The sequence below is a fragment of the Methylobacterium sp. 1A genome, assembly GCF_058072805.1.
In genome coordinates, this window is sequence record NZ_JBYQVE010000001.1 from 826708 (window position 1) to 939635 (window position 112928).

General features: G+C 68.3%; 107 protein-coding genes and 3 pseudogenes (1 of these 110 running past the window's edge). 56 read left to right on the top strand and 54 right to left on the bottom strand.

Annotated elements, in window-relative coordinates; translation table 11 throughout:
- Positions 1-86 precede the first annotated feature (86 nt).
- Both ACX9MN_RS04070 and ACX9MN_RS04075 read right to left on the bottom strand, forming a co-directional pair.
- The gene (locus ACX9MN_RS04070) at positions 87-743 is read right to left on the bottom strand and encodes an antibiotic biosynthesis monooxygenase family protein (RefSeq protein WP_020091752.1); all 657 of its coding nucleotides are present in this window, start codon (positions 741-743) and stop codon (positions 87-89) included.
- A 69-nt stretch (positions 744-812) separates the two neighbouring features.
- Positions 813-1049, bottom strand: coding sequence for a hypothetical protein (locus ACX9MN_RS04075; protein ID WP_489723774.1), 237 nt, complete (start codon positions 1047-1049; stop codon positions 813-815).
- Positions 1050-1222: 173 nt separating this feature from the next.
- Here ACX9MN_RS04075 and ACX9MN_RS04080 point away from each other — a divergent pair, with 173 nt between their 5' ends.
- Together ACX9MN_RS04080 and ACX9MN_RS04085 are read left to right on the top strand one after the other, a co-directional pair.
- Positions 1223-1918, top strand: a complete 696-nt coding sequence (locus tag ACX9MN_RS04080; protein WP_489723775.1) for an ArsR/SmtB family transcription factor — start codon at positions 1223-1225, stop codon at positions 1916-1918.
- 260 nt (positions 1919-2178) lie between these two features.
- A complete protein-coding gene (locus ACX9MN_RS04085) occupies positions 2179-2541 on the top strand; it encodes a DUF1428 domain-containing protein (RefSeq protein ID WP_020091748.1) in 363 nt (120 codons plus the stop codon).
- 64 nt (positions 2542-2605) lie between these two features.
- On the opposite strand, the gene ACX9MN_RS04090 is transcribed toward ACX9MN_RS04085, so the two are convergent.
- The 6 genes and pseudogenes from ACX9MN_RS04090 to ACX9MN_RS04115 form a co-directional block, all read right to left on the bottom strand.
- Positions 2606-2947 (bottom strand): DUF2852 domain-containing protein, encoded by a 342-nt coding sequence (locus ACX9MN_RS04090; protein WP_489723776.1) that lies wholly within the window; start codon positions 2945-2947, stop codon positions 2606-2608.
- Between the two features lie 255 nt (positions 2948-3202).
- Complete coding sequence (locus ACX9MN_RS04095; RefSeq protein ID WP_489723777.1) at positions 3203-5620, bottom strand: MASE4 domain-containing protein; 2418 nt, start codon at positions 5618-5620, stop codon at positions 3203-3205.
- 114 nt (positions 5621-5734) lie between these two features.
- The gene (locus tag ACX9MN_RS04100; protein WP_482961262.1) at positions 5735-6274 is read right to left on the bottom strand and encodes a hypothetical protein; all 540 of its coding nucleotides are present in this window, start codon (positions 6272-6274) and stop codon (positions 5735-5737) included.
- A 573-nt stretch (positions 6275-6847) separates the two neighbouring features.
- On the bottom strand, positions 6848-7066 hold the full coding sequence (locus ACX9MN_RS04105) for a ribbon-helix-helix protein, CopG family (RefSeq protein WP_482961416.1): 219 nt from the start codon (positions 7064-7066) through the stop codon (positions 6848-6850).
- Positions 7067-7249: 183 nt separating this feature from the next.
- Positions 7250-7702: pseudogene (locus ACX9MN_RS04110) on the bottom strand (IS1 family transposase); the annotation flags it as partial.
- A 274-nt stretch (positions 7703-7976) separates the two neighbouring features.
- Complete coding sequence (locus ACX9MN_RS04115; protein WP_489723778.1) at positions 7977-8786, bottom strand: GntR family transcriptional regulator; 810 nt, start codon at positions 8784-8786, stop codon at positions 7977-7979.
- A 53-nt stretch (positions 8787-8839) separates the two neighbouring features.
- Here ACX9MN_RS04115 and ACX9MN_RS04120 point away from each other — a divergent pair, with 53 nt between their 5' ends.
- Positions 8840-9769, top strand: a complete 930-nt coding sequence (locus tag ACX9MN_RS04120; protein ID WP_489723779.1) for a PfkB family carbohydrate kinase — start codon at positions 8840-8842, stop codon at positions 9767-9769.
- 1 nt (position 9770) lies between these two features.
- Here ACX9MN_RS04120 and ACX9MN_RS04125 read toward each other — a convergent pair whose 3' ends face one another.
- On the bottom strand, positions 9771-10931 hold the full coding sequence (locus tag ACX9MN_RS04125) for a helix-turn-helix transcriptional regulator (RefSeq protein WP_489723780.1): 1161 nt from the start codon (positions 10929-10931) through the stop codon (positions 9771-9773).
- 260 nt (positions 10932-11191) lie between these two features.
- On the opposite strand from ACX9MN_RS04125, the gene ACX9MN_RS04130 reads away from it, so the two are divergent.
- Together ACX9MN_RS04130 and ACX9MN_RS04135 are read left to right on the top strand one after the other, a co-directional pair.
- Complete coding sequence (locus tag ACX9MN_RS04130) at positions 11192-11395, top strand: hypothetical protein (protein WP_091978046.1); 204 nt, start codon at positions 11192-11194, stop codon at positions 11393-11395.
- Between the two features lie 16 nt (positions 11396-11411).
- Complete coding sequence (locus tag ACX9MN_RS04135) at positions 11412-12098, top strand: LysE family transporter (protein ID WP_132366355.1); 687 nt, start codon at positions 11412-11414, stop codon at positions 12096-12098.
- Between the two features lie 154 nt (positions 12099-12252).
- On the opposite strand, the gene ACX9MN_RS04140 is transcribed toward ACX9MN_RS04135, so the two are convergent.
- The 4 genes from ACX9MN_RS04140 to ACX9MN_RS04155 form a co-directional block, all read right to left on the bottom strand.
- Complete coding sequence (locus tag ACX9MN_RS04140) at positions 12253-12381, bottom strand: hypothetical protein (RefSeq protein WP_447694642.1); 129 nt, start codon at positions 12379-12381, stop codon at positions 12253-12255.
- A 106-nt stretch (positions 12382-12487) separates the two neighbouring features.
- On the bottom strand, positions 12488-12724 hold the full coding sequence (locus ACX9MN_RS04145; RefSeq protein ID WP_020091740.1) for a DUF6894 family protein: 237 nt from the start codon (positions 12722-12724) through the stop codon (positions 12488-12490).
- 138 nt (positions 12725-12862) lie between these two features.
- Positions 12863-14218, bottom strand: coding sequence for a sigma-54-dependent transcriptional regulator (locus ACX9MN_RS04150; RefSeq protein WP_489723781.1), 1356 nt, complete (start codon positions 14216-14218; stop codon positions 12863-12865).
- On the bottom strand, positions 14215-16077 hold the full coding sequence (locus tag ACX9MN_RS04155; protein WP_489723782.1) for a sensor histidine kinase: 1863 nt from the start codon (positions 16075-16077) through the stop codon (positions 14215-14217). The genes ACX9MN_RS04150 and ACX9MN_RS04155 overlap by 4 nt, the downstream gene beginning before the upstream one ends.
- 295 nt (positions 16078-16372) lie before the next feature.
- Between ACX9MN_RS04155 and ACX9MN_RS04160 the strand changes: the two genes are divergently transcribed.
- Positions 16373-17716: a dicarboxylate/amino acid:cation symporter gene (locus tag ACX9MN_RS04160; RefSeq protein WP_091678645.1), complete on the top strand. Its 1344-nt coding sequence runs from the start codon at positions 16373-16375 to the stop codon at positions 17714-17716.
- Positions 17717-17876: 160 nt separating this feature from the next.
- On the opposite strand, the gene ACX9MN_RS04165 is transcribed toward ACX9MN_RS04160, so the two are convergent.
- Both ACX9MN_RS04165 and ACX9MN_RS04170 read right to left on the bottom strand, forming a co-directional pair.
- Positions 17877-18953 (bottom strand): HD-GYP domain-containing protein, encoded by a 1077-nt coding sequence (locus ACX9MN_RS04165; RefSeq protein WP_091678648.1) that lies wholly within the window; start codon positions 18951-18953, stop codon positions 17877-17879.
- A 23-nt stretch (positions 18954-18976) separates the two neighbouring features.
- Positions 18977-19528, bottom strand: coding sequence for a protein phosphatase CheZ (locus ACX9MN_RS04170; RefSeq protein ID WP_091678650.1), 552 nt, complete (start codon positions 19526-19528; stop codon positions 18977-18979).
- A 463-nt stretch (positions 19529-19991) separates the two neighbouring features.
- Between ACX9MN_RS04170 and ACX9MN_RS04175 the strand changes: the two genes are divergently transcribed.
- The 3 genes from ACX9MN_RS04175 to ACX9MN_RS04185 are packed head-to-tail and all read left to right on the top strand — an operon-like array spanning position 19992 to position 22554.
- Entirely contained in the window at positions 19992-20585 is a 594-nt protein-coding gene (locus ACX9MN_RS04175) for a TadE family protein (RefSeq protein ID WP_091924641.1), read from the top strand.
- A complete protein-coding gene (locus ACX9MN_RS04180; RefSeq protein WP_056522208.1) occupies positions 20585-21223 on the top strand; it encodes a TadE/TadG family type IV pilus assembly protein in 639 nt (212 codons plus the stop codon). The genes ACX9MN_RS04175 and ACX9MN_RS04180 overlap by 1 nt, the downstream gene beginning before the upstream one ends.
- Before the next feature lie 17 nt (positions 21224-21240).
- Entirely contained in the window at positions 21241-22554 is a 1314-nt protein-coding gene (locus tag ACX9MN_RS04185; protein WP_489723783.1) for a TadE/TadG family type IV pilus assembly protein, read from the top strand.
- Positions 22555-22569: 15 nt separating this feature from the next.
- On the opposite strand, the gene ACX9MN_RS04190 is transcribed toward ACX9MN_RS04185, so the two are convergent.
- On the bottom strand, positions 22570-23187 hold the full coding sequence (locus ACX9MN_RS04190) for a helix-turn-helix domain-containing protein (RefSeq protein WP_026604724.1): 618 nt from the start codon (positions 23185-23187) through the stop codon (positions 22570-22572).
- Positions 23188-23326: 139 nt separating this feature from the next.
- On the opposite strand from ACX9MN_RS04190, the gene ACX9MN_RS04195 reads away from it, so the two are divergent.
- From ACX9MN_RS04195 to ACX9MN_RS04210, 4 genes are read left to right on the top strand one after another with little or no spacing between them, the layout of a single operon-like run.
- Positions 23327-24100: an ABC transporter substrate-binding protein gene (locus ACX9MN_RS04195; protein WP_091978041.1), complete on the top strand. Its 774-nt coding sequence runs from the start codon at positions 23327-23329 to the stop codon at positions 24098-24100.
- A 5-nt stretch (positions 24101-24105) separates the two neighbouring features.
- A complete protein-coding gene (locus tag ACX9MN_RS04200; RefSeq protein WP_012317380.1) occupies positions 24106-24759 on the top strand; it encodes an amino acid ABC transporter permease in 654 nt (217 codons plus the stop codon).
- Complete coding sequence (locus ACX9MN_RS04205) at positions 24756-25487, top strand: amino acid ABC transporter ATP-binding protein (protein WP_020091727.1); 732 nt, start codon at positions 24756-24758, stop codon at positions 25485-25487. Before ACX9MN_RS04200 ends, ACX9MN_RS04205 begins: the two co-directional genes overlap by 4 nt.
- An 8-nt stretch (positions 25488-25495) precedes the next feature.
- Entirely contained in the window at positions 25496-26785 is a 1290-nt protein-coding gene (locus ACX9MN_RS04210; protein ID WP_489723784.1) for an NAD(P)/FAD-dependent oxidoreductase, read from the top strand.
- A gap of 16 nt (positions 26786-26801) precedes the next feature.
- On the opposite strand, the gene ACX9MN_RS04215 is transcribed toward ACX9MN_RS04210, so the two are convergent.
- The 3 genes from ACX9MN_RS04215 to ACX9MN_RS04225 are packed head-to-tail and all read right to left on the bottom strand — an operon-like array spanning position 26802 to position 28788.
- On the bottom strand, positions 26802-27965 hold the full coding sequence (locus ACX9MN_RS04215; protein WP_489723785.1) for an MFS transporter: 1164 nt from the start codon (positions 27963-27965) through the stop codon (positions 26802-26804).
- Positions 27966-27998: 33 nt separating this feature from the next.
- Entirely contained in the window at positions 27999-28436 is a 438-nt protein-coding gene (gene arsC / locus ACX9MN_RS04220; protein WP_489723786.1) for an arsenate reductase (glutaredoxin), read from the bottom strand.
- Positions 28429-28788 (bottom strand): ArsR/SmtB family transcription factor, encoded by a 360-nt coding sequence (locus ACX9MN_RS04225; protein WP_091924628.1) that lies wholly within the window; start codon positions 28786-28788, stop codon positions 28429-28431. Before ACX9MN_RS04225 ends, arsC begins: the two co-directional genes overlap by 8 nt.
- Positions 28789-28838: 50 nt before the next feature.
- Here ACX9MN_RS04225 and arsH point away from each other — a divergent pair, with 50 nt between their 5' ends.
- On the top strand, positions 28839-29606 hold the full coding sequence (gene arsH, locus ACX9MN_RS04230; protein ID WP_020091722.1) for an arsenical resistance protein ArsH: 768 nt from the start codon (positions 28839-28841) through the stop codon (positions 29604-29606).
- Between the two features lie 49 nt (positions 29607-29655).
- Here the strand turns inward: arsH and ACX9MN_RS04235 are convergent, their stop codons facing one another.
- Both ACX9MN_RS04235 and ACX9MN_RS04240 read right to left on the bottom strand, forming a co-directional pair.
- A complete protein-coding gene (locus ACX9MN_RS04235; protein WP_020091721.1) occupies positions 29656-29976 on the bottom strand; it encodes a hypothetical protein in 321 nt (106 codons plus the stop codon).
- Between the two features lie 175 nt (positions 29977-30151).
- Positions 30152-30328, bottom strand: coding sequence for a hypothetical protein (locus tag ACX9MN_RS04240; protein WP_489723787.1), 177 nt, complete (start codon positions 30326-30328; stop codon positions 30152-30154).
- Positions 30329-30710: 382 nt separating this feature from the next.
- On the opposite strand from ACX9MN_RS04240, the gene ACX9MN_RS04245 reads away from it, so the two are divergent.
- Positions 30711-32693 (top strand): acyl CoA:acetate/3-ketoacid CoA transferase, encoded by a 1983-nt coding sequence (locus tag ACX9MN_RS04245; protein WP_020091719.1) that lies wholly within the window; start codon positions 30711-30713, stop codon positions 32691-32693.
- Between the two features lie 72 nt (positions 32694-32765).
- Here the strand turns inward: ACX9MN_RS04245 and ACX9MN_RS04250 are convergent, their stop codons facing one another.
- On the bottom strand, positions 32766-34178 hold the full coding sequence (locus ACX9MN_RS04250) for a methyltransferase domain-containing protein (protein ID WP_489723788.1): 1413 nt from the start codon (positions 34176-34178) through the stop codon (positions 32766-32768).
- Between the two features lie 80 nt (positions 34179-34258).
- Between ACX9MN_RS04250 and ACX9MN_RS04255 the strand changes: the two genes are divergently transcribed.
- From ACX9MN_RS04255 to ACX9MN_RS04265, 3 genes are all read left to right on the top strand, one after another.
- The gene (locus tag ACX9MN_RS04255) at positions 34259-35101 is read left to right on the top strand and encodes a glycosyltransferase family 2 protein (RefSeq protein ID WP_056521372.1); all 843 of its coding nucleotides are present in this window, start codon (positions 34259-34261) and stop codon (positions 35099-35101) included.
- Positions 35102-35191: 90 nt separating this feature from the next.
- Entirely contained in the window at positions 35192-36106 is a 915-nt protein-coding gene (gene mdcB, locus ACX9MN_RS04260; protein ID WP_489723789.1) for a triphosphoribosyl-dephospho-CoA synthase MdcB, read from the top strand.
- A 95-nt stretch (positions 36107-36201) separates the two neighbouring features.
- A complete protein-coding gene (locus tag ACX9MN_RS04265) occupies positions 36202-36936 on the top strand; it encodes a DUF3750 domain-containing protein (RefSeq protein WP_331298416.1) in 735 nt (244 codons plus the stop codon).
- Positions 36937-36988: 52 nt separating this feature from the next.
- Here the strand turns inward: ACX9MN_RS04265 and mqo are convergent, their stop codons facing one another.
- The 4 genes from mqo to ACX9MN_RS04285 all read right to left on the bottom strand — a co-directional run bounded on the left by mqo (position 36989) and on the right by ACX9MN_RS04285 (position 42119).
- Entirely contained in the window at positions 36989-38719 is a 1731-nt protein-coding gene (mqo, locus tag ACX9MN_RS04270) for a malate dehydrogenase (quinone) (RefSeq protein WP_489723790.1), read from the bottom strand.
- Positions 38720-39275: 556 nt separating this feature from the next.
- Positions 39276-39824, bottom strand: a complete 549-nt coding sequence (locus ACX9MN_RS04275; RefSeq protein ID WP_489723791.1) for a lipocalin-like domain-containing protein — start codon at positions 39822-39824, stop codon at positions 39276-39278.
- Positions 39825-39970: 146 nt separating this feature from the next.
- The gene (locus tag ACX9MN_RS04280) at positions 39971-41095 is read right to left on the bottom strand and encodes a DUF2778 domain-containing protein (RefSeq protein ID WP_091678697.1); all 1125 of its coding nucleotides are present in this window, start codon (positions 41093-41095) and stop codon (positions 39971-39973) included.
- 229 nt (positions 41096-41324) lie between these two features.
- Positions 41325-42119: a lytic murein transglycosylase gene (locus ACX9MN_RS04285; RefSeq protein WP_489723792.1), complete on the bottom strand. Its 795-nt coding sequence runs from the start codon at positions 42117-42119 to the stop codon at positions 41325-41327.
- A 677-nt stretch (positions 42120-42796) separates the two neighbouring features.
- On the opposite strand from ACX9MN_RS04285, the gene ACX9MN_RS04290 reads away from it, so the two are divergent.
- Positions 42797-43483: a class I SAM-dependent methyltransferase gene (locus tag ACX9MN_RS04290; protein ID WP_020091710.1), complete on the top strand. Its 687-nt coding sequence runs from the start codon at positions 42797-42799 to the stop codon at positions 43481-43483.
- 50 nt (positions 43484-43533) lie between these two features.
- Positions 43534-44145: a hypothetical protein gene (locus tag ACX9MN_RS04295; protein ID WP_489723793.1), complete on the top strand. Its 612-nt coding sequence runs from the start codon at positions 43534-43536 to the stop codon at positions 44143-44145.
- Between the two features lie 40 nt (positions 44146-44185).
- Here the strand turns inward: ACX9MN_RS04295 and ACX9MN_RS04300 are convergent, their stop codons facing one another.
- On the bottom strand, positions 44186-45877 hold the full coding sequence (locus tag ACX9MN_RS04300) for an aminotransferase class III-fold pyridoxal phosphate-dependent enzyme (RefSeq protein ID WP_489723794.1): 1692 nt from the start codon (positions 45875-45877) through the stop codon (positions 44186-44188).
- A 32-nt stretch (positions 45878-45909) separates the two neighbouring features.
- On the opposite strand from ACX9MN_RS04300, the gene asd reads away from it, so the two are divergent.
- Positions 45910-46821 carry an archaetidylserine decarboxylase gene (asd, locus tag ACX9MN_RS04305; protein WP_489723795.1) on the top strand — a complete coding sequence of 304 codons (912 nt, stop codon included), beginning with the start codon at positions 45910-45912 and terminating at the stop codon, positions 46819-46821.
- A 10-nt stretch (positions 46822-46831) separates the two neighbouring features.
- Here the strand turns inward: asd and ACX9MN_RS04310 are convergent, their stop codons facing one another.
- From ACX9MN_RS04310 to ACX9MN_RS04320, 3 genes are all read right to left on the bottom strand, one after another.
- Positions 46832-48499 (bottom strand): methyl-accepting chemotaxis protein, encoded by a 1668-nt coding sequence (locus ACX9MN_RS04310; protein WP_489723796.1) that lies wholly within the window; start codon positions 48497-48499, stop codon positions 46832-46834.
- 400 nt (positions 48500-48899) lie between these two features.
- A complete protein-coding gene (locus tag ACX9MN_RS04315) occupies positions 48900-49202 on the bottom strand; it encodes a hypothetical protein (protein ID WP_020091704.1) in 303 nt (100 codons plus the stop codon).
- Between the two features lie 138 nt (positions 49203-49340).
- The gene (locus ACX9MN_RS04320; RefSeq protein ID WP_026604719.1) at positions 49341-50051 is read right to left on the bottom strand and encodes a GntR family transcriptional regulator; all 711 of its coding nucleotides are present in this window, start codon (positions 50049-50051) and stop codon (positions 49341-49343) included.
- Between the two features lie 112 nt (positions 50052-50163).
- On the opposite strand from ACX9MN_RS04320, the gene ACX9MN_RS04325 reads away from it, so the two are divergent.
- The 13 genes from ACX9MN_RS04325 (at position 50164) to ACX9MN_RS04385 (ending at position 64101) form a co-directional block, all read left to right on the top strand.
- Positions 50164-51222 (top strand): zinc-dependent alcohol dehydrogenase, encoded by a 1059-nt coding sequence (locus ACX9MN_RS04325; RefSeq protein ID WP_489723797.1) that lies wholly within the window; start codon positions 50164-50166, stop codon positions 51220-51222.
- Complete coding sequence (locus tag ACX9MN_RS04330; protein ID WP_489723798.1) at positions 51219-52235, top strand: NAD(P)H-quinone oxidoreductase; 1017 nt, start codon at positions 51219-51221, stop codon at positions 52233-52235. The genes ACX9MN_RS04325 and ACX9MN_RS04330 overlap by 4 nt, the downstream gene beginning before the upstream one ends.
- Entirely contained in the window at positions 52235-53962 is a 1728-nt protein-coding gene (locus ACX9MN_RS04335) for an acetolactate synthase catalytic subunit (RefSeq protein WP_489723799.1), read from the top strand. The genes ACX9MN_RS04330 and ACX9MN_RS04335 overlap by 1 nt, the downstream gene beginning before the upstream one ends.
- Before the next feature lie 67 nt (positions 53963-54029).
- Positions 54030-55250, top strand: a complete 1221-nt coding sequence (locus ACX9MN_RS04340; protein ID WP_091678717.1) for an ABC transporter substrate-binding protein — start codon at positions 54030-54032, stop codon at positions 55248-55250.
- A gap of 56 nt (positions 55251-55306) precedes the next feature.
- Positions 55307-56194, top strand: a complete 888-nt coding sequence (locus ACX9MN_RS04345; protein WP_020091698.1) for a branched-chain amino acid ABC transporter permease — start codon at positions 55307-55309, stop codon at positions 56192-56194.
- An 11-nt stretch (positions 56195-56205) separates the two neighbouring features.
- Positions 56206-58035: a branched-chain amino acid ABC transporter ATP-binding protein/permease gene (locus ACX9MN_RS04350; RefSeq protein WP_489723800.1), complete on the top strand. Its 1830-nt coding sequence runs from the start codon at positions 56206-56208 to the stop codon at positions 58033-58035.
- Positions 58022-58726, top strand: coding sequence for an ABC transporter ATP-binding protein (locus ACX9MN_RS04355; RefSeq protein ID WP_132366330.1), 705 nt, complete (start codon positions 58022-58024; stop codon positions 58724-58726). Before ACX9MN_RS04350 ends, ACX9MN_RS04355 begins: the two co-directional genes overlap by 14 nt.
- A 1-nt stretch (position 58727) precedes the next feature.
- A complete protein-coding gene (gene fabG / locus ACX9MN_RS04360; RefSeq protein WP_489723801.1) occupies positions 58728-59534 on the top strand; it encodes a 3-oxoacyl-ACP reductase FabG in 807 nt (268 codons plus the stop codon).
- Positions 59535-59575: 41 nt separating this feature from the next.
- A complete protein-coding gene (locus ACX9MN_RS04365) occupies positions 59576-60385 on the top strand; it encodes a shikimate dehydrogenase family protein (protein ID WP_489723802.1) in 810 nt (269 codons plus the stop codon).
- 33 nt (positions 60386-60418) lie between these two features.
- Positions 60419-62041, top strand: coding sequence for a GMC family oxidoreductase (locus ACX9MN_RS04370; RefSeq protein ID WP_489725206.1), 1623 nt, complete (start codon positions 60419-60421; stop codon positions 62039-62041).
- Positions 62042-62205: 164 nt separating this feature from the next.
- Positions 62206-62490, top strand: coding sequence for a muconolactone Delta-isomerase (gene catC, locus ACX9MN_RS04375; protein ID WP_489723803.1), 285 nt, complete (start codon positions 62206-62208; stop codon positions 62488-62490).
- A 13-nt stretch (positions 62491-62503) separates the two neighbouring features.
- Positions 62504-62800 (top strand): YciI family protein, encoded by a 297-nt coding sequence (locus ACX9MN_RS04380; protein ID WP_020091691.1) that lies wholly within the window; start codon positions 62504-62506, stop codon positions 62798-62800.
- Between the two features lie 83 nt (positions 62801-62883).
- On the top strand, positions 62884-64101 hold the full coding sequence (locus tag ACX9MN_RS04385) for an ABC transporter substrate-binding protein (RefSeq protein WP_489723804.1): 1218 nt from the start codon (positions 62884-62886) through the stop codon (positions 64099-64101).
- A gap of 83 nt (positions 64102-64184) precedes the next feature.
- Here the strand turns inward: ACX9MN_RS04385 and ACX9MN_RS04390 are convergent, their stop codons facing one another.
- From ACX9MN_RS04390 to ACX9MN_RS04420, 7 genes are all read right to left on the bottom strand, one after another.
- A complete protein-coding gene (locus tag ACX9MN_RS04390; protein WP_427507727.1) occupies positions 64185-64913 on the bottom strand; it encodes a winged helix-turn-helix domain-containing protein in 729 nt (242 codons plus the stop codon).
- Between the two features lie 143 nt (positions 64914-65056).
- Positions 65057-65362, bottom strand: a complete 306-nt coding sequence (locus tag ACX9MN_RS04395) for a hypothetical protein (RefSeq protein WP_132366326.1) — start codon at positions 65360-65362, stop codon at positions 65057-65059.
- A 118-nt stretch (positions 65363-65480) separates the two neighbouring features.
- Positions 65481-67367 (bottom strand): CHASE2 domain-containing protein, encoded by a 1887-nt coding sequence (locus tag ACX9MN_RS04400; protein WP_489723805.1) that lies wholly within the window; start codon positions 67365-67367, stop codon positions 65481-65483.
- Positions 67364-67885: a FecR domain-containing protein gene (locus ACX9MN_RS04405; protein WP_020091686.1), complete on the bottom strand. Its 522-nt coding sequence runs from the start codon at positions 67883-67885 to the stop codon at positions 67364-67366. The genes ACX9MN_RS04400 and ACX9MN_RS04405 overlap by 4 nt, the downstream gene beginning before the upstream one ends.
- Before the next feature lie 23 nt (positions 67886-67908).
- Positions 67909-68589, bottom strand: a complete 681-nt coding sequence (locus ACX9MN_RS04410) for a Crp/Fnr family transcriptional regulator (protein ID WP_020091685.1) — start codon at positions 68587-68589, stop codon at positions 67909-67911.
- Positions 68590-68896: 307 nt separating this feature from the next.
- The gene (locus ACX9MN_RS04415; protein WP_210187340.1) at positions 68897-69037 is read right to left on the bottom strand and encodes a hypothetical protein; all 141 of its coding nucleotides are present in this window, start codon (positions 69035-69037) and stop codon (positions 68897-68899) included.
- Positions 69038-69126: 89 nt separating this feature from the next.
- Positions 69127-69606, bottom strand: coding sequence for a cupin domain-containing protein (locus ACX9MN_RS04420; RefSeq protein ID WP_489723806.1), 480 nt, complete (start codon positions 69604-69606; stop codon positions 69127-69129).
- 233 nt (positions 69607-69839) lie between these two features.
- Here ACX9MN_RS04420 and ACX9MN_RS04425 point away from each other — a divergent pair, with 233 nt between their 5' ends.
- From ACX9MN_RS04425 to ACX9MN_RS04475, 11 genes are all read left to right on the top strand, one after another.
- Entirely contained in the window at positions 69840-71270 is a 1431-nt protein-coding gene (locus ACX9MN_RS04425; protein WP_489723807.1) for a HAMP domain-containing sensor histidine kinase, read from the top strand.
- The gene (locus tag ACX9MN_RS04430) at positions 71267-71932 is read left to right on the top strand and encodes a response regulator (protein WP_056521453.1); all 666 of its coding nucleotides are present in this window, start codon (positions 71267-71269) and stop codon (positions 71930-71932) included. The genes ACX9MN_RS04425 and ACX9MN_RS04430 overlap by 4 nt, the downstream gene beginning before the upstream one ends.
- Before the next feature lie 588 nt (positions 71933-72520).
- Positions 72521-72892, top strand: a complete 372-nt coding sequence (locus ACX9MN_RS04435) for a helix-turn-helix domain-containing protein (protein WP_331327840.1) — start codon at positions 72521-72523, stop codon at positions 72890-72892.
- A gap of 288 nt (positions 72893-73180) precedes the next feature.
- On the top strand, positions 73181-73909 hold the full coding sequence (locus ACX9MN_RS04440; RefSeq protein ID WP_331327839.1) for a hypothetical protein: 729 nt from the start codon (positions 73181-73183) through the stop codon (positions 73907-73909).
- Between the two features lie 1487 nt (positions 73910-75396).
- On the top strand, positions 75397-75918 hold the full coding sequence (locus tag ACX9MN_RS04445) for a hypothetical protein (RefSeq protein WP_331327838.1): 522 nt from the start codon (positions 75397-75399) through the stop codon (positions 75916-75918).
- Complete coding sequence (locus tag ACX9MN_RS04450; protein ID WP_331327837.1) at positions 75918-78101, top strand: TnsB C-terminal domain-containing protein; 2184 nt, start codon at positions 75918-75920, stop codon at positions 78099-78101. The genes ACX9MN_RS04445 and ACX9MN_RS04450 overlap by 1 nt, the downstream gene beginning before the upstream one ends.
- 7 nt (positions 78102-78108) lie before the next feature.
- Positions 78109-79188, top strand: a complete 1080-nt coding sequence (locus tag ACX9MN_RS04455; RefSeq protein ID WP_489723808.1) for a TniB family NTP-binding protein — start codon at positions 78109-78111, stop codon at positions 79186-79188.
- Positions 79189-79205: 17 nt separating this feature from the next.
- Positions 79206-81065, top strand: coding sequence for a TniQ family protein (locus tag ACX9MN_RS04460; RefSeq protein ID WP_331327835.1), 1860 nt, complete (start codon positions 79206-79208; stop codon positions 81063-81065).
- A gap of 50 nt (positions 81066-81115) precedes the next feature.
- Entirely contained in the window at positions 81116-82630 is a 1515-nt protein-coding gene (locus ACX9MN_RS04465; RefSeq protein WP_331327834.1) for a TniQ family protein, read from the top strand.
- 507 nt (positions 82631-83137) lie between these two features.
- The gene (locus tag ACX9MN_RS04470; RefSeq protein WP_331327833.1) at positions 83138-85306 is read left to right on the top strand and encodes an AAA family ATPase; all 2169 of its coding nucleotides are present in this window, start codon (positions 83138-83140) and stop codon (positions 85304-85306) included.
- Positions 85303-85509: a hypothetical protein gene (locus ACX9MN_RS04475; RefSeq protein WP_489723809.1), complete on the top strand. Its 207-nt coding sequence runs from the start codon at positions 85303-85305 to the stop codon at positions 85507-85509. The genes ACX9MN_RS04470 and ACX9MN_RS04475 overlap by 4 nt, the downstream gene beginning before the upstream one ends.
- 281 nt (positions 85510-85790) lie before the next feature.
- Here ACX9MN_RS04475 and ACX9MN_RS04480 read toward each other — a convergent pair whose 3' ends face one another.
- The 15 genes and pseudogenes from ACX9MN_RS04480 to ACX9MN_RS04550 all read right to left on the bottom strand — a co-directional run bounded on the left by ACX9MN_RS04480 (position 85791) and on the right by ACX9MN_RS04550 (position 99942).
- Complete coding sequence (locus tag ACX9MN_RS04480) at positions 85791-86534, bottom strand: glutaredoxin (RefSeq protein WP_331327830.1); 744 nt, start codon at positions 86532-86534, stop codon at positions 85791-85793.
- A 77-nt stretch (positions 86535-86611) separates the two neighbouring features.
- Positions 86612-86887 carry a DUF305 domain-containing protein gene (locus ACX9MN_RS04485; RefSeq protein WP_419512419.1) on the bottom strand — a complete coding sequence of 92 codons (276 nt, stop codon included), beginning with the start codon at positions 86885-86887 and terminating at the stop codon, positions 86612-86614.
- Between the two features lie 100 nt (positions 86888-86987).
- On the bottom strand, positions 86988-87200 hold the full coding sequence (locus tag ACX9MN_RS04490) for a heavy-metal-associated domain-containing protein (RefSeq protein ID WP_331327829.1): 213 nt from the start codon (positions 87198-87200) through the stop codon (positions 86988-86990).
- A 648-nt stretch (positions 87201-87848) separates the two neighbouring features.
- Positions 87849-88766, bottom strand: a pseudogene (locus ACX9MN_RS04495) (glycosyltransferase family 87 protein); the annotation flags it as partial.
- Between the two features lie 76 nt (positions 88767-88842).
- On the bottom strand, positions 88843-89247 hold the full coding sequence (locus ACX9MN_RS04500) for a GtrA family protein (protein WP_331327827.1): 405 nt from the start codon (positions 89245-89247) through the stop codon (positions 88843-88845).
- A 1-nt stretch (position 89248) separates the two neighbouring features.
- Positions 89249-90745, bottom strand: coding sequence for a UbiA family prenyltransferase (locus tag ACX9MN_RS04505; RefSeq protein ID WP_489723810.1), 1497 nt, complete (start codon positions 90743-90745; stop codon positions 89249-89251).
- Positions 90746-91378: 633 nt separating this feature from the next.
- The gene (locus ACX9MN_RS04510; RefSeq protein WP_331327825.1) at positions 91379-92113 is read right to left on the bottom strand and encodes a DUF4396 domain-containing protein; all 735 of its coding nucleotides are present in this window, start codon (positions 92111-92113) and stop codon (positions 91379-91381) included.
- Positions 92114-92121: 8 nt separating this feature from the next.
- Positions 92122-94551: a heavy metal translocating P-type ATPase gene (locus tag ACX9MN_RS04515; protein WP_419512422.1), complete on the bottom strand. Its 2430-nt coding sequence runs from the start codon at positions 94549-94551 to the stop codon at positions 92122-92124.
- A gap of 99 nt (positions 94552-94650) precedes the next feature.
- The gene (locus tag ACX9MN_RS04520) at positions 94651-95148 is read right to left on the bottom strand and encodes a DUF305 domain-containing protein (protein WP_331327823.1); all 498 of its coding nucleotides are present in this window, start codon (positions 95146-95148) and stop codon (positions 94651-94653) included.
- A 55-nt stretch (positions 95149-95203) separates the two neighbouring features.
- The gene (locus ACX9MN_RS04525) at positions 95204-95536 is read right to left on the bottom strand and encodes a four-helix bundle copper-binding protein (RefSeq protein WP_331327822.1); all 333 of its coding nucleotides are present in this window, start codon (positions 95534-95536) and stop codon (positions 95204-95206) included.
- Between the two features lie 510 nt (positions 95537-96046).
- The gene (locus tag ACX9MN_RS04530; RefSeq protein WP_331327821.1) at positions 96047-96520 is read right to left on the bottom strand and encodes a hypothetical protein; all 474 of its coding nucleotides are present in this window, start codon (positions 96518-96520) and stop codon (positions 96047-96049) included.
- Between the two features lie 90 nt (positions 96521-96610).
- Positions 96611-96823 (bottom strand): heavy-metal-associated domain-containing protein, encoded by a 213-nt coding sequence (locus ACX9MN_RS04535; RefSeq protein WP_331327820.1) that lies wholly within the window; start codon positions 96821-96823, stop codon positions 96611-96613.
- Between the two features lie 225 nt (positions 96824-97048).
- Positions 97049-98758 carry a DUF2326 domain-containing protein gene (locus tag ACX9MN_RS04540; RefSeq protein WP_331327819.1) on the bottom strand — a complete coding sequence of 570 codons (1710 nt, stop codon included), beginning with the start codon at positions 98756-98758 and terminating at the stop codon, positions 97049-97051.
- The gene (locus tag ACX9MN_RS04545; RefSeq protein WP_331327818.1) at positions 98748-98990 is read right to left on the bottom strand and encodes a hypothetical protein; all 243 of its coding nucleotides are present in this window, start codon (positions 98988-98990) and stop codon (positions 98748-98750) included. The genes ACX9MN_RS04540 and ACX9MN_RS04545 overlap by 11 nt, the downstream gene beginning before the upstream one ends.
- Positions 98983-99942, bottom strand: coding sequence for an SMEK domain-containing protein (locus ACX9MN_RS04550; protein ID WP_331327817.1), 960 nt, complete (start codon positions 99940-99942; stop codon positions 98983-98985). The genes ACX9MN_RS04545 and ACX9MN_RS04550 overlap by 8 nt, the downstream gene beginning before the upstream one ends.
- 159 nt (positions 99943-100101) lie before the next feature.
- Here ACX9MN_RS04550 and ACX9MN_RS04555 point away from each other — a divergent pair.
- Positions 100102-100197: pseudogene (locus ACX9MN_RS04555) on the top strand (arsenical resistance protein ArsH); the annotation flags it as partial.
- A gap of 125 nt (positions 100198-100322) precedes the next feature.
- Here ACX9MN_RS04555 and ACX9MN_RS04560 read toward each other — a convergent pair.
- Positions 100323-102452, bottom strand: a complete 2130-nt coding sequence (locus ACX9MN_RS04560; RefSeq protein WP_331327816.1) for a heavy metal translocating P-type ATPase — start codon at positions 102450-102452, stop codon at positions 100323-100325.
- 64 nt (positions 102453-102516) lie between these two features.
- On the opposite strand from ACX9MN_RS04560, the gene ACX9MN_RS04565 reads away from it, so the two are divergent.
- The 6 genes from ACX9MN_RS04565 (at position 102517) to ACX9MN_RS04590 (ending at position 107180) form a co-directional block, all read left to right on the top strand.
- Positions 102517-102939, top strand: coding sequence for a MerR family transcriptional regulator (locus ACX9MN_RS04565; RefSeq protein ID WP_331327815.1), 423 nt, complete (start codon positions 102517-102519; stop codon positions 102937-102939).
- A 142-nt stretch (positions 102940-103081) separates the two neighbouring features.
- Positions 103082-104056 (top strand): cation diffusion facilitator family transporter, encoded by a 975-nt coding sequence (locus tag ACX9MN_RS04570; protein ID WP_331327814.1) that lies wholly within the window; start codon positions 103082-103084, stop codon positions 104054-104056.
- Between the two features lie 7 nt (positions 104057-104063).
- Positions 104064-104750 (top strand): ZIP family metal transporter, encoded by a 687-nt coding sequence (locus ACX9MN_RS04575; protein WP_331327813.1) that lies wholly within the window; start codon positions 104064-104066, stop codon positions 104748-104750.
- Between the two features lie 3 nt (positions 104751-104753).
- A complete protein-coding gene (locus ACX9MN_RS04580) occupies positions 104754-105509 on the top strand; it encodes a response regulator transcription factor (RefSeq protein WP_331327812.1) in 756 nt (251 codons plus the stop codon).
- Positions 105506-106837, top strand: a complete 1332-nt coding sequence (locus ACX9MN_RS04585; RefSeq protein ID WP_331327811.1) for an ATP-binding protein — start codon at positions 105506-105508, stop codon at positions 106835-106837. The genes ACX9MN_RS04580 and ACX9MN_RS04585 overlap by 4 nt, the downstream gene beginning before the upstream one ends.
- 94 nt (positions 106838-106931) lie before the next feature.
- Entirely contained in the window at positions 106932-107180 is a 249-nt protein-coding gene (locus ACX9MN_RS04590; protein WP_331327810.1) for a hypothetical protein, read from the top strand.
- 209 nt (positions 107181-107389) lie between these two features.
- On the opposite strand, the gene ACX9MN_RS04595 is transcribed toward ACX9MN_RS04590, so the two are convergent.
- The gene (locus ACX9MN_RS04595) at positions 107390-107629 is read right to left on the bottom strand and encodes a hypothetical protein (protein WP_331327809.1); all 240 of its coding nucleotides are present in this window, start codon (positions 107627-107629) and stop codon (positions 107390-107392) included.
- Positions 107630-107802: 173 nt separating this feature from the next.
- On the opposite strand from ACX9MN_RS04595, the gene ACX9MN_RS04600 reads away from it, so the two are divergent.
- From ACX9MN_RS04600 to ACX9MN_RS04615, 4 genes are all read left to right on the top strand, one after another.
- Positions 107803-108033 (top strand): hypothetical protein, encoded by a 231-nt coding sequence (locus tag ACX9MN_RS04600; protein ID WP_331327808.1) that lies wholly within the window; start codon positions 107803-107805, stop codon positions 108031-108033.
- Between the two features lie 337 nt (positions 108034-108370).
- Positions 108371-108706 (top strand): hypothetical protein, encoded by a 336-nt coding sequence (locus tag ACX9MN_RS04605; RefSeq protein WP_331327807.1) that lies wholly within the window; start codon positions 108371-108373, stop codon positions 108704-108706.
- Positions 108707-108835: 129 nt separating this feature from the next.
- The gene (locus ACX9MN_RS04610) at positions 108836-110179 is read left to right on the top strand and encodes an efflux RND transporter periplasmic adaptor subunit (RefSeq protein ID WP_331327806.1); all 1344 of its coding nucleotides are present in this window, start codon (positions 108836-108838) and stop codon (positions 110177-110179) included.
- A gap of 11 nt (positions 110180-110190) precedes the next feature.
- A protein-coding gene (locus ACX9MN_RS04615) for an efflux RND transporter permease subunit (RefSeq protein ID WP_331327805.1) crosses the window boundary here: on the top strand, positions 110191-112928 show its 5' portion. 511 nt of this gene lie beyond the right edge of the window; 2738 of the gene's 3249 nt are visible here — the first part of the coding sequence; its start codon is at positions 110191-110193; its stop codon lies beyond the right edge, outside the window.

Genomic DNA, 112928 nt, shown 5'->3' on the forward strand with positions numbered 1-112928 from the left:
CCGCGTCGTGCCACCGGGTCCGCATTCGCGAGACCGATGACGGAGCGACGCCGAAGGTGTTGATGCCCGGTTCTCGTCGTCGGGCCCTATCCCGGGGCTTGCACGGCCGGGTGATATTGCGGGCTCTCACGCCGGTCGAACATCCCGTAGTCGCGAATGATCCGAACGGCTCGGAGGCGAGTGCCCGCGACCGATGAGACGGCGTTCGCCGCGCCGGCATCTCTCCACGACAGCAGCACCAGCACCTTTCCCGGATTGGTGAAGGAATCGAACGCGTCCCAACTCACCAGCCCCTCGGTCCGCTGGTCGAGACCGAGCATGGCCATGAGGTCGACATCGAAGGGCGTGGGCCGGTCCGCCGACATCGCCTCCGACAGTGTACAGGCCTTGGCTTGGCCGACTTCAGTCTCATCGAGGCGTTGCTCGCGGACCCGATGTCCCGCCGGCGGGTGGGTGTCAGCCGTCACCTCGCCGACGCGGAGGTGGTAGTCCGCGAACACCTCGGACCGGCCTTTCCCCTGGATCAGGTGATGACCGGCATGGGTGCGCCAGCGGATCACCGACTTCTCGTCCCGCCACGTCGAGTGCGAAAGGACCCAGCCCGGCCGCGTCCGGCTCGTGAAGCGCTCGTTGTCGATGAAGCCGTCGATGCCCTCGAGCTCAGGCTTCAGCACGCGCGCGTGTTCCAGATAGGCGTCCTTGCGACCGTCGCCGGGTCGGACTTCGAAGATGACGGAGAACATGGGCTCCTCCCTGGGTGTCGATACGGTTCAAGCCGGGACCGGCTCACTCAGACATGCGGCGGAGGCTCGTCAGAGGGCCCTACGCCCGGCCTCGAGATGCATCAGATGCGTGCCGCGCCCGAGCTTGATGTCACGCCGGTCCGGGGTGCCGGAGCAGGCATCGAGCAGCCACGCGGCGTCGGTCGTCAGACCGTCCCGCTCATCCCGGAACTGGGGAGACAGCCGGCGAAGGAACAGTGTGGGCCCGGATCGCGGATCTTCGATCCAATGATGCTCCTCCCTGTCGTCAATCTCATCGGGCGTCATGGGCGTCACCTATGGCCGTGGCGGGCGAACCGTCGGCACAGACGTGGCGCGGTTCTCCAGCTTCACGCTCCCACTCTGATCCAGGGATCGCGGCCGAGTCAGCCGTAAACGCTTCGGTCCAAACCGAAGCGTCGTCGGATGCGGCGGGCGTTGAGCGCGTGTAGGTTCAGCTCATGACGCAGGGTCCTGCACTCTCCGAGATTGGCGCGCTCGTCGGAGATCCCAGCCGCGCCAATATCCTGTCGACCTTGATCGACGGGCGAGCGCTGACCGCGACCGAACTGGCCTGGACGGCCGGCGTCGCGCCAGCCACCGCGAGCGAGCACCTGACGAAGCTCGTGGCCGACGGCCTGCTCTCGGTGTCGCGCCAAGGTCGGCACCGATACTTCCGCCTCGCCTCCGTCGAGGTCGCCAGCATGCTCGAGGCCATGATGGTGATCGCGAACCGGGGCGAGCCGGAGGAAGCATCGCGCCGAGCGACCCCGCGGATCGATCCAGCCTTGCGCGAGGCCCGCACCTGCTACGATCACCTCGCCGGACGGCTCGGCGTCGGGATCGCCGATGCGCTGGTCTCACGGGGACTGATCCTCCTGGGCGAGGAGGCGGGTGAAGTGACCGCATCCGGCAGTGTGTGGCTGGCCGCGTTCGGTGTCGAAGTCGAACCGGCCGGACGAACCCGCCGCCTGCTCTGCCGCCCCTGCCTGGACTGGAGCGAGCGGAGACCGCACCTCACGAGCCGTCTCGGAGCCGCCCTGTGCCGCCGCTGCGAGGATCTCGGGTGGATCGAGCGTCAGCGCGACGGGCGCGCCATCCGCGTGACCGAGAGGGGAAGACTCGGCTTCGAGAGCGAGTTCGGCTTGGTCGAGTGACGGTCGGTCGTGATCCGGTCTGCACCCTCCAAAGCGATCAGAACGCCTTCCCCGGCAGGGGAAACAGTCTGGCGAACCGCTGCACGACGTCCCGGTCCCCGCCCGCCGCAGGAGATGGGCACGTTCATGTACGGCCGGAACATCGAGGATCCGGATGGCCACGTCGTCGAGCTGACGTGGATGGACCCCGAGGCCATGACCCGAGGGCACTCTCCGGCCTGAAGCCTTTCCGCGCGCACCCCGACTCGAGGAGGCAACCCATGACTTACGTGAGCGGGTTCGTCACGCCGGTTCCCGACGCGAACCGGGAGGCCTATGTCGCGTCGGCCAGGGCGGCCTGGGCGCTGTTCCGGGAATACGGCGCGCTCCACCAGATGGAGGCCTGGGGCGACAACGTTCCGGAGGGCGAGCGGACCGATTTCCGGCGGTCCGTCGCCCTTCGCGACGGCGAGAGCGTCGTCCTCGGGTGGATCCTCTGGCCCGACCGGGAAACGGCAGACCGGTGCGAGGCCGCGATGCGGACCGATCCGCGCTTCCGCGATCTGACAATGCCATTCGACGGGGCGCGGATGATCTTCGGAGGTTTCGCCGCGGTCTTCGAAGCGTCGCGCGGGGCGGCGTAGACGAGACGAGGATTCTGATCCTCGACGGCGTGGCCCCGACGCTCCGGTGCAACCCTCAGGCGACCTAGCCTTTTCGATGTTCGGCCTGATCGGCGGTGCCGGCGATGTCGACCGCTGCCCCCGATCCCGCGGGATGTTCCGCCACGAAGCGCTCGAAGGTCGCGCGATCCTTGGCGCGCTTCAGCGCGTCGACGAAACCCTCGAAGTCCCGGAGACGCGTTTCGAGCGCGCGGCGCTCCCCCTCGATGCGGCCGATCTCGCCGTCGCGCCAGGCGTCGAAGGCGGTGTTGCCGCTGGTCCGGGGCGACGTGAACCGGGGCCGCTCACGGAACACGGTGCCGGGCCCGAGCGACCGGCGCAGGCGTTCGAGGCCCGGCAGGCCGGACAGCCCGAGATCGCGCCGCACGAGCGCCTGCCGCGCGACGAGGACGAGGGCGGCGAAGCTGCCGACATAGAGGGCATCATGGATTCAGGGCATGATGGGCATTGGACAGCTCCTTGCGCGTGTCGGCGCCGTTGATGACGGACGGAGCATGCCGACATGCCGCTGCTGCGGGCTGAACCGGTCGGTTAAGGCCGGGTTAAGCCTTCAGGCCTGTTGACGGACAACCCGTCCGCGACGCCGCGCGATCGCGGGGCGGAATGCCGTGGGTCCGGGGGTTCAGCCCAGGACGACCCGGAGCTTGTTGGCGAGTTCGTCCCGTTGATAGGGCTTGCTCAGGAGAGGCAGGTCGGCCGGCACCGCGTGCTCGTCGAGCGCCGTGCCCGTGTAACCGGACGTCAGGAGCACCCGCAGGCCGGGACGCAGGCGCCGGGCCTCGACCGAGAGCTGCACGCCGTTCATGCCACCGGGCATGACGACGTCCGAGAACAGGATGTCTATGCGCTCGGGGCCGCCCAGCCGCTCCAGGGCCTCCGAGGCCCGGGTCGCGGTCAGGGTCCGGTAACCGAGCTCGCCCAGGCTCTCGACCGCCATCTCCAGCACCGCCGGCTCGTCCTCGACCACGAGCACCACCTCGCCGGAGGCCGCCCGCCGCAGCGGGAGGGTGTTGTCCGGCCGGGCCTCGACAGCCCTCTCGGCCGAGCGCGGCAGGTAGAGCTCGATGGAGGTGCCGGCGCCGGGCTCGCTCTTGATCTGCGCGTGCCCTCCGGCCTGCCGCACGAACCCGTAGACTTGGCTGAGGCCGAGGCCCGTTCCCTTGCCGACATCCTTGGTCGTGAAGAACGGCTCGAAGGCGCGGCTGCGCGTGGCGGCGTCCATGCCCTGGCCCGTGTCGGTGACCGAGACGAGCACGTAGGCGCCCGGCCGCAGGTCGGGCCGGTCGGGGATCTCCGCGGCATCGAGGTGCCCGTTGCAGGTCTTGATCGTCAGGACGCCGCCGTCCGGCATCGCGTCCCGGGCGTTGACCGCGAGGTTCAGCACCGCACTCTCGAACTGTCCCGGATCGAGCCGGACCGGATCGAGGACCGCGTCGAGGTCGAACCGGATCTCGACGGTCTCGCCGACGGCCCGCTTCAGCAGGGCCTGGAAGTCCTTGAGCAGCCGGTTGGGGTTGACGGTCTCGGGCCGGAGCACCTGGCGCCGGGAGAACGACAGCAGCTTCTCGGTGACCTCGGCCCCGCGCCGCGCCGCCGTCATCGCCGACGTGGCCAGCCTCTCGACGCGCTGCGGGTTGTCGGGCTTGCGCACGATCATGTCGAGGTTGCCGACGATGATGGTCAGCAGGTTGTTGAAGTCGTGCGCCACGCCCCCGGTCAACTGGCCGATGGCCTCCATCTTCTGAGCCTGGTTCAGGCGTTCCTCGGCCTCGCGCTGGCGCGTCGTGTCCATCACGACGCCCGCCATGGACCGGGGCTGGCCGCTCCCGTCGCGGTAGACCTTGCCCCGCATCGTGACCGAGCGGGCGGCCCCGTCCTCGGCCCTCCGGATGTGGCAGTCGATGTCGAGGCGGCCCGTCCCGATGGCGGCATCGAACGCCGCCCGCACGGCGTCTCGGTCCTCGGGGACGACGTGCTCGACGAAGGTCCCGACGTCCCATGCCGCGACCGGAGCGCTGTGGCCGAAGATCGCGTCGTGCCTCGGCGACCGGCGCGCCGTGTTGCCACGGAGGTCGAGCTCCCAGTCGCCCATCTCGGCCGCTTCCAGCGCCAGGGCGAGGTTGTCGCGGGCACGCTGCAGCTCCGCCCGCCGGGCCTCCCGGTCCTCGGCGGCGGCCGCAGCCTGCGCGTACAGGAAGTCGACCTCGCGCAGGTAGACGCCGAGCAGGATGAAGCCGGCCACCAGGGCTTCCATCCGGCCCGCGAACCAGCCGACCGTGCCGCGGGCGGCGCCCGGAAGCGTGACCATGTTGTCGAAGACGAGCAGCAGAAGCGACACGGCCAGCCAGAGCTGGAGCACGGTCCGCAGGCGGGTCTTCCACCACAGCACGGCCAGCGCGATGACGGTCAGGGCGACCACGCCCGGCCCGATGCCCGAGGTGGTGAGCAGCCAGTAATCGTCGCCCTCGACGCATTTCGGCAGGAGGTGGACGTAGCGGACGGCCACCACGCCGGTGAGCGCGGCGGCCGCGACGGTCCCGGCGACGGTGGCCCAGCCGATCCGTCCGGCCTTTCCGCGCGGGGCCTGCGGCGGACGCTCGTCGCCCTCCAGGAGCGCGTAGGGCAGCGCGAAGAGCGGCGGCCCGAGATGCCAGAAGGTCCAGAGCCACGTCGTGGTGTCCGGCCCGTCGCCGAGGAGCCGACCCTGCGCGAGGACGTTCGGGAACGACAGCATCTGCAGGAAGACGACGAGCGTCACGTAGAGGCTGCCGGCCCCGAGCACGAGCAGCGGCGCCGAGCCGATGCGGCGGTACTGCGTGAGGAACAGGTACGTGGTCAGGCCGTAGACCACCATCAGCGCCGATTGGTAGACGGGCACGAAGCCCGGCATCGGCGGCATCGGGCGGTTGGCGAACGGCAGCAGCGCGAGGGTGACGGCCCCGAACAGCAGGCTGACGGCGACCGCGAGCCGACGCTGCGTCCGGCCGGCCCGGGCTGTCGCCAGGGTCGCCAGGGTCGGCGCCGTCGAGGACTCGCTCATCGTGTGCTCCGGACCGAAGCGGGATGGCTGGCTGCGCCGGCTGATCGCTCGCGAGACATCAGGTGTACCACGGCGCTTCTCGCTGTTCCACGCGAGGCATCGGGGGGTAGTGTCTCAGTTTGAAATTCGTTTGCCGAGCAGCATTTTCCGAACCTCTTGAGCCTCTCGATAGGGGCGTCCCCTCCGTTTGCCGAGCAAGCCAAGCACTTCGACGTTCTTGAGGAACGTCATATCTCTTACGTTGCTCAGTTCGGGGTTCTGCCGGAAGGCGAAGCCCATTAATGTGATTTCAAGCCATGCTATTTCTTTCTTCTTGCTTTTTGATGCCGTACTAAATGCATCCATTCCCGATGTTATCAAAGGAAACAAAAACATTACTGGTGTGCCGCGCCGACCATTCATGCATTCATTGTATATATCTAATTTGTGTTTTTGGAAAATCTCGCCGCGGAACCCGGCTTTCGCCACAGTCATGCCTACATACCATGGTCGAATTTTAGCTCCGTACCTTATCCCAAAAACATAGCACCCAATAGCATGCTCGGGAGATGCGTACTTCGAGGGTATACTATTCCAGAATGCTTGCTGAGCACCTGTGATGATGCCGCTGGGACGCTGAACTTCATAAGGACCATGTGTATCGAAGTAAGACATTCTCTAAGCCAATCGTTTTCTGTGAATTGCTTACCTTCGAAGAAAGCGATACAAATTTAGCCCCCTTGGCTAGGGCGATTTCCGAAATAGAAACCTGCTGCTGACCCGACTAGCGCTATAGTCGGACCGAAGACAATCGTCATGATTTCTTTGAGGGTATCAAGCGGCATGTTAGAGATGCCAACCAATGATGGCAGCCAAGTTGCTGTCAGCGCAAATAAAATCTCAACAGCTAGAATGCCGACCAAGAAAAAGGTCAGTCCTCGTCGCGCGCCCTCCTGCAAATGCGGGATCGAACGGGTTGATGGACCTCGGTCCGGCGCCTCAACAATGGGTCCGTCTGTCGGCCTAACCTCAGGCGGTGGCGGCGGTGCTTTTATTGGGCCGCCCGTCATGACTAAATTTCTCCTTCATCCCCCGGCTCCAACTGGGGCGGCATTTTGCGGGTAGGTTCCGGGCAATCGTGCGGCGGGAGAACTTGTTTTGTAGTCGGGGGAATAAACGGACCGTCAATTACAATTGCCTGCGAGGCACCATGCTGATGTTCCATCGCGCTTCGCAGGCCCCAATTTCTTATGACCAGACCAATTCCCTATAATCGTTGCCCTTGCGTAGGAGAACGGTCCAGCCGGCATTTTTTTGCTGAAGCAGGAACAGCTCGTCACTGATGGCCCGCCGGATCGCCTCCTGCATGCTTTTGTAGTCGCCAAGGCGCTGGATCTCGTCCACAGCCTCCTTGGCTTGGGGCGAAAGGCGGATGGAGACGCGAACCTCGTCTGTATCGGTCGGCATGTTATCCTCCAAATCCGAAGCCCCCGCTTCGGGAGCGATCGAGGCGCCAAATTGGCGCCAATCGCGTGCCAAGAATGTGCGAAATTAAATCGCCTCGGCAAGCCGCGCGCTCCGAAAATCAGAAAAATAATTTGTCGCGCGCTTTTTTCGTCGCTTGGGAACGGAGCGTTCAAATCCACCCGCTCAAATATCCGCCCGCTTTTTGTAAGGCCCGCGCTTCCCCGGCGCAGTCGCCGCCGCCTCAACCCGCGCCGCGATGTCGTCCAGACTCCACAGCCGGTCGCTGACCCCAGCCGCCATCGCCGGCGTGACCTTCAGCGTCTCATGGATGCGCACGAAGTTGTAGAACGTGAAGTAGAGCGCCAGTGCGTGGTGGTGGTTCTCGAACTTCTTGCTGAATGCGTTGGTCAGCCGCGTGAACCAGCGCATGGACATGCGCATCGTGAGGTTCTGGCGCTCGACGTAGGACGTTGAGACGTGCGCTTTGTCGGGCCGGCCCTCAATCGTGGTCTTGCGGATGCCCGTGCACTCGGCAGGACTGTAGCGGCCCTGCGCGCCGGTCGGTGAGGCGCAATACAGCTTTACCAGCATGTCGTAATCCACGTCTGCCCCGACGGCGTCCTCTACAGCGTCGAGGGGCCGAACCGGGCTCAGATTTCAAACTGAGACACTACCCATAGGGGCGTTCTCGTCCGTCAAAAGAGCGAAGCTCGGCCCTCGTTTCCGTGCCGTGGCGGCGGTGGGCGACGGATGGCGGCCTCGGCGGAATCGACTTGCCCGGCGAGCGTGGAGAGCTCTTTCCTGAAGGAGGCGGGTCCCCGTCGCGGACCGGAAGCGGTGCGAGCGGGGCATCGCCCAGCCCGTCGTGCGCACCGTACGGAAGCGAGTCCGGTTGGGTCAGCCGGGAATACTACGCGCGCAGATTCAGCCGATAGCGATAGGCATCGCCTCGGAACAGGCCTTCCACGTACTCGATCATCACCGAGTCCTGATTGTAGCTGTGGCGCTTGATCAGCAGGCACGGGAGGGGCTGTTCGAAGGCGAAGATCTCGCACTCGTCAGCCGTCGGCATGGTCGCCTCCACCGTCTGCTCGCAGCGCACGAGGCGGCCGGCCGGGTGCGCGCTCAGGAAGGCGTAGACGGAACCGGAGAGGTCGCCGGTCTCGAGGGCGGGCACGGCGCGGATGTTGTACCAGGCGACCTCGCGCGACATCGGCACGCCGTCGCCGGAGCGAACGCGCGTCAGACGCAGGAACGGGGCCGTCGAGGGCAGGCCGAAGATCGATGCGATCGAGCGGTCCTCGGTGACTGCCCGATCGAGGATGCGCGAGGATGGGATCTTCCCCAGCTCCCGCATCTCCTCCGTGAAGCCCTTGAGCCGGTCCATACCCGGGCGCACGGGCTCGGGGGGACGGCGGACGAGGAAGCCGCAGCGCCCGCGCGGGACGAGCAGCTCGTTGTCGCTGAGTTCGGCATAGGCGCGTTGGACCGTCACGCGGCTGACCCCGAGGCTGTCGGCGAGCTGGCGCTCGGCCGGCAAGGTGACGCCCGGCGGCAGCGAGCCCGACAGGATCAGTTCGCGAAGCTGACCCTCGATCTGCCGGTACAGCGGCATCGCCGTGTCGGCGCGCAGGCGGAGGAGAGAGAGCACGGAGGGACGCTCGCCCTCCGCGAGGTCCGCCTCGACAGCACCCTTGATCGTCCGATTTTTGGGGCGCACGTCCGATCGGCCTCCGGTACAGCTATTCGCAGTGTACAGGTTCGGAGCGCTCCATGCGCCTGTTCGTCGTCGGAAGCTTCGTGATCGCCTGCTCGGTCAAGGTCGCGCGGCTGCCGCAGGCGGGCGAGTCCCTCGATGGCTTGGCCTTCCTCGCCGAGCCTGGCGGCAAGGGCTTCAACCTCGCGCTCGCCGCGCACCAGCTCGGCGTCGGGGTGGACGGACTCTTCGCCGTCGGCACGGACGTGTTCTCCCCTATGGTCCGCGCCACCTTCGCGCGGGTCGGATTCGCCGAGGACATGCTGGTGCCGCATGCCGGCTCGACGGGCGCCGGCGTCGCGTTCGTCGACGCGGCCGGCGAGAACTGTCTCGCGGTCTGCCTCGGGGCCAACCTCGCCCTCGGTGCGGAGGACGTCCGAGCCGTCGCCGCCCGCCTCGAGCGAGCGGCCCTCGTGGCGGCGACGTTCGAATCGCCGGACGCCTCGATCCGAGCGGCGTTCGCGCTCGCTCGGCAGGCGGGCATCCCCACGCTGCTGAATCCCTCCCCGATGCGCCCCATCGACCCGGCGATCCTGGCCGATACCGCGATCCTCGTCGTCAACGCGGTCGAGGCCGCCGACCTCGGCCTCGGGACTCCCGACGCCATCGCGGACGCCACGGAAGCGACGCCGGGGATCGCCGCCCTGCTCTCCGGAGGCCTCGGACTGCTGATCGTGACTCTGGGAGAGCGCGGCGCGGTGGCGTTCCGCCCCGGACTGACCCCCCTCCGCCAGCCGGCCTTCGCGGTCGCGGCGGTCGATACGGTCGGCGCGGGGGACGCGTTCACGGCCGGGCTGATCGCGGGCCTGCTCGCGGGAGAGCCCCTCGACGCGATCCTGCGGCAGGCCGCGGCCTGCGGTGCGCTCACGACCTGCCAGTTCGGGGCTTTCGAGGCCTTTCCGACCGCGCAGGTGCTGGCCGCCTTCCTCCGCGACGCCGATATGTGATTCACGCCGCGCCCAGGCGCTTCGTCGTCTGCCCGCTGAAGAGCGCGAGCGACGTGACGATGCTCAGCAAGTCGGCCTGCCGCTTCGTTCCGGTCTTGTTGAAGATCGAGTTGAGCTGGGTGCGGACGGTGCTTGTCTGGACGCCGACGCTCTCGGCGTAGCTCTGCAGACGCAAACCTCCGGCGAGCGCCTGGAGCAACCGCGCCTCCGCCGGGGTCAGGTCGAACAGCATGTTCAGCAGGCCGTCGTCCGGAACCGCCCGCGCGCCGACATGCACGAGAACGAGGAGCACCGCCGAGGCACCGAAAACGTCGCCGGGGCGCTGCTTCAGGCGCATGACATGAGCGATCTGAGGACGGTGATCAGAGTAGCTGCGCACCGGCATGGTCTGCGCCGGGCGCCGGCCGCCAACGACGTTGCCGATCGCGTCCTGCAGCAGCTTGCTGTTGATCAGGCTCTTGAAGAGCTGGCCGCCGTGCTGGCCGGGGGGCAGGACCTCCTCCCGCTCCTGCAGCCGGGCATTCATGGTCAGCACCCGACCCGAGGCCGACAGGACGGCCGCGGGGAGTCCGATCTGGCTGAGCGTCGCGGTCGTGACGCGGCCGCGCTCGCAGCTGAACTGCGCGCTGAGCTCGCAGGCGCGTACGAGGTGTGGCCGCAAGGCGTCCAGTCCGGGCAGGACGGAGGCCTCATGGGGGCCGGTTTGAGCCCGCCGTTCGGCGGTGACGATCGCGATGTCGCCTGTCGAAAGGGGAATCGTTGTGCCCACCTGCCAGAACGGCCTGTCGCCTTCGCGGGGCCAGCCTTCGTAGGAGGCCGGCACGAGGTCGACGTCGCGCGTGAAGCCCGCCTGGGCGTCGGTGCGCCACGGCGCCATCCGACCGCTGCTGCGCCCCGCGCCGGTCTGGTGACCGAGTCGCTGCTCCAGGGCCGGTGAGGCGATCCAGCGGGAGGTCCCGACGGGCGGGAGCACCGCGAGCACAGCGCCGTCCGAGTTCGCCATATCGCCGATGGACTGGAGGACGTCGGGCCAGAGTTCCGGCGTGCCCGCAGCCTCGTAGATCCGGTCGATAAGCGCTTCCCGCATTGGCACGTCCCGCGACGATTCTTCTGACCGCGGTAATACCAATATCAGTCCAAAACCGACATTTGCATCCTTCAAACAGAGGATGCCGTCCGGCAGGGTCGGTGCGCCGAGGGCCGTTTTGACGGACTCACCGCCCCCGGGCCCCGGACACGCGGCGTCGACACGGCCGCCCGGACCGCCGGCGCGACGGTGTAAGTGCCTGGGGCCACAGTGCTTTGTCGCCCGACCGGGACGCCGGCGGCGAGCGCGACGCGGCGCTGGCGGTGCCATCCGCCGAACAGAGGATGCCAGGGTTCCGGCCCTCCCTAGTGTGTCGACGCGAGGGAGGAACAGCCATGAAAACAGTCGTCGCAACCGCCGTGGTCGTCATGTTCTGCGCCGGCGCCCGGGCCGACGAACTGAACGACATGCCGGACATCGCGTGTGCCCAAGCGTCGTCCGCCGTGGAGCGCGATCACATCGGGTGCCCGGGCACCGACAGGGCGGCCGCGGGGTCCCGGGCGGCCGCCTCGCCCCTCGACCGCGCGGAAGACGACTGACCGGATTCCCGGTGCCATGAGCGTCGTCGCCACGGCACTGCTCACCGGCGCGAGTCTCGGTCTGTCCATCGCCGCGCCGATCGGGCCGACGAGCTTGCTGTGCGTTCAGCGAACGCTGTCAGGCGGCCTGTCGACCGGCCTCGCCACCGGGCTCGGTGTCGCCACCGTGCACCTGACATACGGGGGTCTCGTCATGCGCTGGGGCGCGGAGCTCGCCGCGGTGTGGTCGAACGGCGCCGTTCTCTCCCTGATCTCGGGGGCTGTGCTTCTCGCCCTCGCGGTCCGGGTGCTTCGCAGCGTCTCGGTGCTGCAGGAGGGCCGCGCGTGCCGCGACACCCTGGCGGTGAGCTACGGCAGCGCGGTCGTGCTGGCCCTGACGAATCCGGTCACCCCCGTGCTGTTCCTGGCCGCGATGCCGGCCTTCCTCGAGCGCGGGACCGCACCGTTCCCGGTCCTGGCGGCCGGTGTCTTCGTCGGCTCGTTCGGCTGGTGGGTGGTGCTCAACACCGCGGTGTCCCTGTTCCGGCGCTGCGTGACCAGCCAGGTCCTGAATCGGATGAACAAGGCCGCGGGCCTTCTCCTCGCCCTCCTGGCGCTGAGCTTGCTCGTTCGGGGAGTCGACGGTGGCACGGCGGCCCGTTCGAGCAGCGCGGGCGTGAGCGGGGTGTCGGGCGCGGGCACCCGAGCGCCGAGCCGGCTCTGAGCCGCCGCGCAGCGCGGGACGCGATCTCGCCCCGGCTCGCAGCGCGGTCGACAGCGTGGCCGCCCCCGGCCGTGTCGGCGGTGATACCGCGGACCGGATCCGGAGAGCCGCGCCCGTCAGGAGCGTCGGAGGCGTACGGTGGGCGCGGGCCGCGTCACTGCCTGCCAGGCGCGGTGCCGTGGACGGCGTTGCGCCATGCCTCCGCGCCGCCGGCTTGGTGCCAGAGCCACGCCGTTGCCGCCACCCAGGGGCCACCAATCAGGATGAAGGCGATCAGACCCATGTCGTCCCTCCTCGGCTAGGGAACGCCAGCCTACGCCAAATCGACGCGAACGTCAGGTGGACCTGTCCCGGCCGCGAGCGCCGGGGCCGCTCGGCATCTCGGCACCTCAGCCGACGGGGCCGGCATCGAGCGACACGCGGAAGCGCATCCGCACCACGCCCGTGTCGTCGCGGACCGCCGCGATGTAATCCTGGCGCCCGGGCCGGTCGGAGAGCCCCTGCGCGATCCGCGTCATGATCTTCACGGCCTGCGACCGGGCGGCTTCGAGACCGGGCAGGTCGTAGCCGTCCTTGTCGCGGACGAGCTCGGTTCCGTCGTGCAGGTCGATGAAGAAGCGGGGCATGGGCGGCTCGGCGGGGGGATCCGTCCGCTACGCTAAGCAGTTTCCGCACCGGCCCGCGTACCCCTTTTCGGCAGGTCGCCGTCGCGGCGCTCCCGTGATCGCGCCGGCACCGTCGGTGGCTCGGGCCGGGCGACGGCCCTAGCGGTAGTCGCCCGGGGTCAGACCGTGCCGGGCCATCTTGTCGTAAAGGGTCTTGCGCGGCAGGCCGAGGGCTTCCGCGGCGGCGCGGACATCGCCGCCGGCCATGATCAGCTCGTCGCGGATCAGCTGCCGCTCGAAGCGATCGACCTGATCGGTGAGGCTGGCGGCGGCCCTCTCGGCCGCGGGCTGCGCCGCCGCCGCGAGGCCCAGCGCGCAGCGCTCGGCGAAATGGCCGAGCTCGCGGACGTTGCCGGGCCAGGCGTGGCGGCGCAGGTGCTCGCGGATCGCCGGCGTGACGGGCGGCACCGAGCGCCCGAACTTCTCCGCGGCCCGGCGCAGGAGGTGCTGGAACAGCAGCAGCACGTCCTCCCCGCGGTCGCGCAGGGGCGGGATCGCGATCGTGATGACGTTGAGCCGGTGATAGAGGTCGTCGCGGAAGGTGCCCTGCGCGGCCGCCTGCCCGAGATCGACCTTCGTGGCGGCGACCACGCGCATGTCGACCGGGCGCACCTCGTTGGTGCCGAGCGGTTCCACGGTGCGCTCCTGGAGCACGCGGAGGAGCTTGACCTGCAGCGGCAGCGGCATGCTCTCGATCTCGTCGAGGAAGAGCGTGCCGCCCTGCGCGTGCTCGATGCGGCCGACCCGCCGCTTGAGGGCCCCGGTGAAGGCGCCGGCCTCGTGCCCGAACAGCTCGCTCTCGACCACGCTGTCGGGCAGCGCCCCGCAATTCATGGCCACGAGGTTTCGCTCCGCGCGGCGGCTCCACCGGTGCAGGGCGCCGGCCACGACCTCCTTGCCGGACCCGGTCTCGCCGAAAACCAGCACGTCGACGTCGGCCTGCGCCACCTCGCGCACCAGGGCGCGCAGGCCCACGATCTCCGGGGAGGTCCCGAGGAAAGCCGGATCCTCCTCGATCGCCGCGTCCAGCCGGGCCCGCAGCGCCCGGTTCTCGATCACGAGCCGCCGCCGCTCCAGCGCCCGGCGCACGGACACGACGAGCGCCTCGGCGGGATAGGGCTTGGCCAGGAAGTCGTAGGCCCCGTCCTGCATGGCGGCCACCGCCATGCGGATGTCCCCGTGGCCGGTGATCAGGATCACCGGCAGGTCGGGGTCGACCCGGCGCAGCCGCGTCAGGAGGGCGACGCCGTCGAGCCCCGGCAGCCGCACGTCGGTGACCACCACGCCGGGCGGCGCGGCCAGGATCGCCGCGAGCGCCGGCTCGGCGGCCGCGAAGGCCTCGACGGCGAAACCCTCGAGCTCCAGGCTCTGGCCGTTGGCCCGGCGCACGTCGGCCTCGTCGTCGATGAAGACGACACGCTCGGTCCCCGCCTGCGCGTCCGCCGGTCCGCTCACGGTGTCGCTCCCACGGGCTTGCCCACGTTCGGGACCGCGTCCGACGCCCGGATCATCTCCATCCGGAAGACCGTCCCGGCGCCGTCGCCGCCGGCCAGGATCAGGTTCCCGCCGCAATCCTCCACGATCCCGCGGGATATGGCGAGGCCCAGGCCGAGGCCGTCCGCCTTGGTCGTGAAGAAGGCGTCGAAGATCTGGCCGCGCACCTCCGCGGGGATCCCGGGCCCGGTATCGGCCACCTCGATCGCGACGCGCTCGTCCCCCTCGACGAGGTGCAGGCTGACGCGGGCCTCTTCGCGACCCGCCACGGCGTCGACGGCGTTCTGCAGCAGGTTGACCAGGACCTGCTCCAGCCGCGGGCCGTCCCCGAGGACGCGCAGATCCGGGGCCGGCCGGTCCGCCTCCAGCGGGACGTGCAGCGCGGCGGCGCGCGCCGCCACGAGCTCCAGCGCGTTCGCCACCACCTCACGCAGGGAAACCGGTTCCCGCCGCGGCGAGGCGCGGCGGGCGAAGCCCTTGAGTTGCCGGGTGAGGCCGGCGATGCGGTCGGTGAGCCGCCCGATGGCGGCGGCATTCTCGGCCGCGTCCTCGCCCCGCCCGCGGCGGATCAGGATCGCGGCATTGTCCGCGTAAGAGCGGATCGCCGCCAGCGGCTGGTTGATCTCGTGGGCCATGCTGGCCGCGAACTGGCCCAGCGCCGCGAGCCGGCCGGCCTGCGCCAGTTCGCGGCCGAGGCGCTCGCGCTCGGCCTCGGCGCGCTGCCGCTCCGCGATCTCGGCGCGCAGCTGGGCATTGGTCTCCCGCAGCGCCCGCGTCCGCGCCTCGACGCTCGATTCCAGCTCCGCCCGGCGCGCCGCGGCCTCGGCGAGCCGCGCCCGGGTCCGGCGGCCGCGATCGGTGAGCGCGAAGATCCCGTATCCGGCGAATGCCGTGACGAGGGCCGCGATGATCCAGGCCTGCAGGCGTTCCCGCTCGACGGCAGTGCCGAGCGGCGTCAGCGTCCGCAGCTGCCAGTCCGTGCCCGGTACGGGCGCCTGCGACAGGATCGCGCTCCAGGCCGGCAGCGACCCGCGCCCGACCCGCACCACGTCCGGCTCGCCCGCGACCGGATGGAGCGGCAGGCGCTCCAGGCGGGCGTTGCCGAATTCCTGTCCCGCCTCGATCCGGGCGCGCTCGGCCGCGTCGACGGCGTTGAGCGTGTCGAAGCGCCAGCCCGGCTCGCTTGTGACGAGGACGATGCCACGGGCGTCGGTGACGAAGGTGACCTCGCGGGCGGCCCGCCACGCCGACTCGACGGCGTCGAACTCGACCTTCACCACGACGACGCCGCTCCCGGCCCCGATCCGGCGCGCGAGGTACAGGCCCGGCCGGCCGCTGACCGTCCCGAGGGCGAACTGGGAGCCGGCGCCGCCGGCCAGGGCCTGCTTGAAATACGGGCGGAACCCGTAGTCCCGGCCGACGAAGCTGCGATCCTCGCCCGCGTTGCTCGCCGCGACCGTGAGTCCGTCGGCGCGGATGATGTAGATGACCGCCGAACCCGTGGCGGCGGCGACCTGGGCGAGCCGCCGGTCGACACGGTCCAGGAGGTCGCGCCCGGGATCGGGACCGACCGCGGCGGCGACCTCGGGGTCGGCCGCGAGCGCCAGCGGCAGGGACGCCTGCTTCTGCATCTCCGCGAGCAGGACGCCGACCTGAAGACCGATCGCCGAACGGGCGCCGCGCCGCAGGTCCGAGAGGGCCCAGCGCTCCGCGGCGCGCCCGGCGAGCCAAGCCGTCACGAGGATCGCGCAGAGCCCGACCACGACGGCGACACCCCGGCGCGAAGGCGGGCGGTGACCGGAGGGCGGGTGCCCGCTCACCGACGGCGGGCCAGTGCGGAGATCCGGACCGTTCCGACCGGCGACGTGCGGGAATCCGCAAGACCACCCGCGGCCCTGCCGGGAGTCTGCTTGAAAAAAGCTATCTCCAGCAAGTGGTTAAAGAAATGTAGCGGCCGTCGGTCAATTGGCATGCCGGTTGCCATTCTCGTCACGAAACGCAGCCATGTCGTCAGAGAACGGCTGCGCGCCGGAAGGCCAACAGCAAGCGCGGACACCGCCGGGACACCCCGACGCGAGCCGCCCCGCCCGAAACCCGAGACAGGGAGAACGCCCGATGGCTGCCGTACCGTCACCACTCACCGCCCCGCATCCGCCCGCCAAATCGAAGCCGCTGTACCGGACACTGTACTTCCAGGTCCTGGTCGCCGTCGCGATCGGCATCCTGCTCGGCCATTTCTACCCGCAGCTCGGCGCCGAGTTGAAGCCGCTGGGCGACGCCTTCATCAAGCTCGTCAAGATGATCATCGCGCCGGTGATCTTCCTGACCGTCGTCTCCGGCATCGCCGGGATGACCAACCTCGAGAAGGTCGGTCGGGTCGGCGGCAAGGCGCTGATCTACTTCCTGACGTTCTCGACGCTGGCGCTGATCGTCGGCCTCATCGTCGCCAACGTGCTCCAGCCGGGCAACGGCCTGCACATCGATCCGAAGTCGCTCGATCCGAAGGCGGTCGCCACCTACGCCGGCAAGGCGAAGGAGCAGAGCATCGTCGACTTCCTGATGAACATCATTCCCACGACGGCGGTCGGCGCCTTCGCGGGCGGTGAGATCCTGCAGGTCCTGTTCTTCTCGGTGCTGTTCGGCTTCGGCCTCGCCTTCCTGGGCGACCGCGGCAAGCCGGTGCTCGACATCATCAAGGTCCTGTCCGAGGCGATCTTCGGCGTCGTCAACATCATCATGAAGGTCGCCCCGATCGGCGCCTTCGGCGCGATGGCGTTCACGATCGGCAAGTACGGGATCAGCTCGCTGGCCAACCTCGCCTACCTCGTCGGCGCCTTCTACCTGACGTCGGCGATCTTCGTGCTGGTCGTGCTCGGGGCGGTCGCCCGCTACAACGGCTTCTCGATCATCAAGCTCATCCGTTACATCAAGGAAGAGCTGCTCCTCGTGCTCGGCACGTCGTCCTCCGAGTCGGCACTGCCCTCGCTGCTGGAGAAGATGGAGCGGGCCGGCTGCTCGAAGCCGGTCGTCGGCCTCGTGGTGCCCACGGGCTACTCGTTCAACCTCGACGGCACCAACATCTACATGACCATGGCGGCGCTGTTCATCGCGCAGGCGACCGACACGCCGCTGAGCTACGGTGAGCAGGCGCTGCTGCTGCTCGTCGCCATGCTGTCGTCCAAGGGCGCCGCCGGCGTCACCGGCTCGGGCTTCATCACCCTGGCGGCGACGCTCGCCGTGGTGCCCTCCGTGCCGGTGGTCGGCATGGCGCTGATCCTCGGCGTCGACCGCTTCATGTCGGAGTGCCGCGCGCTGACCAACTTCATCGGCAACGCGGTGGCCTGCATCGTGGTGGCGCGCTGGGAGAACGAGGTCGACGAGGCCAAGCTCGCCGCGGCCCTGTCCGGCCAGACCATGGCGCCGCTTCCGCCCGCGCCGGCTCTCCAGCCGGCCGAGTGAGCCCGCGGCGTCGCGGGCCGCGCACGGCGCAGCGCGCGACGCCGTGACGGTGGGAAACGCACGCCGCGCCGCGGATCCCTCCGCGGCGCGGCTCTCGCATGCCGAAGGCACGCGGCCGAAGGAACGCGACGGAGCCGCGGCCCGACGCCGCCGAACGCTGTCAGGCCGCGTCGAGGGTGTGGGGCGCGAAGGCGGCGACGACTGGCCGGAACGCGCCGACGATCGCCGGGTCGAGCCGCCCCGCCATGCCCTCCAGGATCGCGTAGGCCGCCTCGCTCGCCATGGGCCGCTTGTAGGGCCGCTGCTCGATCAGGGCCGCGTGGATGTCGCAGACGGTGACGAGGCGGACGAGGTCGGGGATCTCCTCCCCCTTGAGCCGGTCCGGATAGCCCGACCCGTCGAGCATCTCGTGGTGCGACCGGACGACGTGCAGCATCTGCTGCTCGAAGCCCTGATCGACGAGCATGCTGTAGCCCTTCTCCGGATGCAGCCGCATGACGGCCAGCTCGGCGTCGTCGAGCCGGCCCGGCTTGTTGAGGATGGCGGCCGGGATGTGGATCTTGCCGACGTCGTGCAGCAGGGCCGCCTTGGTCAGGCGGTGGCGCTCCTGCTCGCCGAGGCCGAGGCTCGCCGCGAAGGCCGCCGCCAGACCGGCGACCAGCAGGCAGTGCTGGTGCGTGGCGTCGTCGAACTGGCGGACCGCCCGGACCCAGTCGCGGATCCCGGTGTCCCGGATCGCGAGGTCGATGGCCTGGGTTCCGTTGTCGATGACGCCGGGCGTGATCGGCTGGTCGGGCACGAACACCGAGGCATAGAATCCGCGCACCGCCGCGGCCGTCCGCACGGCGCAGGCCGGCAGGGGCTCGTCCGCGAAGGTCGCGAGGCGCGCGGCCGCGCGCGGCGCCCCCAGCGTCTCCCGCAGGCGATCCGTGTCGAAGGGCGCGCACAGCGTGTGGGTCGCGCCGAGGGCGACGCCGAGCAGCCGGGTTCGCGGGCTGTCGGTGTGGAGCAGGACGGTCAGCGGAGCGCCGTGCCGGACCTCCGCCAGACGGCGGCGGAGACGCTCGACGGAGCTCGCGCCCAGATCGTGCACGTCGGTGACGATCGCGGTCGCGCCGCCGAGGGGCAATTCCGCGGCGCGCAGATCGTGGAGCTCACAGGACAGGCCATCGGACAGGTCCTGGGCCAGGCCCTGGCTGCGTGCGGGATCGTCCGTGATGAGGAGTATCCGGCCCATCGGCACGCCTTCCGGACCGCGCCTTACGGGAACATCGCGTCGACCGTGTCCTGCGATACCGAGGCGTCGCCGGGCAGGACGGGGCCGTTGAGCAGGGCCGCCTCCTCGCTGCGCGTGTCGGCCGTCGGATTCGGCCGCGACGGCGGATCGCCGGGACCGGACCAGACGCGCAGCATCTCGCCGATCCGCTCCTCGACGAGGACGATCGTGCGCACGACCTTCGAGATCCGCTGGCCGGTAAGGTCCTGGAAATTGCAGGATTCGAAGATCGTCTGCATCTCGATCTGGATGGCCTGGGCGTCGGCCCGGTTGGCGTCCTCGCCCGACCGTCTCACGATGCCGCGCGCGAGCGTATCCACCTTCTCCGAAGCCGTCAGGATCGCGTTGGTGGCGTCCTCGGTGCCCTGCACCACGGCGAGGAGCTCGTCCCGCGCGCGGCTCGTCTCCTGTTCCTGCCGGAGGTCGGCGATCTCCTGGCGCGTGCGCGCGATCGCGTCGGAGATCGACAGGAGCTGGGTCCGGAGGAGCCCAACACCCTCTTCGATGGAGGCAACGTCCGGCAGAGCGCGGGCCATGATCGGGGATCGCCATGCGGTTTATATTGGCCGGTGAAACTATCGGCGACCTCTTAAGCCGCGCTTAATGGCACTTATCTCGACGCGAGTCTGCGCCGCTCCGGCCGATCGTGACTGTGCAATGTCCTATTTCCACGTCATTCATACGTCAAAGCACGCCGAACGTGCGCCGAACCCGCGCCTCGTCTTGTCGACCGCTTCGCGCGACGTCGACGCGACGATCTCCGCCTGGCCGAAGCGTGCGATTGCGCCGCGTTACCGATGAGGGCTGGAACAGCCGCGCTCTCAACTGTTGGTTGATGCTAACGAACTATTCCGGCGCCCGCTCGGTAGCACATGTGCGTGAACGGCTCGACTTTGAGCAGTGATGCGCGGAGAAAAGTAAGCTTTTGATGCTCTCTCGAGCTCGGTGGTTCCGATTTCGAGTTGGGATGTGAGCAGGGCAATCCGAGCGGCGTCGCGCTTGCTCGACCTCCGGGGACGGGCCGCGCGCTTCGCGCGGGCACGCGGGGGCGCGACGGCCGTGGAGTTCGCCCTGGTGGCCCTGCCGTTCTTCGCGCTGGTCGGGGCCTGCCTCGAGAACGGGATCGTGTTCTGGGAGCAGGAGATCCTCCAGCAGGCGGTGTCCGACGCCAGCCGGCAGATCTACACGGGCACGTTCCAGACGACGAACGCCGGCACAACCGACCCCGCGACGCTGATGAGCCGCTTCCGGACGGCGATCTGCACGCAGCCGAACGGCACGCCCCGGATCACGATCTTCACCTGCGCCAACGTCCGGGTCAGCGTGATGAAGGTGGCCGATTACGGGTCCGCCACCCCGGTCTCGCCGGTCGCGACCAACGCCAGCGGTGCGAGCGACTGGAACCCGAACTTCGCCAGCTACGCCTGCGCCGGGAACTCGGCCATCGTGATCGTGCAGGCCGCGGTCGACATCCCGGTCTTCTTCCCGCTGCTCGGTGCCGCCGTGCCCAACCTGCCGAACAAGCGGCGGGTGCTGCAGGCCGCGACGGTGTTCAAGGTGGAACCCTACACCGCACCGTCGGGGTGCTCGTGATGGGCGGCCTGCCGATCGGCCTGAGCCGCTTCCGCCGCGATGAGCGCGGGATCGCCGCCGTCGAGTTCGCGCTCGTCCTGCCCCTGCTGATCGTCCTGTATTTCGGGACCGCCGAGCTGACGCGCGTCGTCGACGCGACCCGGAAGCTGACCCTGTTCGCGCGCACGCTGGGCGATCTGTCCGGACGGGTGGACAACGCTCTGGCGACCCAGAACGGGATGGCTCTGGCGACGCAGGACGGGATGACGAAGATCACCAGCGCAGCGACCGCGATCCTGCGCCCGCTGGACGCGTCCGGCCTGCAGATCGTGGTCAACGCGATGGGCGTGGAAACGGTCAACGGGTCGCTCAAGGGCTTCGTCTGCTCCAGCTGGCCGCAGAACGCCACGAAGCGCCCGGCCAACCAGGCCAACGGGAGCAACGGACTCCCCGCCACGCCGGCCGCCTATCAGTTCGACGGGGCCCGCTACATCCTGGCGGAAGTCACGATGCCCTACACCCCGATCATCGGGAGTGCCCTGTACCGCTGGATCTTCGGCGGCCGCGGATTGACCTTCACGCGGCAGATCCCGTGGTCCGAGCGCACCCCCAGCGAGATCGTCATGCCGGGCGGCACCGCCTGCCCGGTCTACAACTAATGGTCGAGGGAAGGCCCGTGTCGGTGTTCCGCATCCGGTTGAACCGCGCTCTCAGGCTGGCCGTCGCGGCGTTTCCGCGGGCGCGCTCCGGTCAGGTCGCGCTGACGTTCGCGCTGGTCACGCTGCCGGTCATGTTCGCCACGGCGGCGGCGATCGATTATGGGCGCCGCAACGCCGCGAAGACCCAGCTCGACACCGCCCTCGACGGCGCCGTGCTCGCGGTGATGTCGCAGAAGACCAACACGATCCCGGCGACGACCTTGCAGAACATGGAGACGCAGTTCCGCGCCGAGGCCGCCAAGGTTCCGGGCGTCACGGTGACCTCGTTCGTCCCCGGCGCGCCGGTGAACAGCGCGAAGACGCTGAGCCTCACCGCCACCTACACGGCGACGGTCAAGACCAGCCTGGCATCGATGATGCAGATCCCGGCCATGCCCATCAGCGGCACGTCCTCGGCGACCCGCAACACTTCGCAGTACATCAACTACTACCTGCTGCTCGACAACTCGCCGTCGATGGGGCTCGCGGCGACCGATGCCGACGTGAGCAACATGAAGCGCGCGACCAACGGGTGCGCGTTCGCCTGCCACCAGCACACCTTCGACAACAAGGGCAACATCATCGGCGACGATCAGAACGACTTCTACCATGTGGCGTCGCGGAACAACATCAAGCTCCGCATCCAGGTTCTGAGGGACGCGGTCTCGGCGCTCGTCGATCAGGCGAATGTCAGCATGTTGTTGCCGCAACAGTTCCAGATGGAGATGTGGACCTTCAACGATACGGTGACGCAGACGCGGCTGCAGGCGATGACGCCGACCTTGAACAATATCAAGACCGCGACCCCGAATATCGATATCGCCTACGCCTACTACAATCAGTCCGACAATCAGACCGATTTCGAGCGGGCCATCGCGAAGATGAACGCGACGATCCCGGCCAGCGGCGACGGGCTGACGCCGGACAAGCCGATCCGGTTCCTGTTCATGGTCACCGACGGCGTCGAGGACACCGGCGGCAGCGTCACCAACCAGAGCGCGGGTTTCCAGATCCAGAGCAACCGCTTCATCGGGCCGCTGAGTCCCTCGACCTGCACGAATCTCAAGAACAAGAACGTCAAGATCGGGATCATCTACACGCAGTACCTGCCGATCTACGACAACGATTTCTACAACAGCTACGTCAGGCCGTACGAGTCGAAGATCGGGCCGGCCCTGCAGGCCTGCGCGTCCGACGGCATGTATTTTCCGGTGACCACGAACGGCGACATCACCGCCGCCATGCTGAAGCTTTTCAGCACCACGCTCGCGAGCGTGCGCCTGAGCAACTGACGCGCCGCGCCCCGCTCACGTCGTCGCCGGTGATCCGAGGACGTTGACCCACAGGACGGTGGTCTGGCTGCGCGGGTCGGGATTGCTGAAGCGGTGCGGCCGCCGGCTCTCGAAGCGGAAGCTGTCGCCCTCCGCGAGCTGGAGCGTCCGCGCCTCGACGATCAGGGTGAGGCGCCCCGCGAGGACGAGGCCGGCTTCCTCGCCGTCGTGGCTGAACGGCTCGTCGCCGGTGCTCGCGCCGGGCTTCAGCACCATGTGGAACAGGCTCATCCCCTGCGTGCCCCCTGGCGGGGTCAGGAGCTGCTTGGTGATGCCGGCCCGCCAGAGCTGAAGTTCCGGCCGGTCCTTCCGGAACACGACGATGGGATCCGGGTCGGGCGCGTCCGGCCCCGCTTCGAACAGGCCGCCGATCCCGATCTGCAGCGTGTCGGCGAGGAGCGCCAGGACCCGCAGGGACGGCGACGACAGGCCCCGCTCGACCTGGCTGATGAAGCCGATCGACAGGCCCGTGCTGGACGCCACCGCCTCCAGCGAGAGTCCGCGCGCGCGACGCAGGCCGCGCAGGCGCTGACCCACAGCCCGGTCGACCGGTTCCGGACCCGTTGCCTCGCCTCGGGGGATGCTCACCGTCACGCCAGCCTGCCTCTCGTGTGCTTCTTCATGCACGTGAAAGTCGCTTGCGTCGATACCGAAAACGTGCGGTATTCTTCACGAGAATGAAATCGGGCCCGGCTTCCGCCGCGTGACCCGGGCACTGCACGGGAGCGGCACCATGAGAAGACGGTTGGCCAAGCTGTGTCTGTCGTCGGCGCTGCTCCTCGGCGTCCTCGGCGCTCCCGTCGGCGCGCAGGCCCTGAAGGTGGGATCGACGCCCACCGGCCTGCCCTTCACCTTCCTCGATACCAAGACGAACAGCATTCAAGGCGTGATGGTCGACCTCGTCAACGCGGTCAGCAAGGAGGCGGGTTTCACGGTCGCGGTCGAGCCGCTGCAATTCTCGACGCTGATCCCGGCGCTCACCGCCTCGAAGATCGATATCATCGCGGCGGCGATGTTCATCACGCCGCAGCGCAAGGAGGTCGTGTCGTTCTCGGCGCCCGTCTACAGCTACGGCGAGGGGCTGATCGTCCCGAAGACCGACACGAAGGACTACACGTCCTTCGCCGACCTGAAGGGCGAGACGGTGGGCGCCCAGGTCGGCACCGCCTTCGTCGAGCCGCTGAAGAAGTCGGGCCTCTTCAACGAGGTGAAGATCTACGACGCGATCCCCGACATCATCCGGGACGTCAATTCCGGGCGGCTGAAGGCCGGCTTCGCCGACGCGCCGATCCTCGCCTACTACGTCAAGCAGGGCCTGTTTCCCGGCGTCCGCCTCGTCGAGACCTTCAAGCCGACCGTCGTCGCCTCGGTCGGCCTCAGCGTCCGCAAGACCGACACCGAGCTCCTCGCCAAGATCGACAAGGCGCTCGCCAAGCTGAAGGCCGACGGGACGCTCCAGGCGATCTTGACCAAGTGGGGTCTGCCGCCGTCGGCCGACCGGTCCTGACCTTCATGCGCGAGTTCCTCGCCGACGCCCAGGACTACCTGCCGATCCTGCTGCAGGGCGTGCAGCTCACGATCCTGATCACGATCGCGTCCCTGGTGGTCTCGACGCTGCTCGGGCTGGTCTGGGCGGTGATGCGGGTCTCCGGCATCGCGATCCTGTCGGGCTTCAGCGCGGTGATGATCAACATCCTGCGCGGCATCCCGATCATCGTGCAGCTGTTCTACATCTACTTCGTGATGCCCGATTTCGGCCTGTCGCTCACCGCCGTCCAGGCGGCGATCATCGGGCTCGGCATCGCCTACTCGGCCTATCAGGCCGAGAACTTCCGCGCCGGCATCGAGGCGGTGGATCGCGGCCAGGTCGAGGCGGCGCTGTCGATCGGCATGGGCTGGGGCATGACCATGCGGCGGGTGATCCTGCCGCAGGCGATCCGGATCGCGCTGCCGCCCTACGGCAACATCATGATCATGATGCTCAAGGACTCGTCGCAGGCCTCGACCATCACGGTCGCCGAATTGGCGCTCCAGGGAAAGCTGATCGCCTCGTCGACCTTCAAGAACACCAGCGTCTACACGCTGGTGGCGCTGATGTACCTCGCGCTGAGCCTGCCGCTGATCCTGCTGGTCCGCCACTTCGAGGCGAAGGGGCGGCATCGATGATCGTGCTGGAGGACGTCCGCAAGCATTACGGCGCGCTGGAGGTGATCAAGGGCGTCTCGGCCGAGGTCACCAAGGGCGAGGTCGTCTGCATCATCGGGCCCTCGGGATCCGGCAAGTCGACCCTCCTGCGCTGCATCAACGGGCTCGAGGCCTACGACGGCGGCGAGATCCGCGTCGACGGGCAGCGGGTCGACCGGGACAAGCGCGGCATCAAGGCGATCCGCACGCGGGTCTCCATGGTCTTCCAGCGCTTCAACCTGTTCGCCAACCGGACGGCGCTCGAGAACGTCGTCGAGGGGCCGATCCACGTGAAGGGCGAGCCCCGGGGCGAGGCCGAGGAACGGGCGCGCGCCTTGCTCGCCCGGGTCGGGCTCTCGGGCAAGGAGCACGCCCGGCCGAACGAGCTCTCCGGCGGGCAGCAGCAGCGCGTCGCGATCGCCCGGGCGCTCGCCATGCGGCCGGAGGCGATCCTGTTCGACGAGCCGACCTCGGCCCTCGATCCCGAGCTCGTCGGCGACGTGCTGAAGGTCATGCGCGCCCTCGCCGACGAGGGTATGACGATGCTCGTGGTCACCCACGAGATCGGCTTCGCCCGCGAGGTCGCCGACCGGGTCCTCTTCCTCGACGGCGGCCGACTCGTCGAGCAGGGGCCGGCCGCCGAGGTCCTCAACCGGCCGCAGAATCCGCGTACCCGGGACTTCCTGCAGCGCGTGCTGCACCCGCTCTAGGACACGCCGTGGCCGAACCGTTCCCGCTCGCACCCTCGCTCTGGGCCACGACGGCGGCGCCCGCGCCGGACACGCCGCCGCTGGCCCGATCCGGCCTGGCCGAGGTGGTGATCGTCGGCGGCGGGTTCTGCGGCCTCTCCACCGCCCTGCATCTCGCCGAGCGCGGCATCCGACCCGTCGTGCTCGAGGCGCAGGAGGTCGGCTACGGCGGGTCCGGTCGCAACGGGGGCCAGGTCATCCCGGGCCTGAAATACGACCCCGCCGACCTCGTCGCGCGGTTCGGTCGGGAGCGCGGCGAGCGGCTCGCGCGCTTCGCCGGCGGGACCGCCGACGTCGTGTTCGACCTCATCGCCCGGCACGGGATGGACGTGCCGCATTCCCGCGCCGGCTGGATCCAGGGCGCCCACACCGAGGCCGGGCTCGCCGAGGTCGACAAGCGGGCGGCCCAGTGGGCGGATCTCGGTGCGCCCACCCGCGTCCTCGACAGGGCCGAGACCGAGCAGCTGCTGGGGACCGACCGCTATCTCGGCGGCTGGCTCGACGGCCGCGGCGGGGCGATCCAGCCCCTGAGCTACGCCCGCGGCCTCGCCCGGGCCGCCCAGAAGGCCGGCGCCACGATCCACGGCGGATCGCCGGTCACCGGCCTCGAACGGACCGGATCGGGCTGGACCGTCACCACGGCCCAGGGCGAGCGGGTGACGACCGGCCGGGTCGTGCTGTGCACCAACGGCTACACGGGCGGCCTGTGGCCGAACCTCGCGCGGACGGTGATCGCGGCGAACTCGTTCCAGGTCGCCACGGTGCCGCTGACCGACAACCTGCGGCGCTCGATCCTGCCCGAAGGCCACGTCTCCTCGGACACGCGCAAGCTCCTGCTCTACTTCCGCCTCGACCATACCGGACGCCTGCTGATGGGCGGCCGCGGTCCGTTCCGGGAGCCGCGCGACCCCGCCGACTGGGCCCATCTCGAGCGGATCGTCGGCAAGCTCTTCCCCCAGCTCGACGGGATCGCCTTCGACCATCGCTGGTGCGGCCGCGTCGCGATCACCCGGGACTACCTGCCCCATCTCCACGAGCCAGCCCCCGGGCTCCTCATCGATATCGGCTGCCAGGGCCGGGGCGTCGGCCTCCAGTCGGCGATGGGCCGGGCGATGGCCGCCTACATCGCGACCGGAGATGCCGGCAACCTGCCCCTGCCGCTGACGCCGATCGAGCCGCTGCCGCTCCACGGGCTGAACCGGCTGTACGTCTCGGCGATCATCGCCTGGTACCGCCTGCGCGACGGCGGCATCCGCTGATCCTACCGGCCCGCCGTCACCGCGCGCGCCACAGCGCCCCGATCAGGCCCAGGGCGGCGAGCGCCAGCGCGAGGAGCACCCACCACAGGGCCCCCGGCCCGACATGGGTGAGCACGACGGCCCCAGCCGGCGGCGCCAGGGCCTGGGCGGCCAGGGCCGGCCGGGCGAGGCGGCCGACCACCAGCGGGTAGCGCACGGGGCCGAACAGGGCGAGCGGGACCGTGCCGCGGGCGATCGAGTAGATCCCGTTGCCGCCCGCGTAGAGCACCAGCCAGAGCGCCACGCCCGGCAGCCCGGCCGCGAGGAGCCACAGCCCGAGGGCGATCAGGCCGAAGGCGGCCGTCAGTGTCCAGAGCGGGTGGTGGCGGCCCTTGAGGGAGATCTCGGCGACGCGGGCGCTCACCTGCGCGGGCCCGATCAGCGCCCCGTACGAGACGGCGGCGGCGAGCGACACGCCGCGCGCCTGCAGCAGGGTGAGCAGGTGGACCGAGACCTGGGACATGATCGCGCCGCCGAGGACCAGCACCCCCGCGAACAGCAGGAACGCGCGGCGCTCCCGGGACGATAGCGGCGCGGACCCCGCCTCCTGTGGCCCGTCGGAGACCGGGAGTGCCGGCGCGTGCGGGATCATCGCGAGGATGAGCGGCAGCGTCACCGCGAGGTGCAGGCCGGCATAGGTGAGGCAGGCGCCCCGCCAGCCGATATGGGCCACCAGGAAGGCCGAGAGCGGCCAGCACACGGTGCTGGCGAACCCGCCCCAGAGGGTCAGCGTGGTGATGGCCGGCCGCGCGGCCGCGCCGTAGAGCCGGCCGAGGGTCGCGAAGGCGGGGTCATACAGGCCGCAGCCCATGCCGGCGCCGAGGATCAGCCAGCCGGCGAGATAGATCGGCAGGTTCGGCGCCACGGCCACGACGGTCAGCCCGGCGGCGAGGAGCAGCGCCGCGAGGGCGAGGACCGGCCGCCCGCCGTGCCGGTGGATCGCCGCCCCGACATGCGGCGAGGCGAGGGCCGCGACGAGGAGGCCGAAGGCCAGTCCGCCGACCACCCAGGCGAGGGGCCAGCCGGTGCTCTCGGCGATGGGGGCCGCCATCACCGCCGGCAGGTAGAACGACGAGCCCCAGGCGAGGATCTCCACGACGCCGAGTGCGGCGATCACCGGCCAGCGGCTGGCTTCGCTCATGTCCGGACCGCCGCCGCCACGGCCCGCGGGCGCTCAGGCCGTGGCGACACGGCGGCCCTGCTCGTCGACCACCGGCTCGCCGTCCTCCTTCACGAACCCGCCCCGCTGCGGCGGCAGGAGATCCAGCACCGCCTCCGAGGGGCGGCACAGGCGTACGCCCTTCGGCGTGACCACGAGCGGCCGGTTGAGCAGGATCGGATGCGCCGCGACGGCGTCGAGCAACTGCCCGTCGGTGAGGTCCGGGTTGCCGAGGTCGAGCTCGGCGTAGGGCGTGCCCTTCTCCCGGAGCACGTCGCGCACCGACAGCCCGGCGCGGTCGAGGAGCTGCAGCAGCAGCGCGCGGGCCGGCGGCGTCTTGAGATACTCGATCACGTGGGGCTCGATCCCGGCGTTACGGATCATCGCGAGGGTGTTGCGCGACGTGCCGCAGGCCGGTTTGTGGTAGATCACGACGTCGAACGGCTCAGACATGTGCTGCGTCTCCCGAGGGGCTGAGGCAGGCGGCCAGGGTCTCCGCCGCCGGCGTGCAGATCTCCGCGCGGCCCTGGCAGCAATCGCGCATCAGGAACGCGATCAGATCGGCCAGCACCGGGTAGGCGGCACTGTAGAGGATGGAGCGACCGTCGCGCCGCGAGCTGACCAGCCCGGCGCGGCTCAATTCCTTCAGGTGATGCGACACCGTCGCGGCCGACACGCCGACCGCCTCGGCCAGCGTCCCGGAGGCGAGGCCTTCCGGACCGGCTCTCACCAGCGCCCGCACCAGCCGCAGCCTGTGCTCCTGCGCCAGGGCCGCGAAGGCCGCCAGGGCTTGCGCGTCGTCCATTTTCCCGACAATCTTCAAACGGTTGTTTGAACGTATGAGAAAGCGTCCCGGTGAGCAAGAGCCCGGCCCCTGCCCCTTCGGTCCGTGACGGCCTGCCGAATCTCAGCGCGGCGCATTTCGCAACGCCGACCGACGGGGCCGGTCGGGGGATCCCGCTCGCGCACGCGCCGCGCTTCCTGATCCTGTACGGGTCGCTCCGCGAACGCTCCTTCAGCCGGTTCCTGGCCTATGAGGCCGCGCGGCTCCTGGAGGCGATGGGCGGCGAGGTCCGCATCTACCACGCCGACGGCCTGCCGCTGCCCGACGATGCGACCGCCGACCATCCGAAGGTGCGGGAGATCCGCGCCCTCTCGGCCTGGTCCGAGGGGCAGGTCTGGGTCTCGCCCGAGCGGCACGGCGCGCTCACCGGCGTGATGAAGAGCCAGATCGACTGGCTGCCCCTGTCCGAGGGGAGTCTGCGCCCGACGCAGGGCCGGACCCTCGCGGTGATGCAGGTCTCGGGCGGCTCCCAGAGCTTCAACGCCGTGAACGCCCTGCGCGTCCTCGGCCGCTGGATGCGGATGATCACGATCCCCAACCAGTCCTCGGTGCCGATGGCCTACCGGGAGTTCGACGAGGCGGGTCGTATGAGGCCCGGGCCGCTCTACGACCGGGTCGTCGACGTGTGCGAGGAACTCATGAAGTTCACGCTGCTGACCCGCGGATGCGCCGATTACCTCGTGGACCGCTACAGCGAGCGCAAGGAGCGCGATCCCGACCGGCTCGCCGGTGTCGCGGCCGATATCGGCTTCGCGAAGCCCTCACCGCCGGGCGCCTGAGCCTCGCCGGCCCGAGCGCGCCGCCACGCGGTCCGGCCCGGGCCGGTGCTCACTGAAATCGCCGCATCTCCGGCGCCAGCGAGCGCCCCGCTTCGAGGAGGGCGCGGACCTTGCGGGTCGCGTGCTGGAGGATGTCCGGCCGCGCATCCTCGTAGGACGTCTCCTCGACGAAGCTCCGCAGGGCCTCCGTGATCCGGTCCTCGATCTCGTCCATCAGGGCGAGCCCCTCCGGACCTTCCCGCCGCAGATGCGCGTCTGCGAGCGTCAGGTAGGCGGCGCTCGCCAGCAGGAAGGCGATCCCGTTCGCCTCCTGAGCCGCCGCGGAACTCGCGTCGCCGCCGTCCATGCCGTCTGCGACGTCGTCGTCCATCGGCTCACATACTCCCCGTTCGTTGCTCACGCTGTGCCGCTCCCGCCGCGTCGCGCCAAGTAGAGAAAAAGGGTCGGTCCCCGTCCCCATTCGGGCGACGTCGGGGGCCGATCCGGACCGCCGGCCCCGCGTCGCCGCCGGGCGCCGGACTGGTCCGCTCGGCTCTCCCCGGGCCTCAATGGCCCGGATCGGTGCGGTCCTCGGTCGCGCGCCGCTCGCGCATCCGGAGCATTGCCCGGCGCCAGGCATCCACCACCGCCGCGCGTGCGCGGGCATCGGTCTCGCGGTCGGACTCCGCCGTCCGGGCCTTGCCGTCGGCCTGCCTGCTCCGGGCTCTCGGATCTCGGTTCATGATCGCCTCCTGTCGTGTCCAGACCGAGAGACACCGGATCCCGGGACGCCGCGGTGAGGCGGCGCACGCGGACCATGGAAATCGCGTGCGGCGGAGCACAGGCGGCCGACGGCCCCGCGACGCGCGCAATTTTTCTGATCGTGGACCGAAGAGTTTTTCAGGAGCGCCGGCTCTCATTTTCGGAGTACTGTCACGGCGCCGGCATGTGCCCTCGTGCGATGCCGCAAATATTGATGCGGTGCAATAACGATCGTATTCAAAACTCAGCCGATCTCCGGGGCCGAGACGTCCCGGCACCACGGGGGCGGCGCATGGCACAGTCGGAGGCGACGGGCATCACGGCCGGCCGCTCCTCCACGTGCCGGGGAGGATCACGGGCTCCATGAGGAAGAACAAGGTCATCTCGGCGGAAGAGGCGATCGCGCTGATCCGCGAGAACGACGTCGTGACCACCACGGGGTTCGTCCAGAGCTGCATCCCGGAGGCCCTGCACGCCGCCCTCGAGAAGCGGTTCGTCGAGACCGGATCACCCCGCGGCCTCACCCTGATCATGACGGCCGGCGCCGGCGACAGCAAAGGGCTCGGCACCGGCCGCCTGCACCATGACGGCCTCCTCACGCGGGTCATCGCGGCCAATTTCGGCCGCATGCCCAAGGTCGCCAAGGCCGCGCAGGACAACCTGATCCGCGGCTACAACCTGCCCCAGGGCGTGATCTCCCAGCTCTACCGGGCCTGCGCGGCGGGCCAGCCCGGCCTGTTCTCGAAGGTCGGCCTGAAGACCTACGTCGACCCGCGCCACGGGGGCGCCAAGGTCAACGAACTGACCACCGAGGACATCGTCAAGCTCGTCGAGGTCGATGGCGAGGAGTGGCTGTTCTACACGGCGACCAAGATCGACGTGGCCTTCATCCGGGCCACCTCGGCCGATCCGTCGGGCAACCTCTCCTACGAGAAGGAGGCGCTGACCCTGGACTGCCTCGCCCAGGCCATGGCGGCCCGCAACAACGGCGGCATCGTCATCGCCCAGGTCGAGCGCATCGTCGACGACGGCTACCTCCTGCCGAAGGACGTGCGCGTGCCCGGCATCCTCGTCGACTGCGTGGTGGTCGCCGAACCCGAGATGCACCGGATGAACTACGGCGTGATGCACGACGCGGCGCTCGCCGGCGAGATCCGGGTCCCGGTCACCGGCATCAAGCGGATGGCGCTCAACGAGCGCAAGATCATCGCGCGCCGCGCCGCCTTCGAGCTGCCGCCGAACGGCGTGGTCAATCTCGGCGTCGGCGCGCCCGAGGGCATCTCGTCGGTCGCCAACGAGGAGAAGATCACCCCCTACATCACCCTCACCACCGAGGCGGGCGCGGTCGGCGGGGTGCTGGCGTCCGGTTCGAGCTTCGGCGCGGCCACGAACGCCGACTGCATCATCGATCAGAACCAGATGTTCGACTTCTACGACGGCGGCGGCCTCGACATGACCTGCCTGGGCATGGCCGAGTGCGACGCGGCCGGCAACGTCAACACCTCGCGGTTCGGCGGCAAGCTGAACGGCTGCGGCGGCTTCATCAACATCTCGCAGAACGCCCGCACCGTCGTGTTCGCCGGGACGTTCACGGCCGGCGGTCTCGAGATCGCGGTGTCCGACGGTCAGGTGCGCATCGTGAACGAGGGCAAGGCCCGCAAGTTCGTCACCCAGGTCCAGCAGAACACCTTCTCGGGCCCCTACGCGGTCGAGCGGTCGCAGCCGGTCCTCTACGTGACCGAGCGCTGCGTCTTCCAGCTGACTCCGGAGGGCTTGGAGCTGATCGAGGTCGCGCCGGGGATCGACATCGAGCGCGACATCCTCGCCCACATGGATTTCGCCCCCGTCGTGCGCAATCCGGTGCCGATGGATCCGCGCATCTTCCGCGAGGAGCCGATGGAGCTGATCTCGGATCTGCTCAACCTCGATCTGAAGTCCCGCGTCAGCTACGACGGCGAGCGGAACATCCTCTTCGTCAACCTGGAAGGCTGGTACTGCCGGGTGAAGGGCGACATGGACGAGCTGCGCATGACCATCGTCGAGGCCTGCCGGAAGGCGGGCCAGCGGGTCAACGCCGTGATCAATCACGACGGCTTCCGGCTCAACGAGAACTTGGTCGACGACTACGCCGGCATGGTCCAGTACCTGCAGGCGAACTACTACGCGACCACGACCCGCTACGCGACCAGCGCCTTCCTGCGCCTCAAGATGGAGGAGGCCCTGAACAAGCGCGGGGTCGCGCCGCACGTCTTCGAGCGCAAGGAGGAGGCGCAGGCCTTCGTCAGCAGCACCGAGGACAAGAAGGCCCGCAAGCGCATCTCCCCGGCGGTCGCGTCGGCGGCGTGACGGCCGGCCGGGCCCGCTCCGGGCGCGCCGGGCGCCGCTCGCGCCACGGCGCGGTCGGTGCCGCGGCCTGCCTCAGGCGACCGGCAGGCCGAGGACCCGCCGCGATTCCTCGGACAGCACCGCGTGGCGCGCCGATTCGGGGCCGTCATTCGGCGTCCGCGCGGCCGCCTGCGTGACGAGGTCCCGGAACCGCTTCTTGTCGAGGGCGCGGCCGCGCAGGCTTCCGAGCACGGCGTCCAGCACCATGCGGACGGCCCGGGCGCGCTGGCGCTCGCGCTCCAGTTCGGCGGTGAGCAGCGGATCCCCGAACTGGGCCGCGCCGAGCGGCGCCACCAAGACGGCGCCGTCGATGACGGCGGGATCCCGGTCGTCGGTCTCGACCGCAGAATCCGTGATGCCGTCGAGGATCTTGGTCGCCTCGGTCAGCAGGATCTTGTGCTGGACCGCCGCCGAGAGGTTCCCCGGAACTTTCTGGCTCGCCGCGCCGATCAGGCGCTTGAACTTGGCCCGATCCAGCCCGAATCGGCCGATGCTGGCCCGCAGCGCTGCCAGCACGGTGCGGAGCGCCTCGGTCCGGTAGGTCGCCTTGAGGAGCTGATCCCGCAGCGCCCCCGCCGAGGCCATCTCGACGAAGGACGTCTCGGGCAGTTGCTGCACCTGTTCCGCCAGCTCGACGATGGCGCGCTGCATCAGCGCGGTGCGCTGCTCGCGGATCTCGTCCGGCGCCAGCTGCTGGCGTCCCTTGCGGAGCCACACAAAGAATTCCGTCGCGTCCCGGTCGAGGAAATCCTCGACGCGCAGATCGATGTAGCCGAGCTGCGCCAGCTCCAGGATCATCAGATTGAAGCTCGCCGGCACGAACACCCAGGCATGGGCGTCAGCGTAGTGGGGCAGTTGCGCGGCGCCGAGCCACTGCGGCTCGTCGGTGAGCGGATTCGCGGGAATGGCCGGCCGCGTGTCCTGGCCCGACCAGGCGCCGACCGTGCCGTTGTCCTTCAGCGCCATGTTCAGGGCGTAGTCGATGTGGGTCCGGACCGTGTGCCGGTTCCGCTTCTCCAGGAACGCTGCGACCGCGTCCGCCGTCCCGGTGAGGGAACGATAGAAATCGAAGCATTTGCGCTTGTCGGGCACGGCCAGGATCACCACGCCGTCCGGCCGAAGCAGCGTCTCGGCGGCGCGCAGAAAGGTCACGATGTCGGTCGTGTGCTCGATGACGTGGCTGGCGATGAACGCGTCGAAGGTGCCGTGCTGGTCGACCGGGACCGCGTCCGCGATCGAGCCGCCTGTCCAGACGAAATCGACCTCCTCGATGCGGTCGACCGTCTGGTCGTGATACTTCTCGATGAGCTCCGAGCGCGGCGCGTGATCGATGACGAACGTGATCCAGCCGTCGCGCTTCGGCGCGAGCGGGCTGAAGCTCGGGCCAATCTCCACGATGCGGGCGTCCTTGGTCAACGACCTCAGGAGTTGCTGCGCACGATCCATTGCCACTAAGCTCCGATCAAACGCTTCGCGAATGCGCTGTAGACGCGCGGTGAAGGCCGCGTTGGCGGGAAGGAATACCGTTGCACAAGAGGCCGCTCGCCGCCGTCACGATGGCCTATAACGAAAAGACCATGCTTCCGCTCTGGCTGAAGCACTACGAGCGACAAGTCGGGGCTGAAAACTGTTATATCCTCGACCACGGTTCCGACGACGGCTCGACGACCGGACTGCGCGCGAACGTCGTCCGGTTGCCGCGGTTGCCCCTGAACGAGTGGGAGCGCGCCCACACGGTCAGGGATTTCTGCGCATCGCTGTTCATCGGCTTCAAATATGTTCTCTATGCGGATAGCGACGAGCTGATCCTCCCCGATCCGGACGTATCGTCTACTCTCTCCGATTACATCGCCGCGCGGCCGCTGCCCCCCATCCTCGATCTGTTCGGGGCCGACGTTATGCACGTCGGGGACGAGGCCCCTATCGACGTCGCGGCGCCGATCTCCGGCCAGCGGGGCTACATCCGGCCGATATCGACCCTGTGCAAGGCGACCATCGTATCGGAGCGGGTCGACTGGCACGTCGGCTTCCACTGCCTGATCCAGGATCACCGCCCCGATTTCCGCGACCTGTTCCTGTTCCACCTGGCGTATCTGGACCACGACATCCTCTTCAGGCGCCAGCAGAAGCGGAATGCAGCCGCGCCGATCGGCATCCCGAACTCCCACCACGCCATCGACCCGACGGAGTTCCTGACCTTCGTGAAGGCCGATATCGGTCGCGTCCCGCGCCGTCCCGTTCAGATGCGTCCGGGTGAGGCCCATTTCGAGACCACGAAGCGGCTGTTCGCCGACGCGATCGAGCGCAAGAGCGCGATCCAGGCGCCCGACCTCTGGACGCTGCCCGAGCGCTTCGTCGGATCCTTCTAGGGCAGGACAGTCGAACCGGCTCGGAGAACGCCGCGTCTGTGCCGGCACGGCCATCCGGTATATCTCGGGCCGCCCGACGCCGCTTCGGCCATGCCGGCGAACCCTTGGGGAGCTTCGACCCTGCGCGACGATCAGAGCCTCATCGCGCCGGGCGCGGACCGGAGCAGCGCCGCCGCGCCCTGGGCCGAACGCGTCGCGGCTCTCGCGCACGCGGCGCTCATCGGCGAACTGGAGACCTGGCCCAAGCCCGGCCTCGTGAGCCCGGTCGATTCCGGCAGCCACGACGACATGGATGCGGAGACGCTCCGCCGGAGCGCGGCGGCGCTCCGGCCGTTCTTCGCGGAACTGGTCGCGGCGGGCGCCCGCGATGCGGGAATGGCGGAACTCCGGGCAATCGGTCTGGCCGCCGAGACCGCGATGATGCGGGCGACCGGCGGCGTCAACGCGCATCGGGGCGCCATCTTCTCGCTGGGGCTGATCTGTGCCGCGGCGGGAGCGCGGGGCGTGGGGCCCGGTGCGGAGCGCGCGAGCGCCGAAGGGCTGGCGGAGGCAGTCGGTCATCTCTGGGGGACAGCGATCACCCGGACGCCGGTCTCGGCCGTCAGCCACGGCGGCCGCGCGGCGCGGCGCTTCGGCGTCGGTGGCGCCAGCGCCGAGGCCGCGGCGGGCTTTCCGACCATCCGCGCCGTCGCCCTTCCCGCTCTCCGCGTCGGTCGATCGTGCGCCCCCGGCGATGCCGAGGCGGCCCGCGTGCACTGCTTCTTCGCCCTCCTGGCGGTCGTCGACGACACGAACCTCCTGCACCGCGGCGGTGCCGACGGCCTCGTCGGCGCGCGCGCGGCCGCCGCGACCTTTCTCGACGCCGGAGGCATCGCGGCCCCCGACTGGCGGGCGCGCGCGGCGGCGATCCACCGCGCCTTCGTGGCCGCGCGCCTGAGCCCCGGCGGCTGCGCCGATCTCCTCGCCGCGACGCTGCTGCTGGACGCCCTCGCCTCCCCACCCTGACGCGCGCGCAGCCCCGGGGCGCGTCGGTCGCAGTTTCGCGGATGCGGGCTCTACCTACATGCGGATTCTATCCCGCCCTCCCCCCCGGACCGCCCGTGACCCTGTTCAGGATCGCCCTCCTCGCGCTCGCCGCGCTCTTCCTCGTGCCGGTGGCGATCTCCGCCCTGCTCTACGCGACGCGGGCGAGCGGCGACTGGCGTCTGGCGGATCGGTCCAGCGCCGGCCTGCTGCCGCGCGCGGACGCGCATCCCGGCGCCGTGCTGCGCATCTTCTCGGCGCGGACCGTGAGCTGGCGCGGCATCGTGGCCACGCATAGCTGGATCGTCGTCAAGGAGCGCGGCGCCCGCGCCTACAGCCGGTTCGACTACACGGCCTGGGGCCAGCCGATCTGGGTCGACCGGTTCGTGCCGGACGGACGCTGGTTCGGGAACCCGCCGACGGTGGTGTTCGCGGCCGACGGCGCCGAGGCGGAGGCGATGCTGCCGCGGATCCGGCAGGCCGTGGCCGAGTACCGGTTCAGCCGGCCCGGCGACTACGTCGTGTGGCCCGGCCCGAACTCGAACACCTTCGTGGCCGCCGTCATGGCGGCGGTGCCGGAGATCCGCGAGAGCCTGCCCACCACCGCGATCGGCAAGGACTTCCCCTACGACGGGCGCTGGATCGGCCTGACGCCGTCGCGGACCGGGATCCGCATCAACCTCGGCGGCTATGCCGGGGTAACCCTCGGCTGGGTCGAGGGCCTGGAGCTGAACCTGCTCGGCGGCGTCGCCGGGATCGACCTGCGCCGGCCCGGTCTCAAGCTGCCGGCCCTGGGTCGGGTCGGGCTCTGAGCGCCGACGCGCTCCCGGGGCGCACGACCGTCGGCGCCCCGGGACGCACCGCTCACGGCGCGAGGTCGTGGACCGGCTCCTTCACCGGCGTGGCGCTGCTGTTCAGCACGGTGCTGCCGGTCGAGACCGGCTTCAGCACGGCCCGGTCGATCTGCGGCGGGGTCGGGAGCTGGAGCTGCGCGCTCGTGTCGGTCCACTCGCGCGCGACGCGGTCGGGATCGTCGTTGAGCTTCGTGCCGTAGCTCGGCACGATCTCCCGGATCTTCGCCTGCCATTCCGGCGTGGCGACCTTCTGGGCGAAGACCTTCTCCAGCACCTGCAGCATGATCGGCGCCGCCGTGGAGGCGCCGGGCGAGGCGCCGAGGAGCGCCGCGATGCTGCCGTCCCTGGCGTTGACGATCTCGGTGCCGAGCTTCAGCACGCCGCCCTTGTTCGGGTCGCGCTTGATGATCTGCACCCGCTGCCCCGCCTGCCAGAGGCGCCACTCCTCCTTCCTGGCCTTCGGGAAGTACTCGCGCAGCGCCGCGATCCGGTCGTCGTCCGACAGCATCAGCTGCCCCGCCAGGTACTCGACCAGCGGGAACTCGTCGACGCCGACCTTCATCATCGGCCAGATGTTGCTGGTGGTCGTGGAGCTGAGGAGGTCGAAGTACGAGCCCTCCTTCAGGAACTTGGTCGAGAAGGTCGCGAACGGCCCGAACAGGATCACGCGCTTGCCGTTGATCACGCGCGTGTCGAGATGCGGCACCGACATCGGCGGGGAGCCCACGGACGCCTTGCCGTACGCCTTGGCGAGATGGAGCGTGGCGACGTCGGGATTGTCGTTGATCAGGAACGAGCCGCCCACCGGGAAACCGGCATACTCGTCGCCCTCGGGGATACCGGATTTCTGCAGGAGGTGCAGGGCACCGCCGCCCGCGCCGATGAACACGAATTTGGCGTCGGTCGTCCGGCGCGTCCCGTCCTTCAGGTTCTTGGCGGTCACCCGCCACGAGCCGTCGCCGTTCTTGGTGATGCTCTCGACCTCGGTGGAGAGCCGGAGGTTGAAGCTCGGCTGCTTCTGCAGGTGGGCGACGTACTGGCGGGTCACCTCGCCCCACTCGCAGTCGGTCCCGAGCGGCGACCAGGTGGCGGCGACCTTCTGCTTCGGGTCGCGGCCCTCCATCATCAGGGGCACCCACTTGCGGAGCTGCTCGGGATCCTCAGAGTACTCCATGCCGGCGAAGAGCGGGCTCGCCTTCAGGGCCTCCCACCGCTTCTTCAGGTAGGCGATGTTGTCGTCTCCCCAGACGAAGCTCATGTGGGGCGTGTAGTTGATGAAGGCGCGCGGGTCCGTCATCACGCCGGTCTTGACCTGATGCGCCAGGAACTGCCGGGTCACCTGGAACGCCTCGTTGATCTCCACCGCCTTGGCGATCTCGATCTGCCCGTTCTTCTTCTCGGGCGTGTAGTTCAGCTCCGCCAGGGCCGAGTGTCCTGTGCCGGCGTTGTTCCAGCCGTTCGAGCTCTCGAGGGCGACCTGATCCAGCCGTTCGACCATCTGGATCGACCAATTCGGCTCCAGCGCGTTCAGCCAGACGCCCAGCGTCGCGCTCATGATCCCGCCGCCGATCAGCAGCACGTCGACCTTGCTGTCCGCGCCCTCGGCCAGGGCCAGCGCGCCCGGCAGGGCCGCCAGCGCCAGGCCGGTGGCGGCCGTGCCGAGGAGCCGCCGCCGGCTCAGGGGCAGCACGTCCGCGGCCCGGCGGTCGCGCCGGTGTTGGGTCTCGTCGTCGCCACGCATGGGCAGATCCCGCTTTTGCGTACCGCACGGCCCGATCGGCCGCCGCGCGTACGGAAGACACTCGATGCGACGGGCGCGAATCCCGCCCGTCCGGCCTTCCGGATCGTTTCCCCGTTCCCGTCGCGGCACGCTCGCGGTCTCGCGCGACCCGGCACGACGGTCCTGCCCTGGCCCGCATCGCGTCCGTCGTCCCCGAGCCGCACGGATCGTGGGACGACGGGGCGCGCTCGCGCGACGCAGAGGCCTTCCCTCCGCCTAGGCGCGCGATCTCGCCGGAGAACGGATCACCGGTTCAAGACCTCGCTCGCGCGGTGGCGCGATTGCCGGGTGGGCGGGAAGATGCTGGCTGGCTTGGCTCAGCAGATTGATGGTGGCCTCATAGAGGACGGGGCCTGAAAGGACAATTACTGCCAGGGTTGCAATCGCCGCCATCCTGTCAGTCCGTCGCGACGACCGGCGCGCATGGCGGCGACCCGCCGATAGACTGGCCGCGATCGGTCGCCCGATCGGTCGCCCGGTCCGTCGCTCGACGCGACGGCGTGGCGAAGGCGCGCCGCTACGGGATGTGCTTGAACCGGATGATGCTGCGCGACAGGCGGCCGTCATCCCAGTTGGGCATCACGCGCCAGGGAGTCGTGACGTCGGCGTAGTCGCCCTCGATATGGATGGTGCGGCGCTGCTCGGTGCCGACCCATTCGGGCGCCCACGCGGTCTGCACGCTGGTGACCCACTGGTCACCCTCGATCCGGTAGCGGCCGATATAGGCGACGAGGGTCTTCATCAGCGCGGCCCGCTCGGCGTCGGTGGTCGCCGGCGTGCGGGCGCTCCCCTCGAGGTTGAAGGCGACCCAGCCGTCCTTGGTGAAGATGACGCGACCGCGCGGCGTGCCGCCCATGGCGTCGACGAGCGTGCCGGTCTCCTTGTCCTCGACCTTGTAGGAGACGAGTTCCCAGGTGCCGACGATCCGGTCCGCCAAGCGCGCCCCGACCACCGCCGCGCCGACGCGGTCCGGCGCGGAGGCGCTCCAGGCCAAGTCGGCCGCCAGGACACCGGAGAGCGCCAGGAGGATACGGACGGCCGCGGCGGCCGATCGTTGTGCGGGCATGGTCTGGACCGGGGACTCGCGTGTCGCGGCGCCGGATCGCGCCGCCACCGCGTTCTGCGGGCCGGCACGGCGCGTTCCAAGCGCCGCGCGAGCAGTGCTGGTAGACCGTCTGCGCGCTTGCGGCCGTTGCCGCGGGCGAGAAGTCGTCAGCCGCCGTTGCGGGCCATGCGGGTCGTGACCGTGCCGGCGGCGAGGCTCGGCAGCGGGTCCTGCGTGCCGCTGACGACCACCAGCCGCTGAACCTCGCCGCGCAGGAAGGCCTGGAGGAACCGGTCGTAGTCGCGGAACGACACGCAGCCGTTCGAGTCGCCGCGCGGGCCCAGCATATAGGTGTGTGCCAGAAGGCCGACACGGCCGTAGACCGCCTCGTTGCCGCCGACCGGCGTGAGGCGGATCGCCCGCACGCCGTGGAAGGGCCGTTCGCGCTCGGTGAGATCGTAGGTGCCGGGCGGAGTCGGGCCGCGCATCCGGACGTTGACGAGGCGCGGCTCGTCCAGCCCCTCGCCCAGGCCGGAATGCGCCTCCAGGCGCTCGCCGTTCGGAAGGGTCACGGTCCGGGCGGCGATGTTGTAGACCGCGATGCCGGCCGAGGGGCCCGGATCCCGGGCCGGGGCCAGCGGCGGCGAGACGCGCTGCTGCGGCGGCGCGACGTCGGCCGGCTTGCTCTCGAGCGCCGTGTAGGCCAGCGCCGGTCCGCGCTCGATGCCGAACAGCTTCTCGATGAACGAGCGCTCTTCGGGTTGGGGGATGGGCTGAGCCGCCGGCGGAACCTCGCGGCGCGCCATGCGCCGGTCGGACCGCCGGGCGAGTGCGGTGCCCGCGGGCCCGCGGAACTCGGGCGGACGGGGGATCGGCAGCGGGACCACCATCGCGCTGAGCGGTGTCTCGGCGACCTGCGTTCCGGGCTGCGCGTCGGCGCCGGCATCGGCGCCTTCGGGGACGGGTTCGGGCGTCAGCGAGGGTGGGGCGATCTGATTCCAGGCCCATCGTGACTGCGAATTGCCGAGGGCGTCGCGACCGGGCTCGGGCGATTCGGCGGCCTCCGGCTCGGCGGCGGCGGTCTCGGCCCTGTCCTCCGCGGACGGTGCGGGCACCGGCGCTTCCGTCCGGGCGTTCTCGATGCCGGTTACCGGGACCGGGGCGCGATGCAGGACGCTGCCCCCGAGGGCGGCGAGCGTCACCGCGCCGGTGAGCACCGTCAGGGGCGCGAGCCACGTGCTGCGCGCGTTCCGGGTCTTGAGGCCGTCCAGCGGCACGGATTCGACAGCCATCGCGGTTGCCCATGCTCCTCGTCGCGAGGCGGGGCTTGCCGGCTGCCGCCCTCCGCACAGGCTGCGGATCCGCGACGGGCGGACCGGCCCCGCTCAGCGTGAGACAGCGGGGTCGGGCCGGCTTTTCTGGGGCGATGCGATGGTCGATCTTGGCTCGATCGGGACCATTTTCGGGCGCGCCGCCGCAGTTCTCGCAATACGTCTCGGTCTATTCGAGGCCGAGATACTGCTAATTGTTGTCGATCTGGCGCCCGAGAATGGCGATCGCCTTCTCGTAGACCGGCGCCGCGTTCCAGCCCTGGATCGCCGCGAAGTTCGGCTCGCCGGGCTGGTAGCCGGCGCCGGCTCGCCAGCCATGGGCCTTGAGGAAATTGGCCGTGGACGACAGGGCGGCGCCGACGTTGTTGAGGTCGCCGGTGCCGTAGGCCAGCACGTTCTTCGGCAGGAACTGGGTGTGCCCGACCTCGCCGTGCGCCGCGCCGCGGGTATTCGGTGTCAGGAGCCCGCGATCGACCAGGGTCAGCGCAGCGTAGAGCTGGTCCGTGAAGTATTCGGAACGGCGGCAATCGTAGGCGAGCGTCGCGACCGCGGAGAGCGTGTTGACGTTGCCGCGCACCGCGCCGAAGCCGGTCTCCATGCCCCAGATCGCCAGGAGCGGGCCCGGCGGAACGCCGTAGCGCTGCTCGATCGAGTCGAAGAGGGCCGCGTTCTGCTGCTTCAGGGCGCGGCCCCGCTTGACGATGGTCGGGCCGCCGCGCTTGGCGAGGAACTGCTCCAGCGACAGCTTGAAGCTGTGCTGCCCCCGGTCCGCCGAGATAGTGGCGGTCGAGTAGGTGGTGTTCTGCAGCGCCGCGAGGCTGGCCGCGCTGGCCCGCCCGCGCGCCTCCTCGGCGAATTGCCGCTTCCACGCATCGAAGCCGGCCGCGGTGTTGCCGCACTGCGCGGCCTTCGCCTGCCCGGCGCTGAGAGCGATCCCGGCGATGGCCGCGACCGCGATGGTCTGACGCCGCAAATTCTCGATCACGCGAAACACTCCTTCGGCGCGTCGTCGCGCCCTGTCCTGCTGGGGATACCGGGTCACATCTCGTCGATATCAGGGCGAGAAGATGTCGAAGGCGCGACCTGCAGGCTTCCCGCCCTCAAATCATCGCGCATCTCGGGATCTGCGACGAGGCCGCAACGGCAGGGTGTTCGGAGCATCGTGAACACCGCGTGTGCGAGAAGCCGACGCGCGGCCGACGCGACGTCGAGGTCATCCGCGCCGGGCAAGATCAGGTAGCTCGAAGGGTCGCATATCACCCCTCGCGCATAGATTTGGCGCGTAGCACATCAGTATTTTGCCAGCAAATGGAATGGCCGTTGGCGTGTTTGACGGATATGTCACAAGCTTGTCAAACGAACGACATAGCTTTGCCGGCGGAAAGACTTCTGCGGAGAGGCGGCGTGGGGTCGTTGATGATCCGGGCGGCGTGGCATGATCGAGATCCCGCCTCCCTCGCCCATTGTGACCGCCCCCTGCCTTGTCGCGACGCCGCTCGGCGCTCTCGAGGCGGACAAGCGCGAGCCCTTGGCCGGATCTTGGTCTGACCAAGCGGACGCGCGGTGACGCGAACTGAGCTGGTGAACGCCTGCCTCAGACCTGCAGCCGACGGTCGAGGCGAGCCGTCGGGCCGACCTAGCCGACAACGAGACAGGACGCCCATGGCCCTCGGAATGCACGACACCGGTTCCTCGCGCGCGGGCACGCTCGGGCCCGATCTCGACCGCGACGGCGTCGCCAAGGCCTACGGCCGCTGGGCCCCGGTCTACGATCTGGTCTTCGGGCCCGTCTTCGCGCAGGGCCGTACCCTGGCGGCGGCCGCCGCCGAACGGATCGGCGGCCGCATCCTGGAAGTCGGCGTCGGCACCGGCCTGTCCCTGCCGGCCTACAGGCGCGCCCGCAGCATCGTCGGCATCGATATCTCGGCCCCCATGCTGGAGAAGGCGCGCCAGCGCGTGGCGCGGCTGCGTCTGCGCAACGTGGAGCGCCTCGCCGTCATGGACGCCGAGCAGCTCGACTTCCCGGACGCCGCCTTCGACGTGGTCGTGGCGCAGTACGTCGTCACGGCTGTCCCCAATCCCGAGGCGGCGCTGGACGAGTTCGCCCGGGTGCTGCGCCCCGGCGGCGAGATCGTGATCACCACGCGGATCGGCGCCGAGGCCGGCCTGCGGCGCGCGGTGGAGCGCACCCTCGCTCCGGTGACGAGCCGCCTCGGATGGCGGACCGAGTTCGCCTGGGAGCGCTACGCCGCCTGGGCCGCCGGCGCGCCGGTGGAGATCGTCGAGCGCCGGGCGCTCCCGCCGCTCGGCCACTTCTCCCTGCTGCGCCTGCGCAAGCGCGCCGCCTGAACGCGCATCAGCTTCGACCAACCCACCACCATCGATCGGGGACCCACATCATGGCGAGTTTTCGGGAGGCACTGCGCGTCCAGCGCTGGGACGACCATCGCTACTATCACCACAACCGCGTCAACCAGAGCTTGCACGTGGTGAGCGCGATCAGCTTCCTGGTCGCCTACGCCCTGGCGTTCAAGGATCCGGCCACGGCGGCCCTGATCGGCTGGCTGGTGGCGATGACCTCGCGGCAGGCGGGCCACCTGTTCTTCGAGCCCAAGGGCTACGACCACGTCAACGACGCGACCCACGAGCACAAGGAGGAGATCAAGGTCGGCTACAACCTGCAGAGGAAGGTCGTGCTGCTGGCCATCTGGGCCCTGTCGCCCCTGCCGCTCTACTTCGACCCGAGCCTGTTCGGCCTGATCGCGCCGCACCAGGGCACCGCGGACCTGATCCGCAACGTCGGCTGGATCTGGCTGTGGCTGGCGCTCGCCGGCCTGTTGTTCCGGATGGTGCAGCTCTTCGTCCAGCGCGACGTCCAGACCGGTCTCGTCTGGGTGACCAAGATCCTCACCGACCCGTTCCACGACATCAAGCTCTACCACAAGGCGCCGCTGGCCCTGCTGCACGGCGAGCTGGTCGAGGAGCGGGAGCCGCACGAGCGCGGCGCCTGAGCATGGGTCGCGCGCCGGGCCCGTCGCCCGGCGCCCCGGATCAGCCCTGATCCGGGGCCCGCAGGCCCAGGCGGGCCCCGAGGCCGCCCAGGCGGATGGCCGCGACCTCGCGCAGGATCGACCGGCGGATCGCCCTGTCGCTCCGCGCGCCGCCGTCCCACCAGCCGTCCGCCCGCATGGCCCGCGCCGCCGCCTCGAAGCGCGTCGCCACGGCCTCGAAGGCCGCGTCGTCGTACGCGAGGCTGAAGATCATCCGGCCGGTCCCGACCCACGACAGGGCCAGCCCCTCGGCGCGCAGGTAGAATTGCAGCATCCAGTTGTAGCGCGACGGCTCGGTGTACAGGACCGTCCACACCGTCGACATGTTGGCGACCCGCACCGGCAGGCCGGCCTCCGCCAGCCGGGCGTTCAGGTGACGCGCGCGCGCGTCCCAGGTCGCCTCGAGGTCGGCGTAGAGTGCGGCCACCGCCGGGCTGTCCAGCCGGTCGAGGAACGCGCCCATCGCTCCCATCACGTAGGGATGGGCGTTGAAGGTGCCCCGCGCGAAGCAGATGTCGACGGGCCGGTCCTCCCTGTACCGGCGCATCAGGTCGGCGCGCCCGCAGAGGACGCCGACCGGCAGGCCGCCCCCCAGGGTCTTGCCGTAGGTGACCATGTCGGCGCGCACGCCGAAATACGCCTGCGCGCCGCCGCGGGCCAGCCGGAAGCCGAGGAAGACCTCGTCGAGGATCAGCACGATGCCGCGGGCGCTGCACACCGCCCGGAGGTCGTGGAGCCACTTGGTGTAGGCGGCGCGGTCGAAGGACGCCCTGCGGCCGCTGTCGACCAGCGCGGAATCGGCCGGCGCGCCGGCATTCGGGTGCATCGCCTGGAGCGGGTTGACCAGGACACAGGCGACGTCGCGGCGGCCGGCGAGCACCCGCAGCGTCCGTTCGGACATGTCGGCCAGGGTGAGCGTGTCGCGGGTCGGGACCGGGTTGCCGATGCCCGGCTGCACCTCGCCCCACCAGCCGTGATAGGCGCCGCACAGGCGGACGATCCGGCGGCGGCCGGTGTGGTAGCGGGCGAGCCGCACGGCCTGCATCACCGCCTCGGTCCCGGACATGTGGAACGAGACCTCGTCGAGGCCCGAGATCGCCTTCAGCCGCGCGACGTTGCCGGTGACGACCGGGTGGAGCGGCCCGAGCACGGGACCGAGGGCCGAGACCCGCGCCGCGCCCTCCTCCAGGCAGGCCCGATAGAAATCGACGCCGAACAGGTTCACGCCGTAGGAGCCGGCGAGGTCGTAGAAGACGTTGCCGTCGAGGTCCGTGACGGTGACGCCGGCGGCGGCGGCCGCGAAGGCACCGGTGCCGAGATGGGCGCGCACGTGCCGGGCGTACTGGAACGGCACCCGGTAGAGCCCGGTGAACTGGAGATCCGAGAGGCCGTCGCGGACCGCCTCGGTCTCGGCGCGCGTCCGGGCGAAGCGCGCCCGGAACAGGTCGGAGAGCCGCGCGAAGCCGGCCTCGCGCCGGCGCGCCACCGCCTCGTCCGGATCGTCCGACCGGAAGAAGGCGCGCTCCGAGTAGGCGTAGTTCGGGATCAGCCCGGCGACGCGCCGGGCCATGCGGGCGTGGCCGGTGAGCGAGCGATGCTTCGCCCGGGAGAGCTGCAGGCGCTCGGCCGCCCGTGGCAGGGCGAGCACCGCGGCGACGGTGGTGGCGGACAGGGTGACGAGGAGCGCGGACATCGCTCCGCGCCCTACCGGAGGCGGTTCACGGCATGATGACGGTTTCCGGATCCCGGCTGCGGACGGTCCTGGCGCGTGTCGGGGCGCAGGAAGATCTCAACTTCCTGCTGACGAACCGGCTGCCGCGCCGTCTCGCCACCCGCTTCATGGGCTGGTTCAGCCGGATCGAGCAGCCGCTGATCCGCGACCTCTCGATATCGACCTGGCGGCTGTTCTGCGACGTCGACCTCCGCGACGCGCGGGAGACGCGCTTCCCAAGCCTCCACGCCGCCTTCGTGCGCGCCCTGCGTCCCGGTGCGCGGCCGATCGCGGCCGATCCGGCCCTGCTGACGAGCCCCAGCGACGCGATCCTGGGAGCCCACGGTCGCGTCGAGGCCGGCCGCCTGCTCCAGATCAAGGGCCTGTCCTACCCGCTCGCCGACCTGCTCGGCGGGGACGTCGCGCTGGCGCGCGCCCACGAGGGCGGCAGCTACGCCACCCTGCGCCTGACGGCCGGGATGTACCATCGCTTCCACGCGCCGCACGACCTGCGGGTCGAGTCCGTGCGGCATATCTGGGGCGACACCTGGAACGTGAATCCGATCGCCCTGAAACGCGTCGAGGCGCTGTTCTGCCGGAACGAGCGCGCCGTCCTGCGCCTGCGCCTCGCGGAGGGCGGCCACGCGGTGACCCTGGTGCCGGTGGCGGCCATCCTCGTTGCCGGGCTGCGGCTCGGCTTCCTGCCCGAGGGTCTCGCCCTGCGCGAGACGGGCGGACGGACCCTGCCCACCGCGGCGCGCCTCGCGAAGGGCGCCGAGATGGGCTGGTTCGAGCACGGCTCCACCATCGTGGTGCTGACGCCTCCGGGCTTCACGCTCTGCCCCGGGCTCGCCGTCGGATCGATCCTGCGGGTCGGCGAGCCCCTGATGCGGCTGCCACCGCTTCCCGGATCGCCCGGCCGCTGAGCGTGTCGCCTCAGGCGGCCCGCACCGCCGACAGGTACTCCGCGACCGCTGCGTTCAGGGTCTCCGACTGTCGCGACAGGGCGGTGGCCGCGTCCAGGGCCGCGGCCGCGGTCCGGCCGGTCTCGCCCGCGGCCTGCGTGATGCGCCCGATCGTGACCGTGACCGCCTGGGTGCCGTCGGCGGCCTGGCTGACGTTCCGCACGATCTCCTGCGTCACCGCCTCCTGCTCCTCCATCGCGGCCGCGACGCCCGTGGCGATGGTCCGAAGGTCCAGGACAGCGGCAGTGATCGCCTGGATGACGTCGACCGCGCGGTGGGTCTCCTTCTGAATGGTCGCGACTTGCTCGGAGATCGTCTCGGTCGCCCGGACGGTCTGCGCCGCCAGCGCCTTCACCTCGGTGGCGACGACGGCGAAGCCGCGTCCCGCCTCCCCGGCGCGGGCCGCCTCGATGGTGGCATTCAGCGCGAGCAGGTTCGTCTGCGCGGCGATCCCGGCGATCAGGCTGACCACGGTCCCGATCCGCTCGGCGCCGTCGGCGAGGCTCATCACGAGGGTGTTCGTCTCCGACGCCTCAGTGGCCGCGCGCCGGGCCATGTCCGAGGAGCGCGTGATCTGGCCGTTGATGGACCCGATCGACGTGGCCAGTTCCTCGCCGGCCGCCGCGACGGTCTGAACGTTGACCGCTGTCTGCTCGGCCGCCGAGGACACCTGGAGCAGCTGCGTCGCGGTCTCGCCGGCGCTCCGGTCCATCGTCGCGGCGGCGGCTTCCATGGACGAGGCGCTGGCGGACAGCGCCTCGGTCAGGCGATCCATCCGGGCACGGAACGCCGCGGTGGCGCCGTCCAACGTCTCGGCGCGGCGCGCCTTCGCTTCCGCCTCGTTGGCGGCGGCAGCATCCGTCGCGCGCTTCGCGACGAGCGCGTCCTTGAAGACCTGGATAGCCTTGAGCATCGCGCCGATCTCGTCGCCGCGGTCCGCACCGTCGATCCGCACGTCGAGGTCGCCCGCGGCGAGACGGGTCATCGTCGCCGTGGTCCGCGCGATCGGGCGGGTGACTTGGACGAGGATCACGCGGATGCCGTACCCGACCGCGAGCGCGGCCCCGGCGAGTGTCGCGAAGAGCAGGATTCGCAGGCGCCGCGCCATCGCGTCCGCGCGTTCGAACTCGGCGCGGGCCTCGCGGACCTGCAGGTCGGACAACTCGCCGATGGCCGCCGTCGTCGGACCCATCGCGCGGAGCAGATCGATCCGGGTCGCGGTCACAGCGTCGAGGTCCCCCTTCGTCAAGGCGCGGACGAGGTCGGTGACGATCGCCACGTCCCGATCGAATCGCGTCGTCAGGCTCGCGACGAGCTGTGCCTCCTCGGGCGTGAGGTACGTGGTTAGGTACGCGGACCAGGCTTCCTTCGCCCGTGCCAGCTGGCGATCGAGGATCGTCACGGCTTCGGACGCCTGAATCGCGTGGAACTCGAAATCCCGCGTCGCGGTCAGCATGGCATCGAAGGCATCGCGCATCGCGCCGAACTGGCTGAGCGGCATGACCCTGTCGGCGTAGATCGATTCGAGGCCCCGGAAATCTCTGTAGAGCGCGTAATTGCTGAGCGCTGCTGATCCTACGAGGAGTGTACCCAGCACCGCGAGAAGCGCGAAAAGCCTACCTTTGATCGTGTGAATCATCGATGGCGACCGTATCGTAGTCGGAGTCACAAGCAACGATAACGGTCTAACACTCTGCATGAGCGTTTCAAGAATTTTCGTGTACTTCGGGACGGCGATATCGTGGAGATGTCGCGCCGTTGGATCTGGTGTTTTGAGGAGAACAACAGTTTTATTGAGATAATGACTTGTTCATTGATCCGATCGTGCGAGCAATGCTAATTCTGCTCCTCGGATGGACGTTGAAGCGCGGGCGTTCAGGTGATGCGTCCAGTTCGATGCCGGCGGCTCCGTGAACGCCGCGCAGCACCACAGCTACGACTCGCGCACAGCGCCGTCAGTTCTGCGGAACGGTGTCCTGCTGTAGCCGGGCGTACAGACCTTCGGGTGGCGGGCCGCGTTCGACGACGAAGTTTGCCGCTCAGCGCTGCACGGCCTCGATATCATCCTCGTAGATCGAGTCCGGCTGGCAGGCGTGCCATTCCTTCTTCTCGTCCGCCTGCCCCTTGCGGCCCCAGCAATAGCCCGCCTGCGCCAGGCGTCCGCTCAGCCGATCGCGCAGCCGACACTGCTCACGCGTGATGGCGGGATCGCCGGTGCTCTCGCAGGCGCGTGCGGCGTTCGCCTCGGCCGTCAGCAATTCCGGGACGGTCGGAAGCTGCTGCTGGGCGCGCGCGCCCGTGGCGGCGAAGACCAGAGCGAGGACGGCGAGATCGGCGCGCATGGGCGCACGATAATCGAGCTCCGGCGTTCCGCAACCGCGGGCCAATTTACGCCGGCGCCTTCAGGGCCGTGGCCGCCGAGGTCGGCTCGTTGCTTCGGCCATCGATCGATCGCTCGTGGACTCTCCGCGAGCCGGTCATCACCCTGTGGCGGCCGCGCGGACATGCGCGAACAGGCCGCTCCCGCCGCGCTCGATGTCCTCGCGCACGGCATCCCGGGCCGCCTCCGGGTCACCGCGGCGCAGGGCGTCGATGATGCGGCGATGGGGGTGCGGCTCCCAGTCGGGGACGCCGTCATCGTAGAGGTGCGACAGGATCGGGCCGCAGCGCACCCACAGCAACTCCACGATCTCGTACAGGATCGGCATCTGTCCGAGCCTGCACAGCGTCAGGTGAAACTCGGTGTTGAGGTTCACCGCCCGCGCGAAGTCGCGGCTCGCGTGACAGTGCGAGATCTGCGCGTGGATCGCCTCGAGGTCGTCGACCTCGGCCGCGCGGCTGGCTGCCCCAGCGGCGGCGGCACGCCCCTCGAGATCGGTGCGGATCGCCCGGATCTCCAGGAGCTGATCCAGGGTCAGGCGGGGCACGACGACGCTGCCGCGCGCGTCGAGGGCGAGGGCCTTCTCGGCGACGAGCCTGAGAAGGGCCTCGCGCATGGGGGTCGCGCTGATGCCGAACCGGGCCGACATCGGCCGGAGCCGCAGGCGCGTGTCGGGTCGCAACTGCCCGCGCATCAGCGCGACGCGCAGCTCGCGGTAGGCCCGCTCGCTCAGGCTCTCCTTGACGATCGGACGGACCCAGTCCGGCACGATATCGCCTGTTTCCGGTTCGGACGCCGAAGCGCTTGACATATTCCTCCCCTTCGTCCGATGTTTGTTATAACAAATTACGCCTAGCGTCGACGGCACGTGCCGCGAGGCAGGCCGCCGGGCCGGCAGGCTCAGCGGGAGACAGGGGACGGAAATGCTTGCGTTGCGCAAGGCGACCGCCGCCTTCGGGGCGGATCTCGTCCACGTCGATGCGCCCGCTGCCCCGGGCACGGGACGCGTCACCGTCGCGGTCGCCGCGGCCGGCATCTGCGGCAGCGACATCCACGCCTTCGAGTGGACCCCGGGCTACGGGTTCATGACCGCGTTCATGCCGGTCACTCTCGGTCACGAGTTCTCCGGGACGGTCCGGGCGGTGGGGGACGGCGTGACCGCGCTCGCGGTCGGCGACCGGGTCACCTGCTGGCCGACGGTGCCGTGCGGCGCCTGCGCGGCCTGCGCCGCCGCGCGGCCGCAGGATTGCCAGGGCCGCCGCATCGTCGGCCTGCACGCCGACGGGGCCTTCGCCGATCAGGTCGTCGTCCCGGCCGACAATTGCCGCCGCCTGCCGGACGGGTTGCCGCTGACCGTCGCGGCCCTGGCCGAGCCGCTGGCGGTCGCGGTCAACGCGGTGGACGTCGCGGAGGTCGGTCCCGGCGACCGCGTGGCGGTGCTTGGGCCGGGCCCGATCGGCCTCTGCATCGCCTTCGTGGCACAGCAGCGGGGCGCGGACGTGCTGCTCGCCGGGCTCGACGACGCCGCGCGCCTCGACCTCGCCCGGCGGATCGGCATCCGCCACACGGTCGATCTCGCCGACATCGGCCTGGACGACGCCGTCCGGCGCGCCTTCGACGGGGAGGCCGACCGGGTGATCGAGGCGACCGGTTCCGCCCGGTCGGTCAGTGACGGGTTGGCCGTCCTGCGCTCGGGCGGCGTGATGGTGGTGGCCGGCATCCATTCCGGCTCCCTCGACCTCGACCTGACGGGTTTCGTGCGCAGCAAGAAGCAGCTGCGCGCGGCCCACGACACGACGGCGCGCGCCTTCGACGCCGCGCTCGCGCTCCTCGCGGCGCATGCCGGGACGCTGGCGGCGCTGATCACCCACCGCCGCCCCCTCGCGGAAGCCGGGGCGGCGTTCGAGCTGGCGCGCAGCCGGCAGGCCATGAAGGTGCTGCTTCTCCCGGAAGCGGCGGTGGGCCGGGAAACGGAGCGATGAGCATGGGCATGCGAGCCGTGATCGCCGACGGACAGGGCGGTCCCGAGGTCCTCCGGATCGTCGAGCGTCCGCGCCCGGAGCCGGGGCAGGGCCAGGTGCTCGTGCGCGTCGAGGCCGCGGGCATCAACCGTCCGGACGTGATGCAGCGCGAGGGCCGCTACCCGCCGCCCCCCGGCGCCTCGGACGTGCTCGGGCTCGAACTCGCCGGGATCGTCGAGGCGCTCGGGCCCGGCGCGGGCCGCTTCCGGACCGGGGACCGGGTGATGGCGCTGGTCCATAGCGGCGCCTACGCCGAGTGGGCCGTCGTCGACGAGGCGGTCGCGCTGCCCGTGCCGGCGGGCCTCCCGGCGGTCGAGGCGGGGGCGATCCCCGAGACCTACTTCACCGTCTGGAGCAACGTGTTCGAGCGCGCCCGGCTGCAGGCGGGCGAGAGCCTCCTGATCCACGGCGGCTCCTCGGGTATCGGCACCACGGCGATCCTGCTGGCGAAGGCCCGGGGCGCCCGGGTGATCGTCACCGCGGGCTCGCCCGAGAAATGCGCGGCCTGCCTGACGCTCGGCGCGGACGCGGCCATCGATTATCGGCGGGAGGATTTCGTCGCCGTGGCCAAGGCCGCCACCGGCGGGAGCGGGCCCGACGTGATCCTCGACATGGTCGGCGGCCCCTACATCGCCCGCAACCTCGATGCCGTGGCGGTCGACGGGCGCATCGCGCAGATCGCCTTCCAGCAGGGCTCGCGGGTGGCGGAGATCGACTTCCAGCCGCTGCTGATGAAGCGGGTGACGCTCACGGGCTCGACGCTGCGCGCCCGGCCGGTGGCCCTGAAGGCGCGCCTCGCCGAAGCCCTCGCCGAGCACGTCCTGCCGCTGCTCGCGGCGGGCCGCGCGCGGCCGCCGATCGATTCCGTGTTCCCGTTCGAGCGGGTCGCGGAGGCCCATGCCCGCATGGATGCGGGCCAGCATATCGGGAAGATCGTCCTGTCGATGGGCGACGCCGCGCAGGGGAGCCGCTGATGTCCGAGATGTCCGAGCGCGCCAACATGACCGGTGCCCACGCCCTCTCGGCCGCGCTCCACCGGCACGGCGTCCGCGACGTGTTCGGCCAGAGCATCCCCTCGGCGCTGTTCCTGGCCGCGCCGCACCACGGCATCCGCCAGATCGGCTACCGCACCGAGAACGCGGGCGCCGCCATGGCCGACGCCTACGCGCGGATTTCCGGCCGGGTCGCGGTGGTCGCGGCCCAGAACGGGCCCGCCGCGACCCTGCTGGTGCCGGGCCTCGCGGAAGCCCTGAAGGCCTCGATTCCGGTCGTGGCGATCGTCCAGGACGTCCACCGCCGCTTCACCGACCGGAACGCCTTCCAGGAACTGGACCACCTCGCCCTGTTCGCGGGCGTCGCCAAGTGGGTCCGCCGGGTCGCGGTCGCCGAGCGCATCGACGACTACGTCGACATGGCCTTCGCGGCCGCGGCCTCCGGGCGGCCCGGGCCGGCGGTGCTGCTGGTGCCCCTGGACCTCCTCGACGAGCGGCCGGACTTCGAGGCCGCCGCGCCGCGCCGGTCGGCGAGCCTGGGCACCTACCCCCTCGACCGCACGGTCGCCGACCCGGCCCGGATCGCCGAGGCCGCGGAGCTGCTCGCCGGCGCACGGCGTCCCCTCGTGATCGCGGGCGGCGGCGTCCATTCCTCCGGGGCCTACCCGGAACTCGCCGCCCTGCAGGGTCTCGGACTGCCGGTCGCCACCACGGTGATGGGCAAGGGGGCCGTCGCCGAGACCGACCCGCTCTCCGTCGGTGTCGTCGGGTACTTCATGGCGCCGCGGGCGCGCTCGTCCCACCTGCGCAGCCTCGTCACGGAGGCCGACGTCGTCCTCCTCGTCGGAAACCGCACCAACCAGAACGGCACCGACAGCTGGTCGCTCTACCCGGCGGACGCCCGCTTCATCCATCTCGACGTCGACGGGGGCGAGGTCGGCCGCAACTACGAGGCCCTGCGCCTCGTCGGCGACGCCAAGCTGACCCTCGCCGCCCTCGCCGAGGCGCTCCGGCAGCGCGACCTCGCGGGATTGGAGGGCCGCCGCGCGCCGCTCGCCGACACGATCGCCCGCGCCCGCGAGGCCCAGGCCGGCGACATGGCCCGCCTCGTCGACATGGAGGCCGCGCCGATCCGGCCGGAGCGGATCATGGCGGAGATCGACGCGGTCACGACCGCCGAGACCGTCGTCGTCGCCGACGCGAGCTACGCCTCGATCTGGATCGCCAACTTCCTGACGGCGCGGAAGGCCGGCCAGCGCTTCCTGACGCCGCGCGGCATCGCGGGCCTCGGCTGGGGCCTGCCCTTCGCCCTCGGCGCCAAGGCCGCCCGCCCGGACGCGCCCGTGATCTGCGTGACCGGCGACGGCGGCTTCGGCCACGTCTGGGCGGAGCTGGAGACGGCGCGGCGCATGCGGCTGCCGGTGATCGTCGTCGTCCTGAACAACCAGATCCTCGGCTACCAGAAGCACGCGGAGCTGAGCCTGTTCGGCGACTTCACCGACGTCTGCGACTTCGAAGCGGTCGACCACGCCGCCATCGCGCGGGCCTGCGGCTGTGCCGGGACGCGGGTCGAGCGCCCCGAGGATCTCGCACCGGCGCTGCGCGACGCGCTCGCCGGCGGCGCCGTGACGGTGATCGACGTGATCACCGACCAGCGCGCCTACCCGCCGATCACCAGCTTCGAGGGCAAGGACGCCCTCGCCTACTGACGCCGACGATTGACCCGACCGAAAGGCGCGCGAAGCGCCGGGTCGACGACTGACACGGGAGGAAACGATGAGAGTTCTGGCGCGTGCACTCGCCGCCGCCCTCGTGCTGGGCGCCGCGGCCCAGGCGGCGGGACCGACGACGGCCCGAGCCGCCGACGTGAAGTTCGGCGCGCTATTCCCGTTCAGCGGGCAGCTCGCCCTGCTCGGCGAGGAGAGCGCCCGCGGCGTCGAGATCGCCGTCGACGAGATCAACGCCGCCGGCGGCGTCCAGGGGCAGAAGGTGGTGCTCGCCCGCGGCGACGCCGTCGACAACAACCAGGCGATCGGCGAGGCACGCCGCCTCATCTCCCTGGAGAAGGTGGCGGCGATCTTCGGCTCCTACTCGTCCGCCCGCTCCATCGCCGCGAGCCAGGTGGCCGAGCTGTCCGGCATCCCGTATTTCGAGCTCGGCGCGGTGGCCGAGGAGGTCACCGGGCGCGGGCTCCAGTACCTCTACCGCACCAACCCGACGGCCGAGGACATGGCCAAGCTGGCGGTGGAGATGATCGTCAACAAGGTCGCCGCCGGGCTCGGCAAGAAGCCCGAGGACCTGAAGATCGGCATCATCTACGAGGATTCGAGCTACGGCACCTCGGTGGCGGGCTTCCAGAAGAAGTTCGCCGCCCAGGCCAAGCTCAACGTCGTGACCGCGCAGGGCTACCCGGCCTCGACGGTCGACATGTCCTCCCTCGTCCTCGACCTGAAGGGGCGCGGCATCGACGTCCTGCTCCAGACGTCCTACCAGAACGATTCCGTGCTGTTCCTGCAGCAGGCCAACGAGGCGGGCTTCAAGCCGGGCGCCATCATCGGCGGCGGCGGCGGCTACTCGATGCAGCCCACCGCCGACGCGGTCGGCCACAAGGTCATCGAGGGCGTGCTCGACACGGATTTCACACAGTACCTCGTCAACACGAAGTACACGCCCGGTATCGAGAACTTCGTCGCGGCCTACCAGAAGAAGTACGGGAGCGCCCCGCGCTCCGGGCACTCCCTGAACAACTACGTCGGCGCCAAGCTCATCCTCGAGGCCATCGGCAACGCGAAGGGCTTCGAGCCCGACACCATCGTCAAGGCCGTCCAGGCCATCGACGTGAAGGACGGCGTCACCGCGGTCGGCTACGGGTTCAAGTTCGGCAAGAACAACCAGAACGAGCGCGCCGCGATGATGGGCATGCAGTGGCAGGGCGGCAAGCTCGTCACGGTCTATCCCGACAGCGCCGCCGTCGCGCCCATGGAGATGCGCAAGTAACCGCAGGTCTCCGAAGGTAACAGCGCCGCCGTCACGCAGGTCCACGGAGATCGGGGATGGACGTCTTCCTCCAAGTGCTCGCCAACGGGGTGATGCTCGGCGGCCTGTTCGCGATCGTCAGCGTCGGGCTGACCCTGATCTTCGGCATCGTGAAGGTCGTGAACTTCGCCCACGGCGAGTTCCTGATGGTCGGGATGTACCTGACCTATCTCGCGGTGACCGGGCTCGGGCTGCACCCCTTCGCGGCGGTGATCCTCGTCGTGCCGGTCCTGTTCCTGCTGGGCGCCCTCACCCAGCGGTTCCTGATCCAGCCCCTGCTCGCCGCGGGCGACCATCACATCCAGATCTTCGCCACGGTGGGCCTGTCGACGGTGCTGATCAACCTCGCCCTCCTCGTCTTCGGGGCCGACATCGCCAACACGCCGCCGTCGGGCCTGCGCCAGCCGCTGGAGATCGGCCCGGTCCGGGTGCTGCTCGGGCAGGTGGTGATCCTCGGCTCCGCGATCGTGCTGGTGGCGGGGCTCCAGATGTTCCTGGCGCGCACCCGCACGGGCCGGGCGATCCGCGCGGTCGCCCAGAACCGCGCGGCGGCCGAGCTGATGGGCATCGACGTCGACCGGATCTACGCCCTGACGTTCGGCATCGGCGCGGCCTGCGTCGGGGTGGCGGCGGTGCTGATCGCGCCGCTCTACCCGACCTCGCCCAACAGCGGCACCTACTTCGTGCTGATCGCCTTCGTGGTCGTCGTGCTCGGCGGCCTCGGCTCCATCCGCGGCGCCTTCGTCGGGGCGATCCTGATCGGCCTGATCGACAGCGTCACGGGCTTCTACGTCGGCGCCGACATGCGCGAGGTCGCGGTCTTCGGCGTGTTCCTGGCGATCCTGATCCTGAAGCCCTCGGGCCTCTTCGGGCGGCAGCTGCGGCTGTCCCACGTCTCGCCGTGAGGAAGCCCGCGATGACCGATATCCCGCTCGCCGCAGCACCGTCCGCGGCCCCGACACCCGCACCGTCCGCCGCATCGTCCGCCTTCCCGCGCCGGGGCGCGGCGGCGCTGGCGCTCGTCCTCGCGGCCCTGGTGGCGGTGCCGGTCGCGGTCGGCAACCCGTTCATCTACCACGTCTTCATCACGATCTGCGTCTTCGCCGCGCTCTCGACCGCCTGGAACATCGTCGGCGGCTACGCCGGCCAGCTCTCCCTCGGCCACGGCATCTTCTACGGTCTCGGCGCCTATTGCGGGATGCTGCTCGTCGGCGCCGGGATCAGCCCGTGGATCGGCATGGTGGCCGGCGCCGCCCTCGCCGTGATGGTGGCGCTGGCGATCAGCTACCCGTGCTTCCGGCTGCACGGGCCGTTCTTCTCGCTGGCGACCATCGCCTTCCTCGAAGTCTTCCGCGTCCTGGCGCTGCATTTCCGGGACCTGACCGGCGGCGCCACCGGTCTGATGATCCCGCTGAAGTTCGGCTGGACGTGGATGGTGTTCCGGGACCGCTGGCCGCCGCTGGCCATCGCCTTCGGGCTCCTCCTGCTGACCCTGGCGGTCGCGTGGTGGATGCGCAGCCACCGGATCGGCTTCTACCTCGTCGCCACCCGCGAGCGGGAATCGGCCGCGCGCGCCGCGGGCGTGCGCACGGTGCGGGTGCGGCTCGTCGCCGTGGCGGTGTCGGGGGCGCTCACCGCGATGGTCGGCACCTTCCACGCCATGTACCTGACCTTCATCGAGCCGGCGGCGATGTTCTCGCTGACCCTGTCGATCCAGATCGCGATGTTCGCGCTGATCGGCGGACTCGGCACGGTGTTCGGGCCGCTCCTCGGCGCGCTGCTCCTCGTGCCGATCACCGAACTGGCCCGCGGCTGGCTCGGGGCCAAGGCTCTGGGGCTCCACGGCCTCGTCTACGGCCTCGTTCTGGTGCTCGTCGTCCTGTTCCTGCCCAACGGGCTGATGGGCCTCGTGTCCCGCTTCGCGCGGGCCCGCGCGGGCGGCCGCGGTGCGCAGGCGGCGTCGGTTCCGGCCGTTCCGCGGGCCCCGGAGCGGCCGCCGGTCGGCGCGGACCTGATCCGGGTCGAGGGCCTGCAGAAGCGCTTCGGCGGCCTGCACGTCACCAACGATGTCGGCTTCACGCTCCGGGAGGGCGAGATCCTCGGCCTGATCGGCCCCAACGGGGCGGGCAAGACCACCGTCTTCAACATGATCTCGGGCTTCCTCAAGCCCGATGCCGGCACGGTGAGCGTCCGCGCGCCGGACGGGACGTGGCACCGGCCGGGCCGGCCGTCGGATTTCGCGACGCTCGGCGTCGGCCGCACCTTCCAGATCGTGCAGCCCTTCGCGGCCATGACGGTCGAGGAGAACATCATGGTCGGCGCGTTCCACCGCCACAGCGACGTCCGCGAGGCCCAGGCGGTCGCGCGCGAGACCGCCGAGCGGATGGGGCTCGCGCCCTGGCTCGGGAGCGAGGCGCGCGGCCTCACCATCGGGGGCCTCAAGCGGCTCGAGGTCGCCCGCGTGATGGCGATGCGCCCGCGCGTGCTGCTGCTCGACGAGGTCATGGCCGGCATCAACCAGACCGACGTGCGCCGCGCCATCGACCTGATGCTGTCGATCCGCGACACCGGCGTCAGCATCATCGCGATCGAGCACGTCATGCAGGCGGTGATGGCGCTCTCCGACCGGGTGATCGTCCTGAGTTCCGGGCAGATCATCGCCCAGGGCAGCCCGCAGGACGTGGTGCGCGACCCCGCCGTGATCGAGGCGTATCTCGGCAAGGAGTTCGCCCATGCTCACGCTTGAGCGCGTGGATGCCGGTTACGGCGCGACCAGCATCCTGCACGCCGTCTCGCTCGAGGTGCGCGCCGGCGAGGTGGTGACGATCGTCGGCGCCAACGGGGCCGGCAAGACGACGACGCTGCGGACCATCGCGGGCCTGGTGAAGCCCACCCGCGGCCGGATCCTGTTCGAGGACGAGGACGTCACCCGGCTCTCGGGCCACGAGATGGTGGCGCGCGGCGTCACCCTGATCCCGGAGGGGCGCCAGCTCTTCCCCGAGATGACGGTGCGGGAGAACCTGCTGATGGGCGCCTACCGCCGCGCGGCGCGCGAGCGCCAGTCGGAGACGCTCGCGGACGTGCTCGACCTGTTCCCGCGGGTGCGCGAGCGCCTCGACCAGAACGCCGGCTCCCTCTCGGGCGGCGAGCAGCAGATGGTGGCCATCGCCCGCGGGATGATGGCCCGTCCCAAGCTCCTGATGTTCGACGAGCCCTCGCTGGGCCTCGCGCCGATCGTGGTGGCGCAGGTCTTCGCGGTGGTCGACCGGATCGTGAAGACCGGCGCCACCGTCCTGATCGTCGAGCAGAACGTGTTCCACACGCTGCAGGTGGCCGACCGGGGCTACGTTCTGGAGAACGGCGAGGTCGTCCTCGCCGACGCGTCCGCGGCCCTGCTCGACAACGACCACGTCCGACGCGCCTATCTGGGGATCTGAGATGACTGAGCGGCAGACGAACGCCGAGGCGATCGCGCGGCGCCCGAGCCACGCCGGCCGGCGCGTCCTCGTCACCGGGGCCGGCCGCGGGATCGGCCGGGCGATCGCGGAAGGGTTCGGCGCGCGGGGCGCCCTGGTGGGCGTGGCCGACGTGAACCCGGACGACGTCGCGGCGACCGTCGCGGCGATCGAGGGCGGAGACGGTCGCGCCGTGCCGATGCGGCTCGACGTCGCCGACTACGCGGCGGTCGAGGCGGCCCTGTCGGAGGCCGCCGCCGCGATGGGCGGCGCGTTCGACACGGTGGTCAACAACGCCGGCATCTCGCCCAAGCACGACGGGGCGGCCCACCGGGTCTGGGAGATGGACCCGGCGGAGTGGAGCCGCGTCGTCGCGGTCAACCTGACGGGGGCGTTCAACACCGTCCGCGCGCTAGCGCCCGCGATGTGCGCGGCCGGGCGCGGCTGGATCGTCAACATGTCGTCGGTGGCGGGCAAGACCCACTCGCCGATCGTCGCCTGCCACTACGCGGCCTCGAAGGCCGGCCTGATCGGGCTCACCAAGCACCTCGCGGCCGAGCTCGGCCCGTTCGGCATCCGCGTCAACGCGATCGCGCCGGGGCGGATCGAGACCCCGATGGTCCGGGCGGTGGGCCGCGCCGTCAACGACGAGCAGGTGCGCCTGACCCCGATGGGCCGGCTCGGCGCCCCCGAGGAAGTCGCGGATCTCGCCCTCTACCTGACCTCCGCCGAGGCCAGCTTCGTCACCGGCCAGACCGTCGACGTCGCCGGCGGCCTCTACATGACGTGAGCCGGGACCGGTCGGGACAGGCGATGGACGGGAGGACGGCCATGAGCAGCGCGGTCACCGCGACCGGGATCACCGGGCGGACCCGGGTCTACGGGATCCTGGCGGACCCGATCTACCACGTGAAGGCGCCCGAGGTGATGGGGGCGCTCTTCGCCCGCCACGGCGTGGACGGCGTCCTCGTCCCGCTGCACGTGGCGGCGGACGGCCTCGCCGCCGTGATGGACGGGCTGCGGCACCTGCGCAATTTCGGCGGCTTCATCGCCACGGTCCCGCACAAGACCGCGATGACCGGCCTGTGCGACGCCCTCACCCGGGAGGCCGAGCAGATCGGGGCGGTCAACTGCGTCCGGCGGGAGGCGGACGGGCGCATGGTCGGCACGATGCTCGACGGGATCGGCTTCGTCGAGGCGCTGCGCGCCTCGGGCCTGGAGCCGCGCGGCCGGAGCGCGGCGCTGGCGGGGGCCGGCGGCGCGGCGAGCGCCATCGCCTTCGCGCTCGCCGAGGCCGGTGTCGCCCGCCTGACGATCCTGAACCGCACCGCGGACCGCGCCCAAGCGCTGGCGGAGCGCCTGCGCGCCGCCTATCCCGGACTGGCGGTCGCGGCCGAAGGCGTCCAGGCGGAGCACGATCTCCTCGTCAACGGCACGTCGCTCGGGATGCGCCCGCAGGACGCCGCCCCCTTCGACCTGGGCGCCCTCCACGCCGGCCAGTTCGTCGCCGAGGCGATCATGGATCCCGAGACCACGCCGCTGCTCGCCGCCGCGCTGAGGGCGGGCTGCCGCGTCCAGAAGGGCCTGCCGATGCTGGAGTGTCAGATCGCCCTGATGGCCCGCCACATGGGCGCCCTCTGAGGCGGGAACCGGGGACTGAGCTTGGGGCGCACCGTGGGACCGACCGACATCGACGCCGTCGCGGCCGGCGCGTTCGACTACGTGATCGTGGGCGGCGGCACCGCGGGCTGCGTCCTGGCCAACCGCCTGACCGAGTCCGGGACGCACCGGGTCCTGCTCCTCGAGGCGGGGGGACGGGCGCGCAGCCCCTGGGTCGCGATCCCGGCGGGCTTCAGCCGCCTGCTCCAGCACTCATCCTACAACTGGCGGTTCCGGACCGAGCCCGAGGCGGCGACCGGCGGCCGGGTGATCGCGGTCCCGCGGGGCAAGGGCCTCGGCGGGTCGACGCTGATCAACGGCATGATCTACGTGCGCGGACAGCCGCAGGATTACGATGCCTGGGCGCAGGCCGGGTGCCGCGGCTGGGGATTCTCGGACGTGCTCCCCTATTTCCGCAGGCTCGAGGATTACGAGGGCGGCCGCGAACCGTTGCGCGCCCGCGGCGGTCCGCTGCCGCTGACGGAAGTGGCCGAGCGTCCTGCGATCGCGGAGGCCTTCATCGCCGCCGCGCAGGCGGCAGGCTACCCGCGCAATCCCGACTACAACGCGGAGAGCCAGGACGGCTTCGGCTACTACCAGGTGAACCAGCGGCGCGGCCGGCGCGTCAGCGCCGCCGATGCCTATCTGCGGCCGGCCCTGGCCCGCCCGAACCTCGCCGTCGTGACCGACGCGCACGTCCTGCGGCTGACCTTCGACGCGGGTCGGGCGAGCGGCGTCGCCGCTCTGGTCGGCGGCCGCGAGCGGCTCTTCCGCTGCCGCGGGGAAGTGATCCTCGCCGCGGGTGCGGCCCAGACCCCGCAGATCCTGGAACTGTCCGGCCTCGGCGATCCGGCGATCCTCGGAGGGCTCGGCGTTGCCGTGCGGCGCGCCCTCCCCGGCGTCGGCGCCAACTACATGGACCATTACTGCACGCGCATGAACTGGCGCGTGCGCCTGCCGGTGACGCTGAACGAGCAGACCCGCGGCCTGCGCCTCGGCCTCGCGGCGGCGCGCTACCTCGCGACGCGGCAGGGCATCCTGGCGCTGGGGACCGGTCTCGCCCACGGCTTCGTGCGCACCCGGCCGGGGCTCGACGGGCCCGACGTGCAGTACTTCTTCATGCACGCGAGCTACGCCAACGCCGCCGAGCGCAAGCTCGACCGCCTGCCCGGCATGACGATCGGCGTCACGCAGTTGCGACCGGAATCGCGCGGGACGATCCACGCCGCGTCGCCCGACCCGCTCGCGCCGCCCGCCATCCGCCCGAACTTCCTCGCCACCGCGGAGGATCGCCGGGCGATGGTCGAGGGCATGAAGATCGCCCGCGCCATCGTCGCGCAGGCGCCGATGGACCGCTTCCGCGGGGCCGAGCTCAATCCCGGTCCGGACTGCCGGACCGACGCGGACTGGCTCGATTTCGCGCGCCGCGACGGCCAGACGATCTACCACATCTGCGGCACGTGCCGCATGGGCGACGATCCGGATTCGGTCACGGATCCCAGCCTGCGCGTGCGCGGCGTGGCCGGCCTTCGGGTGGCCGACGCCTCGATCATGCCGCGCATCGTCTCCGGCAACACGCAGGCCGCGGTGTTCATGATCGCCGAGAAGGCCGCCGACCTGATCCGGGCCGATGCCTGATCCGGTCTGGCCATCGGGCGCCGCGGCGCGTACGGCAGCCCCGCGCCGGTCTCGGCCGCGTCTCGGCGTCGTGTCGGCGTCGTGTCGGCGTCGTCCGGCGCTTCGCGACGCAGCAGACCGCAGGTCAAACGCCCCGGCACGACCGGCGGCAGAGGTTCGACGTCATGCTCTACATGGTCCACATGCAGGTCAACATTCCGGCGTCCCTCCCGAAGGAGGAGGCGGCTCGCCTGAAGGCCGAGGAGAAGGCCTACGCCCAGAAGCTCCAGCAAGATGGCCGATGGCGGCATCTCTGGCGCATCGCCGGGCAGTACGCCAATTACAGTGTCTTCGACGTGGCGGGAAACGATGAACTTCACGAAATCCTGAGTTCGCTGCCGCTCTACCCGTATATGGCGATCAGCGTGACGCCGCTGGCGCAGCATCCCTCCGCGATCGCGGCCAACTGACGGGACCACCGCCATGCCTTACATGATCGAGACCTTCGACAAGGCCGGGAGCCTGGACGTCCGCAGGGCGAACCGCGCGGAGCATCTCGTCTACCTCGACCGGATCAAGGACCGGCTCCTGGCCTGCGGCGCGAAGCTGAACGACGACGGGAGCGACGCCGGCGGCGGCCTCTACGTCGTCGACGTCGAGACCCGCGCGGAGGCCGAGGCGCTCATCCACGCGGACCCGTTCTACAAGGTCGGGCTCTTCGAGCGCGTCGAGATCCGGCGCTGGCGCAAGGCCTACCTGGACGGCCGCAGCTATCTCTGAGACCGAGGGAACGCGGTTTCGAAGGACAGGCGGCCTTCCGGTACGGGGCAGCCGCTGAAGAACAAGAGATTGGGGAGGAAACAATGATCCGTCGTCCTTGGGTGGCGGCCGCCGCGTTCGGCGCCGCTGCCCTCACCGCCCTGCCCGCCTCCGCGCAGTACGCCGATGGCGGCATCAAGATCGGCATCCTGACCGACATGTCCGGCGGATACTCGGATCTGGCCGGCCGCGGCTCGGTGACGGCCGCGCAACTCGCGGTCGAGGATTTCGGACGGCCGATCAACGGTCGGAAGGTCGAGCTCGTCTTCGCCGATCACCAGAACAAGGCGGACATCGCCTCGTCGATCGCGCGCCGGTGGTTCGATACCGAGGGCGTCGACGCGATCTTCGACACCAATTCCTCGGTCGCCGGGCTGGCGGTGCGCGAGGTCGCGCGCAGCAAGGGCAAGATCGACATCAACTCCGGCGCCGGCTCCATGGCGCTGACCAACGCCGCGTGCTCGCCGACCGGCGCCCACTGGTCGTGGGATACCCACTCGCTCGCGGCCGGCACCGCCGCGGCGCTGGCGGACGATCCGAAGAACACGTGGTTCTTCATCACGGCCGACTACACCTTCGGGCACGATCTTGAGGCGCAGGTCACCCGGGTCGTGAAGGCCAAGGGCGGCACGGTGCTCGGGTCGGTCAAGCACCCGTTCCCCAATCCGGATTTCTCGTCCTACCTGCTGCAGGCACAGGCGTCGGGCGCGAAGATCATCGGCATGGCCAACGCCGGCGCCGACACGATCAACACCATCAAGCAGGCGAGCGAGTTCGGCATCCTGCAGGGCGGCCAGAGGCTGGGCGGGCTCAACATCTTCCTGACCGACATCTACTCCGTCAGATTGCCGGCGGCGCAGGGCATGATCCTGACGACGGGCTTCTACTGGGACATGGACGACCAGACGCGCGCCTTCGCGCGGCGCTTCGGCGAGCGGATGGGCGGCCGGATGCCGACCATGGTCCAGGCCGGCGACTACTCGGCGGTGCTCCACTTCCTGAAGGCGGCCGAAGCCGCCGGCACGGATGACGGCCTGAAGGTGATGGCCAAGATGCGCGAGCTGCCGATCCAGGATTTCTTCGCCCGCAACGCCACGCTGCGCCCGGACGGCCGCATGGTCCACGACATGTACCTCGCCCAGGTGAAGTCCCCGGCGGAATCGACGGGGCCCTGGGACTTCTACAAGATCCTGAAGACGATCCCGGGCGACCAGGCGTTCCAGCCGCTCTCCGAGAGCACGTGCAAGCTGGTGAAGGGCTGACGCGCGCCTTCGCGGCTCGTCACCCATATGGGGGCGCGGGCCGTGCACCCCTATCTCCACCGGGGTCGCCGCTCGCGACGGCCCTAGTGGGACGTGCTCTCGACCGCGGCGGCGAAGACGTAGCCGACCCCGCGCTCGGTCACGATGAGCTTCGGGTCGCTAGGCCTGCGCTCGATCTTCCGGCGCAGCCGCAGGATCTGCACGTCGATGCAGCGATCGAAGACGTCGTCGTGGACGCGGGTGACCTGGAGCAGGTACTCGCGGCTGAGCGGACGCTGAGGTGCGTCGAGGAACGCCGCCAGGAGCGCGTAGTCGCGCTTGCCCAGGACGACCTCTTCCCCGTCGGGATTGATCAGACGCCGGCGTCGACGGTTCAGGACCCAGCCGTCGAAGCGCCGGCACGGCGCCTCCGCCGGTCGGGACGAGGCCTGCGCCGCGACGCGGCGGAGGACGACGCGCACGCGCGCCAGGAATTCGCGCAGGCCGTAGGGTTTGACGATGTAGTCGTCGGCGCCGAGTTCGAGGCCGAGCACGCGGTCGAACTCCTCGCAGCGATGGGCCGTCGTCAGGATGATGGGAACATCGCTCACCGCGCGCAGGTCCCGCAGCAGGTCGAGGCCGTTCTCCGCGCCCGGGCGAAGATTGAGCACCACGAGGTTGAACTGCGACGGATCCGCGAGCTCTCCGCGCGCCTCGGCCCGCGTCGACGCCGGGACGACGTCGACCCCGTGCCCGTCGAGGTATCCGGAGACGACACGCTGAACCTCCGCGTCATCGTCGACGAGCAGAATGCGCAGGCCGTGATGATGCATGAGCGATGCTCCTCCGGAGTCCCGACTGGCGCGATCATCGGAGCAGCGGTCCGAGGGTGTCCGGCCGTCCCGGGGCGGCCGGATGAGCGTCGTCATCCCGTCGCCTGCCGATCGGCCTGGCCGCTGCCCCACGGCGTGACGGTTCAGCGGCAGACCCGCTCGTAGCGGCCCCACACCGGGCTGAAGACCAGGTGACAGTCGCCGAAAAAGCCGCCCGCGGCGTATCCGCCCGCCGGGCTCCACCAGCCATGGCCGCCGAAGCGGTGATGGAAGCCGTGATGGAAGCCGCCGTGATGGAAGCCGCCGTGGTGGAAGCCGTGATGGAAGCCGCCATGGTGCCCGAAGCTTCCGTGCCCGAACCCGCGCGCTTCGGCTCGCCCGGGCACGGTCGCCAGGGCGGCGAGGGCGAGACAGGACAGGATCGCGGTCTTCGTCGAGGTGATCGTCATGAGATGTCTCCCGTTGCGATACGGGGACGATGCACCGGAGAGCCCGGGGGGGACTGTGACCCGGGTCACAGTTTCAGTGTGATCCTCCGGTCGGTCAGCGACGCGCTCGGGGGTGCGGCTAGGACGTCGTCGCGCGCGGGTGGCGCAGCCAGACCTCGAGGGGCTGGCTGCGGCCGCGGATCGCCGCGGTCCGGCTCTCGAACGCGCCCTCCGACCGCTCGAGCCCGGCCGCCTGCGCCAGCTCGGCGCTGAGTGCCAGGCGGGCGTGGGCGTCCGCCGCGACCGCCAGCAGGCGGCTCGCCACGTTGACCGTGTCGCCCGTCGCGGTGATGTGCTGGTTGGTGTCGCTGCCGAGGCGCGAGAGGATCACCGGCCCGTAATGCGCGCCGATGCGCAGATCGAGGGCCGGCCCGGCCCCGTGCAGGACCGGGCTGTCCGCGATCCAGGCGCGCGTTCGGACGATGAGTTCCTCCGCGGCCTGGACGGCGTGCGCCGCCTGGTCCGGGTCCGGATCGAGGGCCCCGAACAGGATCATGGCGCCGTCGCCCATGAAGTTCACCACGACGCCCCCGCGCAGGGTCACCGCTTCGTCGACGAGATCGTGGAACGTCTTGAGCATCGCCCGCGTCCGCGCCGGGCCGAGCTGCTCGCTCCGGCGCGTGAAGCCGGTGAGGTCGACGAACAGCACGGGGATGTCGCGCGCGACCGGCTCGGCGAGGTAACCCGGGTCGCGCGCGAGCCGCTCGGCCAGGGCGGCAGGCTGCATCCGCCGCAGCACCTGCTCGGACCGCGCCACGCGCGCGCTCTGGCGGCGCTCGAGCGTCTGGCGGCCGACCGCGCAGACCAGCGCCGGCAGTCCCACGGCCGCGATTGGCAGGGCGGCGCTCAGCCAGATGCCGTGGGCGAACGCGATGGCGCCCGCGGCGAGCCATCCTGCCGTCGCGAGCAGGACCAGGATCAGGCCCGGGCCCGGCGGCAGCACCGCGATGGCGAGCGCGGACCCGACCGCCAGGAGGACCGAGGCCGCGGCGTCTCGCTGCCGCACGCCGGCGTCCCGGACGAGGGCGTCCCCCGTGGTGAGGTGGGCGATGCCGGTAGCGAGGAGTTCGACGCCGGGCAAGACGGGATCGAACGCGGTGGCGAAGGTGTCGCCGCCGCCGAGCGCGGTGACGCCGATCACGACGATGCCGTCCGAGAGCGCCGCGGCCGGCGCCGTCCCGTCGAGGAGGGCGGCCGCGCTCACCGTCGCGATCGTGCGTCGCGGACCGTAGGGGCGCAGCGGAAGGTGGTAGCCGAGGTCCAGCGACAGGGCGCGGTCGCCGATCTGGACGCGCCCCTTGCTGAGCACGGGGTCGTTGCGCGCCGCCAGGGCGGCCGCGCGCAGCACGAAGGACGCGGCGACGCCGTCGGCCGTGCGCACGACCAGGGGGAGATGGCGGGGTACGCCCGACGCGTCCTCGGCGACGTTGACGACACCGGACGCGACGTCTTCGCCGAGCTTCGGCGACGGCCGGTGGAGCGCGGTGGCGAACGGGATGCCGTCCTCGCTGGCGCTCCCGTCGAAGACCGCAGCCGAAGCCAGGATCGCTGTGGTCTTCCCGAGGGCGACGGCGAGCGCGCTGTCCGCCTCCGGCTGCCGCCCCGCCTCGAGGAACAGCACGTCGACGGCGATCACGCGCGGGCGGGCCTCCGCCACCCGCTCGACGATCCGCGCCATCGTGGTCCGCGAGACCGGGAAGCCGCCTTCGCGCCGCACCGTCGCGTCGTCGATCGCCACCACGGTGAGGTTGGGGGGCGGCGTGCGCGGGCCGGCGAGCCGCAGGCGCAGGTCCGTGAGGGCGGATTCCAGGCGATCGAGGGGCGTCGCGCGCCCGGCGAGATGGAGATGGCCGAGCCAGGCGCCCCAGGCGAGCGCGCCGAGCGACGCGGCGAGCAGGAAGACGCGCCGCGCCAGCCGGAAGGTCCGGTCGGGCGTCGGAGCCGCCGGCCGACCGGCCTCGCTCAACGCCCGAACCGCTCGAGCAGGCTCCTGACGCGCTCCTGGGGCCAGCGCCGGACCTCCAGAGGGTCGCGGCCGTCATCGACGTCGACCCCCTCGCCCGGCCCGAGCGTGACGGCGACCTGCGGGTCGGTGCGCCGGGCGACGTCGACCCGTCCCTGGGCCACGAAGACGGAGGTGCGCGCCCGCGTCACGTCGACGGCGTAGACCGTGCCCCGCACCGAGGCCACCGCGTGGGGGGTGAGGATCTGGAAGCCGTCGCGGCGGACGCGGCGGCTCGCCGGGATGGTGACGAAGACCGCGTTGCCGCCGATCTCGGCGCCCTTGAGATGTCCGTCACCGTCGGGTCCCACAGGGCGCAGGCTGCCCGCGCGCTCGGTTTCGAGCGTCAGGCCATCGGCGCAGTGCAGGATCCGCAAGGGCGGATCGAAGCGCGTCGTCTCCGTACATCGCGTCTGCGCTGCGGCGCTCGACGCCGCGATGGTGAGGGCGGCCGTGGCCGCCAGGCGCGCTGTCGTTCTCATGCGGTGAAGCCCTGTCGCCCCGATCATGTCTGCGCCCGCGCGCCCAGCGCGACGAGCCGGTGTGAGGCCCGCACGGTGACGCGCGCGCGGCCGAGATCGATGAGGCCCGATCTCTGCCAGTCCTGCAGGACGCGGTTCACGCTCTCCCGCGCCGCGCCGACGAAGGCCGCGAGTTCCTGCTGCGTCACCTGGATCTCGGCGCCGTAATCCTCCGACAGCATGATCAGGCGCCGGGCGAGGCGCATGTCGAGCGGCAGCAGAGTCGCCTCCTCCATGCGCGCGCTCATCCAGCGCAGGCGCTGGCACAGCAGGCCGATGATCCGGACCGCCAGGGCGGGATCGCCGTGGAGCAGTTTGAGGAAGGCCCGCCCCTCGACGACGAACAGGTCGGCCGGCTCGAGCGCCACGGCCTCGGCGGTCCGTGGATGGCCGTCGAGGAAGGCGATCTCGCCGAAGACGTCGCCCGGCCCGAGCAGGTTGAGGGTGACCGCGCGCCCGTCGTCGGAGCCGGCACCGATCCGGATCTGCCCGCGCCGCACGGCGTAGAGGGCATCGCCCGGATCGCCCTTCTGGAAGAGGATCTCGTGTCGCGCGAGGCTGCGCGTCGTGCAGAGCCCGGCAATGGTCTCGATCGCCTCCGGACCAAGCTCAGCGAAGAACGCGTTGGCCTTCAGAAACCGAACGAGCGTGTGCGGCGTGCTCACGACTGCATCTCTCCGGCCGTCGAGCTGGGGCTTATGCGCGTGTCGAGGGCCGATTAGCAAGGCTTACACTGCGAGAGCGGAGGATGATCATGGTCTCCGCCCGCGGGCGTGCTCACGGCGACGATTGTTACAGGCCGCGCGCCCGCTCCAGCATGCCGGTGGCCCGTTCGCCGATCACCCCGCACGGCGCCTGGCTGTCGCCGGTGGTCAAGCGGGGCAGGATCGAGGCGTCCAAGACCGTCCGAACGTCGCGGCCCGTTCGGGCGGTGCAGCCCTGGAGCCGGTCAGTGACCGCGGCAGCACGGATTCAGTCCGCCCTCGCCGCGCCGGACGGGCGGAACGCCCGCGCGCTGCCGCGGGCGCGGCAGAGGTCGGCGCGGGCCGCGGTCGCCGTCACGTCGGCCGAGTGGGACAGGTCGTTCGCCTCGATGACCGGCGGCGTCGCCATGTCGGCGCGCCGCGCGCGATCAGGCTTCTCGAGAGTGTCTGCGGCGGGTCGGAGCGACTGTCGCGCGCGGATCGTATCCCCGTGGACGATCACTTGTCCGAGCGCGTCTTCCTCGGATCGTCGGAGGGGTTGATGTAGTCGAGCCCGAAGGGCCCTGTTCCCGAGACCTGGATCACGGCCGGGTCGCGCGTCGTCCAGAGCGCGTGGGGCATTCTGGCCGGCAGATACAGGAAGGCACCCTGCTGGAGAGACTGCCCCCGGCTCGCGTCGATCGTCTTCCCCATGTCGTGGACGAGTGTGCCGGACAGCAAGGTCACGCTCTCGTCGGTCGCGTGCGTGTGCGGAGCGATGACGTAGTTCGGCGGGAACCGGAGCCTGAGCGTGAACGGTCCGGGCTTGTCCGGATCGCCGGCGATGATGCTGATCTCGCTGCCCTTCGGGAGGGAGGGCGGCGCAGCGCGCCACTGGACGGCGTCGTCACCGGTGACCATGACCATCTCGCCCGCGCGCGCGTCCGGCGCGAGGCATGCGAGGAAGAGGACGAGACAGCAGCTCTGGCGCAGACGCATCGACAATCTCCAGATCGGCGCTGGGGCGAGCCCGGATCGAACCTGTCCGCTGACGCCGAACCCACTCTACCGTCGGCGGCGCTCGCGACAGGGTCCGTCCTGTTAGACCGCGCGCCTTCGGACCCGCTACGGCAGAACGCCCGTACCGACCCGGGCAAATCGCACGACCTTGCCGGGGACCCTTCCAAGACGGTCGCGGGCTCGCATACTCTCGTCCTTTCGGGAGAACACGGGTGACACCCTTCAGGCTCAAGCAGGTCCTGGCCGTCTGGGACGCGCGCGAGCTGGATCTCAAATGGGCCCTCGTCGGACGCATCGCGCTGATCGCGATCCTCTGCGCTGCCGGAGCGGCCGCCTACGCGATGCACGACGTCGCGGCGAAGACCCGACAGCGGAACGCCGAGACGGCCGATGAGGTGCACAAGCAGCTCCGCCTCCAGCTCCTGCGAATCGAGCGGGCGGCCGACATTCCCCAACGCTTCCCGGATTGGGAGATCGTCACCCGGTACGCTCTGCAACCGGGCCAGTGCGTGCAGCTGATCCCGGCGGAGGCCGGTCCGACACGGTCGAGCTGCTTGGGCGTCGAGGCGCACGCGCGCGCCGCACCCGACTGGTTCGCGACGCTCTACCGGTTCCTCTTCTTCGCCGGATCCACCGTCCGCCTACCCCTCGAGCATCAGGGATCGCGGATCGGGATCGTCGAAGCGGACATCGATCCCGACGCGGTCGTCGGGTCGGCGTGGATCGTGCTGAAGCAGGTGTCCGGCGCTCTCGCGGCCATGACCGTCGTCCTGTGCGTGCTGGTCTACGGCGCGGTGGCGCACGCGCTGCGTCCCGCCAACGAGATCCTGATCGGTATCGATCGCGTCGCGAAGGGCGACCTCGGATGGCGTCTGCCGAGCCTCCGCCTGCGCGAGCTCCGACGCATCGCGACGGTCTTCAATCAGCTTGCCAGCCATCTCCAAATCGCCACGCGGGAACGTGCCGAGCTCGCGCGCCGGCTGATCGATGCCCAGGAGCAGGAGCGGCGATGGCTGTCGCTCGAACTGCACGACGACGTCGCGCAGCGGCTGACGGCGTTGAGCCTTCTCGCCCGGTCGATCCAGGAGGGCGCGCGCTCCTCGTCGCCTTCGGTCGTGGCCGAGAGTGCCGAGCTCGCCACCATGGCGTCGGACGCCGTGCGCGCTCTTCGGAGCACCCTCGCCGCGCTCAGGCCGCCGGAGATCGACGATCTCGGGCTGCGGGTCGCGCTCCGGAGTCTGATCGCCGCCCGGGCGCAGCGCGCCGGGGGCCGGATCCACGTCACGCTCGCGGCCGACGCGCAGGCCGATCGCCTGCCCTCCGACGCGGCGGCCCATATCTACCGGATCGTCCAGGAAGGCCTCACCAACGCCGTCCGCCACGCGGCCGCGCGCACCGTCGCGATCGCGCTGAACGTCGCGGAGACCGACGGCGGCGCCGAGGTCCAGCTGATCCTCACGGACGACGGGAGCGGCGCCCCCGTGGAGGCGCTGGAGCGCCCGCATTCCGGTCTCGGCCTGCTCGGCATGCGCGATCGCGTCCACGCGCTCGGCGGGCAGATCGTGACGGAAACGTCCCCGGGCGGCGGGTTCCGCCTGCGGGTCCGCTTTCACGCCGCGCTCGCGGGCGACGAGGTGTCATGACCAAACGGCGCATACGCGTGATGCTCGTCGACGATCACGCCGTCGTGCGGGAGGGCTATCGCCGGCTTCTGGAGCGGCAGCCCGACATGGAGGTCGCCGCCGAGGCCGGGGACGGCGCGGAGGCCTATCGCGCCTACCGCATGGTGGAGCCGGACGTCGTCATCATGGACATCAGCATGCCCGGCCGCGGTGGGATCGACGCCATCCGTCAGATCCGTCAGGTGGATCCGAGCGCCCGCATCCTCGTCTTCAGCGTGCATGCCGCGGTGAGCTACGCGCTCCAGGCCATACGCGCCGGCGCCCGCGGCTACATCACCAAGAGCAGCGCTTCGGATCTCCTCATCGAAGCGGTGCGAAGCGTGTTCAACAACAAGCTGACCCTGTGCGCGGAGATCTCGCACCTGCTGGCCGCGAGCCGGCTGGCGGAGGAGACGTCGCCGATCGACCAGCTGTCGCCTCGGGAATTCGAGATCCTGCGGATGATCCTCGACGCGCGGCACACGGACGCGATCGCGGCCGATCTCAGCCTCTCGCCCAAGACCGTCGCGAACTATCACTACGCCATCAAATCGAAGCTCGGCGTCAGCTCGGACGTGGAACTCGTCTACTGCTGCATCCGGTGCGGGCTGATCGATCCCTTCGCGGTCGTCGGAGCGGACTAGAACGCGCGGGCGCGCGGCCCGCAGCTGAACATTCCAGAAGTTTCCGAGAGAGAAGATCCTGTATCTGCCGTAGGTTAGTGTGGATCGTCTAGTCTGCTCAAAAAAAGATGTCTAACGGTAAATGAGAAATATCTCCGTTTTTCCACGAATGCGTGCGAAAGCGTTTCTCGCCAAGCTTAGATGGAGATTCTAGCGTGGTTCGACAGGTCCGCTTGCAACGGCACATCAACGCGTCCCAATTTGGTTGGCCCATCGCAAACGGTCCCGCTCAGGTCATTCGCCGTTACCCCAAGGATGCAGCGCCCGCTCGATGTGTTCTCAGCACTATGGGGAGGCGCTGAACCTCTGATACGGACATGGCGCGCTCGGAAGCCGTTAGTCCGCAGGGACCATAGCTGGGATCCGTCGTTCGCGTCTTACGACGCTGATGCGCTCTACGATTGTGGCCATCGATCCTTGCGGGCCGCACTTCAGATGAGACGTCGTCCTCCTTACTGCCGTTCCAGAGTCGGTGACGATCCACTCGACCTACCCGCACGCATGCTGAACCGCATTGGAATTGAGAGCCCGCGCGGATAAGCCGAAGCGATGAAGGAACAGGACGAGGGGAAACCGATGTCCGGTGCGGAGTTCCGCGAGCGCTTGCGTGAACTCGGTCGGACGCACGCCGACTTCGCGCGCGAGGTCGGCAGTTCGTCCAGAAGCGTCGACCGTTGGATCAGCGGGCGACCGCCACCGGAGATCGCGTACATCGTAGATCTCCTCATGACGATTCAACTCGTTGCACCGCAGCCGTTGCAAGCGGATCGTCCCCTCTCGGAATGCAGCTTCCAATCGGAACTTGACCGAATCTTCTCGCGCGCGGAGGCCGACGGCCGCAAGGCCGAGTTCGTAGCAGCCGTCGAACGCTGGTTGCGGGCCAACGCTGCCTCGACAAGCGCAATCGTACGTGGAGGGTAGTCGACTTCCGGAGCGCAACCGAGTGCTTGAGGGCCGCCGGACCACAACAGCTATCGCCACAATCCACAGTTTCAACAGCCCCGGCGAGCTTTTCCGTAAGACATTTTGTCTGTACTTTATTGGCCAGGGTAATCGCGGAATATCGAGATCGGTTCTTAGCCAGTCTTCTCACGAAGAAGCTGGTTCGGATTGATGGTTATCAAGAAATTGCTGAACCAGCTGCCCGCAGGGTTCGACCCCCTCCGTGTGCGGGCCTAGTGCCGGCTTATGCCGGCGAAGGGATGGCCGATGCCGAAGGTACACCCATTTCCGCCGATTCATCCCGGCTTCCGATCTCACAAGACGCCTGCCGTCATCCACTATCCTCAAAGGTGGCATCGCGACGTTCTTCTTCAGCTTTCCCTCGATCCGAGCGTGGTTTCGGTCCGCCGCGGGCCGGTCTCGGACATTCCAAACGCGCTGACGCTCGACTTGCAGACGCAAGCGGGCATCGTCCGTCTGATTGCACTTCGCGACGAGTGCCAGATGACCGCACAGGCCGAGCAGGCCGGACTGGTGCCGGTGCACCGTTCGACCTTCCTACGAGAGCCGAGAGTCGGTACCGCTCGTGCGGTCTGGGCGATGAGGAAACACATCGTTCCGCCTGCCGATCGACTGAGGATTCTCGACCGCCTGCATGCCGATGGACGCGGGCTGCCGATCGCAGACCTGATGGTGTGCGTCCGGTCGGGCGACGCGGCGGAGGCGGTTCTGGCCATGGCCTGCGATGGTTCCGTCGTACTCGATATCGACGGGCACCTGACCCCGGAGACGATCGTGCGTCTGCCCCACCAATCGAACGGACGGAAGGATGGCGGGCTCGCTGACACGGAACGGCGCTCCGGGTTGAAAGCCGTTCCTTCCAGACGAGTCGTGTCGTCGACATCCGGACGTCCGTGGACGCGTCCACGTCTCTCGGAACGACACGACGACGAATCGTCCACGACGCTTGCCTCCAGCGACGAAGAGGGTAAATAGTAAATGCGCTTCGCGATCGGTCGTCCACGAAGCGGGGGATAACGACGCTGTCCGACCGTGTCCGCGAGATAGAGATTCTGGACGCAGAGATCGCTGATCTTGAAGCGGAGATGTGGCGCCTCGGAGCGCTTCGTGCCGCGAAGATCGCACACAGAAGTTTCCTTGCGGCAGCGGAGAACTTTCCGATGCCGCGCCCTCCGGACGTCGGCGGCGGCAACCGCATCAGGCGTCCCGCGCCATCGAAGGGGCACGGCGATGTCATCGCGCGGGTTGGAGGGCATCCGAAATCCGAGGCCGGCGGGGGCGATCCAACGCCATCGATCGGGAGAGTCGATTTGGCGCAAGTCATGGCCAACGCTTCGCCGGGTCAGCAGGCTGCGATTCCGATGATCGCAAGTTTGCTAGCCGAACGTGCGCCGGTCGGAGTGGCTGCCGAGGAATTTCAGAAGCGCATCGTCGACCGGGGAGTGGTGTCCAGCTCCGTTCTGTCCAAAGCTCTGACAGGAATGACGAAGGCTGGGTTGATCACATTCTCGCGGAACTCGGGCCTGTGGTTCGCCGCAGCATCGTCGGGCGCATCAGGGTCGGGGTGGCCAGGTCCTACGTCCACGGGGATTTCGGGAGAACAGACGTGATGGCATTTCGCACATCCGGCCGCCGCACTTCCGTACATCCTGCGCGGACCAGGCGACGCCCCCCATGAAAAATGCGCGGTCCGGTTAGGACCGCGCATTGCGGATCGTGGAGCCAACCGTGGAAAGAACGCTCCAACGATCCAGGACCCTTACGTGTCCTGTCGAACGATTCGGTCGCATGCGACCGCGTCGCCCGGACCGCTTCTGTTTGCCACGTCCGCCCCGTCCGACGCAAGCTCGACGGGCGCAGGAACGTGCGGCGCGTGGATGATCCACGGCGGGCCCCGACGACGATACGTCCGCGCTCCGCACCGATCGATGGCTTCGAGTCGGCGCTTCACTCCACCTCTTCTCCGGCGTCGACACGCGTAAGAGCGCCTCTCCGCCGATGCTTGGAGCACGCCCATGAGCAGGCGCTTGATGATGCTCGGTATTCACCCCGATCTGGTGCGTGCTACGCCATGGGGCATGGTTCCGCGACAGCGACCGCTCTTCCATCCTCTCCGATGGGAGTCGACCGCAGGTCCTTATCCGCGCGATCCCCGGATCGAAGAGTGGCTGGTCGATGCGGTCACCCACTACCCCGTTGCCGGTTCCGTACGCTCATCTCCTTCGCCGGTAGTGCACCGATATTGGCCGGCACCCGATCGACCGGAGCGGGTCGACGGTTCCGCCATCGTCTCGTGTCGAGTGGACATGGCGGACGTATTTCCACGCGTCCCGCAAACACCCCTGGCGCGATCGCCACGGAGCGCGAGGCAAGGAAGGCAGAACAGGTTGCCGAGCCGAAAGGCCGGGCGCGTGATCCGATGCGCATCGGATCCCGAGTTCGACCATGCGCTGGATTGCGAGATGAGTGCCTCGGTCATGCGCTTCGTCGAGCAGCCCTGCACGCTGCGCTACCGTTTACACGGCGAGTTGCGCATCGCGAGACCGGACGCGTTCGTCGTGGAACTCGGCCTTCCGGAGTTCCGGGAGGTCAAGCTCGAGAAGGACGCAGTTCGTCCGGAGAACGAGGCTCGTTGGCCCGCCATCGCCGCAACTCTCAACGGGATGGGTTTCGGTTATCGTGTGGTGACCGAACTGGATTTGCAGGCGGGCGGACGAAGCGACACGATCTACACCGTCTACGAGCACCGGCACTCGCCCCTGCCCTCGGCCTCCGACATCGCCTCGCTGCGGCAGATCCTCGAGCCGGGGCCGGTCAATCTAGCATGCATCCGGGATCAGATACCTGCGATCCGGCGTGAGCAGATCTTCGCGATGGTTCGGGCGGGCCTGTTCGCCATGGATTTCAACGCTGCTCCCGGCCCGGAGACGCTCGTGATGCTCCCGGACCACGCGAGGCATCCGCAGTACTACGGAGCGTGCTGATGGAGACGGGGAAATTCGAGACCGGGCAGCGCATTCTTTGGAACGGCACGCTCTTCGTCCTCTTGAGTAAGGCGACTCTAGACGGAATCGATTTCTGGCATTACGTGCCATGGTCTGGAGATAATATCCCTATATCGAGTGTACACTCCGTCGTTCAACGTGATTCAGAAGATGACCTGCATCGAGAGTACTTCGAAGGACGTCTAACATTCGACAACAGGCGCGAGGGCGAGACTCCGGAACAGTCCGTCGCGCGACGGGACCGCCCCAGAGTTCCATTGTCCGACCTGCCGGAGAAGGATTACAAGGACATCTGCTTCCGTCGCGACCTTGTTCGCCGTGTCCAGGCGCAGTTCCCGGAAGGCGGGTACGCTCGGAGAGATCGTCGGACGCAAGGGGGGAAGTCGCTCGTCCTAGAGAAGGTGCTCGCCGATCTCGGCCACGAACTAGGCATTCGATACTATGGCGTCCCACGCAAGGTCAGCGTCGCTTCGTTCTATCGCTACCGCTCCACGCTGGAAGTGCTCAACGATCCACGCGATCTCGCAACGGATCGATCCGCCTGCGGCAAACGCAACCGGAACGTCACTAAAATTCGCGAAATCATCAATAAGCACATTCTTACAGAACTGCAGCTAGCGCGCCGGCGCCGCAATGTCGGAGAGCCAGCACAAATCGTGATGGCGGACATAATCGTTAAAACTTATAAAGAAATCGAGGAGATGAAAGAATTAGATCCATCCTTCAGAGATGCGAAGCTTCCGTGTCGTGCTACATTTTACAACTGTTTTGCGAAATTTCCGCGAGAAAGCCGGGATCACGGCATGCTTGGGCCGACCCATACACGTGCTCGATACAGATACCCAAGGGGGCACGACGAACCGGCCGCCGCACTATCGCAGACTCAATACGACGAGACGCAGACGGACGTGTTCTGCGTCGATGATTTTCTCGGCATTCCACTCGGACGTCCGTACGCCTCGTGGATCGTCGATGTCTATAGCGGCGCCATACTCGGGTTCTACATAGGGTTCGAGCCTCCGGGCGATGTCGTCTTCGGTAGCGTCCTACGACATGCCATCCTGCCAAAGACCTATGTTACGGCCACATTTCCCGATATCAATGCGCCCTATCCGATGGCGGGCATCCCACGGCTGGTCACTTACGACAACTCTCTGAGCGCACACGGCCAATCGATCGAACGCCTGATGGGCGACTTCGACGTTGCTTATGACTTCACACCCAGCCGCATGCCGTGGGTCAAAGGCGATGTCGAGGGCATGTTCCGGAGGTTGAACACGACGCTGCTCTCCCTGATGCCGGGCTACGTTCTCTCCGATAAACTGGCTCGATGCGATTACGACCCGGCACGTAACGGTGTGATCGGGCTCTACCACCTGATTTACATATTCCATAAGTGGTTGCTTGAGCATTACCACGCTACCACCAAGCTGAACAGGCAGCTCCCCAGCCCCAACGCTCGCTGGTGCGATGGCACGCGCATCGTGAAGCCTGAATTCCCCGTTATGGGCAGCGAACTGGATTTCCTTTTCGGGATAATCCGCGAAGGTAGGACCCTGGACAATCGTGGGTTAATCTTTCAGGGCCTTCGTTATTACAGCGACAATGGTCACGATATCCGCCGGACGTTCGGACCAAACGTCAAAGTCAAGGTAAAGATAAACCCCCTCAATCTTGGATCGATTCACTGCTTCAACTCCGAACGGAACGTCTGGGTGAAATGTCTGGCTTTGGATGCGATCTATGCAGGCGGGCTGGACCTACATAGGCACACTCTGTACCGCAAATACGCCCGCGAAAAGTGGGGCGGCGAGAGTCTCGAGGACTACGCCAGGGCGAGGATTGCGCTGCAGGAACTCATCGCGGCAGGATTGCCCGACGCGCTTGGCATGCGGACCAATTCGCTGATCGCGAGAGCCTTGGGCCTCGGCACACATACTATGTTCGAGAGTCATCATGCCGCCGCGCCGATGCGAGATGCACGCGGCGTTCTGAGGGGGCCGGCCACGGCTGCGGCGCTGCCGCAGCAGACGGTATCCCACGGCGCCGATGCGCATCAGTCGTCGGGCCATATGCCGACGCCGGTTGAAGTTCCGGCAAGCCGACCGCCCAAGTCTCAGGTGCCGGTCTTCAAGGCCTCTCGAATACTCATGCCGCGCTGAGGTGAAAATGCTCGTACGCGATAGAAGCCCCAATAAGCGGTGGGATCTCGTTCGAGAATTTGATCGGGAATTCGTCGAGCATCCCACGTTCATGAACGTTCTCGACGAGATGAATGATCTTGTCGATGCCCATGGTTGCAAGAGTGAGGCCGACAATCTCTGTATCACTGGCGCTCCCGGCGCAGGGAAATCCACCGCACTCAGGATGCTCGAAGCTGCGCACCCTCGCGAGAAAGATGCGGTGGAGATCAAGACCTCAGCCGGGATCGCGATCTGTGATCGGATTCCTATCCTAGCGATTGAAATGCCTGGTCAGCCCACGCCCAAGAAGATCGCGCGTGAACTGCTCAAAGCTTTGGGTGACCCTTTCTACAAGCGCGGTGAGCGAGAAGACCTCAGGGACAGGGTCGTGCATTTCGCCGGTCGATGTGGAGTCAAGGTGATACCGATTGACGAGGCTCAAAGGGCAGTCGACCGTGACGGCGAGGTGCGAAGCGAGGACATCGCCGAGTTCATGAAAGAATTGCACGGCATGATGAACGTGTCATTTCTTCTGTTCGGGATGGGAAGGATCCGAAGGCTTCTGGATTTCGACGAGCAGATCGATAGACGGTGGTGTTCGGAGAAGGAGATACTGCCGTACGAATGGGGTGGATCCGAGATCGATCCACCGCAAGATAGGTTCAATTTCATGGGGATCCTGGTTGCTTTGGTGGAGAATTGCCCCTTTCCGTTTGCCGACGAGCTCGACGTCATGTCGTACGACTGTGCTAAACGGTTCTACTATGCTTCCCGAGGATTAGTCGGCCTGTTGAAGAAGCAGTTGATCGCAGTCGTCTGGGATGCCGTCGTCCACGGCGAAAAGCATATTACGCGAGAACTCCTGGAATTTTCCTACAATCGCGTGTTTCGAACCCAGAAAGCGCACGAGATTCTCATAAACCCTTGGGGATGCGATTGGTCGGGCCAACTTCCTCCCGCACTGCGCCACCATTCGCTTCTCCTGGCATCGAAGCAGCGCCGATCGTCGCTGAAAAGGAAATCGGCTCGGCGCACCGAACTCGTCTCCGCCCTGACGAAGGCGTGACTGCGATGTCCCCCCGCTTGGTCGTCCGCCCCCGGATCCATCCGCGAGAGTCGCTGCAGCAGTTCATCGTGCGAGTCTGCGAGGCCAATCGCTTCGGCCATCCCGCTCGGCTCCTCGCCCTCGCCGCGCTGCCGGGCTCCATCTTGTCGCGGCGCTGCGATCTGGCCTCTCTGGCGGATCTGCTTGCGATGGACGATCCGGCTGCACTCTGCGCCGCCGCTTATTGGGCCGACGAGAGTCGAGATGGTCTATTGGCCTTCGGGAACTCTTTCGTGCCGGCCTGGGCAGTGAACTTCAGCCGCTCACGCATCTGCTCATCGTGTGTGCGTGAGACCGGGACTTGCAGCCGACTCTGGGACCTTGGTGTCGTCACCGCCTGTCCGATTCATGAGACTACGCTCGTCGATGATTGCGCTTGCGGTCGAGCTCTCTCGCCTCTCAGGTCGGCCATGTCCGCCTGCCGTTGCGGCCGCGAGATCGAGGCCTCGAAGCGGACCGGCTCCAAATCTCTCGTTGCCGTCGCCGCCGCGCTCTCCCAGTTGGCCGAAGATCGGCCGGCAACAGGATGCGCGCCCGTTGCCGATCTGGCCGCCGGCCTGCGCCTGCTCCGGTTCGCGGTCGCGGCGACGGTTCGGCATCCCTCGTCGAGACGTGCCGCTACGGTGTCGAAGCCCGGCGCTGCCGAGATGGCCGCGCGCCTCGAGCAATCCTCCGAAGTGTTGCTGGATTGGCCGGCAGGCCTCCACAGGCTGTTGGCGGAGCACGCCACCGGCCAGTCCGGTCGAGTCGGTCTGGACGCAGCCTTCGGCTCTTTCATACATCGGCTAAAGGCGGTGCTGTCGGAACCTGGTCTCTCGCTCGTCGCCGACGAGGTTCGAACGTGGCTGAGCAGGCGGGTGGATGCACCGGCGATCAAAGCGTGGGCATTCTTCAGTCCATCCGAAGCCGGGCCTGAACGCCTTACTGCGGCCGGTGCAGGCCGAGTTCTGGGAATCTCGCCCGACAAAGTTGCCGCTCTCGTGGATCGGGGGCTGTTGGTGGGGCACGTCCTACCGGCCGGTTCACGGCGGGTCGTACTCGTCGAAAAAACTTCCGTTGAACGCATCCGCGCTTCACGTGTATCGCTGATCACCGCCGAGGCCGCCGCGGCATCGCTCGGTATCGGTGTCAAGCAACTCCATAAGCTCCGACTGCACGGTTTGCTGGCCGAGTTCGGCTTAATTCGAGACGGTAGCGGTACGCTCTATCCGCCAACCTTCGCTGCCGATCTGGACGCCAAGCTAGCCGCCCTGGCGAACGGTTGGGGTAATCCCGGATCCGTCGACCTTGGGAGTCTCCCCGGACTGAGGCGCGTCAAGCTGCATGACGTTCTCTCTTCGGTTTTATCCGGCCATGTTCCGCTGCTACACGCGTCCGGGACAGTAGAAGGGGTTCCAGTCCTCGCCAGATATTCCGTTCCGGCCGACGCCACCTACAAGCTCGGTGCCCGATCCGGACAACCGGCACTTGGCACCGCTCGCGCCGCCAGACGGTTGGGCGTCGCCCCGCGGATGATCCCTGTCCTGCTCGAGACCGGTTGCCTGACGGCGGCCGAAGGGCTTTGCGGCGGCCGAACACGAGGTGTCACTCTCGAGTCGATCGAAGCGTTCCCTCGCAAATTTGCGCTTGCTCGGACTGTCGCACGTGAATACCAGACCAGCGCGCGACGATTGGCGGCTGAAATGGCGATCGCCAACGTTGCGCCGGTGGTCGAAACGGACAGCGGACGCGGCATCTCTGCCGTCTGGTCGCTAGATGCCATCGCCCGCATCCGCCCACTGTTACAGGGACCTGTTTCGGTCTGCAGGAAGGCCGCGCCCCCGCCCATGGTCCGATAGTTGCGCGCGGCGGAATGGCACGCCGAGACTCCGCGCGGAATGGACAGCCCTTGAGCTGGCCCAACGTCCGTCTGGTCGTCCGCTCCGATCCTCTACCCGGAGAAGGATTGCAGGATTGGGCGCTTCGCCTGTGCGAGCTCAACCACATTCGAAAAGTCTCACGCCTCCTGCTTCCGCCGGACATTCTCTGGCGCTGCGATGTCACGCGCGGCGAATGGATCTCCTATCTGGCGGCTGCTACGGGCACCTCGGTGTATCTGATCGAACTTCTGGTAGGGGAGGATGTCGGAGCGAGTACATCCACCGCGATCCCGGGTGTGCGTCTTGCGCACAAATTCTTCAAGCCGCATCCGGCCAAAGCCTGTCCGCTCTGCCTCCGCGAACAGCCGTTCTCCAAGGCTGTCTGGAGGCTTCGGGTATGGACTTGCTGTCCGATTCATGGCGTTTACCTGGTGGATAGCTGCCCAAAATGCGGCAAGCTTCTGGCTTACCAGCGTCCCGGCGTGGATCGCTGCGTAGATCCTGACTGCGATGGACGACCATCCGAAGCTTCGACAGTTCCTGCCTCGTCTGCAGAACTGGAGTTACTCGCCTTGATCGCGAGAGTACTCGGTCAGGCAGTGCCGCCTGTCGCGGGCACACTGAGCAACGTTTTTGGCCATCTTTCCGCCGAGCAAATTTTATCATTCGTCGGCTGGATCGGCCGAAGATGTGCAAATGGCGTTCCTGACGATACTGGGATTTTTAGGTGCGCAGCCAACATCCTCGGCGATTGGCCGAATGGATGGCGTGCGTTGATCAACCAAGACTATAGAGAATGCAACGCAAGAGATGTGAGTCTGTCGTCAAGATATCCTACTATTACTGCAATTTTATCGGTCGACGCGACCACTCGTAAGAATATGGGAGATGCTATGCAAATTATTCATGACGAATTCATAAGATCAATTTGCTCTCTGGGGGGCTGCGAAGGTGTCGTTTATCGCAGCCGTCGACATAAAAGTAATTCCACCGGCATCATGATCTCATTGCGTGAAGCGGGAAAGATACTAGGTGTAGGAAAACGCACGTTATCGCGCATGGTGGACGCCGGCATTTTCAAAACTGTCGAGGTACTCCACGGGAGCGGGCGAGTTATAAATTACCTCTACAGGAGTGAAGTGCATGCGCAAGCAGCGCGCTTGTCTGAACTCGACGTTGAGGGCCCTATCACCTTCGAACAATGCCTCAAACTGCTAGACACAAGTAGAGGCGTTTTGAGGTCATTAATTGACCTTGAATACATATGTTTGGCGCATAATTACTCAATTGCAAATGTATCAACTAGGTCACTCGATGTATTGTATCAGAAACTCGACCGTTTGGCTGCTCCAATGGACTCGAGCTTTAGCGTGCCAATCCATCGCGTTTGTAACGGATTGAGAGGAAAATCAATAACCGACATCCTCGCACTAATGCTATCCGGGACACTTGTATTCAGTATTGATCATGATCAGGGGCGCAAGCTGCGTAGATATGTTTTCCAGGGACGTAAAAGATCTCGGCGCCAGTGCCGATTTCGATAATTTTAGTGTATTGTAGTATGCTCGTCGTTCAATATTTTTAGCGTTACCGATACCTAGAGACTTCACGATGATATAAATTGCGGAAACCATCAGAATTTGCAATACATATTGGTCAGAGGACAAGCTATGGACGACGCTGGCGCATCAGGCCGGGCCAGCAACATTTGAATGTTCGCGAGGAATGTCCGCGGGAAGCGCCTCATCAATAATTCATCTATCGACATCATCTATAAGCAGCTATTCGTTGTTAAAAGGAATTGCGACGCGCCAGAATATCATGGCGGAAATCCATTCTGCCGAAATGGCAGCCTGTGGATAAACGAAGGCTCCGATGGTTTTCGTTCTTGTTTTGTACCATGATCGGCCATCGCCTATGAAGTAGGCGAACTCCTGAAGCCGACGCCTGCCGAGCGCTTCGACTCCGTCGAGCCAGCCGCGTCGCTCCATCCATTTCAGCACCCACGCTGACGGTCGGCGCCTCCGCGGCGCGGCCGCGGGAGATCTCGCATGCTCGCTTCACACCACTCGGGATCGACGATCGTCTCGGATCCGCCGGACTTGGCACCGTCCGACCAGCTCGCCCGCGCCTTCCTGCAACAGCTCGCCCAGGACGAACGCAAGCGGCTGAAGAGCAATCATCGGCTGCATTCCTACGGCTTGGAGGATGATGCGCACTTCGACGAGAGCGACGCCGTCGAGCAGATCGTGGCGCGGGACGAGATTAGCCGGCCCGAGACTGCGCATGTACCCATTCCCGCGGATATTGCCGCCGTCGCCGTCATGCTCGCCCGTGCCGTCGCAGCCGAGCCCGACCTTGTCCGCCGGCTGCGCCGCGAGGCACCTGTCGTCACCGTCGCCACGCACGTTTCGGAACTCATAGAGCCGACTCGTACCGTTGCCGAGACGTGTCTGTTCCGTCCCAACACTAAGGTCATGGATCTGGCGAGCGCACGAGCGCGCGAGCTGAGCCGGCGGCATGCTGCCCTATTCGTTTGCGATGGGATCAGTCGCGACGCGCGGCCGGAGAAAGGCAACGACATCATCGGCACGGCGCTGCATGTTCGGGTGCCGATCGTCGGCATCGCCCCCGATCCGAAGCGCCAGTTGCCGCGTGATCTGACGCGTTCCGCCGAACATCGGATCGCTCTGCACAACCTGGATCAAGCCGGCCTCGATCTCGTCGTCGAAGCCGTCACTGGCGGCAAGCCGACCCGCTCGCTCGATCCGGATCTGCTCCGTATGATCGAGATTGCAGATCTGCCGGTCGCCTTGCGCAGGAGGGCGTCACCCGACAGCTGCGTGGAAGCGATCGAGAGGATCATCGCCGCCAAAGCCGACTTCCTCGGTGCCGGCGCCGCTCTCGAGGAACTCGACGGCTATGGGGCAGCCAAGATTTGGGGATTGGCGGTCGCAGCCGATTTGCAGGCCTACCGTGCCGGCCGTCTGTCGTGGACCGAGATCGACCATCGCGGCCTGCTGCTGTCGGGGCCGCCTGGCGTCGGCAAGACCAGCTTCGCGCGCGCGCTGGCCAAAAGTGCCCGCGTCCCCCTGGTGGCGACTTCAGTGGCCGAATGGAACGCAGCCGACTACCTGTCGGGCACACTTCAGGCGATCCGCAAGGTTTTCGCACAAGCGCAGGCACAGGCGCCTTGCATCCTGTTCATCGACGAACTCGACGGAATCTCAGACCGAGGTCAGATCCGGGGCGAGTACGTCCAGTACTGGACGCAGATCGTCAATCTGTTCCTCGAGCTGCTGGCAGGCGTGGACGAGCGTCCGGGCGTCGTGGTGGTGGCAGCCACGAACCACCCCGGGAAGATCGATCCTGCGGTCAAACGGGCCGGGCGCCTTGATCGGGAGATCGCGATCGAGAAGCCGGACACGACTGCGCTCGCGCGGATCTTCCGGCACCATCTCGGTCGCGAGATCCTGCCCGGTGCGTCGACGCTGCCGCTGGCTCTGGCCGCACGTGGCATGACGGGTGCGGATGCTGAGGCGTTCGTCCGGCGTGCCAAAGGAGCAGCGCGCCGCAATGGGCGAAGCGTGACCCTGGACGATCTATTGGTCGAGATCCGGCAGGGGCGCCGTCCGCTCACGTCGGCGATCAGGCACCGCGTGGCAATCCATGAAGCCGGCCATGCAATCGTCGTCCGAGCACTGGGCTTCGGCGAACTCATGGACCTGTCTCTCCACGACGACGGCGGCCAAGCCTGTCTGGAGTGGACCCGCGACGGTGGTGTGACGCTGTCTCGACTGGAGTCGGGCTTGGCCGCGCTCCTGGCGGGTCGGATCGCGGAAGAGATCGAACTCGGTGACAGTTCTATCGGTGCGGGACTGGGGCCTGCCTCCGATCTCGCCAAGGCGACCGGCATTGCCCGTGACATCGAGCTGAGATTCGGTTTCGGGATCTTTGGCAACATCTACCTTGAGGCCGTCGGGACAGAGACGGTCATGATCGCGGGCCTGCTCCCGGCGATCGTAGAACGACTGCGTAGGGCGAGCGAGCGGGCACGCGGCATCCTGATGGAGCATCGATCGGCCCTGCAGACAGTCGGCCGCCTGCTTGAGGAAGCCGGCTACCTGACACGCGGCGAAATCGACCAAGTCCTTGAGAAGAAGATGCGGACGGATGCGATGCTGATCGTACCGGCCGCGAGCGACGGGGAGGTGCCGTGATGTTCGAAATCCCACCTGCAGCCCCGGAGATCGACGACCTGCAGCCTATCTCCGATGCCATTGATGAACTATGCGAGATCCTCGAGGGGAGCCGCGCTATGGTCATTGAAGAATTGACAGATATCATCCGGCGGCGGACCGCATTCGAGTATTGTAAGCAAGCATTCGAAAACGATTTTGAGGCTTGGCCGTTCGTATCCTGATACGGCGGAGTATGGCGGCGCTACGAGCTTCGCTTGCGTCGTGGGCGATAGCTCAACGCCGCCATGCTTCTTGGCATTCGATACGTTGACCCACGACCGCTCCTTGGCGTGTTGACGAAGCTCGATCGTGGCGATGCGGCCGTCCAGGCGACGTCCATCAACGTATGTGCTGCGGCTGCCAAGTCACCTGCATCAACAACAGCGGCGGGCAGGCGCCCTCAAGCAAGAGCGACGCGACGGAGAGGGCATGGAGAGCGAGCTCGCCGCGGTGAAGACGGCACTCAATGGTGCGCCGCCAGCATCCAGAGGGCCATGGCTACCATCATCACGTTCTCGGTGAGCGAGACGAAGCCCAATGGCACCTTGCTCGATCCGCCGACGCAGGCGCATTTGATGTCTCGCTTGTCGATGTATACCGCCTTGAACACTGAGACCGCCCCGATCGCGCCGATGAACAGCGCCACCGGAATCGAGATCCAGTTCAAGGCGCCCGCCACCATCAGCACGCCGGCGATGCCTTCCAGGAAGGGGTAGGCGTAGGCGTAGCGGACCCAGCGTCGGCCGACCAGGTCGTAGCCCAGGAACATCGAGGAGAAGCTCTCCACGTCCTGAAGCTTCAGGAGCGCCAACACGCACATGCTGAAGGCGATGAACCACTCCGCCGCGCGCATTGTGAATGGCGTGCTGTAGACGGCGTGGCTCGCCGCCAGGGCCATCAGCGCCGTCATCGAGAAGACTGCGATGACCGGCACATAGGTCGTGGCGTTCGGGTCGTTGGCGGCCTTGCCGAAGTGGCGTTGCAGATCGTCGAAGCCGCCGACGCGCTCGCCGTTGATGAAGGTCTGCGGCGTCGACTTGACCTGGTGCTCAGCCTTGAAGCGGTCGGTCTCCGCCCGGTCGGTCAGGAGATGGTCCTCGACCTCGAAGCCCTGACGTTCGAGGAGGTCCTTGGCCTTTAAGCCGTAAGGGCAGGTGTGTTCGGGGGTGACCATCCGGTATAGGACGGCCTTACGGGCGGAATGCATCTCGAGCTCCTAGGCGGACGAAAACTGCATCGGGGAAACAGGCTGGGACCCCCTAGGGGCGGCCCCGGGATCGGCGGCTACTTCCCGTGCCGCTTCAGCCACGCCTCCATATCGAAGATCTCCGTGGTCTGATCGTCGATGATCTTCCGGACCATCGCCTTCGTCGCGGGGGCCTTGACGTGCTTCAGCGCGACTCTAGCCATCGCGACCGCACCCTTGTGGTGCGGGATCATGTGCGTGTGGAAGTCCACGTCCGGGTTGCCGCTGTAGGGGAAATCCATGTCCTTCATCATCGCCACGTCGGCGGCCTTGAAGTCCCTTGTCGCGGCGCCGTCCCTCGGAGCCGGCTTCATCGAGCCCATGTCCTTGCAGGACATGGAGCCGTGGGACGGGACTATGTCCGCTGCAGGGACGGGAATGTCGCACCCACGGTCTGGTTGCCGCGGCCTCGGTTCAAGCCGCCGCAGGCAGTAGTTTCGCCGGATAGCCGGCGGCGATGATGGCGTCGGCAATTCGGTCGGATTGTATGGTTGCGCCGGACACGGTGACGAGCTTCGTCGCCAAGTCGACTTCCACGTTGGCCCCTGGCTCGACAGTTTGCACAGCGGTGGCTACGGACTTGGCGCAGCCGCCGCACCCCATCTTTTCGACCTTGACGCGGACCATGACGCTCTCCATCCGATGACGTCCCGACGAGATAAGGCTTCCCATCGTTGGAAGGTCAATGGCAGCGGGGAACTCCGTCTCGTCCGGGTGGCCACGGCCTTTGCTGCAGCACGATCCTGCTAGTCGTGTCGGACGCTCCTCCAGATGCGCTGGCCGGTATAGTGGCCGGTTGAAGCGACTCGAGCGGCCGAAGCAAAGAACTCGAAGGCAGCTGTCCTAAACAGCTAAGTGGAGTTGCCGCGAGCTCCTCCGGCTCCAAGCGCTGGCTCTTAGGGCATACGCGGTAAGGACACAGGCGACGAAGACCGCGATGCCGTTTCTGCCGCTGAGAAGTATCTGTGCACCCTCGAGCACCGGCCAAGTCGGTGAAACGACAAAAGGCACAATGACAGGCAACGCGAATACCCAGAAAACGGCGCACCATGCTGCTGCAGCCATTATCCAGCGCCCTCGCTCTATCCGGGCTGCTGCTGAAGCGCGCTGCGCGCACAAAATCGACCCGTAAAGGGCGGGCCAGATCAGAATCAAGTGGTCACCTTCCAAAAGCGGACCACAGCTCAGAGCGAGGCCGACTGTAAGGCCAACCTCGGCGAGATGTCTTCCGGCATTCAAAGTGTCATCGGCGGTCTCCGCGCGGTCGCGGTATGCCGCGATGGCGGTGAGGAAAATTGATACGGCAACTATGGCAGCTAGAACGCTAACGAACTGCGCCAGCATGGGCGCGTCGATCCATGGAACGCTAAATGGATTCTCGGTGAAGAGGCGCTTGGCGAGAGCGGGCACCGACTGGTGATCGGGTCGCGCGCCCGCCGGTAGGGTGGTGTAGAAGGCTGATGCCGCGATCCAACCTCTGACCGCCGCCAGAGGGCTGCTGATCAACAGGAATGGGCCGGTAAATAGGACGGCTGCCATGCCTGCGGTTATGGCGGCCGCCCGCCATCCGCGCCGACATAGAAGATAAAAAATCAGCACGCCCATAAATGGTTTGCAGACGATGACGAACGCCCATGCAAGCGCGCCACGAATGGTCGCTCGATCGAGGAACGATCGGAGACCGATCAGAAGAACAAAAAGCAAGAGAATATTGATCTGCCCATGAAACAAATCGGAGCGGATTGCACGGCTACACAGAATTGCGCCGGTCGCGAGCAGCAGCCATCCATCAGACATGATGCGCCCGAAGCGGCGCATCAGCAGTACGCATCCGGCTATGAGCACTAGGTTCAAGCACGGCCAGAAGATCCAGAGCTTGCCGTAGCCTATGAACTGGCCGATGACCGCAACCATCACGCCAAGAAAAGGCGGGTAGGCAAATGGATCTCGACCGTCAACTAGAACATAGGGATTTTGTCCCTGTGCTAGTAGTTTGGCGGCGTCCAGATATAAATCGAGATCCGCTGTAACAGGCCAGCCGGGCTGCTTTGCAATAACAAATAATACGCTCGCCGTGCCTATGAGAATGAGCGCCATGCCCATCAGCATTGCAATGCGTTCGGACCTTGTGCTTTCTTTGTGTATAATTGCGGCGATGTTGGGTGCGGCAAACGCACTGCGTAGATTGAGCATTTTTCGCTCCAGTGTCGCCTCAGTTATATGCGTTTGTTAAAACAAAAGCCTAGATCATGCAGGCGTTGGATGTGGATCACGCAGTGTTGAAGGTGATTGTCTTATGGCCAAGATAATTTGCGACTGCTCCAACGGCGATGCCGATCGCATGAGAAGCTGGCGCGGCGGCAGGGAAGCCAAGCGGTAAAAGAACAAGATCGCATGTGAATGTGGCTACAGCGACCGTCACCGCACCCCCGATGAGATTCACGACTAGAAATCCGCAAAGTTGCGCGAAGAGCGTACGGCGCGAATCTGGAAACACGAGGCTCCGATAGGCGAAAAAGCCGAATATCATCCCCGTCGCGGTGGCTGCCGCAACGGCGGCCGAGTAAGGCATCGCAGCGCTGAAAACGAAGCGTGCGACCCAGCTCAATCCAGCGGCGGAGCCGCCGGCGAACAGGAACCGAACGCGCCGGTCGAAGTGGTCAAGACGCCACATCTCAGGCCGCGATACCCGCCCAGGCCAGCACGAAGCAGACCGAGAGCCCGCTTCCTGCCGCAAGCGCGAGCCTGTCTGTCAACGCGAAGACAACTGGATCGTCCTGCAATTCGCCACGCTGACACGCAACCCAGATCCGTCCCACGATGATCGAGAGCGCGACAGGGAAACCCCAAAGCCAAGCGACATCGCCGTAGAAAGTCTGCTGGAATGCGTCGTTGATGATGTAGAATACAAGGACAAGAAGCGCTGATGTACCTGCTGCTACACCCGCCGCGAGCACCAGCGGTAGGTCTGCCGCGAAATAGCCGCGTCCGTTGATTCTCGCCGTTCCACGCTCGATGGCACGTGCGATCTCCGTGTGTCGCTTAGCTAGTGCCAACGACGTGAACAGGAATATCGAAAATACGAACAACCACGGTGAGGCCTTGGCCGCAACCGCGACCGTGCCGACCGCGAGGCGGAGCGTAAATAAAAGGGCCAGTGTCAACGCGTCGAGTAGAACGACACGTTTGACGTAGAAGGAATAGAAGAGCGTCAAGACTGTATAGCAGGCCAACATCAGGACGACCTTGGGCCCGGCCGCCGCCCCGAGAGCGAAGCCGGCGGCCAGGCCGACCGGGACTGCTGCAAAGCCGACAACCATCGGCAATCGCCCGCTGGCGAGCGGACGGTTCCTTTTGGACCAGTGCCGACGATCATCAGCGACGTCCCAGATATCGTTCAGTATGTACGTCGCAGAGGCGATCAAGCTAAGGGCTATGAAGCTAAATATGAGCTGCCAAATCGCAAAAACGTCGAAAATACGCCCAGCCAGAACAGCCGGAACCAGAACCAACGCATTCTTCGCCCATTGATGGGGTCTCATGCTTTCGATGAGAGGCCCAAGATATGAAGGACGATGGAAGATGCCAATGACATTTGCGACGGCGCTAGCTGCTTTCTCGACTCGACTTGATGCTTCAACCACTATGGCCTGTCGAGCAGCATGCCACACAGGCAGGTCGGCCCTACTATCTCCAGCGTAGTCGAAACCCAACGGGAAGCGACGAGCAAGCTCAGCCGCCTTGGCGTGCCCCTTCAGATTTGTCGTACCGTCACTCGCGATGACTGTCGTTATGAACGGGAACCGCCGGGCGATCTGAGCAGCCGTCACGTTGTCGGTCGCCGTCGACATATGTACCGGCCGGCCGCCGTTAGCCTCAGCCTCGGCGAATTCAATCAACTCGGCATTGACCGGCAGTGTATCTATGTCCAGCCTCGCATCTTGTGCCATCCGCCGCTTCAGATAGGCGCGCCCGCCAAAGGACCAGTATGCGATTTTGAAGATGTTCAAAGGGTCTGCTCGAACGAGAGACACGGCCTTCTCGTAAAGAACATCTGCGCGCAGCAGCGTACCATCGAGATCGAGGATCAATGGAACTTGGTTCGATGTCGATGCTGTCGACTCCGCCGCCGTTACCACCGTGGTTGCTGGATCGATTTGCGCCGTCAGCATTCGCTCGCCTCCGAAGCCTGATCGCACTCATCACGGCTCCTTCAAGGAGGAAAACGTATTCTTTGGGAGTAGATGAATATGTTCCTATTCCAGCTGGAGTAGGGTGCGACTGCAAAAGAGAATGGTGGATACTATGTGCCCGCCATAGCGGTTTCTGATGACCTGAAGGCATTTGGCGCAACACGAGGATCCGGAGCGCCTTCGGCAAGAGCTTCGAGTGCAGCTCGATAAAGGCACTTCGCAAGCCGAATCGGCCAGACGGCACCGCGAGAGCAGCCATCTAAGCCAAAGGACGTATTTCGTGGTACGAGCTTGTAGCCATACTTAAGCAACCGGGATCGGCGCGGCGGTCCCGAAGGTCGGCATGGGCTAGACCTATGCCGGGCCTCTGCGATGCCGCGTGCTGTTCCGGCTCGGGCCGGCGGGCAGGCGTCCATGCTCCTGTCGAAGTGCAACCGCTGCGAGCGACCCATCCGCGCCGATGCGTCGAGGTGCCCGACGTGCTTTGCCGTCGTCGGGCCGGACCCGCGCCCGGCTCCTAGGGACGAATTCGGCTACCGGATCGCCATGCTGGCGACCACATGCGCAATCCTCGTCTACCTCCTCTTGATCCGCCGGTAGGCGTCGGCCGGCCTACATCCGCTCCTTGATGCCGGAGCCGACGAGCCACCAGTTCACCGGGTAGCTGGTCAGGAATCCCGCGACCATGGCAGCCTGCATCGCGAACCAGAACTCGATCGAATCGACCGGTGCCCGTTGGCCGGCCAGATGCGGGTAGAGCCAGAACTGCACCAGCGCCATGAGGCCGTACATGCCGACCTGCCAGGCGATCAGCGACGCGGTGTCCGCCTTGACGGCCGCCACTACCCCCTTGCCCGGCGAGAGGCCTCGCATCGGCACGATGGCGTAATACTGGAACACGATGCCGAGGGCGTAGGCGAAGACGAAGTCCAGCGCCCAGACGGCGTACATCTTCTCCTCGAAGAGCGATTGCCAGCCGAACCAGACCGCCACCGCCGGCACCAGGAAGGCGAGCCACTCCGCGGCGACGTCGCCCAGCATGCAGCCGCTGCCGCAGTGGAGCGCGCCCTTGCCGACCATTACCGGGAACGGGGTGCCGGTCATGTTCGGCGGCTTCTCGCCCCGTTCCTCGGCGTGGTGGTGCGCCTCCATGGTCGCTAGGCGGCCGTAGCGGAAGTAGGCCCAGACCACGACAAGCGTCCCGAACAGGGCGCTGACCGGCCAGACCACGTTCATCACGGCCATGTGCTGCGGATGGCGGATCACCTGCACGGACAACACCAGCGAGCAGGCGGCCCCCAGGAGCAGCGCGCCGATCGAGAGGGCATGCAGCCAAGTCGGGAACATAGGTGCTCCTAGCGAGCGGCGGAAGGGTCGAGCTTCGCCGAGCGAAGGCGCAGGGCGTTGCCGATCACGCTGACCGAGGACAGCGCCATGGCGGCCGCCGCCAGGACGGGCGAGAGCAGGATGCCTAGGAACGGGTAGAGGATGCCCGCCGCCACCGGCACGCCGGCCGCGTTGTAGATGAAGGCGAAGAACAGGTTCTGGCGGATGTTGCCCATCACCGCCCGCGACAGCCGCCGAGCCCGCACGATACCGAGGAGGTCGCCCTTCAGCAGCGTCAGGCCGGCGCTCTCGATCGCCACATCCGTGCCGGTGCCCATGGCGATGCCGACGTCCGCGGCCGCCAGCGCCGGGGCGTCGTTGACACCGTCGCCGGCCATCGCGACCACCTGACCGGCCGCCTTGTGGCGCTCGACCACGGCGGCCTTCTGGTCGGGCAGGACCTCCGCCTCGACCTCCTCGATGCCGAGCCGGCGCGCCACCGCCTCGGCCGTCGTGCGGTTGTCGCCGGTCAGCATGACCACCCGGATGCCCTCAGCCCGAAGAGCGGCGAGCGCCTCCGCCGTCGTCGCCTTGACCGGGTCTGCGATGGCTATGACCCCGGCCACCCGGCCGTCGACGCCCGCGAAGATCGCGGTTGCGCCGTCACGCCGGAGTTCGTCGGCCTCGGCTGCGTGGGTCGAGACGTCGACGCCCTGCTCGCTCATGAAGGCCGCGTTTCCGAGCGCGACGCGCCGGCCCTCGACCGTGCCGAGAGCGCCCTTCCCCGTCGGGCTGTCGAAGTCCGTGACGGGGGCGGTCGCGATCCCGCGCTTCCCGGCAGCAGCGACGATGGCGAGGGCGAGCGGATGCTCGCTCGCGCGCTCGACGCTGGCCGAAAGGCGCAGCACCGCGTCCGCGTCGAATCCGTCAGCCGCCACTACCCGCATTACGGCGGGCCTGCCCTCAGTCAGCGTGCCGGTCTTGTCGACCACGAGGGTCGTGACCCGCTCCATCCGCTCCAGCGCCTCGGCGTTCTTGACGAGGACGCCGGCCCCGGCGCCCCTGCCAACGCCGACCATGATCGACATCGGCGTGGCGAGCCCGAGCGCGCACGGGCAGGCGATGATCAGGACCGCCACTGCCGCCAGCAGCGCGTAGGTGAAGCGCGGCTCCGGCCCGAAGACCATCCAGGCGAGGAAGGCGAGCACCGCCACGCCGATGACCGCCGGCACGAACCAGCCGGCGACGTGGTCGGCGAGGCGCTGGATGGGCGCGCGCGAGCGCTGGGCCTCGGCCACCATCTGGACGATGCGGGCCAGCATGGTGTCGCGGCCGACCTTTGTCGCCTCGACGACCAGCGATCCGGACTGGTTGAGGCTGCCGCCGATGACGGAGGCGCCGGCCTCCTTGGCGACGGGCATCGATTCCCCCGTCACCAAGCTCTCGTCGACGGAACTGCGGCCTTCAACGACCGCGCCGTCGACCGGCACCTTCTCGCCGGGGCGCACCCGCAGGCGGTCGCCGACGGCGATGGCGTCGAGCTGCACCTCCTCGTCCATGCCGTCGAGCCGGACGCGTCGCGCCTTCTTCGGCGCGAGGTCGAGCAGCGCCCGCAGGGCGCCGCCGGTGCTCTCGCGTGCGCGGAGCTCCAGGACCTGTCCGAGGAGTACGAGCACGGTGATGACGGCGGCCGCCTCGAAGTAGGCCGGCACCGCCCCGCCGTGCCCGCGCAGCGCGTCGGGGAACAGACCGGGGGCCAGCGTCGCCACAAAGCTGTAGAGGTATGCCGTGCCTGTCCCGAGAGCGACCAAGGTGAACATGTTGAGGTTGCGGGACAGCACTGAGTGCCAAGCCCGAACGAAGAACGGCCAGCCGGCCCAGAGCACGACCGGGGTGGCGAGCGCGAGCTGGATCCAGTTGGAGGTCTGCTGGCCGAGACGTTCCGTCAGGCCGAACAGGTGCCCGCCCATCTCCAGCACGAACACCGGCACGGTCAGGAGCAGCCCGACCCAGAACAGGCGCGTCATGTCGATGAGTTCCTCGCTCGGGCCGTCGTCCGCGCCGACCATCGCCGGCTCAAGCGCCATCCCGCAGATCGGGCATGCCCCGGGCCCGACCTGCCTGACCTCCGGGTGCATGGGGCAGGTGTAGATCGAGCCCTCGGGCACCGGTTCGGTCCTCGTCGCCGCTTGGGCCGGATCGACGTAGCGGACCGGGTCGGCTTCGAACTTGGTCCGGCAGCCGTTCGAGCAGAAGTAGTAGGGATGTCCGTCATGCTCGGCCCGGTGCTCAGTCGCGTGCGGGTCGACCATCATCCCGCAGACCGGGTCCTTCACGCGGTTGGCGCCGGCGTCGTTCGCCGCCATGCCGGCATTGCCGTGCGCTTGCGAGGCGGCGTGACCGGAGTGGTCATGCCGGTGCCCACCGGAGCAGGCGTGGTCCGCCCTGGCGGGATGCATCTCGGACGAATTGGTCATGGGAGCCTTCGCGCGACTTCAGTGTCCGTGGCCCGCGCCTGACGGCGCAGGACGGGCCACGGACAGGCAATATTTTCGGGGTTACTGCTTGCCTTCCTTCCGTGCATTCCTGTCGAGCCAGGCGGTGAGCTCCTTGATGCTCTTCTCTTGTTCCTGGATGCTCCTCTCGGCGATCTTCTTCGCCTCGGGATTGTCGCCGTTCTTCAGCCCGACCTGGGCCATGGCGATGGCACCCATGTGGTGCGGGATCATCGCGCAGATCCAGGCGACGTCGGGATCCCCGGCCATCATGCCCTGCATCATCGGGCCGTTCATCTGCATCATGGCGTGCTGCAGGCCCTTCTGGGCGTTAGTCTCTTGGCCCGACATGCCCTGCATCGCCTTCGACATGTGGTCCTGCATTTCCTTCATTGAAGCTTCCTTGCCGGCCGACGCGGCCTTGCAGGCCGCGGGCAGCTCGAACGAGGGGGCCTGCATGGATCCGTGATCGTGGGAGCCATGATCGTGGTCCGCGGCGAGGGCCGTGCCAGCGCCGGCCAGCGCCAGCGTCGCCGCGAGGGTCAGGGTTGAAACGCGCATAATGATCTCCTTCGGGCTACGAAGCGCAACGGCCCGCTCGGCCGCCCCGCAGGGTTCAGGCGGCCATCTTCCGGCAAGTCTCGGCGCAGCGGCGGCACTGCTCGACGCAGTCCTGCATGTCGCCGACCTGCTCGCAGCTGCGAGCGCAATCCTCGCAGACGTCGGCGCACTCGGCGCAGGTGTGCTTGTGGTGCGCGGTCCCGAGCAGCATGAAGTGCGCCGAGGTCCTGCAGATCTCGGCGCAGGCCAGCATCAGCCGGAAGTGCTCCGGCTCGACATGCTTGCCGCCGGCTGGGAGGCAGTGGTTCGAGGCCATGCCGAGGCACGTCTGGTAGCACCGCAGGCACTCGTCGATGCAGGACTGCATCTCACTCGACATCTGGTGCATTCGATATCTCCGCTTATAAATTGGGGTTCCTTGTACCATGGATGAAAATACTAATCATCTATGAGAATAGTATTCGGGCCATGCCGGTACTCTAACTGATAAAATAGCAGATAGTTCAAAAGTATCTTTCCAAGTACTCTGAGCTAAGTGGGCCTGTTCCGAGGGGCGGAAGGTCACTGCGACCGATGCCGGCCGCGCCGGGCCGACCCGTTCACGATCCGCACGGCCGGAATGCCGCGGGGGTACGGGCATTGATCCCCCCGCGTCTCCCGAGCTCCATGCCGGGGCGCTCGCCACCCGCGGATTTGGGTCCGCTGGAACCAGACCGGGCCATGCCGACGTGAAGCATGAACCCCGGTGCGGTCCGAGAGAGCGGCCTCAAACGGCGCCGACGCGCCGAAGGCGGAAAGACGTTCCGGCATGCAAAGGAGGTCGCGCGGCAGGATGTCCGAGTGCGGACCACGTTGGCGGTCGCACCTCGGGCGTCGCGCGCCTCAGGCGCGCCTCATCTCACGCGAGGGTTCGTGGTGGTTTGCGTAGCGCCTCAGGGCCGATGCCCGCGCGACCGGGTAGGTCGTGCGGAATCAGCACGGCCGCCCGAACTACGGGGGCGACCAAGGATGCGTCTCCGGCGACGATGCCGACCGTGCCGCAGACCATCGCCCCGCAGCAGCCGCGCTTACAGGCGCCGGGGCAGCAGCCTCGGTCGGCACCCGCCCGAAGCGAGGCGGTCGACCGACCGGCCGCCGCCTGGAGGCGGGGCGCTGCCAGGAGTTTCACCGGCATCTCTGCGATGCGCGACGACGTGACGGGAGTTAGGTTCTCGTTGGAAGCGGACGCCGTAGGGACAACTGATACCGCGCGCTTGTGGCCGGCGCAGTGGACGTGTCCCTCGTGTGCCTCGACGGCGAACGGCGCGACGAAGGCGATGATCGCGAGGATCATCACCGCCATCGAACGCACGATGTGCCTGTCGAAACCCATGCCGTTCGCTGATCTCAATCCCGAATGCCGGGACGGCGTCGCCCCTGGCACGTGAATGCGCGCGGCTGGGTTTGGTTGCCCCCGCTCGTTTCACGTCGTCGTGCCGAGCGGCTGGGCCGGGTAGCCCGCGGCGGCGATGGCCTGGGCGATGGAACCGGCCGGACCGGCGGCGTCGGATACAGTCACCAGCTTGGCCCCCAGGTCCACCTCGACTCGGGCGTCCGGCTCGATGCCGTGGACGGCGCGGGTCACGGACTTGGCACAGCCGCCGCAGCCCATCTTGTCGACCTTGTAGCGGTACATGACGCACTCCTCGTGGTAGCGTCCAATACAAATGGGGCTTCCAACGATGGGAAGGTCAAGGACCCGGGAGCGCGTAAGGGCAAGCGGCACCAGTCTCGCTCCGAGCGCAGGCCTCCGACAGCTTACAGAAGCGCGGGACGCAGCTATGCAGGGCGGGCGAGTGGCGGAACCAGCCTTGAGGTGATCATGGTCGAGTTCCAATGATCCGGATCCGAGCCATCGATCCTAGCCAAGTTCCTGATATTGAGTTTTGAGAAAACGATTGCTTTTAGTGAAAGAGGCTCTGACACTCTGTTCAAGCTCGTAGTACCATACTTCCTCTCGGGAATGCTCGATGCGGTCGACGTTCAGCGTCAGGATATATTGTTGGTCTTCGTCGAGCCTTGCGCGCGTGAGCACGAATTCCAAGCTCTTTTGCAGAGTGTCGTCGTCGACATCGAAGATGTTGTCGTGAACCAGAATGCCGGGATGGCGGGATTTGGTGTACTCGTTCAGCAACAGCGCTATATCGTAGATGAAGACTTTTTCTCTCTCGACGCTATGACTGCCGTCGTCGTCGATCCGCAGAACGATGTCGACGACGTGTTTTCGGGAAGTGGTCCGTACCTCGAACGAAGCTTTACGATTGCCCTGGATGAACTGGTGGATTGCGAGGATCGTCCGTTCGAAGGATCGCAGCCGCTCCGCGGCGGCCGAGATGCTGGCCTGCAGCGCCAAACGTTCGGCCTCAATCTCAGACCTTTTGGTCTGCCGTTCGATCAGCAGCTGGTCGTAACGGCCGAAGAAACTCCGGAGTTGTCCGAGTTCATCGCTCTTGGCCTGGAAGGAGGCGTAGGTCTGGCGCAGATTGCGCAGCTGCCCTTTCTGGTCGAGAACGGCAACGAGTTTGGCGTACCTGCTGTCGAGCTCCGCGAGCTGTCTGTTCAGTCCTCGGATCTCGACGTCCACCACTCTCGACTTCTCATCAAGAAGATGTCGCTGGAACTGCTCGATCTTGGACTTGAAGGAGATCACCTCCGTGAGTTCGCGGACGATGCTGGCACCCAAGCCGGCGCGAAGCTGATCGTAGAAGTCGCGGATCTCGTCGCCGTCTATGCCGGGTTCGAGGGCGATCGGCGCCAGGTTCGCGGAGCGCCGAACCAGCACGTCCTTGCTGCGGCGCAGCTCCGACATCCGGTCCTCGATCTCCAGGATCTCGCCCTTGACGATGTCGTAGGCCGGGGCGTTTTCCAGAGCATCGATGCCTTGACGGATCGTCTCGACCTCCTCGTCGAGGGCATTGAGGTCGGACCGGGCGTCGTCCAGGTTCTTCTGGCGGACGAGCTTCACGCTCTCCTTGATGCGAGCCTCCTCGATGGCGATCGCATCCAGTTCCTTCTGGATCCCCTTGATGGCACGGTAGATGTCGAGATCGATGCCCAGCAGCATGAGATGGGGAGCGTAGTTGTCCGGGATGCGGGCCTTGGTGTCGAAGCAGGATACGATTGACTTGAACTCGGATCGTTCGTCGCGGATCAGCGGCCCCAGCATCTCCCGAAACCCCACCTGCGCCTCTTGGTCGGGAAAGAGCCTGCCCGTGAGGAAGTCGGTCGCATCCTTGAGCTTCGCGTAGACCGTCTCTCGTCCGTCCACGATGATGCGAGGGTGCTCCGCCTCTTCGAGGGATCGCTTGATGGTATAGTGGATCCCATGCAGCTCGAAATCGACGCAGATGAATGTGCGCGGGTCGAAGCTCTCCCGCGGGATCTTGGCCACTCGGCTCTCGCCCTTGCGTTTGAGCAGGGCGAAATTTAAGAATTCGATGCAGAGCGACTTGCCGACACCGTTATTCTTGGAGCTTGTGGCATCGCTTTCACCAAGGATCACATTGATCCCCGGCGTGAAGACGATCGGGTCGATCGTGGCCGGCTCGGTGAAGAGGCGCTCAATCAACATCGCGGGCGATCAGATATGGCTCTTCGAATTCGATGAGGCCGACTGCGTACAGAAAGGTGATACCATAGAAGAATGAATTCCAGGCAAACCAACTCTCGCGCTTGAAGCGCTCGACGACGTCGAAGATGCTGACGCGGCCCTTGCCGGATTGTCTGATATAACGTGCGATCTCGAAGCCGACGATCGCGGGCGATTTCTCGAGGGCCTCGTCTTTTAGAAAGATGCTAGGCATCGAGCGCGCGCTTGTTCGGGAACACGTTGCAGGCGATCAGCTGGTTGATGAGGTAGTATCGGATGGCGCCATCATCGAAGGCAACCTCGCTGCTGCCCATCATCCTGAGAACCTTCCCGGCCAGCGCCTCTAGTGCGGCTTTGGGATCGCCTCCAAGCTCGCTAAGGACGCGGTCGCTCCAGTTCATGAGGTAGACCTGGAGCTTGCGGACACGCACGTGCCCGAGGTCGGCATGTCTGTTCACTTCAGCCAGCGCGCGTCCATATATCTCGTGCAGGTCGACGAACTGCTGCTCGAGAAACGCAGCGTGATCCGCGAAGCGGTCGCGGATCTTCCTATTGGGATCCGGGTCCTCCCGATTGTCGCCCGCCAGAATCCCTTCCTCGGCGGCGCTGAGAACCTCGATGAGACGGATCAGCGTACAAACCTCGTTCGACTGCCGGGGCTCGGGAAGGGCCAACTCGCTTCGCAGGAAGTCGCAGCAGCTCTCAAGCTTGCTCGAGGGAAGATCCGCGATCTTCCTCAATAGTTCGTGAATGTCCCAGACGTCGTCCACCAACGACATGCTGAAGACGCCCTCGCCGCCTAGGGACAACTCGCGATATTTAAGCTTTTCTCCGATTATCAGGACCACCAACCGGTCGTATCTGCCATCGAGACCGCTCGCTACGAAGCCCATGTGGGTGTGCTTGATCTTCGCGAGTTCCGCGGTCGAAGTCACCTGTATGGCAATCCGTTCGTCTTCGTCTCCGAGGTCGATCGCGCGCGCGTTCTTCTCGATGATGTTGATGTTTCTAAGCTGGTATCCGAGCGCTAAGTTTAAAAAATCTCGAAAGAATGTCTCCGCATGAACGTTGACGTCTTGTAAGTTAAGGCTATTGAGCTGCCCAACTGACATCCTTAGTTGCGTCAAGTAGTGCAAAATTACGTCGAAAAGGCTTGCGCGGTTCATGGTGTCTGCAGATGGTCGCTTGAAACACACGAGTCTTAGCGGCGCAACGCAACCTTAGCTACGCCGATTATGCCGTTCTGTTGTCATTTGCCCCTGCGGCTTAGGGGGCTTGGCGGGCCGAGGAGTGCGACCCTCCCGCTGTCTTTGTCCCGCCGCCAATCCGAGGGCAGCGCGCGTCCGACGCAGTGGCGCTCGCTTACGATCATGCAGGTGTCCGGCGGTTCGCAGGGCCGCAACGCCGTGAACAGCCGCCGACGTCGGATCCATCAAGCGGTGGACCCGATACGATTGGGTGGCGGGGCCTGATCTTCCTCCATACAGGGGACCGCCGTGGCACGTCGGCCGCGGCGTGCGACTATACCCCTGCCTCGGCGACGGCATCATTCGTGCACTTGTAGAAGCCGCAACGCGTTCGCAGTCACCAGGACCGTGGCGCCGGTGTCGGCAAGGATGGCCGGCCATAGCCCAGTGACGCCCAAGACCGTAGTCGCTAGGAATACCGCCTTCAGGCCGAGAGCGATGACGATGTTCGCCCGGATGTTGGCTAGCGTCCGGCGCGAGAGTTCGACCATGCGCGCGACGTCCGCGACGCGCCCGTGCAAGATCGCGGCGTCCGCCGTCTCCAGCGCGACGTCCGTGCCCCCGCCCATCGCGATGCCGACGTCGGCCGCCGCGAGCGCCGGGGCGTCGTTGATGCCGTCGCCGACCTTCGCCACGACCGCACCGCCGGCCTGGAGTTCGCGCACGATCCGCTGCTTGTCCTCCGGCAGGAGCTCCGCCCGTGCCTCGATACCGAGAGCACCGGCCACGGCCCGGGCGGTGCGCGCGTTGTCGCCGGTGAGCATGACGGCGCCGATTCCCGAGGCGGCCAGGCGGTCGACGCCGGCCGCCGCGTCGGCCCGCGCCTCGTCACGAATGGCGAGCAGTCCGGCGAGGACGCCGTTTACCACCAGGGCCGACACCGTCTTACCCTCGCCGTTCAGGGTGGAGACCCGGGCCTCCTGCTCGGGCGAGAACGCCGCGCGGGCCGCCGCCTCGCGCGGCGAGCCGAGGAACAGGTCCAGGCCTCCGACCTTGCCGGTGATCCCCTTGCCGCCGAGCGCCGTCGCGCCGAACGCCGGGGGCACCGGCGCCCCGGCCTCGGCTGCCTTGGCCAGGATGGCCCGGGCGAGCGGGTGCGAGGAGCCGCCCTCCAGCGCGCCCGCCAGCGAGAGCACATCCCGCTCCGGGCGGCCGAACGCCATCACGTCGGTGACGACGGGCATGCCCTCGGTCAGGGTGCCGGTCTTGTCGAAGGCCACAGTCGTCACTGCGGCCAGCCGCTCCAAGACGGCGCCGCCCTTGATGAGCAGACCCCTGCGCGCGCCGGCCGAGAGTCCGGCCGCAATGGCCGCCGGCGTCGAGATGACCAGCGCACATGGACAGCCGATCAGCAGGATGGCCAGCCCCTTGTAGACCCATTCGTCCCAAGACGCCCCGGCAAGGAGCGGCGGCGCCACGGCGACGAGGGCGGCCACGGCAACGACTGCGGGGGTGTAGACCTTCGAGAAGCGGTCGATCAGGCGCTCGGTCGGCGCCTTGGCGTCCTGGGCCTCCTCCACCAACCGCACCACTCGGGCGATGGTGTTGTCCCGCGCCGCTGCGGTCACCCGCACCCGGAGGACGGCATCGCCGTTGACCGTGCCGGCGAACACGGCGTCGCCAGCGATCTTGCGACTCGGCGCGCTCTCGCCCGTCACGGGTGCCTCGTCGACGGTGCTCTCTCCCTCGACCACGGTGCCGTCGGCCGGAAGGCGATCGCCCGGTCGCACCAGCACGGTCGCCCCGACCCTCAGGCTCGCGGCCGGCACCTGCTCAGTCGCGTCCCCCCGCACCAGCATGGCGGTGTCCGGCACCAGCCCGGTAAGCCCGCGGATGCTCGCCCTAGCCCGACCGGCGGCGACACCCTCCATCACCTCGCCGACCAGGAACAGGAAGACGACGGTGGCGGCCTCCTCGGTCGCCCCTATAGCGGTCGCGCCGACGGCGGCAATCGTCATCAGCGTCTCGATGGAGAACGGCGTGCTGTTGCGCGCGGCGGCGAAGGCGCGCCGGGCGACCGGCACCAGGCCGACCGCCATGGCGGCGAGGAAGGCCCAGCGCTCCGTTGCTGGCGCGGTATGCCCGATGGCATAGGCCAGCACCAGGGCCGCGCCGCAGGCGAACGCCAGCAGTGCCTTCGGCGTCTGCCACCAGGATCTGTCCGCAACCGCGTCGTGCGTCCCGGCCTCAGGGTCCTCCGCGCCGTAGCCGAGGCCCCGCACCGTCGCGGCGATGGCCCCGGCGTCCGCGCCGGGACCATGCCGGACCGTGAGCGTCTCCGTCGCCACCGAGACCTCGACCCGCTCGATGCCCGGCAACCGGCGCACGGCGGTCTCGACCTTGGCGGCGCAGGAGGCGCAGTCCATGCCCGTCACGCGCAGGCGCGTCGGGGTCCGCCCGGTCCGGTCCAGGGTCGTGGCTTCGCTCATCACGGGTGCCTTCCGCTCTCTCGCGAAGACCCTACTTCCTCCAGCGACTAGAGGAGCAAGCGCCATGAAGCCCATCGCCATCGGGGAACTCTCCCGGCGTGCCGCGGTGAAGGTCCCGACCATCCGGTTCTATGAGGAGCGGGGCTTGCTACCGACGCCGGAGCGCACGGAAGGCAACAGGCGTACTTACGGGGAGGCTGACGTCCGGCGCCTCCGCTTTATCCGGCACGCCCGCGACCTCGGCTTCGAAGTCGACGACATCCGGGCTCTGCTCGACCTCGCCGGGCATCCCGACCACCCCTGCGGCGAGGCGGACGCTATCGCGCGCAAGCACCTCGCCGACATCGACGACCGGATCGCGCGGCTGACCGGCCTGAGGCAGGAGGTGCAGGCCATGGTTGAGCAATGCGGGGGCGGCCATGTCCGGGAATGCCGCATCATCGAGGTGCTGGCCGACCATGGTGAGTGCCTGCACGACCAACACTGATGACAGGTGTCATGGGCGTGCTGTTCCGACGCGACTATGTGCCGAATTCAGAGCTTGCTCCTCCAGTCGCTGGAGGAAGTAAATCCGGCGGCAGCTCCGCGCGGGAAGACTTCGACTCCAGCATCGACGCCCAGGAACGGCAATGACGGAACAGCACGATCATGCGTACCATGGCCCGGCCGGCCATTCCCATGGAGGTCACGCGCATGGGGGCCACGCCCACGGGCCCGGCCATGTCCACGCCCCTGCCAGCTTCGGGAGGGCCTTCGCCATCGGCATTGGACTCAACGTCGGCTTCGTCGTCTTGGAGGCAGCCTACGGCGTCCTCGGCAACTCCGTGGCGCTCCTGGCCGATGCCGGCCACAACCTCTCGGACGTGCTCGGCCTGGTGGTGGCCTGGGTTGCGACCGTGCTCGCGAAACGGTCACCGAGCGCGCGCTACACCTACGGGATGAAGGGGTCGTCGATCCTGGCGTCCCTGTTCAACGCCGTATTCCTGCTGGTCGCAGTCGGCGCCATCGGCTGGGAGGCGATCCAGCGCTTCGGCGAGCCCGCCCCGGTCGCGGGCAAGACGGTGATGGTGGTCGCCGCCGTCGGCATCCTCGTGAATGGCATCACCGCCTGGCTGTTCGCCTCGGGTGCCAAGGGTGACATCAACATCCGCGGCGCCTTCCTGCACATGGCGGCCGACGCGGCCGTCTCGGCCGGCGTGGTCCTCGCGGGCCTCGTGATCCTCTACACCGGCTGGACCTGGCTCGATCCGGCCGTGAGCCTCGGCATCGTCGCCGTCATCGTCTGGAGCACCTGGGGCCTACTTCGCGACAGCCTCGCGATGTCGCTCGCCGCGGTGCCCCCGGGCATCGACCCGGCCGCCGTCCGTGCCCACCTGGGGAGCCTGCCCGGGGTCGCCGCCATCCACGACCTGCATATCTGGCCCATGAGCACCACCGATGTCGCCCTCACCGCCCACCTGGTCGTGCCGGGCGGCGCCCCGGGCGACGCGTTCCTGATGCGGGCGGCGCAGGAGATGCATGAGCGCTTCGGCATCGGGCACGCGACCTTCCAGGTCGAGACGAGCGAGGCCGCATGCACGCTCGCGCCCGACCACGTGGTCTGAGGCCCGGATGCAAGCCTGGGCCTACACCTTGATCCCTGCCGCGGCCGCCGTCCTCGGTGCGGCCGTGGCGGTCAACCTGCGGCCGGGCCCGGTGCTGGTCAGCGCCGTCCAGCACTTCGCCGCCGGCGTCGTCTTCGCCGCGGCCGCGGGCGAGATCCTGCCGGACCTCAGGCACGCCGGATCGCCATGGGCGACGCTCGTCGGCGGCGCGCTCGGCGTGGTGGCGATGCTCCTGCTGCGCTGGCTGGAAGGCCGCATGAAGGGGCCGGTCGGGCTGATGTCGGTCACCGGCATCGACATCCTCGTGGACGGCCTCGTCCTCGGCATCGCCTTCGCGGCGGGCGCCAAGGCCGGGATCCTCCTAACGGTCGCCCTGACCATCGAGGTGCTGTTCCTCGGCCTCACCGTGGCAAGCGAGCTCGCCGAGGGCGGCGCGTCGAAGCGGAAGATCGTCGGTCTGACGGCCGGCCTCGTCCTGTTGCTGCCGCTCGGGGCGCTGCTCGGCGGTCCGGTCGGCTCGATGCCGGCGGCCGTTCAGGGCGGCTTCCTCGCCTTCGGCCTGATCGCGCTGCTGTATCTCGTGACGGAGGAGCTTCTCGTGGAGGCGCACGAGACGGAGGACCGGCCCTGGGTGACCGCGATGTTCTTCGCGGGGTTCCTGCTGCTTCTGCTCCTGGACGAGATGGTCGGCTGAGCGATGGCCGCGCCATCTTCCCTCGTGGACGCTTCCACGTCCCCCGAAGCGGGCCACATCCTCCTCGTCGAGGACGACGACGGCATGCGCGTGCTCGTCACCCGCGTCCTGCGCGAGAGCGGGTTCCGCGTCACGGGCTGCCGCAGCGGCGCCGAGATGTGGTCGCTCCTGCCCGACGTCGCCGTCGACCTCGTCCTGCTGGACGTCATGCTCCCCGGTGCCTCGGGGCTCGACCTGCTCCGGGCCTTGCGGGCCAGGAGCACGGTGCCCGTGATCATGGTGAGCGCGCGGGCCGAGGAGGCCGACCGCGTGCTAGGCCTGGAACTGGGGGCCGACGACTACGTCGCCAAGCCGTTCGGCCGCCCCGAGCTGCTCGCCCGGGTCCGCGCCGTGCTGCGGCGCGCCGCCCTCGCCCCGTCCGAGCCCGCCGCGCGGCGGACCGAGATCCTGGCCTTCGCCGGCTGGCGGCTCGACCTGCGCAGCCGCACCCTCCTCGACCCGGAAGGGGCCGGCGTCGACCTCTCGGGCGCGGAATACGACCTGCTTATGGTCTTCCTGGAGCATCCCGGCCGCGTGCTCGGACGCGAGCGCATCCTGGAACTCTCCCGCGGCCGGCTCGGCTCGCCCTCGGACCGCAGCGTCGACACCTTGGTCAGCCGCCTGAGGCGCAAGCTCGAACCGCCCGCGGGCACGCCGCCACCGATCAAGACCGTGCGTGGTTCCGGCTACATGCTGGCCGCGAAAGTCGAGCGGGCGTGAGGCGGCCCGGCTCGCTGGCGCACAGCCTCGAAGCGCGGACGGTCGCCGTGATGCTGCTCGCCGTCCTCGCGGTCCATGGTGGGGCGTTGCTGCTCTACCGCCAGTCGGCGGCGGCGGCCGCCGACGAGGCGTTCGCGAGGCAGGTCGCCAACCAGCTCTCCCTCGCGCGCGACGCCGTGATGCGTCGCCCTCCGCCCGAGCGTGCCGCGGAGGCGCAGGCCCTGTCGTCGCCCCACTTCGAGATCGGGTGGTCCGCCGCCCGCCCGCCGGGCCCCGGCCCCGCGTCCGACTCGGCGCTGACGGCTTTCCGGGATCGCATGGCCGCCATCGAGCCGAACCTCGGGCCCGGCCTGATGCTTGCCATGGAAGGAGGCGAGGACCCACTTCACCAGCGCGACCTCGGCGGAGCGTTCCGGCTGCCCGACGGCAGCTTCCTGACCTTTCGCTCCGCCCACGGCCCGAGCCTCGGCTCGGTGGGCCCGTGGGCGTATCTCTCGACCGCCATGGCCATCCTCGTCGGCGTGGCGGCCGTCATCCTCATGCACTGGATCGCCAAGCCGCTGCGCGACCTCGCGCGTCGCACCGGGGAGATCGGCTACGGTCCCCCGATCCCGGTCCCCGAGGCTGGCCCCGACGAGACGCGCGGGATCGCGCGGGCGCTCAATGCGATGCAGGGGCGCATCCACGCCGGGGTCTCGGAGCGGATCCAGGCCCTGGCGGCGGTCTCGCACGACCTGCGCACGCCCATCGCCCGCCTCCGGCTGCGTCTCGATGCCGTCGCCGAGAACACCGAGCGGACGGCGATGGCCGCCGATCTCGACGACATGCAGGCGATGGTCGATTCCACGCTGGCCTATCTGCGCGGCGATGCCGACCCGGAACCGCGTCAGGTCACGAACGTCGCCAGCGTCCTGATGGGCATCGCCGACGCTTCGGCGGACGCCGGCCGGGACGTCGCATATCATGGCCCGGGCCGAGCGCTCGCCAACGTGCGCCCGGTGGCGTTCCGGTGCGCCCTGGAGAACCTCGTCGACAACGGCGTGCGCTACGGCACACGCGTGCGCATCACCCTCCTGGTCGAGGAAGCCGCCTTGGTGGTGCGAGTCGACGACGGGGGGCCAGGCATCGCGCCCGAGGACGTCGCCCGCGCCTTCGAGCCCTTCACCCGGCTGGAGGGATCCCGCAACCGCAACACCGGCGGGACCGGCCTCGGCCTGACCATCGCGAGGCGGAGCGTCGAGGCCGACGGCGGCACGCTCCGCCTCGGCAACCGGCCCGGCGGGGGCCTTCGTGCCGAGATCCGCCTGCCGAGACCGGCCCCGGGCTGACACACTTCGTCACGAACGCGGCGCGGTGGAGACAAACGGCCCGGCTATCTCGGTGTCCGACGCGGCGGATGCCGCCGGACACGGAGACACGCCGATGAAACTCATGCTGGCCGCCTTGCTCGCCGCGGGAACGCTGACCGGGGCCGCTGCCCTGGCCGAGGATGGGCACGGCAACGCATCCAATCCCGAGCGGACGGTGCCGAACACCGGCTCGGTCTCCGGAGGGCCGGCGCACCGCGACGACCCGCGGGTCCGGGAGGCGCAGGAGCGGCGCCCCGACGGGAGGCCGGTGCATTCCGAGAACGACGGCCACGCTCACGGGCACGGCCACGGCACGAAGTGACGCCGACGCGCAGGTCGCTTCGGGAGGGGCGGGACATGCGGCTGCTGCCCCTGCTGCTGGTCTTCGCGCTACTGGCCGCCGGCATCGGCTACGCGCTCGCTGCCGGACCGCCCGTACCTGCGCGCGCCACCGCTCACGGCGCGGCATCCCCCCTCGTAGCGCCATGATCCGCCCGCCCCGGACTTCGTGCCGGGGCGGGCATCCAGGCCTCAGTCGTCGAAGTCATGATGATGGTGGTGGTGCCGCTCCTCGAACCGCGGCGGGCGGTCGAAGTCGTGATGGTGGTGGTGCCGCCTGACGACGACGTCCTCGTGGTCGCCGTGGCGATAGACGTCCACGTGCTCGCGGTGGCGGCCGTAGCCAGGCCCATCCCCGTAGTATTGGGCCGAGGCGACCGCCGGCGCCAGAAGGACGGCCAGCCCGGCCATCGCGGCGAGGTGCCTTCTCATCGGTCTCTCCGTTCATGATCCCTGGCGCCACCTTGCGATGCCGCCGTTGAACCCGGTCTGAAGTCCGCGTTCAGGAAGGCGTGGCCATCGCGGGTCGTGCTGCGAAGAAGGTCGGGGTCGCACACCGCCGCGAGGAAGCGCGCGGCCCCGTCCAATCCGCCGGATCAGTGCCGGTGCTCTTCCACGACGGTGTGCTCGTGAACGTCGTCATGATGGTCGTGGACGACGGGGCGTTCGTGGCGATGCTCCTCGACGACGCCGTGGGTATGCTCGACGTCGTGGCGGTCGCCGTGTACCGCGACGCCGCCGGGGCCGACGTCCACGTGCTGCGCGGAGGCGCCGACAGGGGTGAAGGCAAGGGCGGCCGAGGCGGCCAGGGCGGCAAGCGCGAGCTTCATCCGTAACTCCTCAGGTTTGCATTGATCTCGAAATGCATATCCCGACAAAACCGTTCCGGGATTATTTCCAATCGGTTTCCGTGCGCTCTTTCGCCGACAATCCGGGAGTGAACGATCAGATTGTGCTCTTCATGTCGAAGGGTGCCATCCATCTGCGCGGGGCGCCTGCTGGCCCGCAGGCCTTCACACCCCGCGCAAACCGAGGGAAAGCGTCGATGCACTTGGCCCGCGTCGGCGTTCAGCTTGAATTTAAGTCGCAGGCACCATGACTTGTGTCAAAGGGCCGGAATCGCGGATAAGGACGGCGATGCGGTTTGGTGGATGGCACAGGCGCCGGCGAGCGGTGCGTGACGGGTGGGCGCTCTGCGTCCGCGTGGTCATGCTCGTGCTGGCGCTCGCGGTCGCCGCTCCGTCCCCCGGGCTCGCCGAGGACCTGGCTTTCCATGCCGGCGATCGTCACCGGGGCACCGAACTGACGGTGGCCGCGACCGCGGCCGCGCTGGAGGCCGCCGATCCGGGCCTGGCCTGCCACGTCCATTGCGGCTGCCACCAGGTGGCCGACCTGCAGGGCGCTCCCGTCGCGCCCGTGCCGGACCCGGCGCGCCCCTCCTACGCGCGGACCGCCGAGGCCCCCGTCGCTATCGCGCCCGACCGGCTGGCACGACCGCCCCGCGCCTGAGGCGGCGCTGCGCGCGTGCGCAGCATGCGTCCGGCCGCCCGGTGACGGCAGGACCCGTCCCTTCCAGAAACCAGCGGGACGACCGCGTCGGCATGCATGGCCGCCCGGCGTCTCGTCCGAGTGATCCCAATGCGCATCCTTCTTCTCGCGGTCGTCCTGGCCGTCGGCATCGCCGTCGGCGCGGCCGTGCCCGCCGTCTCGGGCTTCGTCCGCAGCACCCTCTCCGCGGCAGGGGTGCCGCCGACCCTGTTCGCGTTCACCGCCGCGCCCAAGGCCGAGGCGCCCGCGACTGCGGCCAGCCACGCCGAGGGGGACGGCCACGACCATGCCGAGCCCGCGGCGAAGTCTGGCGGCGGCCACGCCCACGGCGAGCACGCGCATTCCGAGGCGGAGGGCGAGGAAGGACACGTCAAGATGACGGCCGAGCAGATCCAGGGCCAGGACATCGAGGTGGCCAAGGCCGAGGGCGGGACGCTCTCCCGGCATCTCCTCGTCCCGGGCACCATCACCCCCGACACGGACCGGATCGCCCGGGTCCCGGCCCGGGTGGTCGGCACCGTGGCCGAGATGCGCAAGCGCCTCGGCGACGCCGTTCAGAAGGACGAGGTCGTGGCCGTGCTCGACAGCCGCGAGGTCGCCGACGCCAAGAGCGATTACCTGACCGCCCAGGTTCAGGCCGAACTGCAGAAGATCAACTTCGAGCGCCAGCAGAAGCTGCTGGCGTCCGCCGCGGCGTCCCAGGCGGCGTTCGACAACGCCAAGGCCGTGTTCCAGGAGAACCAGCTGCGCGTCGACCTCGCCCGTCAGAAGCTCTCCGCCCTCGGGCTGAACGCCGCCGAGGTCCAGGCCGCCCAGAAGCGCGACGAGGCGACGCCGAACCAGTCCAGCCTGCGCCGCTACGAGTTGCGCGCGCCGATCTCGGGCCGGATCGTCGAGCGCAAGGTCGATGTCGGCACGGCGGTCGGCAAGGAGGGCGACCCGGCGGACGTCTACACGGTCGCCGACCTCTCGACCGTGTGGATCGAGCTGTCGGTGCCGACCTCGGACCTCGCCGAGGTGCGCGAGGGCGCGCCCGTCGCCGTGAACCGCGGTGGCCGCATCGAGCGGGGCAAGGTGATCTTCGTCAGCCCGCTCCTGAACGCCGACACCCGCTCTGCCCGGGTGGTGGTCTCACTTCCCAACAAGGACATGTCCTGGCGCCCCGGCACCTACGTCACCGCCGAGGTCGAGATCGCGACGGATCAAGTGCCCGTTCGGGTGGCCAAGGCGGCGCTGCAGACCATCGAGGGCAAGCGCGTCGTCTTCGTGCGCACCGAGGAGGGGTTCGAGAAGCGCGAGGTCGAGCTCGGGCGCTCCGACGACGACGGCTTCGAGGTCGTCTCCGGCCTGAAGGCCGGCGAGCCTATCGCGGTGGCCAACACCTTCCTCCTCAAGGCCGAGCTCGGGAAGAGCGAAGCCGACCACGACCACTGAGGAGGGACGACATGATCAGCCGCATCCTCGACTTCTCGGTTCACCAGCGCTGGCTCGTGCTGCTCCTGTCGCTGCTCGCCGCCGGCTTCGGCGGCTACGCGGTGACCAGGCTGCCCATCGACGCGGTGCCCGACATCACCAACAACCAAGTGCAGATCAACACGACCGCGCCCTCGCTCTCGCCGGTCGACATCGAGAAGCAGGTGACCTACCCGGTGGAGACCGCCCTCGCCGGCATCAAGGGCCTGGAATACACCCGCTCGCTTTCGCGCAACGGCTTCTCGCAGGTCACCGCCGTCTTCGCGGAGAAGCTCGACATCTATTTCGCCCGCCAGCAGGTCGCCGAGCGCCTAGCCCAGGTGAAGCGGGACCTGCCGCCCGGCGCCGAGCCCGCCATGGGCCCGATCTCGACCGGGCTGGGCGAGATCTACATGTGGTCGATCCACTACGCGAAGCCGGGCGAGCGCAAGGTCTCGCAGCCCGGCAAGCCGGGTTGGCAGCCCGACGGCAGCTACCTGACACCCGAGGGGCAGCGGCTCAGGACTGAGCTGGAGCAGACCGCCTACCTGCGCACGGTCCAGGACTGGATCATCCGCCCGCTGGTCAAGACCGTCCCGGGCGTGGCCGGCGTCGACGGCATCGGCGGCTTCGAGAAGCAGTACCACGTCCAGCCCGACCCGACGCGGCTCGCCTCCCTCGACCTGTCCTTCGCGGACGTCGCCCGCGCGCTGGAGACCAACAACGCCAACCAGGGCGCGCGCTACCTGGAGGACAACGGCGAAGGCTACGTCGTGCGCGCGGCCGGCCGCCTGGAGGGCATGGACGACATCGAGAACGTGGTCGTCGCGACCCGCGGCGGCGTCCCGGTCCGGATCAAGGACATCGCCGAGGTACGCATCGGGCGCGACCTGCGCACCGGCTCGGGCAGCGAGGACGGCCAGGAGGTCGTCGTCGGCACCGCCCTGATGCTCATCGGCGAGAACAGCCGCGCGGTGGCGGCCGCCGTCGACGCGCGCATGGACCAGATCCGCAAATCTCTGCCCCCGGGTGTCGAGGTCCAGACCGTGCTCGACCGCACCCGGCTCGTCGAGGCGACCGTGAAGACCGTCGTGAAGAACCTGTCCGAGGGGGCGGCCCTCGTCATCGTCATCCTGTTTCTGCTGCTCGGCAACATCCGCGCGGCCATCATCACGGCGCTCGTCATTCCGGTCGCCATGCTGATGACAATGACCGGCATGGTCGAGGCGAAGATCTCGGCCAACCTGATGAGCCTCGGGGCGCTCGATTTCGGGCTCATCGTCGACGGGGCGGTGATCATCACCGAGAACGCGCTCCGCCATCTCGCCGAGCGGCAGCACGAACGGGGTCGACCCCTCGACACCGAGGAGCGGCTCCAGACGGTACAGGCGTCGGCCGAGGAGATGATCAAGCCGTCCCTCTACGGGCAGGCGATCATCATCTTGGTCTACGTCCCGCTCCTGACCTTCACGGGCGTCGAGGGCAAGATGTTCGAGCCGATGGCGCTGACCGTCATCATCGCGCTCGTCTCCGCCTTCGTGCTGTCGCTGACCTTCGTGCCGGCGCTCATCGCCATCGTGATCACCGGCCGGGTCACCGAGAAGGACAACCTCATCATCCGCGCCCTGAAGGCCGCCTACCGGCCGGTGCTGGGCGCGGCGGTCCGGGCGCCGTTCGCCTTCGTTGGCGCGGCCCTCCTGCTGCTCGTCGGGGCGGGCATCCTGTTCACCCGGCTAGGGACCGAGTTCATCCCGCAGCTCGACGAGAAGAGCATCGCGCTGAACGCCACCCGGATCCCCTCCACCTCCCTGACGCAGTCGCAGGCGATGCAGCTCAAGGTCGAGCAGGTGGTCTCGAAGTTCCCGCAGGTCGCCTACGTGTTCTCGAAGACCGGCACCGCCGAGGTCGCCTCCGACCCGATGCCGCCGAACTCTTCGGACACGTTCGTCATCCTCAAGCCGCAGGAGGAATGGCCGGATCCGGAACTGCCCAAGGCCGAGTTGCAGGAGCAGATCGAGAAGGCGGTCGGGCAGCTTGCCGGCAACGTCTACGAGTTCTCCCAACCGATCCAGCTGCGCTTCAACGAGCTGCTCGCCGGCACCCGCGGTGACCTGGCCGTGAAGGTTTTCGGCGAGGAGTTCGAGCCGATGCTCAAGGCCGCCAACCAGGTCGCGGCGGTGCTGCGCAGCATCGACGGCGCCGAGGACGTGAAGGTCGAGCAGACCGCCGGCCTGCCGTTCCTGGAGATCAAGATCAACAAGGCCGAGGCGGCGCGCTACGGCCTGAGCACGGGGGCCATCCAGGAGGTCATCGGCACGGCAATCGGCGGCCGGGATGCCGGCGTCGTCTTCGAGGGTGACCGGCGCTTCCCCATCGTGGTGCGCCTGAACGACAAGGTGCGCGAGGACCGGGAGGCCCTGGAGAACGTCCCGGTGCCGCTGCCGCCCGGGCCGAACGGCCGGGCGAGTTCGGTCCTGCTCAAGCAGGTGGCGAGCTTTTCCGTTACCGAGGGTCCGAACCAGATCAGCCGCGAGAACGGCAAGCGCCGCGTCGTGGTCACGGCCAACGTGCGCGGCCGCGACATCGGCTCGCTCGTGGCCGAGGCGCAAGCCAAGGTCGGCAGCCAGGTGCAGCTGCCGCCCGGCTACTACGTGACCTGGGGCGGCCAGTTCGAGAACCTTGCCTCGGCCAAGCGGCGGCTAATGGTCGTGGTGCCGGTCTGCTTCTTCCT

Bases quoted from the DNA above. Each gene is read 5' to 3' on its own strand.
- ACX9MN_RS04070 (WP_020091752.1), bottom strand. From the start codon at position 743: ATGTTCTCCGTCATCTTCGAAGTCCGACCCGGCGACGGTCGCAAGGAC.
- ACX9MN_RS04075 (WP_489723774.1), bottom strand. From the start codon at position 1,049: ATGACGCCCGATGAGATTGACGACAGGGAGGAGCATCATTGGATCGAA.
- ACX9MN_RS04080 (WP_489723775.1), top strand. From the start codon at position 1,223: ATGACGCAGGGTCCTGCACTCTCCGAGATTGGCGCGCTCGTCGGAGAT.
- ACX9MN_RS04085 (WP_020091748.1), top strand. From the start codon at position 2,179: ATGACTTACGTGAGCGGGTTCGTCACGCCGGTTCCCGACGCGAACCGG.
- ACX9MN_RS04095 (WP_489723777.1), bottom strand. From the start codon at position 5,620: ATGAGCGAGTCCTCGACGGCGCCGACCCTGGCGACCCTGGCGACAGCC.
- ACX9MN_RS04100 (WP_482961262.1), bottom strand. From the start codon at position 6,274: ATGTCTTACTTCGATACACATGGTCCTTATGAAGTTCAGCGTCCCAGC.
- ACX9MN_RS04105 (WP_482961416.1), bottom strand. From the start codon at position 7,066: ATGCCGACCGATACAGACGAGGTTCGCGTCTCCATCCGCCTTTCGCCC.
- ACX9MN_RS04120 (WP_489723779.1), top strand. From the start codon at position 8,840: ATGCGCCTGTTCGTCGTCGGAAGCTTCGTGATCGCCTGCTCGGTCAAG.
- ACX9MN_RS04130 (WP_091978046.1), top strand. From the start codon at position 11,192: ATGAAAACAGTCGTCGCAACCGCCGTGGTCGTCATGTTCTGCGCCGGC.
- ACX9MN_RS04135 (WP_132366355.1), top strand. From the start codon at position 11,412: ATGAGCGTCGTCGCCACGGCACTGCTCACCGGCGCGAGTCTCGGTCTG.
- ACX9MN_RS04140 (WP_447694642.1), bottom strand. From the start codon at position 12,381: ATGGGTCTGATCGCCTTCATCCTGATTGGTGGCCCCTGGGTGGCGGCA.
- ACX9MN_RS04145 (WP_020091740.1), bottom strand. From the start codon at position 12,724: ATGCCCCGCTTCTTCATCGACCTGCACGACGGAACCGAGCTCGTCCGC.
- ACX9MN_RS04160 (WP_091678645.1), top strand. From the start codon at position 16,373: ATGGCTGCCGTACCGTCACCACTCACCGCCCCGCATCCGCCCGCCAAA.
- ACX9MN_RS04165 (WP_091678648.1), bottom strand. From the start codon at position 18,953: ATGGGCCGGATACTCCTCATCACGGACGATCCCGCACGCAGCCAGGGC.
- ACX9MN_RS04170 (WP_091678650.1), bottom strand. From the start codon at position 19,528: ATGGCCCGCGCTCTGCCGGACGTTGCCTCCATCGAAGAGGGTGTTGGG.
- ACX9MN_RS04180 (WP_056522208.1), top strand. From the start codon at position 20,585: ATGGGCGGCCTGCCGATCGGCCTGAGCCGCTTCCGCCGCGATGAGCGC.
- ACX9MN_RS04195 (WP_091978041.1), top strand. From the start codon at position 23,327: ATGAGAAGACGGTTGGCCAAGCTGTGTCTGTCGTCGGCGCTGCTCCTC.
- ACX9MN_RS04200 (WP_012317380.1), top strand. From the start codon at position 24,106: ATGCGCGAGTTCCTCGCCGACGCCCAGGACTACCTGCCGATCCTGCTG.
- ACX9MN_RS04205 (WP_020091727.1), top strand. From the start codon at position 24,756: ATGATCGTGCTGGAGGACGTCCGCAAGCATTACGGCGCGCTGGAGGTG.
- ACX9MN_RS04215 (WP_489723785.1), bottom strand. From the start codon at position 27,965: ATGAGCGAAGCCAGCCGCTGGCCGGTGATCGCCGCACTCGGCGTCGTG.
- arsC (WP_489723786.1), bottom strand. From the start codon at position 28,436: ATGTCTGAGCCGTTCGACGTCGTGATCTACCACAAACCGGCCTGCGGC.
- ACX9MN_RS04225 (WP_091924628.1), bottom strand. From the start codon at position 28,788: ATGGACGACGCGCAAGCCCTGGCGGCCTTCGCGGCCCTGGCGCAGGAG.
- ACX9MN_RS04235 (WP_020091721.1), bottom strand. From the start codon at position 29,976: ATGGACGACGACGTCGCAGACGGCATGGACGGCGGCGACGCGAGTTCC.
- ACX9MN_RS04240 (WP_489723787.1), bottom strand. From the start codon at position 30,328: ATGAACCGAGATCCGAGAGCCCGGAGCAGGCAGGCCGACGGCAAGGCC.
- ACX9MN_RS04245 (WP_020091719.1), top strand. From the start codon at position 30,711: ATGAGGAAGAACAAGGTCATCTCGGCGGAAGAGGCGATCGCGCTGATC.
- ACX9MN_RS04250 (WP_489723788.1), bottom strand. From the start codon at position 34,178: ATGGATCGTGCGCAGCAACTCCTGAGGTCGTTGACCAAGGACGCCCGC.
- mdcB (WP_489723789.1), top strand. From the start codon at position 35,192: ATGCCGGCGAACCCTTGGGGAGCTTCGACCCTGCGCGACGATCAGAGC.
- mqo (WP_489723790.1), bottom strand. From the start codon at position 38,719: ATGCGTGGCGACGACGAGACCCAACACCGGCGCGACCGCCGGGCCGCG.
- ACX9MN_RS04275 (WP_489723791.1), bottom strand. From the start codon at position 39,824: ATGCCCGCACAACGATCGGCCGCCGCGGCCGTCCGTATCCTCCTGGCG.
- ACX9MN_RS04280 (WP_091678697.1), bottom strand. From the start codon at position 41,095: ATGGCTGTCGAATCCGTGCCGCTGGACGGCCTCAAGACCCGGAACGCG.
- ACX9MN_RS04290 (WP_020091710.1), top strand. From the start codon at position 42,797: ATGGCCCTCGGAATGCACGACACCGGTTCCTCGCGCGCGGGCACGCTC.
- ACX9MN_RS04295 (WP_489723793.1), top strand. From the start codon at position 43,534: ATGGCGAGTTTTCGGGAGGCACTGCGCGTCCAGCGCTGGGACGACCAT.
- ACX9MN_RS04300 (WP_489723794.1), bottom strand. From the start codon at position 45,877: ATGTCCGCGCTCCTCGTCACCCTGTCCGCCACCACCGTCGCCGCGGTG.
- asd (WP_489723795.1), top strand. From the start codon at position 45,910: ATGATGACGGTTTCCGGATCCCGGCTGCGGACGGTCCTGGCGCGTGTC.
- ACX9MN_RS04310 (WP_489723796.1), bottom strand. From the start codon at position 48,499: ATGATTCACACGATCAAAGGTAGGCTTTTCGCGCTTCTCGCGGTGCTG.
- ACX9MN_RS04315 (WP_020091704.1), bottom strand. From the start codon at position 49,202: ATGCGCGCCGATCTCGCCGTCCTCGCTCTGGTCTTCGCCGCCACGGGC.
- ACX9MN_RS04320 (WP_026604719.1), bottom strand. From the start codon at position 50,051: ATGTCAAGCGCTTCGGCGTCCGAACCGGAAACAGGCGATATCGTGCCG.
- ACX9MN_RS04325 (WP_489723797.1), top strand. From the start codon at position 50,164: ATGCTTGCGTTGCGCAAGGCGACCGCCGCCTTCGGGGCGGATCTCGTC.
- ACX9MN_RS04330 (WP_489723798.1), top strand. From the start codon at position 51,219: ATGAGCATGGGCATGCGAGCCGTGATCGCCGACGGACAGGGCGGTCCC.
- ACX9MN_RS04335 (WP_489723799.1), top strand. From the start codon at position 52,235: ATGTCCGAGATGTCCGAGCGCGCCAACATGACCGGTGCCCACGCCCTC.
- ACX9MN_RS04340 (WP_091678717.1), top strand. From the start codon at position 54,030: ATGAGAGTTCTGGCGCGTGCACTCGCCGCCGCCCTCGTGCTGGGCGCC.
- ACX9MN_RS04345 (WP_020091698.1), top strand. From the start codon at position 55,307: ATGGACGTCTTCCTCCAAGTGCTCGCCAACGGGGTGATGCTCGGCGGC.
- ACX9MN_RS04350 (WP_489723800.1), top strand. From the start codon at position 56,206: ATGACCGATATCCCGCTCGCCGCAGCACCGTCCGCGGCCCCGACACCC.
- ACX9MN_RS04355 (WP_132366330.1), top strand. From the start codon at position 58,022: ATGCTCACGCTTGAGCGCGTGGATGCCGGTTACGGCGCGACCAGCATC.
- fabG (WP_489723801.1), top strand. From the start codon at position 58,728: ATGACTGAGCGGCAGACGAACGCCGAGGCGATCGCGCGGCGCCCGAGC.
- ACX9MN_RS04365 (WP_489723802.1), top strand. From the start codon at position 59,576: ATGAGCAGCGCGGTCACCGCGACCGGGATCACCGGGCGGACCCGGGTC.
- catC (WP_489723803.1), top strand. From the start codon at position 62,206: ATGCTCTACATGGTCCACATGCAGGTCAACATTCCGGCGTCCCTCCCG.
- ACX9MN_RS04380 (WP_020091691.1), top strand. From the start codon at position 62,504: ATGCCTTACATGATCGAGACCTTCGACAAGGCCGGGAGCCTGGACGTC.
- ACX9MN_RS04385 (WP_489723804.1), top strand. From the start codon at position 62,884: ATGATCCGTCGTCCTTGGGTGGCGGCCGCCGCGTTCGGCGCCGCTGCC.
- ACX9MN_RS04390 (WP_427507727.1), bottom strand. From the start codon at position 64,913: ATGCATCATCACGGCCTGCGCATTCTGCTCGTCGACGATGACGCGGAG.
- ACX9MN_RS04395 (WP_132366326.1), bottom strand. From the start codon at position 65,362: ATGACGATCACCTCGACGAAGACCGCGATCCTGTCCTGTCTCGCCCTC.
- ACX9MN_RS04405 (WP_020091686.1), bottom strand. From the start codon at position 67,885: ATGAGAACGACAGCGCGCCTGGCGGCCACGGCCGCCCTCACCATCGCG.
- ACX9MN_RS04415 (WP_210187340.1), bottom strand. From the start codon at position 69,037: ATGGCGACGCCGCCGGTCATCGAGGCGAACGACCTGTCCCACTCGGCC.
- ACX9MN_RS04420 (WP_489723806.1), bottom strand. From the start codon at position 69,606: ATGCGTCTGCGCCAGAGCTGCTGTCTCGTCCTCTTCCTCGCATGCCTC.
- ACX9MN_RS04430 (WP_056521453.1), top strand. From the start codon at position 71,267: ATGACCAAACGGCGCATACGCGTGATGCTCGTCGACGATCACGCCGTC.
- ACX9MN_RS04435 (WP_331327840.1), top strand. From the start codon at position 72,521: ATGAAGGAACAGGACGAGGGGAAACCGATGTCCGGTGCGGAGTTCCGC.
- ACX9MN_RS04440 (WP_331327839.1), top strand. From the start codon at position 73,181: ATGCCGAAGGTACACCCATTTCCGCCGATTCATCCCGGCTTCCGATCT.
- ACX9MN_RS04445 (WP_331327838.1), top strand. From the start codon at position 75,397: ATGAGTGCCTCGGTCATGCGCTTCGTCGAGCAGCCCTGCACGCTGCGC.
- ACX9MN_RS04450 (WP_331327837.1), top strand. From the start codon at position 75,918: ATGGAGACGGGGAAATTCGAGACCGGGCAGCGCATTCTTTGGAACGGC.
- ACX9MN_RS04455 (WP_489723808.1), top strand. From the start codon at position 78,109: ATGCTCGTACGCGATAGAAGCCCCAATAAGCGGTGGGATCTCGTTCGA.
- ACX9MN_RS04470 (WP_331327833.1), top strand. From the start codon at position 83,138: ATGCTCGCTTCACACCACTCGGGATCGACGATCGTCTCGGATCCGCCG.
- ACX9MN_RS04480 (WP_331327830.1), bottom strand. From the start codon at position 86,534: ATGCATTCCGCCCGTAAGGCCGTCCTATACCGGATGGTCACCCCCGAA.
- ACX9MN_RS04485 (WP_419512419.1), bottom strand. From the start codon at position 86,887: ATGAAGCCGGCTCCGAGGGACGGCGCCGCGACAAGGGACTTCAAGGCC.
- ACX9MN_RS04490 (WP_331327829.1), bottom strand. From the start codon at position 87,200: ATGGTCCGCGTCAAGGTCGAAAAGATGGGGTGCGGCGGCTGCGCCAAG.
- ACX9MN_RS04500 (WP_331327827.1), bottom strand. From the start codon at position 89,247: ATGTGGCGTCTTGACCACTTCGACCGGCGCGTTCGGTTCCTGTTCGCC.
- ACX9MN_RS04505 (WP_489723810.1), bottom strand. From the start codon at position 90,745: ATGCTGACGGCGCAAATCGATCCAGCAACCACGGTGGTAACGGCGGCG.
- ACX9MN_RS04510 (WP_331327825.1), bottom strand. From the start codon at position 92,113: ATGTTCCCGACTTGGCTGCATGCCCTCTCGATCGGCGCGCTGCTCCTG.
- ACX9MN_RS04515 (WP_419512422.1), bottom strand. From the start codon at position 94,551: ATGCATCCCGCCAGGGCGGACCACGCCTGCTCCGGTGGGCACCGGCAT.
- ACX9MN_RS04520 (WP_331327823.1), bottom strand. From the start codon at position 95,148: ATGCGCGTTTCAACCCTGACCCTCGCGGCGACGCTGGCGCTGGCCGGC.
- ACX9MN_RS04525 (WP_331327822.1), bottom strand. From the start codon at position 95,536: ATGCACCAGATGTCGAGTGAGATGCAGTCCTGCATCGACGAGTGCCTG.
- ACX9MN_RS04530 (WP_331327821.1), bottom strand. From the start codon at position 96,520: ATGGGTTTCGACAGGCACATCGTGCGTTCGATGGCGGTGATGATCCTC.
- ACX9MN_RS04535 (WP_331327820.1), bottom strand. From the start codon at position 96,823: ATGTACCGCTACAAGGTCGACAAGATGGGCTGCGGCGGCTGTGCCAAG.
- ACX9MN_RS04540 (WP_331327819.1), bottom strand. From the start codon at position 98,758: ATGTTGATTGAGCGCCTCTTCACCGAGCCGGCCACGATCGACCCGATC.
- ACX9MN_RS04545 (WP_331327818.1), bottom strand. From the start codon at position 98,990: ATGCCTAGCATCTTTCTAAAAGACGAGGCCCTCGAGAAATCGCCCGCG.
- ACX9MN_RS04550 (WP_331327817.1), bottom strand. From the start codon at position 99,942: ATGAACCGCGCAAGCCTTTTCGACGTAATTTTGCACTACTTGACGCAA.
- ACX9MN_RS04560 (WP_331327816.1), bottom strand. From the start codon at position 102,452: ATGAGCGAAGCCACGACCCTGGACCGGACCGGGCGGACCCCGACGCGC.
- ACX9MN_RS04565 (WP_331327815.1), top strand. From the start codon at position 102,517: ATGAAGCCCATCGCCATCGGGGAACTCTCCCGGCGTGCCGCGGTGAAG.
- ACX9MN_RS04570 (WP_331327814.1), top strand. From the start codon at position 103,082: ATGACGGAACAGCACGATCATGCGTACCATGGCCCGGCCGGCCATTCC.
- ACX9MN_RS04575 (WP_331327813.1), top strand. From the start codon at position 104,064: ATGCAAGCCTGGGCCTACACCTTGATCCCTGCCGCGGCCGCCGTCCTC.
- ACX9MN_RS04580 (WP_331327812.1), top strand. From the start codon at position 104,754: ATGGCCGCGCCATCTTCCCTCGTGGACGCTTCCACGTCCCCCGAAGCG.
- ACX9MN_RS04590 (WP_331327810.1), top strand. From the start codon at position 106,932: ATGAAACTCATGCTGGCCGCCTTGCTCGCCGCGGGAACGCTGACCGGG.
- ACX9MN_RS04595 (WP_331327809.1), bottom strand. From the start codon at position 107,629: ATGAGAAGGCACCTCGCCGCGATGGCCGGGCTGGCCGTCCTTCTGGCG.
- ACX9MN_RS04610 (WP_331327806.1), top strand. From the start codon at position 108,836: ATGCGCATCCTTCTTCTCGCGGTCGTCCTGGCCGTCGGCATCGCCGTC.